General features: G+C 71.3%; 108 protein-coding genes (1 of these 108 cut by a window edge). 46 read left to right on the forward strand and 62 right to left on the reverse strand.

Translation table 11 applies throughout. From position 1 onward, the window contains the following. Nucleotides 1-123 precede the first annotated feature (123 nt). The 4 genes from GQQ93_RS06965 to GQQ93_RS06980 form a co-directional block, all read right to left on the reverse strand. Nucleotides 124-888, reverse strand: a complete 765-nt coding sequence (locus GQQ93_RS06965; protein ID WP_157423527.1) for a hypothetical protein — start codon at nt 886-888, stop codon at nt 124-126. Continuing rightward, a complete protein-coding gene (locus GQQ93_RS06970) occupies nt 885-1,790 on the reverse strand; it encodes an ABC transporter ATP-binding protein (protein WP_157423528.1) in 906 nt (301 codons plus the stop codon). The genes GQQ93_RS06965 and GQQ93_RS06970 overlap by 4 nt, the downstream gene beginning before the upstream one ends. Further along, entirely contained in the window at nt 1,787-2,155 is a 369-nt protein-coding gene (locus GQQ93_RS06975; RefSeq protein WP_157423529.1) for a GntR family transcriptional regulator, read from the reverse strand. The genes GQQ93_RS06970 and GQQ93_RS06975 overlap by 4 nt, the downstream gene beginning before the upstream one ends. An 87-nt stretch (nt 2,156-2,242) precedes the next feature. Next, the gene (locus GQQ93_RS06980; RefSeq protein WP_157423894.1) at nt 2,243-3,163 is read right to left on the reverse strand and encodes a DMT family transporter; all 921 of its coding nucleotides are present in this window, start codon (nt 3,161-3,163) and stop codon (nt 2,243-2,245) included. A 197-nt stretch (nt 3,164-3,360) separates the two neighbouring features. On the opposite strand from GQQ93_RS06980, the gene lpdA reads away from it, so the two are divergent. Then, a complete protein-coding gene (gene lpdA, locus GQQ93_RS06985) occupies nt 3,361-4,758 on the forward strand; it encodes a dihydrolipoyl dehydrogenase (RefSeq protein WP_157423530.1) in 1,398 nt (465 codons plus the stop codon). Between the two features lie 71 nt (nt 4,759-4,829). Then, a complete protein-coding gene (locus GQQ93_RS06990; protein ID WP_157423531.1) occupies nt 4,830-5,033 on the forward strand; it encodes a hypothetical protein in 204 nt (67 codons plus the stop codon). 127 nt (nt 5,034-5,160) lie between these two features. Here the strand turns inward: GQQ93_RS06990 and GQQ93_RS06995 are convergent, their stop codons facing one another. Next, entirely contained in the window at nt 5,161-6,792 is a 1,632-nt protein-coding gene (locus tag GQQ93_RS06995) for a solute symporter family protein (RefSeq protein WP_157423532.1), read from the reverse strand. Further along, nucleotides 6,789-7,160, reverse strand: coding sequence for a DUF485 domain-containing protein (locus GQQ93_RS07000; RefSeq protein ID WP_157423533.1), 372 nt, complete (start codon nt 7,158-7,160; stop codon nt 6,789-6,791). Before GQQ93_RS07000 ends, GQQ93_RS06995 begins: the two co-directional genes overlap by 4 nt. A 207-nt stretch (nt 7,161-7,367) precedes the next feature. On the opposite strand from GQQ93_RS07000, the gene GQQ93_RS07005 reads away from it, so the two are divergent. Genes GQQ93_RS07005 through GQQ93_RS07025 form a run of 5 tightly spaced genes read left to right on the forward strand, consistent with a single transcriptional unit; the run spans nt 7,368 to nt 11,954 of the window. Further along, nucleotides 7,368-8,594: a sensor histidine kinase gene (locus GQQ93_RS07005; protein WP_157423534.1), complete on the forward strand. Its 1,227-nt coding sequence runs from the start codon at nt 7,368-7,370 to the stop codon at nt 8,592-8,594. Beyond that, nucleotides 8,591-9,337: a LytR/AlgR family response regulator transcription factor gene (locus GQQ93_RS07010; protein WP_157423535.1), complete on the forward strand. Its 747-nt coding sequence runs from the start codon at nt 8,591-8,593 to the stop codon at nt 9,335-9,337. Before GQQ93_RS07005 ends, GQQ93_RS07010 begins: the two co-directional genes overlap by 4 nt. Beyond that, nucleotides 9,334-9,738, forward strand: a complete 405-nt coding sequence (locus tag GQQ93_RS07015; RefSeq protein WP_157423536.1) for a DUF485 domain-containing protein — start codon at nt 9,334-9,336, stop codon at nt 9,736-9,738. Before GQQ93_RS07010 ends, GQQ93_RS07015 begins: the two co-directional genes overlap by 4 nt. Next, on the forward strand, nt 9,735-11,204 hold the full coding sequence (locus GQQ93_RS07020) for a sodium/solute symporter (protein ID WP_157423537.1): 1,470 nt from the start codon (nt 9,735-9,737) through the stop codon (nt 11,202-11,204). Before GQQ93_RS07015 ends, GQQ93_RS07020 begins: the two co-directional genes overlap by 4 nt. A 9-nt stretch (nt 11,205-11,213) precedes the next feature. Then, complete coding sequence (locus GQQ93_RS07025) at nt 11,214-11,954, forward strand: sulfite exporter TauE/SafE family protein (RefSeq protein ID WP_157423538.1); 741 nt, start codon at nt 11,214-11,216, stop codon at nt 11,952-11,954. Nucleotides 11,955-11,960: 6 nt separating this feature from the next. Here the strand turns inward: GQQ93_RS07025 and GQQ93_RS07030 are convergent, their stop codons facing one another. Further along, complete coding sequence (locus GQQ93_RS07030) at nt 11,961-12,611, reverse strand: GNAT family N-acetyltransferase (RefSeq protein WP_157423539.1); 651 nt, start codon at nt 12,609-12,611, stop codon at nt 11,961-11,963. A 116-nt stretch (nt 12,612-12,727) separates the two neighbouring features. Between GQQ93_RS07030 and GQQ93_RS07035 the strand changes: the two genes are divergently transcribed. Next, on the forward strand, nt 12,728-12,946 hold the full coding sequence (locus tag GQQ93_RS07035; RefSeq protein WP_157423540.1) for an antitoxin: 219 nt from the start codon (nt 12,728-12,730) through the stop codon (nt 12,944-12,946). 136 nt (nt 12,947-13,082) lie between these two features. Here the strand turns inward: GQQ93_RS07035 and GQQ93_RS07040 are convergent, their stop codons facing one another. From GQQ93_RS07040 to GQQ93_RS07055, 4 genes are all read right to left on the reverse strand, one after another. Further along, entirely contained in the window at nt 13,083-14,954 is a 1,872-nt protein-coding gene (locus GQQ93_RS07040; RefSeq protein ID WP_157423541.1) for an alkyl/aryl-sulfatase, read from the reverse strand. 108 nt (nt 14,955-15,062) lie between these two features. Further along, entirely contained in the window at nt 15,063-24,524 is a 9,462-nt protein-coding gene (locus tag GQQ93_RS07045) for a DUF5979 domain-containing protein (RefSeq protein ID WP_157423542.1), read from the reverse strand. A gap of 206 nt (nt 24,525-24,730) precedes the next feature. Continuing rightward, on the reverse strand, nt 24,731-26,017 hold the full coding sequence (locus GQQ93_RS07050) for an adenylosuccinate synthase (protein WP_157423543.1): 1,287 nt from the start codon (nt 26,015-26,017) through the stop codon (nt 24,731-24,733). A gap of 1 nt (nt 26,018) precedes the next feature. After that, a complete protein-coding gene (locus GQQ93_RS07055; RefSeq protein WP_170296146.1) occupies nt 26,019-26,564 on the reverse strand; it encodes a DUF3151 family protein in 546 nt (181 codons plus the stop codon). Nucleotides 26,565-26,678: 114 nt separating this feature from the next. On the opposite strand from GQQ93_RS07055, the gene argG reads away from it, so the two are divergent. Beyond that, the gene (gene argG / locus GQQ93_RS07060; protein ID WP_157423545.1) at nt 26,679-28,109 is read left to right on the forward strand and encodes an argininosuccinate synthase; all 1,431 of its coding nucleotides are present in this window, start codon (nt 26,679-26,681) and stop codon (nt 28,107-28,109) included. Between the two features lie 60 nt (nt 28,110-28,169). Here argG and GQQ93_RS07065 read toward each other — a convergent pair whose 3' ends face one another. From GQQ93_RS07065 to GQQ93_RS07090, 6 genes are all read right to left on the reverse strand, one after another. After that, nucleotides 28,170-28,514 (reverse strand): hypothetical protein, encoded by a 345-nt coding sequence (locus GQQ93_RS07065; protein ID WP_157423546.1) that lies wholly within the window; start codon nt 28,512-28,514, stop codon nt 28,170-28,172. Between the two features lie 150 nt (nt 28,515-28,664). Continuing rightward, nucleotides 28,665-29,033: a nuclear transport factor 2 family protein gene (locus GQQ93_RS07070; RefSeq protein ID WP_157423547.1), complete on the reverse strand. Its 369-nt coding sequence runs from the start codon at nt 29,031-29,033 to the stop codon at nt 28,665-28,667. Between the two features lie 91 nt (nt 29,034-29,124). Beyond that, nucleotides 29,125-30,150: a magnesium/cobalt transporter CorA gene (corA, locus tag GQQ93_RS07075; protein ID WP_157423548.1), complete on the reverse strand. Its 1,026-nt coding sequence runs from the start codon at nt 30,148-30,150 to the stop codon at nt 29,125-29,127. 4 nt (nt 30,151-30,154) lie between these two features. Beyond that, the gene (locus GQQ93_RS07080) at nt 30,155-30,787 is read right to left on the reverse strand and encodes an MSMEG_1061 family FMN-dependent PPOX-type flavoprotein (RefSeq protein ID WP_157423549.1); all 633 of its coding nucleotides are present in this window, start codon (nt 30,785-30,787) and stop codon (nt 30,155-30,157) included. A gap of 9 nt (nt 30,788-30,796) precedes the next feature. After that, a complete protein-coding gene (locus GQQ93_RS07085) occupies nt 30,797-31,456 on the reverse strand; it encodes a TrmH family RNA methyltransferase (RefSeq protein WP_157423550.1) in 660 nt (219 codons plus the stop codon). A 76-nt stretch (nt 31,457-31,532) separates the two neighbouring features. Continuing rightward, nucleotides 31,533-31,844 carry a hypothetical protein gene (locus GQQ93_RS07090; RefSeq protein ID WP_157423551.1) on the reverse strand — a complete coding sequence of 104 codons (312 nt, stop codon included), beginning with the start codon at nt 31,842-31,844 and terminating at the stop codon, nt 31,533-31,535. 69 nt (nt 31,845-31,913) lie between these two features. Between GQQ93_RS07090 and GQQ93_RS07095 the strand changes: the two genes are divergently transcribed. The 7 genes from GQQ93_RS07095 (at nt 31,914) to GQQ93_RS07125 (ending at nt 39,046) form a co-directional block, all read left to right on the forward strand. Continuing rightward, entirely contained in the window at nt 31,914-33,347 is a 1,434-nt protein-coding gene (locus GQQ93_RS07095; protein ID WP_157423552.1) for an Nramp family divalent metal transporter, read from the forward strand. A gap of 139 nt (nt 33,348-33,486) precedes the next feature. Then, the gene (locus tag GQQ93_RS07100; protein ID WP_157423553.1) at nt 33,487-34,806 is read left to right on the forward strand and encodes an ATP-binding protein; all 1,320 of its coding nucleotides are present in this window, start codon (nt 33,487-33,489) and stop codon (nt 34,804-34,806) included. Nucleotides 34,807-34,918: 112 nt separating this feature from the next. After that, nucleotides 34,919-35,626, forward strand: coding sequence for a metal-dependent transcriptional regulator (locus GQQ93_RS07105; protein WP_157423554.1), 708 nt, complete (start codon nt 34,919-34,921; stop codon nt 35,624-35,626). A 49-nt stretch (nt 35,627-35,675) separates the two neighbouring features. Continuing rightward, complete coding sequence (locus GQQ93_RS07110) at nt 35,676-36,077, forward strand: RidA family protein (RefSeq protein WP_157423555.1); 402 nt, start codon at nt 35,676-35,678, stop codon at nt 36,075-36,077. A 126-nt stretch (nt 36,078-36,203) separates the two neighbouring features. Next, nucleotides 36,204-37,568: a serine hydrolase domain-containing protein gene (locus GQQ93_RS07115; RefSeq protein ID WP_246192165.1), complete on the forward strand. Its 1,365-nt coding sequence runs from the start codon at nt 36,204-36,206 to the stop codon at nt 37,566-37,568. A 96-nt stretch (nt 37,569-37,664) separates the two neighbouring features. Then, nucleotides 37,665-38,459 carry an HAD-IIA family hydrolase gene (locus tag GQQ93_RS07120; protein ID WP_157423556.1) on the forward strand — a complete coding sequence of 265 codons (795 nt, stop codon included), beginning with the start codon at nt 37,665-37,667 and terminating at the stop codon, nt 38,457-38,459. 41 nt (nt 38,460-38,500) lie between these two features. Continuing rightward, a complete protein-coding gene (locus GQQ93_RS07125; protein ID WP_157423557.1) occupies nt 38,501-39,046 on the forward strand; it encodes a hypothetical protein in 546 nt (181 codons plus the stop codon). A 28-nt stretch (nt 39,047-39,074) separates the two neighbouring features. Here the strand turns inward: GQQ93_RS07125 and GQQ93_RS07130 are convergent, their stop codons facing one another. After that, nucleotides 39,075-40,082, reverse strand: coding sequence for an aldo/keto reductase (locus GQQ93_RS07130; RefSeq protein WP_157423558.1), 1,008 nt, complete (start codon nt 40,080-40,082; stop codon nt 39,075-39,077). A gap of 107 nt (nt 40,083-40,189) precedes the next feature. On the opposite strand from GQQ93_RS07130, the gene pdxR reads away from it, so the two are divergent. Beyond that, nucleotides 40,190-41,671, forward strand: coding sequence for a MocR-like pyridoxine biosynthesis transcription factor PdxR (pdxR, locus tag GQQ93_RS07135; protein WP_157423559.1), 1,482 nt, complete (start codon nt 40,190-40,192; stop codon nt 41,669-41,671). A gap of 33 nt (nt 41,672-41,704) precedes the next feature. Here the strand turns inward: pdxR and GQQ93_RS07140 are convergent, their stop codons facing one another. The 10 genes from GQQ93_RS07140 to GQQ93_RS18195 all read right to left on the reverse strand — a co-directional run bounded on the left by GQQ93_RS07140 (nt 41,705) and on the right by GQQ93_RS18195 (nt 52,777). After that, nucleotides 41,705-41,890, reverse strand: a complete 186-nt coding sequence (locus tag GQQ93_RS07140) for a hypothetical protein (RefSeq protein WP_157423560.1) — start codon at nt 41,888-41,890, stop codon at nt 41,705-41,707. A 48-nt stretch (nt 41,891-41,938) separates the two neighbouring features. Next, nucleotides 41,939-42,643: an NUDIX hydrolase gene (locus GQQ93_RS07145; protein ID WP_157423561.1), complete on the reverse strand. Its 705-nt coding sequence runs from the start codon at nt 42,641-42,643 to the stop codon at nt 41,939-41,941. 47 nt (nt 42,644-42,690) lie between these two features. Next, nucleotides 42,691-43,623: a nucleoside hydrolase gene (locus tag GQQ93_RS07150; protein WP_157423562.1), complete on the reverse strand. Its 933-nt coding sequence runs from the start codon at nt 43,621-43,623 to the stop codon at nt 42,691-42,693. Beyond that, nucleotides 43,620-44,579 carry a ribokinase gene (locus GQQ93_RS07155; RefSeq protein WP_157423563.1) on the reverse strand — a complete coding sequence of 320 codons (960 nt, stop codon included), beginning with the start codon at nt 44,577-44,579 and terminating at the stop codon, nt 43,620-43,622. The genes GQQ93_RS07150 and GQQ93_RS07155 overlap by 4 nt, the downstream gene beginning before the upstream one ends. 1 nt (nt 44,580) lies before the next feature. After that, a complete protein-coding gene (locus GQQ93_RS07160; RefSeq protein ID WP_157423564.1) occupies nt 44,581-48,183 on the reverse strand; it encodes a septum formation family protein in 3,603 nt (1,200 codons plus the stop codon). Continuing rightward, the gene (gene pyrE / locus GQQ93_RS07165; protein ID WP_157423565.1) at nt 48,183-48,755 is read right to left on the reverse strand and encodes an orotate phosphoribosyltransferase; all 573 of its coding nucleotides are present in this window, start codon (nt 48,753-48,755) and stop codon (nt 48,183-48,185) included. Before pyrE ends, GQQ93_RS07160 begins: the two co-directional genes overlap by 1 nt. 9 nt (nt 48,756-48,764) lie before the next feature. Further along, a complete protein-coding gene (locus GQQ93_RS07170) occupies nt 48,765-50,192 on the reverse strand; it encodes a threonine/serine exporter family protein (protein WP_157423566.1) in 1,428 nt (475 codons plus the stop codon). A gap of 13 nt (nt 50,193-50,205) precedes the next feature. Next, nucleotides 50,206-51,561, reverse strand: a complete 1,356-nt coding sequence (locus tag GQQ93_RS07175) for an anaerobic C4-dicarboxylate transporter family protein (RefSeq protein ID WP_157423567.1) — start codon at nt 51,559-51,561, stop codon at nt 50,206-50,208. Beyond that, entirely contained in the window at nt 51,558-52,298 is a 741-nt protein-coding gene (locus GQQ93_RS07180; protein ID WP_157423568.1) for a Type 1 glutamine amidotransferase-like domain-containing protein, read from the reverse strand. Before GQQ93_RS07180 ends, GQQ93_RS07175 begins: the two co-directional genes overlap by 4 nt. Nucleotides 52,299-52,654: 356 nt before the next feature. After that, complete coding sequence (locus GQQ93_RS18195) at nt 52,655-52,777, reverse strand: hypothetical protein (protein ID WP_281349888.1); 123 nt, start codon at nt 52,775-52,777, stop codon at nt 52,655-52,657. A gap of 139 nt (nt 52,778-52,916) precedes the next feature. On the opposite strand from GQQ93_RS18195, the gene GQQ93_RS07185 reads away from it, so the two are divergent. Both GQQ93_RS07185 and GQQ93_RS07190 read left to right on the forward strand, forming a co-directional pair. Beyond that, entirely contained in the window at nt 52,917-53,834 is a 918-nt protein-coding gene (locus GQQ93_RS07185) for a LysR family transcriptional regulator (RefSeq protein WP_157423569.1), read from the forward strand. Nucleotides 53,835-53,937: 103 nt separating this feature from the next. Next, nucleotides 53,938-54,711 carry an enoyl-CoA hydratase/isomerase family protein gene (locus GQQ93_RS07190; RefSeq protein ID WP_157423570.1) on the forward strand — a complete coding sequence of 258 codons (774 nt, stop codon included), beginning with the start codon at nt 53,938-53,940 and terminating at the stop codon, nt 54,709-54,711. A gap of 113 nt (nt 54,712-54,824) precedes the next feature. Here the strand turns inward: GQQ93_RS07190 and GQQ93_RS07195 are convergent, their stop codons facing one another. The 9 genes from GQQ93_RS07195 to GQQ93_RS07235 form a co-directional block, all read right to left on the reverse strand. Then, nucleotides 54,825-56,318, reverse strand: a complete 1,494-nt coding sequence (locus tag GQQ93_RS07195; protein WP_170296147.1) for a CoA-acylating methylmalonate-semialdehyde dehydrogenase — start codon at nt 56,316-56,318, stop codon at nt 54,825-54,827. A 25-nt stretch (nt 56,319-56,343) separates the two neighbouring features. Further along, a complete protein-coding gene (locus GQQ93_RS07200; protein WP_157423571.1) occupies nt 56,344-57,666 on the reverse strand; it encodes an aspartate aminotransferase family protein in 1,323 nt (440 codons plus the stop codon). A 72-nt stretch (nt 57,667-57,738) separates the two neighbouring features. Next, nucleotides 57,739-58,893: an ABC transporter substrate-binding protein gene (locus tag GQQ93_RS07205; RefSeq protein ID WP_157423572.1), complete on the reverse strand. Its 1,155-nt coding sequence runs from the start codon at nt 58,891-58,893 to the stop codon at nt 57,739-57,741. An 18-nt stretch (nt 58,894-58,911) separates the two neighbouring features. Continuing rightward, on the reverse strand, nt 58,912-59,766 hold the full coding sequence (locus GQQ93_RS07210; protein WP_246192167.1) for an ABC transporter permease: 855 nt from the start codon (nt 59,764-59,766) through the stop codon (nt 58,912-58,914). After that, entirely contained in the window at nt 59,766-60,668 is a 903-nt protein-coding gene (locus GQQ93_RS07215) for an ABC transporter ATP-binding protein (RefSeq protein ID WP_157423574.1), read from the reverse strand. Before GQQ93_RS07215 ends, GQQ93_RS07210 begins: the two co-directional genes overlap by 1 nt. Then, a complete protein-coding gene (locus GQQ93_RS07220; protein WP_157423575.1) occupies nt 60,665-61,546 on the reverse strand; it encodes an ABC transporter permease in 882 nt (293 codons plus the stop codon). Before GQQ93_RS07220 ends, GQQ93_RS07215 begins: the two co-directional genes overlap by 4 nt. Beyond that, nucleotides 61,543-62,559: a TIGR03842 family LLM class F420-dependent oxidoreductase gene (locus GQQ93_RS07225; protein ID WP_157423576.1), complete on the reverse strand. Its 1,017-nt coding sequence runs from the start codon at nt 62,557-62,559 to the stop codon at nt 61,543-61,545. Before GQQ93_RS07225 ends, GQQ93_RS07220 begins: the two co-directional genes overlap by 4 nt. A gap of 38 nt (nt 62,560-62,597) precedes the next feature. Then, complete coding sequence (hydA, locus tag GQQ93_RS07230; RefSeq protein ID WP_157423577.1) at nt 62,598-64,040, reverse strand: dihydropyrimidinase; 1,443 nt, start codon at nt 64,038-64,040, stop codon at nt 62,598-62,600. Nucleotides 64,041-64,053: 13 nt separating this feature from the next. Next, a complete protein-coding gene (locus GQQ93_RS07235; RefSeq protein WP_157423578.1) occupies nt 64,054-64,902 on the reverse strand; it encodes a nitrilase-related carbon-nitrogen hydrolase in 849 nt (282 codons plus the stop codon). 248 nt (nt 64,903-65,150) lie between these two features. Between GQQ93_RS07235 and GQQ93_RS07240 the strand changes: the two genes are divergently transcribed. The 4 genes from GQQ93_RS07240 (at nt 65,151) to cofD (ending at nt 69,343) form a co-directional block, all read left to right on the forward strand. Beyond that, the gene (locus GQQ93_RS07240) at nt 65,151-66,560 is read left to right on the forward strand and encodes an aminotransferase-like domain-containing protein (RefSeq protein ID WP_246192169.1); all 1,410 of its coding nucleotides are present in this window, start codon (nt 65,151-65,153) and stop codon (nt 66,558-66,560) included. A 95-nt stretch (nt 66,561-66,655) separates the two neighbouring features. Further along, nucleotides 66,656-67,045, forward strand: a complete 390-nt coding sequence (locus GQQ93_RS07245; protein WP_157423579.1) for an MmcQ/YjbR family DNA-binding protein — start codon at nt 66,656-66,658, stop codon at nt 67,043-67,045. A 150-nt stretch (nt 67,046-67,195) separates the two neighbouring features. Continuing rightward, nucleotides 67,196-68,281: a DNA polymerase IV gene (locus GQQ93_RS07250; protein WP_446680541.1), complete on the forward strand. Its 1,086-nt coding sequence runs from the start codon at nt 67,196-67,198 to the stop codon at nt 68,279-68,281. 54 nt (nt 68,282-68,335) lie between these two features. Then, nucleotides 68,336-69,343, forward strand: a complete 1,008-nt coding sequence (gene cofD / locus GQQ93_RS07255) for a 2-phospho-L-lactate transferase (RefSeq protein ID WP_157423899.1) — start codon at nt 68,336-68,338, stop codon at nt 69,341-69,343. Between the two features lie 259 nt (nt 69,344-69,602). Here the strand turns inward: cofD and GQQ93_RS07260 are convergent, their stop codons facing one another. Next, entirely contained in the window at nt 69,603-69,983 is a 381-nt protein-coding gene (locus GQQ93_RS07260; RefSeq protein WP_157423580.1) for a VOC family protein, read from the reverse strand. Between the two features lie 89 nt (nt 69,984-70,072). Here GQQ93_RS07260 and GQQ93_RS07265 point away from each other — a divergent pair, with 89 nt between their 5' ends. Beyond that, nucleotides 70,073-70,819: a TetR/AcrR family transcriptional regulator gene (locus GQQ93_RS07265; RefSeq protein ID WP_157423581.1), complete on the forward strand. Its 747-nt coding sequence runs from the start codon at nt 70,073-70,075 to the stop codon at nt 70,817-70,819. Nucleotides 70,820-70,882: 63 nt separating this feature from the next. On the opposite strand, the gene GQQ93_RS07270 is transcribed toward GQQ93_RS07265, so the two are convergent. The 6 genes from GQQ93_RS07270 to GQQ93_RS07295 form a co-directional block, all read right to left on the reverse strand. Beyond that, the gene (locus GQQ93_RS07270) at nt 70,883-72,301 is read right to left on the reverse strand and encodes a cellulase family glycosylhydrolase (RefSeq protein WP_157423582.1); all 1,419 of its coding nucleotides are present in this window, start codon (nt 72,299-72,301) and stop codon (nt 70,883-70,885) included. 94 nt (nt 72,302-72,395) lie between these two features. Further along, on the reverse strand, nt 72,396-72,743 hold the full coding sequence (locus tag GQQ93_RS07275; RefSeq protein ID WP_157423583.1) for a hypothetical protein: 348 nt from the start codon (nt 72,741-72,743) through the stop codon (nt 72,396-72,398). Continuing rightward, nucleotides 72,740-73,585, reverse strand: coding sequence for a DODA-type extradiol aromatic ring-opening family dioxygenase (locus GQQ93_RS07280; RefSeq protein WP_157423584.1), 846 nt, complete (start codon nt 73,583-73,585; stop codon nt 72,740-72,742). The genes GQQ93_RS07275 and GQQ93_RS07280 overlap by 4 nt, the downstream gene beginning before the upstream one ends. Before the next feature lie 11 nt (nt 73,586-73,596). Continuing rightward, the gene (locus tag GQQ93_RS07285; protein ID WP_157423585.1) at nt 73,597-74,460 is read right to left on the reverse strand and encodes an amidohydrolase family protein; all 864 of its coding nucleotides are present in this window, start codon (nt 74,458-74,460) and stop codon (nt 73,597-73,599) included. Next, nucleotides 74,457-75,623, reverse strand: coding sequence for a CaiB/BaiF CoA transferase family protein (locus tag GQQ93_RS07290; RefSeq protein ID WP_157423586.1), 1,167 nt, complete (start codon nt 75,621-75,623; stop codon nt 74,457-74,459). Before GQQ93_RS07290 ends, GQQ93_RS07285 begins: the two co-directional genes overlap by 4 nt. Continuing rightward, nucleotides 75,613-76,632, reverse strand: coding sequence for an alcohol dehydrogenase catalytic domain-containing protein (locus GQQ93_RS07295; protein ID WP_170296148.1), 1,020 nt, complete (start codon nt 76,630-76,632; stop codon nt 75,613-75,615). Before GQQ93_RS07295 ends, GQQ93_RS07290 begins: the two co-directional genes overlap by 11 nt. Before the next feature lie 262 nt (nt 76,633-76,894). Here GQQ93_RS07295 and GQQ93_RS07300 point away from each other — a divergent pair, with 262 nt between their 5' ends. Continuing rightward, nucleotides 76,895-77,974, forward strand: coding sequence for an ABC transporter substrate-binding protein (locus GQQ93_RS07300; RefSeq protein ID WP_157423588.1), 1,080 nt, complete (start codon nt 76,895-76,897; stop codon nt 77,972-77,974). 87 nt (nt 77,975-78,061) lie between these two features. Here GQQ93_RS07300 and GQQ93_RS18060 read toward each other — a convergent pair whose 3' ends face one another. The 7 genes from GQQ93_RS18060 to GQQ93_RS07335 form a co-directional block, all read right to left on the reverse strand. Beyond that, on the reverse strand, nt 78,062-78,895 hold the full coding sequence (locus GQQ93_RS18060; protein ID WP_246192170.1) for a helix-turn-helix transcriptional regulator: 834 nt from the start codon (nt 78,893-78,895) through the stop codon (nt 78,062-78,064). A gap of 393 nt (nt 78,896-79,288) precedes the next feature. Then, nucleotides 79,289-80,128: an ABC transporter permease gene (locus GQQ93_RS07310; protein ID WP_157423589.1), complete on the reverse strand. Its 840-nt coding sequence runs from the start codon at nt 80,126-80,128 to the stop codon at nt 79,289-79,291. Next, complete coding sequence (locus GQQ93_RS07315; protein ID WP_157423590.1) at nt 80,125-80,958, reverse strand: ABC transporter permease; 834 nt, start codon at nt 80,956-80,958, stop codon at nt 80,125-80,127. Before GQQ93_RS07315 ends, GQQ93_RS07310 begins: the two co-directional genes overlap by 4 nt. Then, entirely contained in the window at nt 80,955-81,794 is an 840-nt protein-coding gene (locus tag GQQ93_RS07320) for an ABC transporter ATP-binding protein (RefSeq protein WP_157423591.1), read from the reverse strand. Before GQQ93_RS07320 ends, GQQ93_RS07315 begins: the two co-directional genes overlap by 4 nt. Before the next feature lie 99 nt (nt 81,795-81,893). Continuing rightward, nucleotides 81,894-82,886, reverse strand: a complete 993-nt coding sequence (locus GQQ93_RS07325) for an LLM class flavin-dependent oxidoreductase (protein ID WP_157423592.1) — start codon at nt 82,884-82,886, stop codon at nt 81,894-81,896. Nucleotide 82,887: 1 nt separating this feature from the next. Continuing rightward, a complete protein-coding gene (locus GQQ93_RS07330) occupies nt 82,888-84,321 on the reverse strand; it encodes a dihydroorotase (protein WP_157423593.1) in 1,434 nt (477 codons plus the stop codon). Next, nucleotides 84,318-85,295, reverse strand: coding sequence for an alpha/beta hydrolase (locus GQQ93_RS07335; RefSeq protein WP_157423594.1), 978 nt, complete (start codon nt 85,293-85,295; stop codon nt 84,318-84,320). The genes GQQ93_RS07330 and GQQ93_RS07335 overlap by 4 nt, the downstream gene beginning before the upstream one ends. 282 nt (nt 85,296-85,577) lie before the next feature. Between GQQ93_RS07335 and GQQ93_RS07340 the strand changes: the two genes are divergently transcribed. From GQQ93_RS07340 to GQQ93_RS07370, 7 genes are all read left to right on the forward strand, one after another. Beyond that, nucleotides 85,578-86,600, forward strand: coding sequence for a putative F420-0 ABC transporter substrate-binding protein (locus GQQ93_RS07340; protein WP_157423595.1), 1,023 nt, complete (start codon nt 85,578-85,580; stop codon nt 86,598-86,600). Between the two features lie 155 nt (nt 86,601-86,755). After that, the gene (locus tag GQQ93_RS07345) at nt 86,756-87,757 is read left to right on the forward strand and encodes a putative F420-0 ABC transporter permease subunit (RefSeq protein ID WP_376862801.1); all 1,002 of its coding nucleotides are present in this window, start codon (nt 86,756-86,758) and stop codon (nt 87,755-87,757) included. After that, nucleotides 87,754-88,587 carry an ABC transporter ATP-binding protein gene (locus tag GQQ93_RS07350; protein ID WP_157423597.1) on the forward strand — a complete coding sequence of 278 codons (834 nt, stop codon included), beginning with the start codon at nt 87,754-87,756 and terminating at the stop codon, nt 88,585-88,587. The genes GQQ93_RS07345 and GQQ93_RS07350 overlap by 4 nt, the downstream gene beginning before the upstream one ends. A gap of 39 nt (nt 88,588-88,626) precedes the next feature. Continuing rightward, nucleotides 88,627-89,106 (forward strand): nucleoside/nucleotide kinase family protein, encoded by a 480-nt coding sequence (locus GQQ93_RS07355; RefSeq protein WP_157423598.1) that lies wholly within the window; start codon nt 88,627-88,629, stop codon nt 89,104-89,106. A gap of 81 nt (nt 89,107-89,187) precedes the next feature. Then, nucleotides 89,188-91,023, forward strand: coding sequence for a gamma-glutamyltransferase (ggt, locus tag GQQ93_RS07360; RefSeq protein WP_157423599.1), 1,836 nt, complete (start codon nt 89,188-89,190; stop codon nt 91,021-91,023). An 84-nt stretch (nt 91,024-91,107) separates the two neighbouring features. After that, nucleotides 91,108-91,287: a hypothetical protein gene (locus GQQ93_RS07365; protein ID WP_157423600.1), complete on the forward strand. Its 180-nt coding sequence runs from the start codon at nt 91,108-91,110 to the stop codon at nt 91,285-91,287. A gap of 41 nt (nt 91,288-91,328) precedes the next feature. Beyond that, nucleotides 91,329-91,517: a hypothetical protein gene (locus tag GQQ93_RS07370; RefSeq protein ID WP_157423601.1), complete on the forward strand. Its 189-nt coding sequence runs from the start codon at nt 91,329-91,331 to the stop codon at nt 91,515-91,517. Here the strand turns inward: GQQ93_RS07370 and fgd are convergent. The 5 genes from fgd to cofE form a co-directional block, all read right to left on the reverse strand. Further along, nucleotides 91,514-92,542, reverse strand: a complete 1,029-nt coding sequence (gene fgd / locus GQQ93_RS07375; RefSeq protein WP_157423602.1) for a glucose-6-phosphate dehydrogenase (coenzyme-F420) — start codon at nt 92,540-92,542, stop codon at nt 91,514-91,516. The genes GQQ93_RS07370 and fgd overlap by 4 nt on opposite strands. Continuing rightward, the gene (gene cofC / locus GQQ93_RS07380) at nt 92,539-93,297 is read right to left on the reverse strand and encodes a 2-phospho-L-lactate guanylyltransferase (protein WP_170296149.1); all 759 of its coding nucleotides are present in this window, start codon (nt 93,295-93,297) and stop codon (nt 92,539-92,541) included. The genes fgd and cofC overlap by 4 nt, the downstream gene beginning before the upstream one ends. Continuing rightward, nucleotides 93,294-94,292, reverse strand: a complete 999-nt coding sequence (locus GQQ93_RS07385) for a TIGR03557 family F420-dependent LLM class oxidoreductase (protein ID WP_246192172.1) — start codon at nt 94,290-94,292, stop codon at nt 93,294-93,296. Before GQQ93_RS07385 ends, cofC begins: the two co-directional genes overlap by 4 nt. 146 nt (nt 94,293-94,438) lie before the next feature. Continuing rightward, nucleotides 94,439-95,233: a GntR family transcriptional regulator gene (locus GQQ93_RS07390; RefSeq protein WP_157423604.1), complete on the reverse strand. Its 795-nt coding sequence runs from the start codon at nt 95,231-95,233 to the stop codon at nt 94,439-94,441. A 66-nt stretch (nt 95,234-95,299) separates the two neighbouring features. Further along, nucleotides 95,300-96,094, reverse strand: a complete 795-nt coding sequence (gene cofE / locus GQQ93_RS07395; RefSeq protein ID WP_157423605.1) for a coenzyme F420-0:L-glutamate ligase — start codon at nt 96,092-96,094, stop codon at nt 95,300-95,302. Between the two features lie 107 nt (nt 96,095-96,201). Between cofE and GQQ93_RS07400 the strand changes: the two genes are divergently transcribed. The 4 genes from GQQ93_RS07400 to GQQ93_RS07415 all read left to right on the forward strand — a co-directional run bounded on the left by GQQ93_RS07400 (nt 96,202) and on the right by GQQ93_RS07415 (nt 99,503). Beyond that, nucleotides 96,202-96,708, forward strand: coding sequence for a DUF6328 family protein (locus tag GQQ93_RS07400; protein WP_157423606.1), 507 nt, complete (start codon nt 96,202-96,204; stop codon nt 96,706-96,708). Between the two features lie 92 nt (nt 96,709-96,800). Next, nucleotides 96,801-97,640, forward strand: coding sequence for an exodeoxyribonuclease III (locus tag GQQ93_RS07405; RefSeq protein WP_157423607.1), 840 nt, complete (start codon nt 96,801-96,803; stop codon nt 97,638-97,640). 58 nt (nt 97,641-97,698) lie between these two features. Next, on the forward strand, nt 97,699-99,045 hold the full coding sequence (locus GQQ93_RS07410) for a serine/threonine-protein kinase (protein ID WP_157423608.1): 1,347 nt from the start codon (nt 97,699-97,701) through the stop codon (nt 99,043-99,045). Beyond that, nucleotides 99,042-99,503 (forward strand): hypothetical protein, encoded by a 462-nt coding sequence (locus GQQ93_RS07415; protein ID WP_157423609.1) that lies wholly within the window; start codon nt 99,042-99,044, stop codon nt 99,501-99,503. The genes GQQ93_RS07410 and GQQ93_RS07415 overlap by 4 nt, the downstream gene beginning before the upstream one ends. A gap of 113 nt (nt 99,504-99,616) precedes the next feature. Here the strand turns inward: GQQ93_RS07415 and GQQ93_RS07420 are convergent, their stop codons facing one another. Together GQQ93_RS07420 and GQQ93_RS07425 are read right to left on the reverse strand one after the other, a co-directional pair. After that, nucleotides 99,617-100,456, reverse strand: coding sequence for an SDR family NAD(P)-dependent oxidoreductase (locus GQQ93_RS07420; RefSeq protein ID WP_157423610.1), 840 nt, complete (start codon nt 100,454-100,456; stop codon nt 99,617-99,619). Beyond that, entirely contained in the window at nt 100,453-100,830 is a 378-nt protein-coding gene (locus GQQ93_RS07425; RefSeq protein WP_343032746.1) for a DNA alkylation repair protein, read from the reverse strand. The genes GQQ93_RS07420 and GQQ93_RS07425 overlap by 4 nt, the downstream gene beginning before the upstream one ends. Between GQQ93_RS07425 and GQQ93_RS07430 the strand changes: the two genes are divergently transcribed. Then, entirely contained in the window at nt 100,766-101,266 is a 501-nt protein-coding gene (locus GQQ93_RS07430; protein ID WP_157423612.1) for a GNAT family N-acetyltransferase, read from the forward strand. The genes GQQ93_RS07425 and GQQ93_RS07430 overlap by 65 nt on opposite strands. A gap of 84 nt (nt 101,267-101,350) precedes the next feature. Here the strand turns inward: GQQ93_RS07430 and GQQ93_RS07435 are convergent, their stop codons facing one another. After that, the gene (locus GQQ93_RS07435) at nt 101,351-101,872 is read right to left on the reverse strand and encodes a hypothetical protein (protein WP_157423613.1); all 522 of its coding nucleotides are present in this window, start codon (nt 101,870-101,872) and stop codon (nt 101,351-101,353) included. 366 nt (nt 101,873-102,238) lie between these two features. On the opposite strand from GQQ93_RS07435, the gene GQQ93_RS07440 reads away from it, so the two are divergent. Together GQQ93_RS07440 and GQQ93_RS07445 are read left to right on the forward strand one after the other, a co-directional pair. Continuing rightward, the gene (locus GQQ93_RS07440) at nt 102,239-103,687 is read left to right on the forward strand and encodes a DUF6421 family protein (RefSeq protein WP_157423614.1); all 1,449 of its coding nucleotides are present in this window, start codon (nt 102,239-102,241) and stop codon (nt 103,685-103,687) included. Between the two features lie 115 nt (nt 103,688-103,802). Continuing rightward, nucleotides 103,803-104,468, forward strand: a complete 666-nt coding sequence (locus GQQ93_RS07445) for an SDR family NAD(P)-dependent oxidoreductase (protein WP_157423615.1) — start codon at nt 103,803-103,805, stop codon at nt 104,466-104,468. Between the two features lie 28 nt (nt 104,469-104,496). On the opposite strand, the gene GQQ93_RS07450 is transcribed toward GQQ93_RS07445, so the two are convergent. The 3 genes from GQQ93_RS07450 to GQQ93_RS07460 form a co-directional block, all read right to left on the reverse strand. After that, nucleotides 104,497-105,300, reverse strand: coding sequence for a hypothetical protein (locus tag GQQ93_RS07450; RefSeq protein WP_157423616.1), 804 nt, complete (start codon nt 105,298-105,300; stop codon nt 104,497-104,499). 127 nt (nt 105,301-105,427) lie between these two features. After that, entirely contained in the window at nt 105,428-106,102 is a 675-nt protein-coding gene (locus GQQ93_RS07455) for a DUF4232 domain-containing protein (RefSeq protein WP_157423617.1), read from the reverse strand. Between the two features lie 146 nt (nt 106,103-106,248). After that, nucleotides 106,249-107,541, reverse strand: a complete 1,293-nt coding sequence (locus GQQ93_RS07460) for an MFS transporter (RefSeq protein ID WP_212277289.1) — start codon at nt 107,539-107,541, stop codon at nt 106,249-106,251. Nucleotides 107,542-107,610: 69 nt separating this feature from the next. Between GQQ93_RS07460 and GQQ93_RS07465 the strand changes: the two genes are divergently transcribed. The 7 genes from GQQ93_RS07465 to GQQ93_RS07495 form a co-directional block, all read left to right on the forward strand. Continuing rightward, nucleotides 107,611-107,994 (forward strand): phage holin family protein, encoded by a 384-nt coding sequence (locus GQQ93_RS07465; RefSeq protein ID WP_157423619.1) that lies wholly within the window; start codon nt 107,611-107,613, stop codon nt 107,992-107,994. 158 nt (nt 107,995-108,152) lie between these two features. Then, a complete protein-coding gene (locus tag GQQ93_RS07470; protein WP_157423620.1) occupies nt 108,153-108,995 on the forward strand; it encodes a PIG-L deacetylase family protein in 843 nt (280 codons plus the stop codon). Nucleotides 108,996-109,075: 80 nt separating this feature from the next. Next, nucleotides 109,076-109,756, forward strand: a complete 681-nt coding sequence (locus GQQ93_RS07475) for a DNA alkylation repair protein (RefSeq protein WP_157423621.1) — start codon at nt 109,076-109,078, stop codon at nt 109,754-109,756. Between the two features lie 60 nt (nt 109,757-109,816). Next, entirely contained in the window at nt 109,817-111,217 is a 1,401-nt protein-coding gene (locus GQQ93_RS07480; RefSeq protein WP_157423622.1) for a sensor histidine kinase, read from the forward strand. After that, complete coding sequence (locus GQQ93_RS07485; protein WP_157423623.1) at nt 111,214-111,924, forward strand: response regulator; 711 nt, start codon at nt 111,214-111,216, stop codon at nt 111,922-111,924. Before GQQ93_RS07480 ends, GQQ93_RS07485 begins: the two co-directional genes overlap by 4 nt. Before the next feature lie 83 nt (nt 111,925-112,007). Then, on the forward strand, nt 112,008-112,346 hold the full coding sequence (locus GQQ93_RS07490) for an ArsR/SmtB family transcription factor (RefSeq protein ID WP_157423624.1): 339 nt from the start codon (nt 112,008-112,010) through the stop codon (nt 112,344-112,346). Continuing rightward, nucleotides 112,343-112,531, forward strand: partial view of an SRPBCC family protein gene (locus GQQ93_RS07495; RefSeq protein WP_246192173.1) — the beginning only. Its footprint extends 324 nt past the window's final position; 189 of the gene's 513 nt are visible here — the first part of the coding sequence; it begins with the start codon at nt 112,343-112,345; its stop codon lies beyond the right edge, outside the window. The genes GQQ93_RS07490 and GQQ93_RS07495 overlap by 4 nt, the downstream gene beginning before the upstream one ends.

Here is a 112,531-nt window from a genome sequence, read left to right on the forward strand (position 1 = left end):
GCCGGCGGCTCCCCGCCCCCCCCCCGGTTGGAGCCGTAACCCCCGCGGCGACGGGAGCGGCGCGGCATCCGTCCCCCCGAACGGATGCCGCGCCGCGGTCTCAAGGCCGGTGGCCGCGCCCGGTCAGCGTGGTGTGGCCCGGCGGATCACGAAGTAGCCGAACACCGCCCAGAAGAGCGCCTTCACGAGCAGGATGGTGAACACGCCCACCTGCCCGATCGACCCGAGCCACTCGAAGACGGCCGGCCACGAGTTTCCGAGGGTCGCGGTCGCGACGAACCCGAGCAGCAGCACGACGAGCGAGGAGAACAGGATGATCAGCCCGCGACTGCGCCAGCGCATGTAGACGGTCGTGATGCTCGCCCCGATGAACAGCACGAGCAGTTGCAGCGCGAAGCTCGTGTAGAAGTCGAAGAGCCAACCGTGCTGCCCGTACCAGAGCGCGTCGAACATGCCCGCGCCGATCCACCAGCCGTTCGTCGCCTGCTCGATCTGCACGAGCGTCGCGATCGCGACGGCCATCTCGAACGAGACGAAGACGAACATCGCGCTCGTGCCGAGCCAGTAGTCGCGGCGGGTCGCGCCGAAGCCGAGTGCGAACGAGAAGGTGAAGGCGATCGCCTGCACGCCGACCGCGACGAGGTACCACTGCGGCGAGAGCACCGCCCAGCTGTACTGGAACCCGTCCTCCGCGGCGCTGATCCCGGCGGCGCGCAGCATGAGCGCGATGAGCATCGTGACGGCCCAGGCGCCGCCGAGGATGAGCCATGGCACGCCGAAGAAGATCGACGGGTTCACCGTGTGCAGCCGGACGATGCGCCAGATCTCGTTGAAGCGCGACCGGCGTGCGGTGCGCGGGACGGTGGTCGTGGTGGCGACGGCGGTCATGCTGCGGCCTCCTGTTCGGCGGTACCGGCGAGATCGGTGCCGGTGAGGTGGACGATGAGTTGCTGGAGCGAGACCGGAGCGAGCTCGAGGCCGAGCTCGGCGGCGCGCACGCGCTCGGGCTGGTCGAGGCGCCCGTCGATCGTGACGGAGGAGAGCCCGCCGAGGGCCTCGCGGCCGATGACCGGCCGGTCGGCGACGAACTGCTCGACGACCGAGCGTGCGCCGGCGATCGTCGTCGCCGAGCCGCGCACCTCTTCGGCGTCGCGGTCGAGGAGGATGCGCCCCTGGTCGATGAGGATGATGTGCTCGAGCAGGTTCGCGACCTCGTCGATCAGGTGCGTCGAGAGCACGATCGTACGGGGGTGCTCGGCGTAGTCCTCGAGCAGGCGGTCGTAGAAGATGTGCCGGACGACCGCGTCGAGGCCGAGGTACGGCTCGTCGAAGAAGGTGAGCTGCGCGCGGGAGGCGAGGCCGACGATGACGCCGACGGCGCTCAGCTGGCCGCGCGAGAGCTTCTTGATGCGGCGCTTGAGGGGCAGTCGGAAGTCGGCGACGAGGCGCTCGGCGAACCCCGCATCCCAGTTCTCGAAGAACCATGGTGCGGCCGTGAAGACGTGCGCCGGCGTGAAGTCCTCGGGGTAGCGCTGCGACTCGGCGATGAAGCAGAGCCGGCGCAGCACGTCGGCGTGTTCGGCCGGCGGGCGGCCGAAGACCTCGAGCTCGCCCCCGTTCGGGAAGAGCTGGCCGGTGAGCAGCTGCATGATGGTCGTCTTGCCGGCGCCGTTGCGGCCGAGGAGCCCGTAGATGCGGTGCTCTTCGAGCGAGAAGTCGACGGCGTCGACGGCGGTGAACGAGCCGTAGCGCTTGGTGAGCCCGGTCGCTCGAGCCACGGTGGTGGTCATGATGCGGTCCTCTCGGATCGGAGTGCGGCGAGCATGGCCGCCAGGTCGTCGACGTCGATGCCGAGCTTCTCGGCCTCGACGAGGAGTGGGGTGAGGTACTGGGTGCTGAATTCGGCCCGCCGTCGCTCGACGAGACGTTCACGGGCGCCGAGCGTCACGAACATGCCGATCCCCCGTCGTTTCTCCACGAATCCGTCGTCGACAAGACGACCCACCCCCTTCAGCGCGGTGGCCGGGTTCACCCTGAGGAACGCCGCGAACTCGTTGATCGACGGGATCTGCGACCCCTCGAGCAGCGAACCGTCGATGATGTCGTTCTCGAGCTGTTCGGCGATCTGGATGAAGATCGGACGTGATTCGTCCATACCGGCCCATCTGGTGCGATGCGACGCGCAGCGCCGCATGTTGGTTAGTTACTACAGTAACTAACCAACCATCCCCCGCCCGATCTGTCAACCCCTCCGGCGCGACAATCGCAGGCGACCCTGCGTCAACAGGATGCCGAGGAGCACGAGCGCGGCGCCGAGGGGCTCGTGCCACGAGAAGCGTTCGCCGAGCAGCATCACGCCGAGCGCGACCCCGACGACCGGCGTGACATAGGTGACCGTCGAGGTGCCGGTCGGGCCCCAGGCGCGCAGCACGTTGATGTTCCAGATGTAGGCGAGGCCGGTTCCGAGCACGCCGAGCGCGACGAGCGACAGCGCGATCGTCCAGTCGAGCGAGACCGGTCCGATCGCGACGACCGGCGTCAGCGCGAGCATCACGACCGCCGACACCCCGATCGAGAGGAAGGCGAACGTCGCCGGCGCGATCGGGCGGCCGCTCAAGAACCTGCGCTGATAGCCGAAGGTGAAGCCGTAGCAGGCGGTCGCGACGAGGCAGGCGAGCTGCCCGGCGACGCTGCCGGTGAGCGCCGTGATCTGCCACGGCCCGATCACGACGAGCACCCCGAGAATGCCGACCCCGACGCCCGCCCAGCGGCTGAGCCCCAGCTTCTCGACGCGGAACACGAGCGTCGCCATGAGCGCCGTCATGATCGGCGTCGTCGCGTTGTAGATCGAGGCGAGGCTCGACGACACGTACTGCTCCGCCCACGCGAAGCACAGGTACGGGATGACGCACGTCGTGAGCGAGACGACGAGGAAGTGCCCCCACACGACCGGCTCGCGCGGCAGCACCGGACCGGGCAGGCCGTCGGGCGCGGTCACACGCGGTCGCGTGACGAGCACGATGAGGCCGAGCGCAAGGGCGCCGAACAGCGTGCGCGACCAGGCGACCTGCCCGAACGACACCCCCTCGAGCGCGACCTTCATGGACAGGAAGCTCGCGCCCCACACGAGCCCCATCGCGAGGAACTGCAGCCACGTCGACAGCCGCTTCGGCTTGGGCGTCTCGGATGCCTCGACGGGGGCTTCGATCGGTTCGGTGCTGCTCACCCACCGAGGCTACGGCGGCGCCCGCCCGCCCGGAACCGCGAGCGGACTCCATGTCCGGAATCCGCCGAAGAACGGCAGGGCGCGGCATCCCGCAGCCCTCGAAACCGGCGGCGCGGAGGCATAGGCTGGCGCCCATGAGCGAATACGACGTCGTCGTCCTCGGCGCTGGCCCCGGCGGGTACGTGGCCGCGATCCGCGCCGCGCAACTCGGGCTGAAGGTCGCGGTCATCGAGGAGCGCTACTGGGGCGGGGTCTGCCTCAACGTGGGCTGCATCCCCTCCAAGGCGCTCCTGCGCAATGCCGAGCTCGCGCATATCTTCCACGACCAGGCCACGACCTTCGGCATCTCGGGCGAGGTGCACTTCGACTTCGGCGTCGCGTTCGACCGCAGCCGCCAGGTCTCCGAGAAGCACGTCAAGGGCGTGCACTTCCTGATGAAGAAGAACGGCATCACCGAGATCGACGGCCGCGGCGTCTTCCGCGACGCGAACACGATCGACGTGACGAGGGCCGACGGCTCGGCCCTGACGGTGAGCTTCCGCCACGCGATCATCGCGACCGGCTCGCAGGTGCGGCTGCTGCCCGGCGTGCAGCTGTCGCAGAACGTGGTCACCTACGAGACCCAGATCCTGACGCGAGAGCTTCCCCGCTCGATCGCGATCGTCGGCGCGGGCGCCATCGGCATGGAGTTCGCGTACGTGCTGCGCAACTACGGCGTGCAGGTCACCGTCATCGAGTTCCTCGACCGCGCCCTGCCGAATGAAGACGTCGAGGTCTCGAAGGAGATCACGCGCCAGTACCGCAACCTCGGCATCCCGATCCTCGCCTCCACGAAGGTCGAGCAGGTCGTCGACGACGGCACGTCGGTCACCGTGTCGTACACCGGCGCCGACGGGCAGCCCGGCTCGCTCGTCGCCGACAAGGCGCTCATCTCGGTCGGCTTCGCGCCGAACGTCGACGGCATCGGGCTCGAAGCGGCGGGAGTGCAGCTCACCGAGCGGGGCGCCATCGCGATCGACGAACGGATGCGCACGAACGTGCCGCACATCTTCGCCATCGGCGACGTGACCGCGAAGCTCATGCTCGCCCACGTGGCCGAGGCGCAGGGCGTCGTCGCGGCCGAGACGATCGGCGATGCAGAGACCATGGAGCTCGGCGACTACCGCATGATGCCGCGCGCGACCTTCTGCTCACCCCAGGTCGCGAGCTTCGGCCTCACCGAGCAGCAGGCCCGCGACGAGGGCTACGACGTGGTCGTCGCGAAGTTCCCGTTCACGGCGAACGGCAAGGCGAACGGCCTCGGCGATCCGGTCGGCTTCGTGAAGCTCGTCGCCGACGCGAAGCACCTCGAACTGCTCGGCGGCCACCTCATCGGCCCCGACGTCTCCGAGCTGCTGCCCGAGCTCACCCTCGCCCAGAAGTGGGACCTCGGTGCGCTCGAACTCGCCCGCAACGTGCACACCCACCCCACCCTGTCGGAGGCGCTGCAGGAGGCGTTCCACGGCCTGGCGGGGCACATGATCAACATGTAGTGCGGTCGGTCGCGCAGGCGCGAAGCGCCGTGTCGAGACCAGCGCACCGCACCAGAGAGAAGGCGGAACCCATGAACTGGCTCATCGTCATCGTCGGCGCGCTGCTGACCGTCATCGGCGGCATCTGGCTCCTCCAGGGGATCGGCCTGCTGCCCGGGTCCGTCATGACCGGGGCGACGATGTGGATCATCATCGGCGCGCTGGTCGCGGCCGTGGGCCTCGGACTCATCGGCTGGGGTCTCGCCCGGCAGCGCCGCCGCGGCACCCGCCCCTGAACCGAAGCGGGCGGATGCCTCGGGGCTGACCCCGGGGCATCCGCCCGATCGGTTCGACACGGTTGGGACAGGCATTGCCACCGTGTCGAGTCTGCCCGGCGGCGGGCCCCCACCCGCCGCCGGAACCCTAGTGCTGCGACGCCTTCTCGGCGCCGACGCCGGTGAGCGAGCGCACCTCCATCTCGGACTGCTTGAGCGGGTCCTCCGTGCCCTTGTCGAGCACCGTGCCCAGCCAGCCGAGGAAGAAGGCCAGCGGGATGGAGACGATGCCCGGGTTCGAGAGCGGGAAGAACGCGAAGTCGATCGCCTCGGTCTTCAGCATCGACGTCTCGGAGCCCGAGACGACCGGCGAGAAGATGATGAGGAGGATCGCCGAGGCGAGCCCGCCGTACATGCTCCAGAGGGCGCCCTTGGTGGTGAAGCGCTTCCAGAAGAGCGAGTACACGATCGTCGGCAGGTTCGCCGAGGCCGCGACCGCGAAGGCGAGCGCCACGAGGAATGCGACGTTCTGGCCGTTCGCCCCGATGCCGCCGATGATCGCGACGATGCCGATGATGACGACCGTGCGACGCGCGACCTTCACCTCGGCGCCCGGCTCGGGCTTGCCCTTCTTCACGACCGACGCGTAGATGTCGTGCGCGAAGGAGGCCGCCGCAGTGATCGTGAGGCCGGCGACGACCGCGAGGATCGTCGCGAACGCGATCGCCGAGATCAGGCCGAGCAGCAGCGGGCCGCCGAGCTCGAACGCGAGCAGCGGGGCCGCCGAGTTCGGGCCGCCGGGGGCCGCGGCGATGACGTCGGCACCCACGAGGGCGGCCGCGCCGTAGCCGAGCACGAGCGTGAACACGTAGAAGATGCCGATGAGCCAGATCGCCCAGACGACCGACTTCCGTGCCTCCTTGGCGGTGGGCACCGTGTAGAACCGCATGAGCACGTGCGGGAGCGCCGCCGTGCCGAGCACGAGGGCGAGGCCGAGCGAGAGGAAATCGACCTTCGCGATGTCGGAGACGCCGTACTTCAGGCCCGGGTTCAGGATCTCGGGGTTGCCCGCGGTCGCGACCGCGTTCTCGAGCAGGGTCGAGAAGTTGAAGCCGTTGAGCGCGAGCACCCACACGGTCATCACGCCGGCACCCGCGATGAGCAGGATCGCCTTGATGATCTGCACCCAGGTGGTGCCCTTCATGCCGCCGATGAGCACGTAGAGGATCATGAGCGCGCCGACCACGGTGATGACGACCGCCTGACCGACTTGGTCGCCGATACCGAGGAGCAGCGAGACCAGTCCGCCCGCGCCCGCCATCTGGGCGAGCAGGTAGAAGAAGCAGACGACGAGCGTCGTCGTCGCGGCCGCGATACGCACCGGCTTCTGCTTCAGCCTGAACGAGAGCACGTCGGCCATCGTGAACTTGCCGGTGTTGCGCAGCAGCTCGGCGACGAGCAGGAGCGCGACGAGCCACGCCACGAGGAAGCCGATCGAGTAGAGGAACCCGTCGTAGCCGGTGATCGCGATCGCACCGACGATACCGAGGAACGACGCCGCCGAGAGGTAGTCGCCCGCGATCGCCGAGCCGTTCTGGCCGCCGGTGAACGAGCGGCCGGCGGCGTAGTAGTCGGCGGCGGTCTTGTTGTTGCGGCTCGCGCGGAACACGATGATCATCGTGATCGCGACGAAGGCGCCGAAGATCGCGATGTTGAGCCAGGGCTCGCCGGGCGCAGCGGGAGCCGCCTCGGCAGCGCGGATGACGGTGGAAACGCTCATCGTGCGGCCTCCTCGGGGGCGAACTGCGCGGTCTCGATCTCGTCGCGGATCTCCTCGGCGAGGGGGTCGAGGCGGCGGTTCGCGTAGCTGACGTACCAGGTGGTGACGGCGAAGGTCGTGACGACCTGCGCCAGGCCGAGCAGCATCGCGATGTTCACGTTGCCCCAGACGGGCGTCGACATGAAGTCGTGCGCGTAGCTCGCGAGCAGCACGTAGGCGAGATACCAGGCCAGGCATGCGGCGAGCACCGGGAAGACGAACCTCCGGTGCCTCGAACGCAGTCGCTGGAACTCTTCGGATTGTTGCACTGCGCGGTAGTCGACGGGTGGGGCCGTCTCGGTCTCCGCGCTCAGGGCCTCGTTGCCCATGGCGTCTCCTTCTTCGGGGGTGATCTTCACGGAGCGCTGGCGGAGCCGCCATCGCTGCGTTGCGTGCGCCAACTCTCGCGCGCACCGCCCGACGCGTGGGGCGGTCGCCGTTCGTCGTCGCCGAACGGCGTCGACCGTGCGACGAACGGCGGGGCGGGGCCGACGAGCGACGGGTGCCCCGGCGGCCGAGCGATTACGCTGGCCTGCATGCCCGAGTCGATGCTGCTCGCCGCCGCCCTCGGGGCGCTCGGCGGGGCGCTCGCGGTCGGCCTCGTGGTGTTCCTGCGCCGGCTGGTGCTCGCCTCGAAGGAGCTCGGCACCGACGCCGAGCAGGCCACGTACCAGACCCTGCATCTCGCCTCCCGCGCGGCGAAGCACCTGCGCGGCGGCATCGACGGCCCCGACGCCCAGCGGGCCGGCAAGCACCTGCGCGCCCTGCTCGGCGCCGACAGCCTCGCGATCGCCGACCGCGCCGGCACCATCGCGATCGACGGCGACGACGCCGTGCGGCAGCTCGCCGAGCGGCTCGTCGCCGAGGTGCTCGCCGGCGGGCGGGCGCAGGTGCAGCGCCGCATCCCCGTCGGGGCGTGGGAGACCGACGCGGTCGCCGCGCCGATCGTCGGCGGGGCGGGCCCCGTCGGCGTGATCGTCGCCTTCGCCTCGCCCGTGCGGGCCGGGCTCGTCCGCGCCACCGGCGAGGTCGCCGACTGGGTGGCCGCGCAGGTCGAGCTGGGCGAGCTGGATGCCTCGCGCGCCGCCCTCGCCGAAGCCGAGGTCCGTGCGCTCCGCGCCCAGATCAGCCCGCACTTCATCTACAACTCGCTCAACGCCATCGCCTCGTTCATCAACACCGACCCGCAGAAGGCCCGCGAGCTCGTGCTCGAGTTCGCCGACTTCACGCGCTACTCCTTCCGACGCCACGGCGACTTCACGACCGTGGCCGAGGAGCTGCGCTCGATCGACAGCTACCTGAAGCTCGAGCGCGCACGCTTCGGCGAGCGCCTGAAGGTCACCCTGCAGATCGCGCCCGAGGTGCTCTCGACCGTGGTGCCGTTCCTCTCGATCCAGCCGCTCGTCGAGAACGCCGTACGGCACGGCCTCGAGTCGAAGGAGGGCGGCGGCCGCATCACGATCACGGCCGCCGACTCCGGCGCCTTCGCCGAGCTCAGCGTCGAGGACGACGGCGTCGGCATCGACCCCGAGGTGCTCGCCGCGGTGCTCGCGGGCGGCCCGGCCGACGCCGAGCACGTCGGGCTCCGCAACGTCGATGCGCGCCTCCGCCAGGTGTACGGCGACGAGCTCGGGCTCGTGGTCGAGACGGGCGTCGGCGCAGGCACCCTCGTACGCATGCGCGTGCCGAAGTCGGGGCCGAGGCGGCCCGCGGCGGCCCCGACCCCGGTGGTCCCGACCCCCGATGGGAGACTTGAGCCATGATCTCCGTGCTCATCGCCGACGACGAGCAGCCCGCGATCGACGAGCTCGCGTTCCTGCTCGGGCAGGACCCGCGCATCGGCGTGATCCATCAGGCCTCGTCGGGCGCCGAGGCGATCCGCCTGCTCACGAGGGAGCCCGTCGACGCCGCGTTCCTCGACATCCACATGCCCGGTCTCACCGGCTTCGACCTCGCCAGGGCGCTCGCCCGGTTCGAGCACCGCCCGGTGCTCGTCTTCGTCACCGCCGACGAGGAGGGGGCGCTCGAGGCGTTCGACCTCGCCGCGGTCGACTACCTGCTGAAGCCCGTGCGCACGGAGCGGCTGCACCGCTCGGTCGGCCGCATCGTCGAGGCGCTGAAGGCCGGCGCGGCGAACCGCGCAACCCGCGAGACCTCCGCCGAACCCGAGATGATCGCCGTCACCCTCGGCGGCACGACCCGCATGATCCGCCGCGACGACGTGCGCTACGTGCAGGCGCAGGGCGACTACGCGCGGCTGCACACCGAGGAGGCGAGCTACCTCGTGCGGGTTCCGCTGAGCGACCTCGAACGGCAGTGGGCCGACGCGGGCTTCGTGCGGGTGCACCGTTCGTACCTCGTGGCGCTCGCGCACCTCAGCCGCATCCGGCTGGGCTCCGACCATCCGAGCGTCACCGTCGGCCAGGCCGAACTGCCCGTCAGCCGGCGGCTGCTGCCCGCGCTCCGCGACCGACTCGACCAGACGGTCATCCGTCCGAGGCCGTGAGCGAGTCGTCGAGCGGTCGAGCGGATGCCCCGGGGCCCCCGCAGCGGGTCCGCGTCACCGCTCCGCGACCGGGTGCTGCCGGGGCATCCGCTCGCCCGACGCCGCCGCACCGCGGCGGGCCGACGAGCGATATCGCCGGGGTCTACGTGCGCTCGCTCATCCGCTCGCAGCTGCGGCTCGCGATCGTCTTCGCCGTCGGCTTCGCCGTCGCGACCACGATCTTCGTGCTCGCCATCGCCCTCGTGCCCGCGCTCGACTCGACCTTCGTCTACGGGGTGCCGGCGTCGTGGCTGCTGCTCGGCGCCGGGATCTACCCGCTCGCCCTGACGGTCGCGGGGCTCTACGTTCGCGCCGCCTCGCGCAACGAGGCGCGCTACCGCTCGCTCACGGAGGCGGAGTGAACCCCGTCATCGGCTACGCCGCGATCGCCGCCGTCGCCCTGGCCTCGGCGCTCATCGGTTTCTACGGGCTGCGGGTCTCGCGCACGACGAGCGACTTCTACGTCGCCTCGCGCACCGTGCGGCCGTGGTGGAACGCCTCGGCGATCGGCGGCGAGTACCTCTCGGCGGCGTCGTTCCTCGGCATCGCCGGGCTCATCCTGCTGCAGGGCTCGGGCGGGCTGTGGTTCCCGATCGGCTACACCGCCGGTTACCTCATGCTCCTGCTCTTCGTCGCGGCCCCGCTCCGCCGCTCCGGCGCGTACACGATCCCCGACTTCACCGAGGCGCGCCTCGAGTCGACGTGGGCCCGGCGCGTGACCTCCACGCTCGTCATCGTCATCGGCTGGTTCTACATCGTGCCGCAGCTGCAGGGCGCGGCCCTCACGGTGCGCATCACGACCGGGCTGCCCGCATGGGTCGGCTCCGTCGCGGTCGCCGTGCTCGTCGCGGTCATCGTCGCTGCGGGCGGCATGCGCTCGATCACCTTCGTGCAGGCGTTCCAGTTCTGGCTGAAGCTCACGGCCCTCGCCGTGCCGGTCGTGGCACTGCTGCTGCTCGTGGGCGACGGCGAGCCGCCGGCGCAGCTCACGCCCGCCGAGGCGTTCCCGCCGGCCGCCGGCCCGGGCGACCTCGACGTCTACCGCACAGTCTCGCTCATGGTGGCGCTGCTGCTCGGCACCCTCGGTCTGCCCCACGTGCTCGTGCGCTTCTACACGAACCCCGACGGAGTGGCCGCCCGGCGCACGACGGTGATCGTGCTCGCCCTGCTCTCGGTGTTCTACCTGTTCCCGACCGCGTTCGGCCTGCTCGGTCGCGCCTTCGCCCCCGACCTCGCGGCGCCGGGCGAGGCCGACGCGCTCATCCTGCTGCTGCCCGGGCGGCTCGTGCCCGGCGTCTGGGGAGAGCTGCTCACCGCCCTCGTCATCGCCGGCGCGTTCGGCGCGTTCCTCTCGACCTCGTCGGGGCTCGTCATCTCGCTCGCGGGCGTGATCAGCCAAGACCTGCTCGGCGGCAGCGTGCGCGGGTTCCGGATCGCCGCGGTCGTCTCCTCGCTCATCCCGCTCGTCGTCGCCCTCGCGACCGAGTCGGCGGGCCTCGCCGGCAGCGTCGGGCTCGTCTTCGCCTTCACGGCCTCGACGCTCTGCCCCATGCTGATCCTCGGCATCTGGTGGCGCGGCCTCACCGCGCGAGGCGCGATCGCGGGCATGCTCACGGGCGCTGTGCTCTCGGGTATCGCCATCCTCGGCGGCGCGGTGCTCTCGGCCGCGCTCCCGGCGCTGCGCCCGTTCCTCGAGCAGCCGGCGGCATGGACGGTTCCGGTCGCCGTGCTCGTGACGGTGCTCGTCTCCCGCGGCGACCGCCGCGGCGTCCCGCGCGGCACCGACGCCTTCCTCACCCGGCTCCACGTTCCCGAGGCCCGCAGGTAGACTCGCCCGGTGCTCCTGCCCGTCGCCGTCTCCGTGCTCGTCGGCGCACTGGCCCAACGGGTCACCGGCATGGGCTTCGCCCTCATCGCCGCGCCGGCGCTCGTGATCCTGCTCGGCCCGTTCGACGGCGTCGTGCTCGTGAACCTCTGCGCCGTGCTCTCCTCGCTGCTCATCCTGCCGAGGGTCTGGCGGCACATCGAGTGGCGGCGATTCGGATGGCTCGTGGTGCCCGCCCTCGTCGGCACGGTCGGCGGGGCGCTCGTCGCGGCGCGCCTGCCGGGCCCGGTGCTCCAGCTCGGCGTCGGCGTGCTCGTCGTCGTGGCGCTCACGGTCTCGCTCATCGTGACGCGCACCGACCACGTCGCGACGGGGCGCACCCCGGCGATCGTGGCGGGCGCGGCGTCCGGATTCATGAACGCCTCGGCCGGCGTCGGCGGCCCGGCGCTCAGCGTCTACGCCGTCGCGACCCGCTGGCCGCAGGCCGGCTTCGCCGCCACGGCCCAGCCCTACTTCGTCGTCATCGGCGTGGCGTCGCTCGTCGGCAAGCTCGGCGCCACCGGCTGGGTGCTGCCCGAGCTCGAACCCGGCGCCTGGCCGCTCGTCATCGGGGCGCTGCTCGTCGGGCTCGGCCTCGGCGAGCTGCTGCACCGCCGCATCCCGCACCACGCGGCGCGCATCGCGGTGATCGTGATCGCCTACGCCGGCGGCGCGGCCGCGATCATCGACGGCGCGCTCGAGCTCTGGGGCTAGCGGGGATCAGGCCTCGCGCCCGACCCCCACCTCGACCGGCCGATCACCGAACGCGGCGAGCCGCGCCTCGAGGCCGGCCCGCACGGCGGGCCACTCGTCGATGATGACCGAGTACACGGCGCTGTCGCGCCAGGTGCCGTCGGCTCGCCGCTTGTGCCGGCGCAGCACTCCCTCGAAGCTCGCGCCGAGCCGCTCGATCGCGGCGCGCGATCGAGCGTTGTTCGCGTCGGCCTGGATCTTCACCCGGCCGAAGCCGTTGCGGAACGCGAGGTCGAGCAGCAGCAGCTTCACCTCGGGGTTGACGGCGGTGCCCCACACGCGCGGATCGTAGCCGGTCGCACCGAGATGCGCCGACTCATTGCCGAGGTCGAGGTCGCCGAACCATGTGGCGCCGACCACCCGGCCGTCGTCGTCGCCGCCGATGAGGCGCACGGTCCACGGCATCGAATCCGGACCGCTCGCGTAGTATCCGTGTGCGAATTCCTCGTAGGCCGCGAGATCGACCGGACGCCCGGCGGGCCCGCCGCCGTACCCGCCCGCGAACACCTCGGGCACCCCGATCGCCGCATGCAGATCAGGGATGTCGCCATCCACGAACGGCGTCAATCTGATGAATCGGCCGACGAGGTCGTCGTCGGCGGGGCGCGTCGCGGTCACCGTTCGAGTGTGCCACGCGCCGGTGAATCCGACGTGACGTGCCGAGGTCTTCCCTACGGCGGGGCGCCGTGCAACGATGACGAGGCACGATACGAACCGAACGAAAGGTGGGAACGATGGGTTCACTCGACGACGTCACGAAGGCGGCGAAAGACTTCATCGAAGACAACAAGGACAAGATCGATGATGCGCTGAAGAGCGAGCAGGCCGAGGGCGTGAGCGACTCGGTGCTCGACAGCGTCGCCGACCTGGCGAAGAAGGTCACGGGCGGCAAGTTCGACGAGCACATCGACGGTGCTCGCGAGGCCGCGGACGGGGCCGTCGGCAACGAGTAGGTCCAGAGACCACGAGAGGGGGATGCCCGGCCCGCACGCCGAGGCTCCGCGCATCGCGAAGCGATGAGTGGAGCGGCGTCGGGAGCGGCATCCCCCTTGATCGTGTCGGCGACCCCGGCGGCGTCGGCCCGTCGTGCTACGGACGCACGATCTCGAACGCGGGGTCGCCCGGAGTGAGCACGCCGAGCAGTTGCTTCAGCACGCCGAGGTCGCCCTCGACGCCGAGCCCGTCGGAGTCGAGGTCGCCGGCCGCGAGCGCGAGCAGACGGGGCTTCGTCAGGGTGAGGTGCAGCGGAGCGTCACCGCTCGCGTCCTTCTCGACGTAGATGAGCACACCATTGCGCAGGGTGACGTGGAAGCTGCGGTCGAGGTCGGTCAGCGTGACGTCGAAGGCGAGCGACAGGTCCCACGCGCGCGGGCCGTCGACCGTGATCGCGACCGCGTCGAAGAGCTGCTCGGGCGTGAGCTGCGCGACGATCGCCGGGGCGTTCGTCACGGTCGGGGTTCCGAAGTTGCCCTCGCGCAGCTCGGTCGCGCCCGAGAGGAAGAAGTTGCGCCAGGTGCCGTTCTCGGCGCCGTAGCCCAGCTGCTCGAGGGTGTCGGCGTACTGGGACTTCGCCTGCTCGTTGCCGGGCTCGGCGAACACGGCATGGTCGAGCAACGTGGCCGCCCAGCGGAAGTCGCCGCTGTCGTACGCCTGCTGCGCGAGTTCGAGCACCCGGTCGATGCCGCCGATCGCCTCGACGTAGCGGGTCGCCTGCGCGGCCGGCGGGTGCGGCCACAGACGTGCCGGGTTGCCGTCGAACCAGCCCATGTACCTCTGGTAGATGGCCTTCACGTTGTGGCTGACCGAGCCGTAGTAGCCGCGGGCGTGCCATGCGTTCTCGAGGGCGGGAGGCAGCTGGATCGCCTCGGCGATCTCGGCGCCCGTGAGGCCCTGGTTCAGCATGCGCAGCGTCTGGTCGTGGAGGTACCCGTAGAGGTCGCGCTGCAGCCCGAGGAAGTCGTGGATCTCGGCGTTGCCCCAGGTCGGCCAGTGGTGCGACGTGAACACGACCTCGGCCTCGCCGCCGAACCGCTCGATCGCCTCGGTCAGGTACTGCGACCACACGTGCGGGTCGCGCACGACCGCGCCGCGCAGCGTGAGCAGGTTGTGCAGCGTATGCGTGGCGTTCTCGGCCATGCACAGGGCCCGGTACTTCGAGAAGTAGAAGTGCATCTCGCTCGGCGCCTCGGTGCCCGGGGCCATCTGGAACTCGACCTCGAGCCCGTCGACGGTGTGCTTCTCGCCGGTCGTCGTGATCTCGAGCGTGGGGGCGATGAGCGTCGCCTCACCGGTCGAGGTCGTCTGGCCGAGTCCGGCGCCCACGGCGCCCTTGGGCCCACGGGCGAGCGCGGCCCCGTACATGTAGCCGGCGCGACGGCCCATTGCGATGCCTGCGTAGACGTTCTCGGCGACGGCGTGCTCGACGAGCCCTTCGGGTGCGATGATCTGCACCTCACCGGCGTCGACCTGACGCTGATCGACGATGCCCTGCACGCCGCCGAAGTGGTCGATGTGCGAGTGCGTGTAGATCACGGCCGTGATCGGCCGGTCGCCGCGGTGCTCGCGGTACAGTGCCATCGCCGCGGCAGCCGTCTCCTTCGAGATGAGCGGGTCGATGACGATCACGCCGGCATCGCCCTCGACGAACGACATCACCGAGAGGTCGAGACCCCGCACCTGGTACAGACCCGGCACGACCTCGAAGAGGCCGTGCTTCGCGACGAGCTTCGACTGCCGCCACAGGCTCGGGTTCACGGTGTCGGGGGCTTCGCCCGTCAGGAAGTCGTACGTCGAGGCATCCCAGACGACCTCGCCGGCCGCATTGCGGATCGCGGGCTCGGCGAGCGTGCCGAGGAACCCGCGCTCAGCCGCATCGTGGTCTCGGGTGTCCCCGAAGGGCAGGCGCTCCTGCAGTGCCCGTTGCTGGGCGATGATCGTGTCGGTGGCGTCGTTCTGGGTCATGCATTCATCCTTACTCGTTTTGCCTCAGGCACAGGTCCTCCACGCCCGGAACGGGCGGCGGCACCGGCGCAGCGGCGCCGCCGCGTCGGGAGTCGGGGTGCTCGCCGCTCAGGCCTGCCGCCTGCGACGCCGGATCACGACGAGTGCGATCGCCGCGAGCCCGCCGCCGACGAGCAGCAGGGCGAGCGTCAGCCGCGCCTCGAGTCCGTCGACGCCCGTCGCGGGCATCGGAGGGTCGAAGCGGTTGTCGACCGAGATGGCGACGGTCTCGTCGGTGCCGATGACCACCGGATTCGCCTCGGTTGCGCTCACGGTCACCTCGACGGCGCCGCCGGCGTCGACCTCTTCGGCCCAGCATTCGGCGCCGACGGGCAGGCCGTCGAAGCTCCTCGTCTCGCCCGCCGTGATCGCGACCGTCTCGTCGAGCGCGACGTACGGCTCAGCGCCGCCCTGGTCGAACACGCACATGACCGCGATCTCGAAGGTCTTGCCGGCAGCCTCGTCGACGGCGCCCGACACCGTCTTCTCGAGCTCGAGCGAGCCCGTTTCGAAGGTGTTGGTCGCGGTGAGCGCAAGCCGCTGCGCCGTGCCCGACTCCACGACGACGGCGGCGTTGTCGTACGAGTCGAAGTCGACGCTCGAGGCGGTCGCGCCGCCCGCGTCGGTCTCGACGCCGAAGCAGTGCGTGCCGATCGGCAACCGCACCGGGGCGCCCTCCGCATCGACGATCTCGACGGTCTCGCCGCCGGTGAGTTCGAGCGGTGCGTCGTAGAGCGTCACGAGCTCGCCGTCGACCTCGAGCTGGCAGGTGACCTGCACGGTGAACACGGTGCCGGTCACCCACTCGGCGTCGGCGGCCTCGCCGTCGACCTCCTTCGTGAGCTCGACGGTGCCGAGCGAGTACTCGTTCACGAATCCCGCCGTGACGACGGTCTCGACACCCTCCACGGCCTGGTCGGCGATCGTGACCGTCACGGGGGGAGCCGGCTCGTCGGCGTTGCCCGCGTCGGTCTCGGTGACGACGCACTCCGCGCCCACCGGGATGCCGGTGATGGTCTCACTGCGGAACGGCCCCTCGCCGCCGTCGCTCACGACGACGAGCTCCTCGTCGACGACCGTCTCGCCCTCGTAGGTGCAGACCGCCTGGAACGTGAACGTCCCCTCGGAGAAGTCGGGCGCTCCCGGGCCGGCGACCTGCTTGAGCACGTCGAGCGCACCCGTGCGGAAGTCGTTCACGATGTCGACCTGGATCGGCCCCTGCTCATCACCGTCGTCGCCGACGATGAAGGTCTCTGGCGTGACCGTCGACTCGGTCGCCCCGCCGTCGTCGACCTCCGTCACCTGGCACGCGGCACCGGTCGGCAGGTTCTCGACGAGCCACACGTCGCCGGGGGCGTCCTTGGTGAGGGTGTGCGTGGCGTCGTAGACGGTGTCGGGCACGGCCTGCGGCAGCGTGCAGAGGAGCCGCACGTCGAAGTCGCCGAAGGTTCCGCCCCAGGCATCCGCCCCGCTGCCGGTGACCGTCTTCACGACCTCGACCGATCCGACGGGGTAGAAGTTGCCGACGGTGACGGCGTTGACGGTCTGGTCGTCCACGTCGGGCTGCAGCACGAACTCGGCCGTCGTGGTCTCGCCGAGGTCGTCGGACTCGCCGTTCTGCGTCACGACCATCGAGGTCACGGCGCCCCGGGCTGCGGTCTCCTCGACCGTGCAGTCCGCACCGGCCGGGAGGCCGGTGAATGATTGCGTTCCGTTGTCGCGCAGCAGGAACTGCTCGTCGAGTACGGTCTCACCCTCGAAGGTGCAGACGGCGTGGAACCGGAAGACGAGGTCGGTCTCGATCGTGTTGCCGTCCTGGTCGACCGCGGCGGTGTCGATCTGCTTCGTGACGGTGAAGCCCGCGTCGGGATAGACGTTCGTCACCGTGATGGTGATGGGCGTCTCGCCCCCGTCGACCGTCACCGGGTCGTCGGCCGTCGCGCTGATCTCGATCTCCCAGGCGCCCTGTCCGTCGGGTTCTTCGGCGTAGCAGTCCGAACCGATCGGGATGTCGCCGAGCGTCACCTGCTCACCCGCGGGCACTTCGACCGGCTCCTGGTCGTAGCTCACGATCGGGTCGTTGCCGGGACCGCGGTCGAGCGTGCAGGTGACGAGGATCTCGAAGGTCTTGTCCTCCGCGTACGAGGCCGCATCGCCGTCGAGCGTCTTCTCGATCACGAGGTCTGCGAGGTCGAAGGTGTTCGTCGCGGTGATGGCGAACTGCTGCGGTTCGTCGCCGTCGGCGGCGGTCACGATGACCGCGTCGTCGAAGGAGTCGAAGTCGACGCTCGACGAGGTCGCGCCGGCGTCGTCGGTCTCCTCGCCCCAGCAGTGCGTGCCGACCGGCACCAGCAGCGGCTCTCCGGTCGCCGGGTCGGTCACGGTCACGGTCTGCCCCCCGGTGACCTCGACGTCGCCTTCGAAGAGCGGCTCGCCGTCGACGGTCGCCGCGCACGTCACGTGCACCGTGTAGCTCGCGTCGGTGATGAGGTCCTGGTAGGCGGGGTCGGTGGATGCCTCGCCGTCGACCGTCTTCGTGACCGCGATCTCGCCGGCGGTGAACCGGTTCTCGAACGCGGCCGTGGCGACCTGGGCCACGCCGTCGGCCTCGTCGGGAATGGTCACGCTCACGGGATCGGGCGTCGCGTCTGCTCCGCCGTCGTCGGTCTCGGTGACCTCGCACTCGGTGCCGACGGGCAGCCCTTCGACGGGGCCAGCGGTGAGCGGGCCCGACGTGCCGTCTCCGATGATCGTGAGATCGCCCTCGCCCACATTCACGCCGTCGTACGTGCAGACGTAGTGGAAGGCGAACTCGACGCCCTCGCTGAACCCGACGCCCGAGCCCGCGATCGTCTTCGCGATCTCGAAGCCGCCGACGCGGTAGTCGTTCTGCACGGCGACCTCGACCGGGTCGCCGGCTTCACCCGCGACCCCGATGGTCACCGGCTGGCTCGGCGTGATGATCACCTCGGTCGCACCGCCGTCGTCGGGCTCGGTCACGGTGCACTCGGCGCCTGTCGGCAGGTTCTCGACCGTCCACGTTTCGCCGTCGGCGATGGTGCGCGTGGCATCGTAGACCGGGTTCGTGGTCGCCTCGTCCCAGGTGCAGACGAGCCGAACCTCGAACGAGTCGGCCGCCCACGCGTCGGCGCCGGCGCCGGTCACGTCCTTCGTGACCGAGATCGAGCCGACCGTGTACGTGTTGGTGACGGCGACGAGCGTCGCGTGCATGTCGTCGCCGTCGGGCTGAACAGTGAATTCGACGACGGCGCCCTCGACGTTCTGCTCCTCGACGCCGTACTCCGTCACGATGATCGTCGTGTCGGTCGCGCCGCCGGCGTCGACCTCGGCCACCTCGCACTCCGACCCGACCGGCAGGGCATCGAACGACTTCGCCTCGCCGTCGTGCAGCGTGAAGCTCTGGTCGGCTTCGGGCAGGACCTCTTCACCGAGGAAGGTGCAGCTCGCGGTGAACTCGTAGGCCGGGTCGTACGCGATGGCGTCGCCGTCCTGATCGACGGCACCGCCGTCGACGACCGCCTTCTCGATCGAGAAGCCGCCGAGCTCGTAGGTGTTCGTGACGGTCACCTGCTCGAGCTCGCCGTCGGCGGGCGCGCCGTGATGCACGTTCTCGAGCCCCGAGAGGTCTCGCTTCGCCTCGATCGGCCCAGACTTCGTCGGGTCGCCCGCATCGGCGGGGTCGTACGTGACCGTCGAACCCTGCGAGGGCACCTCCTGCACGGTGCAATCGGCGTAGAGCGGCAGATTCGTGCCGGTGCCGTAGTCGACGACGGTGCCGTCGGCGGGCACGGTCGCGGGCGGCACCGGGTTGCCGTCGGCGCCCACGAGGGTCACCGTCTCGCCCCCCGAGGTGCACTGCGCCTCGAAGTCGTACGAGTCGGGCAGCGGGTACGTGTCTGGCCAGTCGGCGGGAACGTCGACGGCCTTCTCGAGGGCGATCTCGCCCGTCGGAACTGCGACACCCGAGCGCACGGGCTCGACCGGGCCCTGGTAGACCTCGGCGTCGTTGAAGTCGGCGCGGGAGCCGGCGGCGATCGCGTTCCATGCGATCGGCAGGCCGCCGTCGACGGCGGCCGGGTTCACGAACGGCGTCTGCGTGTCGAAGGTGAGCGAGCCGGTCGCCCCCGGGGGCAGACCGCCGCCGTCGGGCCAGATCACGACCACCTTGAGCGCCTTCGCCTGCGCGAGTTCGGCCGCCGGGGTCGAATCGTCGAACTCGATCCAGTCTCGCGTGCTGACGTCGGCGTAGCACGAATCGGTGGTCGGCATGGCGCCCGCGCGGGCGCTCCACTCGATGTCCTTCGCGTTGCACGTGCGGTTCGGCACGGTCGTCAGGTAATAGCCCGTCACCGTGGCGTCGGTCAGCCCGTTCGGCAGCTGCAGGTTTCCGAGGAAGGTCGGCGCCCACTGCGAGCCGCGCGCGGTGCCGACGGTGACGCCCGTGTCGCCGGGCGCCGGCAGCACGTCGATGCCCGCGATCGACTCGGCTGCGATGTTGCCGAGGTTCTGGAAGTTGAGCAGCCAGGTCTCGGTTCCGCCGGGTCGGGTGATCGGCACGCAGTTGTTGCGGTAGAAGCCGGCCGCCGGCGAGTTGGGCTCGGCGCACCCGTCGGCCGTGCCCGTGTTGTTGAGCACACCGAGGTCGTCGTAGTTCGCATCGCCCGAAGCGGCACCGGGCACGCCCGCCGCAGTGCCCTTGACCGACTTCACGAGCGAGATCGGCGCGGCCGCGGTCGGGCTCACCGTCGTGTTCGACGTGCAGTCGGGTACGACGGTCTCGGTCGGGTTCGTGATCGTGCCGAACGAGGTCGAGTCGCACGTGTCGAACGTGCGATCACTCGTCGCGGTGATCGAGTTGCCCACCGGAGTGCCCGGCGCGAGCCCGGCCCTGAACTGCAGCGCGGCCGAGATGACGAGCACGTCGCCCGGGTTGAATACGAAACCGTCGGGCACGGTGATGGTCACGACCCCGGTCTGCTCGTCGAGCTCTCCCGAGAACCCGCTCGCATCGAGCACGGTGCCGTCGGCCGCGGTCAGGGTGAACGAGAACGTCGGATCGACGTTCGGCTGCGCGATGAGCAACGAGCCGTTCGCGTCGGTCGCGACCTGGTCGGTGAGCTCGAGACCGGTCATCGGCCACTCACCCGTGTTCGTGATCGTCATCCGGTACGGGATGCCCGACGACGGCGGGAACTGCTGCGAAGCCGCCCCATCCTGCCCGTTGCCGGGGGTCTTCACGACCTTGATGCCGTTCTGCAGGTGCAGCAGCTGCGTCGTGTCGGAGGCGTCGGCGTCGGCCTCGAACGGCGTGCCGTCCTGCCCCTCCCATGCACCGTCGCCGTGCACGTCGACCGTGTCGGTGGTCGTTCCGGCGACGGTCTCGCCCGGGGCGATCGGCTGGCCGGGCTGCGTCGAGGGCACGGGCACGGAGTCGACCTCGCCCGCGGGGCCGATGTGGAGGTTCTCGAGCTGGTTCGCCGTGAACTTCACGATCACGACGGGGTTGACCGGGTTCTCCCAGTTGGATGCCTCGTCGTCGGCCCGCACCTCGAAGCGGAGCCCGCGCACGTCGGCTGCGGACACGCCGCTCGGCAGCACCGGCACGAGCGTGCTGTCGGTCGCGGCGTCCTGCCAGTCGCCCGTCGTCCAGCAGTCGTCGAGCTGCGCCGAACCGTTGCACGTGTAGACGAGACCGTCGTCGACGGGGTCGATGGCCCAGCCGACATCCGTCAGCGCCGAGACGCGCACCTGGTGCAGGTTCGCCGGCAGCGTCATCGTCGGGAACGACGCGAACTCGAAGGCGTTCCAGAACGTCGGCTCGGCGTCGGCGAGGGTGAGCACGGTCGTACGCACGTTGCCCGTCGGCTGGCCCTGGAGGGTGATCGTGTAGCCGTCGGGGCTCTCGTTCTCGACTCGCGAGTCGGAGTTCGCGGATCCTTCCGGGCTCTCGATGCTCTTCTGCGCCTGGACGCCGTACTCGGCGTCGACGAAGCCGACACCGTCGGCGTTGGTCGCGTCGGCCACATCGAGCGATTCGTCGCCGCCCGGCCGGGTGACCTCCGAACCGGCGATGTTGGTCGCGAATTCGCCGGTCGTCACGGGATCGCCCGAGGTGCGCTCGTTCTTGCGCAGCTGGTAGGTCAGTACGACCGAGCTCGACTCGGTCGTGAGGATCGAGACGCCGTCGGGGTCGGTGTGCAGCACCTCGATGCCGATGACGTCGTCGAGATCGCCGGGGGCCAGTGCGAGCGCCTCGGCGATCGAGATCGGCGCGTCGGCCGCGCCGCCCTCACGGGTGAGCGTGACCGTCGACTCGGTCGCCTCGGCGGGAACCGAGATCGAGTCGATGCGGTAGAGGTCGAGGTACTCGTAGGCGGTCGTCGCCGAGCCGGGCGCCGGGTCGGTGATCTCGAGCGTCTGCACCGCCGCCTCGGTGCTGTTCGTCGCCGTGATGGTCGCCGTGACGATCGGGTAGCTCGCGTCGGGGGTCGACGCCGGCGGAACGGGCAGCGATTCCTGGTCGAAGGTCTTCGTGACCGTCGTGTTGACCGCCTGGTCCTTGATGGTGATGTCGTCGGCCGCGGTCTGGTCGGCGGGCACGGGGCCTGTGCCGATGAACCCCGCCGTGTTGTTCACGACGCCGTTCTGACCGGTGTTGTAGGTCTCGGTGCGCGAGGGGGCGTCACCGGTCACGGGGCCGCCGTCGCTGCGCGTGAAGTCGCGGAGTTCGAACACGAGGTCGAGGTTGCGGTCGTGCCCGTACGAGGGCGCCACGCCCGATCCCGCCGACGGCCCGGTGCCCCCTCCGCGGTTGGACCCCTCCTCGTACGTGAGTCGAACCGCCCGGGTCGACGCCTGCTCATCAGGCGAGAGCGCATACCCGGGGAACGCGCCGTCGCAGTCGGCGGCGGTCGGGCATGCGGCGGCGGTGATGTCGACCCACGCGCCCGTGCCCGCGGCGTCGTCGAACTCGAAGAGCTCGACCTTCGAGATGCGGTCGTACTGCATCGCCGGGTCGAGGCTCGCGTCGATCGCCGCGATCTCGACGAGGTTCCACGCGTCGAACGCCGAGGAGGCGATCGCCGTGTCATCGAACGACGGGCCGGCCGTCGAGTCGTCGGTGAGCTCGACGCTCGTGAACGGCACTCCCTCGGTCGACCACGAGAGGCGCGAGGTGCGCTGGTCGCCGCTGAAGGAGAAGAGCGGGTCGAGCGGGGGTTCGATCCACTGCTTGTCGACCAGGTCGGGCAGACCGTCGCCGCCGTTGTCGTCGATCGGCAGCACGTCGATGTCGTCGTTCGCCGTGTCGGTGTTGTCGTCGGGGCTCTGGTCGTCGGGGTTCACGACGACGCTGCTCGCCTCGTTCGGCACGTTGAGCGGATCGTCGGCCTCGGCCTGGTCGGCGACCGAGCCGGAGCCGTCGCGGAACTGGTCGCGGGTCTCGACGGTGAACGACGGGACCACCTCGAAGCCGGGCGGCAACTGCTCGCCCTCCTTCGGGGTGTAGACGAACTGGAGGCCCTGGATGTCCTCCCGGGTCACCGGTGCGGTGCCTCCGGGTACGGCGAGCACGAGCGTGCCCTCGCCGTCGAGCTGGCCGCCCGGCAGCGGCTCCCACGAATCGCCGTCCCAGTAGTTCACCTGGAGATCGGCGTCGGCGGGCACCCCGGCGACCAGCTGCGTGAGGTCGAAGGTGTTCCAGAAGGGATCGACGGCGGGAGCGGTGGGCGGGTTCGCCGGATCGCTCACGATGAGTTCGTCGGCGCCGATGGTCGCCGCATTCGGTCCCTCGTCGTTGACCTTCGCGTCGAAGGTGACGTCGGTGGTGGTGCCGGGGATGGCCCAGACCGAGTCGCGGGTGATGTTCTTGCCGATCGTCGTCGAGACCCGTCCCGGCTGGCGGGTGACATCGGCCGAGTCCGCGTCGAAGCCCGGCTTGCCGTTCTGGTCGGTGACGGTCGAGGTCGTCTCGTTCGTGCTCGTGACGTCGTCGCCGTCTTCGACGGGCAGCGCGGTGACGGTGAACGGCAGTTCGGCACGCGCGTTCGAGATGATCGGGCCGGTGAAGGTCACCGTGAAGCCGACGACCTCGCTCAGGTCTTCGGCGGTCGGGTCGGGCAGCGTGTTCGGCGCCGTGGCCGGGATGGTCTCGGTGGTGCCGTCGGCGTAGGTGTACGTGATGCTCGCGCCCGTCGCATTCGGCGGCCAGACGACGCCGTCGGTGAAGCCCGCGAACTCGAGCCCCTGGTCGGCGAGATCGGGGGCACCGGGCGTCGGTTCGTCGATCACCATCTCGGTCACGGGCCGGAAGCCGTTCACCGAGGTGATGGTCGCGGTCGTCTGCTCGCCCGCGAGCAGGGTCGGGTCGGCGAACGCCTTCGACACGTCGACGAAGGGGCCGGTGTTCGAGATCACCACGTCGGCCGGGGCGGTCTTCGGGGTGCTCGGGGTGTCGTGCACGACGATGTTCGACGACGCGGTGTTCGGCACCGTCACCGACTCGTTCTCGGGAATCGAGTTCACCTCGTCGGTGGTCTCGGCGCCGATGCCGATCGCGGCCTGATCCTCCCCCGACGGCGGCAGCTGGTCGCCGGTCGACGAGCTGAACGTGAACCGGATGCCCTTCACCTCGTCGAACGGCACACCCTCGGGAATCGCCGACGGATCGGCCGGGATCGCCCCCGGTCCGTAGGCCGACGTCCACACCCCGTTCTCGTCCATCCATTCGATCTCGACCTGGTCGGCGCCCGCCGGCGGGGTGATCGAGGTGATCCCGGTGTACACGAGGTACGGGTCGAACGGGGTGGCGGTGCCGTCGGCCGGGTCCTGCACGATGATCTCGTCGACCGAGCGGTTCGAGGCGTTGCCACCGCCGATCGTGTAATCGACCGGCTGGCCCGGCAGCGCGGGAATGCCCGGGGCGGCGTCGTCCTGGTGGTCGTCGGCCGACTTCGACACCGTCGAGTCGAGCACCTCGGGCACGTCGAGGGTGATCGTCGCCGAGGCCTGCTGCGGCAGCGCGTTATCGGCCGTCGCCGAGACGGTGTTGACGACGTCCTGGTCGTTGTAGTCGGCGCTGATGTCCTGCGGCACCGTGACGAACACCGTGACGGTGGCCTTCTGCCCCGAGGGCTGGCCCGCGCCGGCCGAGCCCGTGGTCGTGAAGTCGACGGTGAAGTCCGTGCCGTCGACGGCGACCGTGCTGGTGCCGCCGCCGGTCACGGCGACCGGCGGGTTCACGGTCGGGTCGAAGACGAGAGGTGCGGGCAGCGTGTCGTTCAGCTCGGCGTTCACGCAGGTGTCGACGAGGTTGCTGTTGCACGTCAGCTCGATCGTGTAGCTGAACTGGTCGCCGGGCGCGTAGGGCGATTCGTTCGGGTTGATCGATTTCGTGAGGATGAACTCCGCGTCGTCTTCGGCGGCGAACGCGGGACCGACGACCGGCGCGACCACCCCGACCGCGAGGATCCCGGCCACGGCTCCGGCGAAGAGTCGATGAACGAACGACATGCATTCCCCCTACCCCGACGACCTCCCCGGTCGCCCCGGGTGCGCAGCACCCGAAATCGACACTATCGAGGCCGGGCACGCCTTGGAAAGGGGAGTCACGGCCGATCGGACACGATCGGGCCCCGACGCCGAGGCGGCGTCACGGCTCCGATCGGCGCGAGCCGGCGGTATCCCCGGGCGGAAGTCGGGCGTGTCGCGGGCGCCCGTCAGCCGAGCAGGTCGTGCAGGGTGACGATCTCGTCGCGGCCGGGGCCGACGCCGATGGCCGAGATGCGCGAGCCGCTCATCGCCTCGAGTTCGCGCACGTACGACTGGGCGTTCGCAGGCAGGTCTGAGAACTCGCGGGCGCCCGAGATGTCCTCGGTCCAGCCGGGGAACTCCTCGTAGATCGGCTTCGCGTGGTGGAAGTCGGACTGCGAGACCGGGATCTCGTCGAAGCGCTGGCCGTCGACGTCGTAGGCGACGGCGACGGGGATGCGCTCGATACCGGTGAGCACGTCGAGCTTCGTGAGCACGAAATCGGTGACGCCGTTGATGCGCGCCGAGTACCGGGCGATCGGCGCGTCGTACCAGCCGGTGCGGCGCTTGCGCCCCGTCGTGGTGCCGAACTCGTGGCCCTGCTGGGTCAGGAAGTCGCCCCACTCGTCGAAGAGCTCGGTCGGGAAGGGGCCGGCGCCGACCCGGGTCGTGTACGCCTTGATCACCGCGATGACCCGGTCGATCTTGTTCGGTGCGATGCCGGAGCCCGTGATCGCCCCGCCGCTCGTCGCGTTCGACGAGGTGACGAAGGGGTAGGTGCCGTGATCGACGTCGAGCATCGTGGCCTGGCCGCCCTCGAAGAGCACCGTCTCGTCGCGCTCGAGCGCCTCGTGCAGCAGCAGCGCGGTGTCGGTGACCATCGGGCGCAGCCGGTCGACGTACGACAGCAGCTCGTCGACGACCTCGTCGACGCCGATGGCGCGTCGGTTGTAGATCTTCACGAGCAGGTGGTTCTTCTGGTCGAGGGCACCCTCGACCTTCTGCCGAAGGATGTTCTCGTCGAAGAGGTCTTGCATGCGGATGCCGACGCGGTTGATCTTGTCGGCGTACGACGGGCCGATTCCACGCCCGGTCGTGCCGATCTGGCGCTTGCCGAGGAAGCGCTCGGTCACCTTGTCGAGGGTGCGGTGGTACTGCGTGATGAGGTGGGCGTTCGCCGAGACCTTGAGCTTCGAGACGTCGACGCCACGGGCCTCGAGGCCCTCGAGCTCTTCGAAGAGCACCTCGATGTCGACGACGACGCCGTTCGCGATGACCGGCGTGACGCCGGGAGTCAGGATGCCGGACGGCAGCAGGTGCAGCGCGTACTTCTCGTCGCCGATGACGACGGTGTGACCCGCGTTGTTGCCGCCGTTGAACTTGACGACGTAGTCGAGGCGCGAGCCGAGCAGGTCGGTCGCCTTGCCCTTGCCCTCGTCGCCCCACTGTGCACCGATGAGTACGGCCGCGGGCATGTCAGTCCTCTCCTGTCGCGCCCTGCGCGACGGGTTCTTCGATCGGGTCTGCGGTGGGCGCGACGGTCGGGGCCGTCGGCGCGAACAGTGCGGCCGCCGAGACGACGGGCATCAGCTGCGTGGGGGTGAACTCGCTCGCGATGCGGGCGGGCGCCTCGGCGTCGGCGCTCGCGAGCTCGCCGGCGAGGCGGTCGGCGCGGTCGTCGAGCCCGAGTGCCGCGGCGGCACGGCGCTGCGTGTCGAGGGCGCGGAGGTAGGCACGGTTGGGCTCATCGGCCCAGGGCACGGCGCTGCCCTGCTCCCAACCGGAGGCGCTGAGCTGCTCTCGGGCGAGCTCGGCGGCGACGGCGGCGTACGCGTAGGCCTCGATCGCGCGCCCCTCGGAGTCGGCGAGGTCGGCGAGTTCGGTCCAGGCGAGGGGCGACGACGGATGCTCCGTGACGACCGCCGCGACGGAGGCGCGATCGGCCTCGGCCAGCGCCCGGCGAACCTCGGGTTCGTCGGCGAGCGACGCCTCGGGCCCGGGGGCTGATTCTTCTGGAGTCACACTCCACCTTATCGCGGGGCGTGTTTCGGGCCGGTGAAGCGGGGCTTCCGTCCGCCGCCGAAGGGCGAATACCGGCCGACGCACGCCCCGCCGGGCGCCGGTAGGCTGGAGCGCATGTCGAAAGTCCTCTCCAGCCTGCCCGTCGGCGAACGCGTCGGCATCGCCTTCTCCGGCGGCCTCGACACCTCGGTGGCGGTCGCGTGGATGCGCGAGAAGGGCGCCGTTCCCTGCACCTACACGGCCGACCTCGGCCAGCCCGACGAGCCCGACGTCGAGGCGGTGCCCGGGCGCGCACTCGAGTACGGTGCCGAGCTCTCGCGACTCGTCGACTGCCGGGCCGCGCTCGTCGAAGAGGGTCTCGTCGCACTGCAGTGCGGCGCCTTCCACATCCGCTCGGGCGGCAAGGCCTACTTCAACACGACGCCGCTCGGCCGGGCCGTCACGGGCACGCTGCTCGTGCGCGCCATGCTCGAAGACGGGGTCGACATCTGGGGCGACGGCTCGACCTACAAGGGCAACGACATCGAGCGGTTCTACCGCTACGGCCTCATGGCCAACCCGCGCCTGCGCATCTACAAGCCGTGGCTCGACGCCGAGTTCGTCACCGAGCTCGGCGGCCGCGCCGAGATGAGCGAGTGGCTGCAGCAGCGCGACCTCCCGTATCGCGCCTCCGCTGAGAAGGCCTACTCGACCGACGCGAACATCTGGGGCGCGACGCACGAAGCCAAGGTGCTCGAGGAGCTCGACGCCGGCATCACCACCGTCGAACCCATCATGGGCGTCAAGTTCTGGGACGAGTCGGTCGAGATCCCCACCGAAGACGTCACGGTCGCGTTCGAGCAGGGCCGCCCCGTCGCCCTCAACGGCGTGCGCTTCGACGACGCCGTCGCGCTCGTGCTCGAGGCGAACGCCATCGGCGGCCGCCACGGGCTCGGCATGAGCGACCAGATCGAGAACCGCATCATCGAGGCGAAGTCGCGCGGCATCTACGAGGCACCGGGCATGGCGCTGCTGCACATCGCCTACGAGCGTCTCGTCAACGCGATCCACAACGAAGACACCATCGCGAACTACCACAACGAGGGCCGCCGCCTCGGTCGGCTCATGTACGAGGGTCGCTGGCTCGACCCGCAGTCGCTCATGCTGCGCGAGTCGATCGTGCGCTGGGTCGCGTCGGCCGTCACGGGCGAGGTCACGCTGCGCCTCCGCCGCGGCGACGACTACACGATCATGAACACGACGGGCCCGGCCCTCAGCTACCAGCCCGAGAAGCTCTCGATGGAGCGGGTCGGCGACCAGGCGTTCGGCCCCGAAGACCGCATCGGGCAGCTCACGATGCGCAACCTCGACATCGCCGACTCGCGCGCCCGTCTCGAGCAGTACGCCCACCTCAACCTCGTGGGAGGTGCGACGGCGGCGCTCGTCGGCGACCTCGCGGCGGGTGGCGGCGCGGCCGAGATCCTCGCGGGTCCCGCCGAGAGCGACCTCGAGGCGGCGACCGACGCGGCGAACGAGGCCGCGGCGTTCGACCTCGGCACCGACTGAGCGGGCCGCAGACCGCTCGAACCTCACGACGGCCGACCGGGGCGACCCGGCCGGCCGTCGTCACTGCGGCGGACGCTCGTCCTCGACGCAGCCGTTCTCGGCGAAGTCGGGATCGCCGCGGCCCTCGACCCAGGTCGGCGTGCCGTGGTCGTCGTACCAGAACCCCGGGTACACGTCCTCCTCGTCCTGATGCTTGGCATGCGCCTTGACGACGGCGAGCTTGTCGGTCTCGATGTAGACGAACGGGTTCTTCGCGCTGTGCGTGGCGTGGCAGTACGGCACGCGGTGGTCGCCGCCGACCGGCGCGCTCGCGTTCGCCGCGACGCCGGCGCCGAGCACGCTCACGGCGAGGAACGGCAGGGCGGCTGCACCGGCGACGAGCCGGCGCGAGAGTGCTGTTGACATGGTGAGTCTCCCCTCTGACCCGATGACAGCCCCCAGCCAACACCGGGGCGGGCCCAGCGGCAATCCCGAGAACGGGGTACAGCGACCACGTGGCATCCGCAGATCTCTCAGGGCACGGCACACGTCGCCACCCCCGGAACGGGGGACGCCTCAGGCGGGGGTCTGCTGGTGCGCCGCGACGTGCCAGGCGCCGTCGTCGTAGAGGTAGGTGGTCGACATTCGGAGGTTCACCGTGTCGTCGCCGCGGCGCGCGACCGCCCGGTAGACGACGACGCCGGCTCGGTCGCCGAGGCGGATGACGGCGGGCTCGTGCAGCTCGTACCCGTCCCACGGGGGCGCGCTGCGGAACGCCGCGAGGATCTCGTCGCGGCCGAGCACCGCGCCCTCGACGACCATGAGCGCGTCGCGCGTCATCGCACGCTGGTAGTGCTCGCCTCCGCGCCCCTCGACCATCGCACGCCATCCGGCGTGCTCCTCGTGCAGCAGACGGGCGGGCAGATCGTCGGTGATCTCGGTCATGCCCCCACGCTAATCGCCATCGGATGCCTCGGGAAGGGCCACGTGCCACGTTCTCGCCCGACGCGGCGGCCGGCACGGGACATCCGCCCGATCACAACCAGTGCTTCGACTTGAAGATGAGGTACAGAATGAACCCCGAGACGAACATGAGCACGAGCGCGAACGGGTAGCCGGCGCCCCAACCGAGCTCGGGCATGTGCCGGAAGTTCATGCCGTAGATGCCGGCGACGAGCGACGGGGCGAAGAAGATCGCCGCCCAGCTCGAGATCTTCTTCGTCTGCTCGCTCTGCGCGACGCTCGTCTCGGTGAGCGCCTGCATGACGTCGTTCTGCTGCTGCGCGACGAGGGTCGCGTGCACGCTGAGCGCGTTCTGCAGGGTCTGCCGGTACTCCTCGGCGCGCTCGGTGATGCGGATGACGTGGTCGAGCACGTCGCGGAATGCTCGCCGGAGCTCGAGCTCGGGCTCGCCCTGGTCGTCGTGCAGTTCATCGCGGATCGTCTCGATCATCTCGCGCAGCGGCTTCACCGCGCGCTGGAACTCCATCACCTCGCCCGAGAGGTCGTAGATGCGCTTCGCGACCGCAGCATCGCCGCTGAAGAGCTGCTCCTCGATCTCGTCGATGTCGTTCTCGAGGCCCGCGACGACGGGGGCGTACTCGTCGACGATCTGGTCGACGACCGCGTAGAGCACCCCGATCGGCCCACGGGCGAGCAGCGGGGGCTCGGCCTCGAGCCGGGCACGGATGCGGCCGAGATCGGGCTTCTCGGCGTGGCGGATCGCGACCACGAACTCGCCGCCGACGAAGAGGTGCACCTCACCGAACTCGACCCGCTCGTCCTCGTCGAGGTAGCGGGCGGGTCGCAGCACCACGAAGCGGGTGTTTCCGTAGCGCTCGAGCTTCGCCCGCTGGTGGCCGGCGAGCGCATCCTCGACCGCGAGCTCGTGCAGGCCGAATTCCTCGGCGACGACGCCGAGCTCGGCGGCGTCGGGCCGGTAGAGGCCGATCCAGGCGAAGCCGCCTGCGTGCTGTTCGAGCGCCTCGAAGGTCTCGGCGAGCACGGCGGGCGAGGCGGCCCGCCGACCGCCGACGTAGATCGCGTTGTCGATGACCGTCACGGGCTCAACCGTAGATGTTCGCGGCGTAGCTCGGGCCGTAGTGCGCGTCGAGCTCCGCGAGCGAGTCGCCCGGCCGTTCGACGGCCTTCGAGATGAGCGCCCGACGCGGTGCGGCGTCGGGGGTCCACGTCTCGGGCTGCCAGGCCTGCGCGCGCAGGAACGCCTTCGAGCAGTGGAAGAAGACCTCATCGATGTCGACCACGATCGCGAGCAGCGGTCGGTTGCCGCGCACGACCCGGTCGTCGAAGAACGGGGCGTCGCGCACGATCGTCGCGCGGCCGTTGATGCGCAGGGTGTCGCCGCGGCCCGGGATCACGAAGAGCAGCCCGACGTGCGGGTTGCGCAGCAGGTTGTGGAATCCGTCGACCCTGCGGTTGCCCGCGCGCTCTGGGATCGCGATCGTGCGGTCGTCGAGCACGACGGCGAAACCGGCGGGGTCGCCCTTGGGCGAGACGTCGAGATCGCCCTCCGCGTCGCTCGTCGCGACGAAGGCGAGCGGAGCTGCGGCGAGCCAGGCGACGTCGACCTCGTGCAGGCGGTCGCGCGTCTTGTTCGCGGCGGTCGGCAGCGGCGCGCCGACGATCGCCTCGAGCTCGTCGACGGTGGTCACGGGGATGCCGCGGGCGTGATCGCTCATGCCGCCACGCTACTCGGGGGTCGCGTGGCTCAGGATCCACGAGTGCATCGCGATCGCCGCCGCCGCGCTCGCGTTGAGCGAGCGCGTCGAGCCGAACTGGGTGATCTCGACGAGGGCATCGGCGGCGGCGGCCGCCTCGGGCGAGAGCCCGGGCCCCTCCTGGCCGAAGAGCAGCACGCACCGCTCGGGCCAGGCGAACGCCTCGATCGGCACCGCGCCCTCGAGGTTGTCGAGGGCGATCACGGGCAGGGATGCCTCGCGCGCCCAGCGGGCGAACGCCGCGACATCCTCGTGGTACTGCACGTGCTGGTAGCGATCGGTGACCATCGCGCCGCGCTTGTTCCACCGACGTCGCCCGATGATGTGCACGGTGTCGGCCGCGAAGGCGTTCGCGCTGCGCACGATCGAGCCGATGTTCATGTCGTGCTGCCAGTTCTCGATCGCGACGTGGAAGCCGTGCCGGCGCTCGTCGAGGTCGGCGACGATCGCCTCCATGCGCCAGTACCGGTAGCGGTCGATGACGTTGCGGGTGTCACCGTGCTCGAGCAGTTCGGGGTCGTAGCGGGGGTCGTCGGGCCACTCGGCCTCGCCGCCGGGCCACGGCCCGACGCCGTGCTGCGGCAGGGTCGCCTCGGGTTCGGATGCCTCGGGGCCGACCTCGTCACTCACCCCTCAACGCTACCCGTGCACGTCCCGGGCGTGGGGTCGGCCGTCGGTCTCGGCCAGGTGTCGGCGGTCGGCGGCGTCAGCGCCGGCGGAATGGCCAGAACACGCGCCGGGGCGGCGTGATCGCGGCGGCGGCGCCGGTGGCGTTGACGTGCCCCGCACTCGGCGTCGCGCGCGGCGCATCCGTGGCCGGGTCGTCGACCGCCTCGTCGTCCATCGCGAGGTCGTCAGGGTCGCCTGCGAAGCCGAGTCGCCCAACCGGCTCGGCCTCTTCGAGCGGCGGGCGGCCGGCCTCGACCCAGCGAAGGTAGAGCGCGTAAGGATCGTCGTCCGCTCCGGGCGACGCCGCTTCGGACCGCGAGCGGGTTCGCCCGAATATTCGACCTCGCATCTTGCTCCCTTGCTCAACGATACGCGATGACGCCTTTTCGGTGTACCGAAATATTGATAGGTTTTCGGTATGCCGAAAACGCTCGACGACGAGATCGACACCCCCGCTCCCGCCCCGAACACGAGCGATACCGCCGGTCGGCGATCGCGCGACCCCTCCGTGCCGCGCGTCGCCTGGCTGATCGGCCCCGCGCTCGTCGCGGGCGTCGCCTACCTCGACCCCGGCAACGTCGCGAGCAACATGACCGCGGGCGCCCAGTACGGGTACCTGCTCGTCTGGGTCGTCGTGCTCGGCAACGTGATGGCGTGGCTCATCCAGTACCTGTCGGCGAAGCTCGGCATCGTCACGGGCCGCAGCCTCCCCGAGGTCCTCGGCGGGCGCATCCGCAACCGCTGGGGCCGCCGCGCCTACTGGCTGCAGGCCGAGCTCGTCGCCATGGCGACGGACCTCGCCGAGGTCATCGGCGGCGCCGTCGCCCTCAACCTGCTGTTCGGGGTGCCGCTGATCTGGGGCGGCCTCATCACGGGCGCCGTCTCGATCGCGCTGCTCGTGCTGCAGTCGCGGCGCGGCCCGCGCACCTTCGAGTTCGTCATCATCGGCCTGCTGGCGATCATCGCGATCGGGTTCACCGTCGGCGTCTTCGTCGCGCCTCCCGACCCGGCCGGGCTCCTCGGCGGGCTCGTGCCGCGCTTCGCCGACGCGAACTCGGTGCTGCTCGCGGCATCCATTCTCGGTGCGACGATCATGCCGCACGCGATCTACGCGCACTCGGCGCTCTCTCGCGACCGTTTCGCGACGCGACGCGGCGAGCAGGCGGGGCAGGCTGGCCGTACGGGCGCGCCGCTCGGCGGTGCCCCCACGGTGCGGCCGACCGCCTGGCACGGCTTCGGCATCCGCCGCGGCACCGACGCCGCACCCGAACTCGCGCCGGGCACCGCGACCGCCGTGCCGACCGACGTGCTCGTGCGGGCCACCCGCTGGGACGTCTCGATCGCGATGGCGATCGCCGGCACGGTCAACCTCTGCATCCTGCTGCTCGCCGCCGTGAACCTCGCGGGCGTCGAGGGCACCGACAGTCTCGAAGGCGCGTACGCCGCGCTCGGCACCGCGCTCGGCCCGGCCATCGCGACGCTCTTCGCCGTCGGCCTCCTCGCCTCGGGGCTCGCCTCGACCTCGGTCGGCGCGTACGCCGGCGCCGAGATCATGTACGGGCTGCTGCACGTGCGGGTGCCGCTCATCCTGCGCCGCCTCGTCACGCTCGTGCCCGCCCTCGTCATCCTCTGGCTCGGCTTCGACCCGACGCTCTCGCTCGTGCTCAGCCAGGTGGTGCTCTCGTTCGGCATCCCCTTCGCGCTCATTCCGCTCGTCGCGCTGACGGCGAAGGCGGGCGTGCTCGGCCGCTGGCGCAACCACTGGTCGACGACCGCGGCGGGGGTCGCCGCCTCGGTGTTCCTCATCGCACTCAACGGCGTGCTGCTCTGGCTGGTGTTCACCGGGGCGTGACGTCGCACCCTCGCAGAACTGCCGCAGATCTTTCCGTCAGGGCAACACTCGCGAGAGTTTCGTCCGCGGAGGACGTCACACAGACCGTCCGCGCCCGGGTGCTCACCTACGCTGCTGGAACCCACGGATGGAGGACATCATGACCGGCTGGCGGCTGCGCGAGTTCCACAACGACGACCTCGACGGCATCCTGCACCTCTGGGAGGCGCAGCGGCAGTCGTCGCACGAGCCCGTCTACGACCTCAGCGAGGTGATCGCCTCCTGCCAGAAGGACCACGCGGTCGTCGCGGTGCACGGCGACGAGATCATCGGCGCCGCCGTCGGCCGTGCCGCGCACGATCAGGGCTGGGTCGTCTTCTTCGCGATCGCCGACGACTGGCGCCACCGCGGCATCGGCTCGGCGATGCTCGCCGCGCTCGAGAAGCGCATGGCGCCGCACGGACTCACGAAGCTCTCTGCGCTCATTCCCGAGAACGAGAGCCGGGTCGACGCCTTCGCCAACCAGGGCTTCGAGCTCAAGCACCAGCTGCGCTACTTCGAGCGCCGCATCCCCGTGCAGCGGCAGGAGCTGAGCTCGCTCGCCGAGCTCGGCGGGCGCCTGCTGCCGCGCACCCTCTGGGAGTCGGTGGCGGGCATGCGCCGCGAGAAGGAGATCCTCGAGCAGCGCCTCGTGCTGCCGCTCGCCGAGCCCGACCTCGCCGAGCGCTACGGCGTGGTGCCTCCGCGGGCGGTCGTGCTGTTCGGTCCGCCCGGCACGGGCAAGACGACGTTCGCGAAGGCGATCGCCTCGCGGCTCGAGTGGTCGTTCGTCGAGGTGTTCCCCTCTCGGCTCGCCGCCGACCCCGGCGGGCTCGCGGGGGCGCTGCGCGACACGTTCACGAAGATCTCCGAGCTCGAGCACGCGGTGGTGTTCATCGACGAGGTCGAGGAGATCGCGGCGCAGCGCTCGGGCGAGCCGCCGTCGCCGTTGCAGGGCGTCACGAACGAGCTGCTGAAGATCATCCCCGCGTTCCGCGAGCAGCCGGGGCGCCTGCTCGTGTGCGCGACGAACTTCATCCGGGCGCTCGACAGCGCCTTCCTCCGGCACGGCCGGTTCGACTACGTGATCCCGATCGGGCTGCCCGACGAGGCGGCCAGGCACGCGATCTGGCAGCGCTACGTGCCCGAGCAGGTGGCCGACGCCGTCGACCTCGACCTGCTCGTCGAACGCACCGCCGGGTTCTCCCCCGCCGACATCGAGTTCGCCGCGCGCAGCGCCTCGCAGCGGGCGTTCGAGACGGCGGTGCGCGACGGCGCGGCGGGCGCGGATGCCTCGAGCGACGCGTCGGACGTGGCATCCGAACCCGCCGGCCCGAGCACGGCCGACTACCTCGAGGCCATCGCCGGAACCCGCACGACGGTGTCGGCCGAGACCGCCGACGCGTTCCTCGAGGACATCGAGCGGCTCGCCCGCGTCTGAGCGGCGCCGCCCGAGGCATCCATCTCGTCGGCCCGCGCTACCGCGCGAAAGGGCGCGAAGCCGCGCGCGCGGGCACGGAGCTCACGGCACGAGCGTCGCTAGGCTGGATCCGATGCCAGCCAGCAAGAACCCCGCGATCGAGGACTACCTCAAGACGGTGTACTCCCACACCGAGTGGCAGCCCGACCCCATCACGCCCTCGCAGCTCGCGGGCAAGCTCGGCGTCGCGCCGTCGAGCGTCACCGAGATGGTGAAGAAGATGGCCGCGCAGGGCCTCGTCGCGCACGTGCCGTACGGTCCGCTGCGGCTCACCGACGAAGGTCGTGAGCGCGCGATCGCCGTGGTGCGCCGGCACCGGCTCATCGAGACCTGGCTCGTGCGCGAGATGGGCTACGGCTGGGACGAGGTGCACGACGAGGCCGAGGTGCTCGAGCACGCGCTGAGCGATCGGCTGCTCGAGCAGATCGACCTGCGGCTCGGCCGACCGTCGCGCGACCCGCACGGCGATGCCATCCCCGCGGCCGACGGCACGATCCAGGTCGAGCCGTTCCTGCGCCTCGACGGGGCGCCCGCAGGCCACGCCGGCCGGGTGCTGCGCATCAGCGACCGCGACCCCGAGGGGCTCCGCGCCCTCGCCGCGGCCGGCATCGCGCCCGGCGTCGGCATCGAGGTCGAGAACCCCGATGCCTCCGGCGAGCGCGTGCTCATCAGGCTGGCCCCGCACGACGACGACCTCGACGGCGGCGGCGATGCGGCGGCTGAGGCATCCCCGATCGAACTGACCGCCGAGGCGGCGGCCGAGATCTGGGTGACGGGCTGACGACGGCCCGCCCGCCGCGTCGCTCCGCCATCCATGCCGAGGAGAACGAATGACCGAGGTCACCCTCATCCGCTCCGCATCGCTCTGCGCCGCGCCGTACGCGTACGCGGCGACCGCGCCGACCGATGCACGGCTCGTGTTCCTCGCGGGCGCGTGCCCGCTGAATGAGGACGGCTCCACCGCCGGGCTCGGCGACATCGCCACCCAGGCGGCGAAGTGCGTCGAGAACCTGCGCGCAGCCCTCGCCGACGCGGGTGCCGAGCTGAGCGACGTCATCAGCACCCGGGTGCTCGTCGCGTCGACCGATCGAGCCGACCTCGGCACGGCGTGGGACGTCGTCCACGACGCATTCGGAGCGCACGACGTGCCGAGCACGCTGCTCGGGGTGACCGTGCTCGGATACGAGGGCCAGCTCGTCGAGATCGAGTCCGTCGCCGCGGTTCGCGACTGAGCGCACATCGGCCACGACCGACCGTCGCACAGCCGTCGTCGAAGGTGCACATCGATCGAGCGGTTCCGCCGTGGATTTCCCCAGTTGATGAACGAAAACGGGTGCGGCGGCTGTTAGCATCCCGCCGTGCGCATTCTCCGCAGGACACTGGTCGTCCTCCTCGTCGTCGTGCTCGTTCTCGTGGCGGGTGCCGTCGCCGTCTACTGGTGGCAGCGTCCGATGCTGCGCACCGGCACGGGCTACGCGGCGCACAACGCCTGCGCCGTGACCGAGGTGGCCGGTCGCGACGATCCCGCGAGCGATCTGCCGTCGAACCCGCTCGTGCCCTACCTCCAGGTCGACGTCGACCGCGAGCAGGCCGTGACGACCGGGTCGCTGCTCGGCCTGCTCGCCGCCCAGAAGGCCTGGTTCACGCCCGGTTTCGGCTGCACGCTCGCAGACGACGCCCCCGAGTTCGGCGAGGCGTCGACGGTGACGAGCGAGGGCAACCCGTTCGTGGATGCCGCGGCGCCCGCGCCGTCCGACGAACTCGACGCCGCCCTCGCGGCCGCGTTCGGCGACGAGCTCTCCGAAGCCGACGCCGCAGCGCTCGGCACCCGCGGCGTGGTCGTCGCGAAGGGCGGCGAACTCGTCGCAGAGCGCTACGCCCACGGCTTCGACGCCGAGACCCCGCAGCTCGGCTGGTCGATGTCGAAGAGTGCGACGAGCCTCATCGCCGGCATGCTCGCGCAGCAGGGCGAGATCTCCCTCGACGACGCGGGCCTGCGCCCCGAGTGGAGCGACGAGCGCGCCGACATCACCGTCGAGCAGCTGCTGCGCATGACGAGCGGCCTCGAGTGGGACGAGACGTACGACCTCGGCACCCCGATCACGCAGATGCTCTACAACGAGGGCGACATGGCCGGCTACGTCGCGGGCCTGCCCCTCGAGAGCACGCCCGGCACCGTGCAGGAGTACTCGAGCGGCTCGACGACGCTGCTCTGCTCGATCCTCGCCGAACGCACCGGTCTCGGCGCCGACCTGCCGCGGCAGACGCTGCTCGGCGCGCTCGGACTCTCGTCGGCGACATTCGAGCCCGACGCGGCCGGCACGCCCGTGTGTTCCTCGTACCTCTGGGCGACGCCGCGCGACTGGGCCGCGATCGGCCAGTTCGCGCTGCAGAACGGCGAGTGGAACGGCGAGCAGCTGCTGCCGGCCGACTGGATGGCCGAGAGCCTCGAGGTGCTGCCGGTCGACGCGACCGACGACCCCGGGTACGGCATGGGCTGGCGCGTCAACGTGCTCGCCGACGGCAGCCTGCGCTGGCCCGAGCTGCCCGAAGACACCTTCTACGCCTCGGGCCACGACGGTCAGAAGGTCATCGTCGTGCCGTCGGAAGACCTCGTGGTCGTGCGCATGGGCTTCACGCCCGAGGTCGACGACGAGCCGAGCGAGGTGCAGCTCGTCGCCGACGTGATCGCGGCGCTCGCGTCCGACCCGTCGGTGGAGTAGCGCGAAGCGCGTCTCGAGACCACGGGGTCGCAGCGGGGCATCCGCTCGTCACCTCGCCGTCATCGCACGGTGACACGCGCGGCCTAGGCTTGACCCATGGGACGACGTGACGAAGTCGAGTGCTGGCTGACCGACATGGACGGCGTGCTCGTGCACGAGAACCACGCCCTGCCGGGCGCCGCCGAGCTGCTGCAGCAGTGGGAGGACGCGGGCACCCCGTACCTCGTGCTCACGAACAACTCGATCTTCACGGCGCGCGATCTCTCGGCACGCCTGCGTTCGAGCGGGCTCAACGTGCCCGAGGACCGCATCTGGACCTCGGCGCTCGCGACCGCCGACTTCCTCAAGCAGCAGCTGCCCGGCGGCTCGGCATTCGTGATCGGCGAGGCCGGCATCCTCACCGCACTGCACGATGCGGGCTACATCATGACCGAGACGAACCCCGACTTCGTCGTCGTCGGCGAGACCCGCAACTACTCCTTCGAGGCGATCACCAAGGCGATCCGCCTGATCGACCGGGGGGCGCGCTTCATCGTCACGAATCCGGATGCCACGGGCCCGAGCGCCGACGGTCCGCTCCCCGCGACCGGGGCGATCGCGGCGCTCATCACGAAGGCGACCGGCAAGGAGCCGTACGTGGTCGGCAAGCCGAACCCGATGATGTTCCGCTCGGCGCTGAACAAGATCGGCGCGCACTCCGAGAACACCGCGATGATCGGCGACCGCATGGACACCGACATCGTCGCCGGCATCGAGGCCGGCCTGCACACCGTGCTCGTGCTCACGGGCATCAGCGACCAGGCCGAGATCGAGAAGTACCCGTTCCGGCCCGACGAGATCCTGTCGGGCGTCGCCGACCTGGTCGGCGAACAGGCCGAGACCGAACTCTGACCGCAGCCGTCTCCGAACCGCATCTCCCGAAGGGCACCATCATGATCGAACTCACCGACATCGACCTCGACGACGACGGCGAACTCAGTGCCGTCGTCTCCCTGCCCGGCGATCGCCAGGTCGCGGTGCTCTTCGCCCTCGACGACGGCGAGGAGCTCGAGCAGGCGGTGATGCTCGCCACCGCGCAGCGCGCGCTCACCCCGCTCACGGCCGAGTCGCTCGACCGACTCGAGCAGGAGATCGTCCGCGAACTCGTCGACTCGGAGTTCGAGGGCGGCGAGCAGGCCGCGACCGACGACGACTACACCGAGCTCGCCGACGAGCTCGAGCTGCAGGGTGCGATCGTGTCGAGCGACGCCACGCTCGTGCTCGTCTACGAGGCGCCGACGCAGTACGCCGGCCTCGTGATCTATGCGCAGCTCGACGAGGACCTCGAGATCGAGGTGCTGAGCGTCGCCGAGACCGACGAGGACGAGCTCGACGACGACGAGGTGGACGCCGAGGTGATCGAGTTCGAGTCGGTCGACGCGTTCGTCGAGGTCATCAGCGACGCGCCCGACGCCGACGGGGTCGAGCGGCGCGACTGACGCCACCCGCCCGACCCCGGCCTCGCGGCTACGCCGCGAGCGGCGCCTCCTCGGGGTCGGCGTCGAGCCGCGCCCGCACCTCGGGGTCGAGGTCGAGCTCGGCGGCGCCGAGCACCTCCTCGAGCTGGGCGACGCTCGACGGCCCCGCCACGGGGATGACGGGCACCTCGCGGCCGAGGAGCCAGGCGAGTGCGACCTGGTTCGGCGTCGCGCCGAGGTCGCGGGCGACCTCGCGCAGCAGCGCGATGCGCGCGTGCGTCGTCGGGTGGTTGACGCCGCCCCAGAGCTTCTTGTCGTTCCGCGTGAACGCACCCTGGTGCAGCGGCGAGTACGCGGTCACGGCGAGTGGCGGGCGGCCGTCGACCCCCGTGGATGCCGCATACGAGAGCAGCTCGGGCGTCACGAAGTTCTGCCGGCCGAGCTTCGGCGCGGGGTAGACGTAGCTGTACTGCTGCTGCACGAGTCCGTAGGGCGCGATGCCCTGGCGGATCGCCTCCTCGCGCGCCTCGACGATGCGCCAGAGGGCGACGTTCGAGATGCCGGCCACGCCGATGAGCCCCTCCTCCTGCAGGGCGCCGAAGGCGCCGACGGTCTCGGCGAGCGGGGTCTCGAGGTCGTCGACGTGCCCGTAGACGACGTCGAGGTGGTCGACCCCGAGGTGCTTCGCGCTCTCGCGGGCCTCCCAGTCGATCGTCGCCGCGCCGAGCCCCTGGAAGTTCGTCGGCGGCGTGTTCGAGAGCGGCAGCGCCGGGTCGGCCTTGGCGGCGCCGAGCTTCGTGGCGATGCGCAGCCGGTCGCGCACACCGCGCGACTTCAGCCAGCGGCCGAGGAGGTCCTCGCTGTCGCGGCCGTAGCCGCCGTCCCAGAAGCTGTAGTTGTTCGCGGTGTCGACGAAGGTACCGCCGGCCTCGACGAAGCGGTCGAGGATCGCGAACGAGGTCGCCTCGTCGATCTTGGTGCCCATCTGCATGGTGCCGAGGCAGATCGTCGAGACGTCGAAGCTCGTGCGGCCGTTGCCGATCGTGCGGTATCGCATGGGATGTTCCTCCGTTGGTGTGGGTGACGTCGTCCAGCGTAGGAATCGATCGGTTCGGGCATACACTCCAATCACGACGCCGTTGACCAGACCAATCGAGAGACCGGATGCCACGATCCCGCCCCGCACCGGGCCCCGCCCTCGCCTGGGAGACCCTCATCGATCTCGGCACGGGGCCCGCGCCACTGCGCGATCGGCTCGAGGGCGCCATCCGCGACGCCGTCACGAGCGGGCGCGCCCCGGCCGGTGCAGCTCTGCCGCCGAGCCGGGGTCTCGCCGAGACGCTCGGGGTCTCGCGCTGGGTCGTCACCGAGGCCTACGGGCAGCTCGTCGCCGAGGGCTTCCTCGAGGCGACGGTCGGCTCGGGCACGCGCGTGCCCGCCACCGTTGCTTCTGCAGGAGATCTGACGCGAGGCGCGCCCACAGCAGACCATGGCGCCCATTCTCCTGCAGAAGCAGCGAAGGGTTCTGGGCTGCGCCCCGAGTACCGGCGACCGCCCTTCGATCTCGGGCCGGGGGTGGCCGACCTGCGGCACGCGCCGCGCGCGCGATGGGCGGCGGCCGTGCGCCATGCCCTGGAGGTGCTGCCCGACGCCGAGTTCTCGGTCGTCGATCGGCTGGGGCATCCGAGCGCCCGCACCGCGGTCGCCGACTACCTCGCGCGTTCGCGCCGCGCCGTCGCCGCGCCCGACGACGTCGTGATCACGCACGGCGCGACCGATGGCATGACCGCGGTGGTCGCCGGGCTCCGCGCTGCAGGGCACCGATCGATCCTCGTCGAGGACCCGAGCTGGTCGCGCCTGCGCGAGGTCGCCGCCGCGGCCGGGCTCACGCCCGTGCCTGTGCCGGTCGACCGCGACGGGATCGACGTCGACCGGCTCGTCGCCGCCGCGGCGCGGACGGGCGCCCGCGCCGCGCTCATCACGCCGGCGCACCAGTTCCCGCTCGGCGCGGCGCTCTCACCGGCCCGCCGCGACGCGATCGTGCGCTGGGTGGCCGAGCGCGACGGCGTGCTCATCGAGGACGACTACGACGCCGAGTTCCGCTACGACCGGCGCCCGATCGCCGCCCTGCAGAGCCTCGCGCCCGAACGGATCGTGCTCGTGGGCTCGCTCTCGAAGTCGATGGCACAGGCGTACGGGCTCGGCTGGGCGCTCGCGCCCGCAGGACTGCGGGAGCGAGTGCGTCTCGCCGAACGACCACGCCCCTCGACGCTCGAGCAGACGGCGCTCGCGCGGTTCATCGAGTCGGGCGATCTCGAACGGCACCTCCGGGCTGCGCGCGGCCGGTTCAAGCGCCGCCGCGCGGCGCTGCTCGCCGCGCTCGCCCGCGAGCTGCCAGAGCTCGAGGTGACGGGCATCGCCGCGGGCATGCACGCGGTGCTCGCGCTGCCGCCGAACGTTCGGGCGAGCGAGGTCGTCGTGGCGGCGGCCGAGTCGGGCATCGCCGTCTCGGACCTCGCTCGCTACCGGGCGACCGGCGCGCAGGCCTCGCCCGAGGCGCTCGTCGTCGGATACGGCAACCTCTCGGACGCGCTGGTCGACGACGCCGTGGCACGGCTCGCCGGCGTCATCCGTTCGCTCGCCTGAGTGCGCCGCCGACGCACGCGGCCTGCGCGAGGTTCAGTTGCCGAACGTCGACCAGAAGGTGCCGCGCGCCTTGTCGCGCTCGACGTCGAGCATGCCCTCGGCGGCGTCGCGGTTGCGCCCGCGGATCTTCTCCGAGCCGCGCCGGAGCGAGAACGCCCACTGCGTGACGACCCACGCCACGACCACGACGCCGATGAACACCCACCCGGTCCAGTCCACGATGCCCTCCCCGTCGAAGTCCTCCGGGTCTACGTGCAGCTGCCGAGCTCAGGGCGTGAGCTCGAACTCGTGCTCCGGATCCCACGGCTCGGCCCAGCCGAGCCGGTCGAGCATGCGGTCGAGCACGAGCCCCGTGAACCCCCACACGAGGTGCTGCTGGCCGGCGACCGTCGGCAGGAACCCCGGCCCGCGCCACTCCTGCCCGGCTCTGCGGGCCACGGTCGTGTAACGGTTCGCCGGGTTCACGAGGTCGGCGACCGGGGTTCGGAACACCGCCGACGACTCGCCGACGTCGACCACCCCGACCGGTGATTGCGCCCGCCACCACCCGAGCACCGGCGTCACGAGGTGCCCCGAGTACGGCACCGGGATCGACGGCAGGGCGCCGAGCACCTCGACGCCGTCGCTGTCGAGCCCGGTCTCCTCGCGCGCCTCGCGGAGTGCCGCGTCGATCGGCCCACGATCATCGGGATCGACCCGACCACCCGGGAACGCGACCTGCCCCGCGTGCGAGCGCAGCGTCTCCGCCCGGGCGAGCAGCAGCACGTCGAGGTCGCGCGGCACGGCGCGATCGTGCGCTTCGTGATCGCTCGGCAGTTCGTCGAGCACCCCGAAGAGCACCAGCACGGCGGCGTCGCGCAGTTCGACGTCGCCGAACCGCTCGTCGTCGGGCCAGTCGGCGAAGAGCCCCGCGTCGCGTGCGAGCGCGGCCAGCTCGTCGCGGGCGGCTCCGGCCCCGGCAGGTGCGGTCACCCTCCTGAGGCTACCCGCGCCGAGGCCCCTCCGCGCGGTGCGCCGCGTCAGGCGAGGTTCGCCACGGCGGTCTCGACGAGGCCCCAGAACCGCTCGACGTCGAGATCCACGGCGACCTGCGCATTCGGCTCGCGCCGGAGCATCCCGTCGAAGTCGACGCTCGTGGCACCGAGCGTCTCGGTGCCGGCGAGTTCGACGTCGAGGCGGGTGCGGCGAAGCGTCACGACCTCGGGGGCGACGAGCACCGCGACGGCGACCGGATCGTGCAACGGGCCGTCGGGCATGCCGAAGACCTCGTCGTTGGTGCGGCAGAAGAACTCGAGCAGTTCCTCGCCGAACGCGGCGGTGCGGGTGCCGGTCGCCGCGAGGCGGTCGCGCACCGCCTGCGTCACGAGCGCCCGATGGGTGACGTTCAGCCCGACCATCGTGAAGTCGACGCCGCTGCGCACCACGAGGTCGAGCGCGTCGGGGTCGACCCAGGCGTTGAACTCGGCGTACGGAGTGGCGTTGCCGCGCTCGGTCGAGCCGCCCATCCAGACGATCCTGGCGATGCGCGGGGCCAGTTCGGGCCGGTCCCGCAGCAGGATCGCCACGTTCGTGAGCGGGCCCGTCGCGATGATCGCGACCGGCTCCTCAGCCGCCAGCAGCGTGTCGGCGATGAGCTCGGTCGCCCCGCGCGCCTCGAGCGGCACCGTCGCCTCGGGCAGCTCGGGCCCGCCGAGCCCGTTCTCGCCGTGGATCCACTCGGCGGTCTCGAGCTCGCGCACGAGCGGCGCGGCGGCGCCCGCCGCGACCGGCACCCCCGTGACGCCGGCGACGGTCAGCGCGATGCGCGCGTTGCGGCTCGTGTGCTCGAGGGCGACGTTGCCGCCCACGGTGCTCACGGCGCGAAGATCGAGGGCCGGATGCCCCGCGGCGAGCCACAGGGCGAAGACGTCGTCGTGTCCGGGGTCGCAGTCGACGATCACGGGCAGGGTCATGCGAGCGGGGCTCCTTCGTCGTCGAGCGCTGCGGCGGCGAGCACCGTCGCACGGGGGGCGTACGAGTCGACCGTGCCGCGCGCCTGCACGGCGAGGGCACCGGCGGCGACGGCGATGCGCATCGACTCGGCGAGACCGCGACCCTCGGCGAGGAACGCCGCGAGCGTGCCCGTGAAGCAGTCACCGGCTCCGGTCGTGTCGACGGCGACGACCTCGGGCGCAGGCTCGGCCCAATCGCCCTCGGGAGACGCCCCGACCGCACCCGCCGCACCGAGCGTCACGACCACCGAGCGCGCGACCCGGCCGACCGCGGATGCCGCGTGCGGGCGCCACTCGTCGAGCGGGGCGCCGGCCGCGACCTCCGCGCCGATGCCGATCGCCCGGGCCTCGTGCTCGTTGACGACGAGCGGATCGCACACCGCGAGTGCTGCGGCGGAGACCGCGACGGGCGGCGCGAGGTTCACGACGAGGCGCACTCCGAGCGCCGCGCAGTGCTCGACCAACCGCTCGATCGTCGCGATCGGGAGCTCACCCTGGCTGAGCACGAGGGCGGCCGATGCGAGGCGTTCACGCTCGGTGTCGAGCGACTCGGGGTCGAGCGCCAGGTTCGCCCCGCCCGTGACGATGACCGTGTTCTCGCCCGAATCGGCGACCGTGATCTGCGCGACGCCGGTCGGGGCATCCGCGACCTGCCCGATGCCTGCGGTCGCGAGACCGAGGCGCTCGAGTACGCCGAGCGCGAGCGCGGCGTTCGCGTCGTCGCCGAGCCGCGCGACGAGGTCGACCTCGGCGCCGGCCAGGTGGGCGGCGACCGCCTGGTTCGCGCCCTTGCCGCCGAGCGCCGTGCGGAAGGCGCGAGACGTCACCGTCTCGCCGGGTGCCGGGAACCGCTCGACGTAGCTCGTGGCGTCGACGTTCAGGGAGCCGACGACGACGACGCGGGCGCCGCGCGCCAAGTCAGGCCGCCGGCCCGGGGCCCGCGATGCTCGCGGTCAGCGGCTCGCCGCCCGAACGGTTGGCGAAGCAATAGTAGTCGCGCGCACCGGCGTCCCATTGGGCGGCCTCGGCCGGGTAGGAGGCCTGGACCTGCAGGTCCTCCATGCCCGAGACCGCGGCCACGTCGATGACGCCGGGCGCCGTGCACAGGAGGTTCATCTGCGTGGCCAGCTCGGCCTCGCCCGGGTAGGGCGCAGCGGCGTCGCCCGGCAGCGTGCCGCGGTAGACGAGCTGCGCGGCGTGCGGCGTGGCGCAGTCGACGACCGCGTACTCCTCCTGCCAGGCGTCGGTGAAGGGTTCGAGGCACTCGCCGCCGAAGAGGGTGTTCCAGGCGTGAGCGCCCGCGGGCTGCGGCGCGGTCGGCGCGGGGGGCGGCGTCTCGCTCGCACTGGCCGACGGGGAGCCGCTCGGCGCATCGGCGCTGCTGCCCTTCGTGAACATCGTGCCGAGGAAGAACAACCCGGCGAGCACGAGGACGGCGACGAGGCCGCCCGCGATCCAGACGAGCGGCCGGATGCCGCCCTTGCCGGTGCCGCCGGTGCCGCCACCGGTGCCGCCCGAGGGGCCACCCCCGGAGCCTCCGGCACCCGAGCCGCCGGAGCCGGGATTCGAGCCGGATGACCCGCGGGCGCCCTGGCCGCCGCCGGCGAAGCCGCCGGTCGCTCCCGTGCCGAATCCACCGGTCGCGCCGGTGCCCGCGCCTCCGCCGGTTCCGGCGCCAGCGCCAGCGCCAGCGGCGAAGAGCTGCGCGGTCGCATCCGTCTGCAGCAGCGCCGTCGCCGGATACGCCTCGGCCGGTCGCCCCATCGACGGATCGATGAGTCGGAGCGGACCGGTCGCCGTGACGCTGCCGAAGAGCGCCGCGAGCCCGTCGTCGGCACGGTCGGCCGACTCGAGCCGCGCGTCGAAGGGGTCGTCGTCGACGGCGTTCGCCGACCAGGGGTCGGTCGCAGCCGGGAACGGCTCGGCGCCGGACTCGTGCTGCCCCTCGTCGAACGTCTCGAATGCCGCGGTACGCGGTGCGAGGGCGTCGAAGAACTGATCGTCAGGCGCGAACTCCTCGGCGTGCTCGGCGGCGAGGTCGTGAGCCGGCTCGAGTTCGGGCTCGGGCTCGTGCTCGGGCTCGGGCTCGCGGGCGATCCGCACGAGCGAGCCGAGGCCGCTGCTCATGGGCTGCTCGAGGTCGACGGCGGGCGTGCCGCCGGTCGGCGCGCTCCCCGCGAGAATCGCCGACACCGAACCGGGCGACTCGGCACGCGGGTCTTCTGCGTTCGGGTCGGGCTGGAGGTTCCAGACGTAGCCGGGCTCCTCGCGGGCGTCGTCGAACTCGTCGTCGACGTCGTCGTCGTCGAACTCGACGTATGCGGGCTCGGCGTGGTGCACGTCGTCGAGCCGACGGTCGGCCGAGTACGACGGCCCAGGATGCACCGGCTCCGCGTCGACGTCGCCGACGAGACCGTGGCCGGCATCGTCGTCTCCGAAGGCGAGCCCGAGCCGATCGAAGCCGTCAGTGTCGGCGGGCGCGGGCTGGGCCGCGGCGCCGGCCGCGAGGCCCGTGAACGCAGCGGGTGCCGCGTCAGCCGCGGGTGCCACCGCTCCCCCGCCGAGCGCGGCGAGCAGATCGTCGACCGGCGGGACGCCGCCGAACGCCGGCTCGGGGCGGGGCTCCGCTGCGGCGAAGGCGGGGAACGGCGCGCGGGGCGCCGCGAGCATTGCCTCGGTCGGGCGCTCCTGCTCGGGCATCGCGGGCAGCGCCGCGGTCGCAGGACCGGATGCCTCGACGCCCTGGTCGTGGAACGCCGACGGCGCTTCGGGCGCTTCGGGCGCTTCGGCGGCGAGGCGCCGCTCGGCACGCGGGGTCCACGCGAGCTCGTCGGCGAACGCGTCGAACCGGCTGGCACGTCGCGGCGCGGGCTCGACGGGCTCCGCGTGCTCGGTCGGAGCGGGCTCGGCGAACCCGAAGCCCTCCGAGGCGGTCTCGACCGGCGCGGGCGCGGGGTACTCGGGCGTCGGGTACTCGGGCGCGGCGGACTCGGGCGCGGCGGACGCCGCCGCCCGGTACTCGGGCGCGGCGGACTCGGCCGCAGACTCGGGCGCGGGCGTCGACGAGCGGTACTCGAACGGCTCGGCGGGGGCGGGGGCGAACGGTTCGGGCTCCGCGACCGGTCGGTGGTCGAGCGGCGCCTCGGGCTGCGCGGCGGCGAAGTCGGTCCAGGCGCGACCCGGCGTCCACGACGGCGTCTCGGCAGCGGCGACGGTCTCGCTCGGGCCCGACGTATCGGGAACGGCCGGGTCGGCGGCGAGCGTCGGGAACCGACCGGTCGAGGGCTCGGGCACCGACGGCGCCGACGGCGCGAACGCCGCCGTCTGGGCGGACCCGCTCGTGGGCTCGGGCTCGTTGAGCGCCGCCCACAGCTCGTCGTCGTAGCTCGCCGCGCGCGGCGCGGGCGCCTCGCCCCATCCGGCGGGCGCCTCGGGCGGTGCGGTCGGGTGCGGCTGCTGGATCGGGATGCCGCCCACCGGGGTGAACGAGCTGCGCGCCACCGCAGGCGCGGAGAAGCCGGCGAACGGCCCCTCGTCGATCGGCGCGATCGGCTCGGCGGGGGCCGGCTCGGGCATGGCGGGCTCGGCGACCGGCGCCTGCGGAGCAGCCGTGGGGGCGGGTTCGTTCGTCGGCAGAGCGAGCGAGGCCGTGCTCTCGGAGAGCTGCTGGAAGGCGGCGCGGAGCGCAGCCTCGGACTCGAGCTCCTGGTCGCCCCAGGTGAGCGCGAAGGATGCGGGCTGCGTGACGGGGCCGGGCGGCGTCGCCGGCGCCGTCTGCTCGACCCGGGTCGGCGACACGGATGACGTCGGGCTCGACGGGGCGGACTGCCAGGGCGCCGTCGGCGGCTGGACCGGCGGTGCCGGGTTCGCGTCGACGGCCGGGGGAACCGGTGCGGGCGCGAACGCGGCGGGCTGCGTCGGCGCCGGAGCTGCCGCGGGCGCGACCGGAGCGTTCCCGACCGGCGGCTCGACCTCGGTCAGGCGCACGGTCGGCGCCGGCGGTGCGACGGTGAACGGCGGGGTCCAGCTCGGCAGCCCCGACTGGACGGGCGGCAGTGCGGCTGCGCCGCTCACGGCTCCGGCGGCTCCCGCAGCTCCGGCGGCACTCGCCCCGATCCCGCCCCACGGCGCCGGCGGGGCCGGCTCGGACGGAGCGCTCGGGTGGGCGGGCGAGCGGTCGAGCTGCACGGGCTCAGGAGCGCGGCCCGGGTCGCCGATGACGGGCAGGGCCCGGGTGGCGGCGTCGTCGCGCGCAGGCGGCTCGGCGAGCGAGAACCAGTCGAGCACCTCTTCATGCCGCGAGGGACGCGAGGGTGTCGCGGGCGGCGGAGACGCCGGGGCGGCGCGCGGTGCGGCGGGTGCGGCAGGTGCGGCGGGTGCGGCAGGTGCCGCGAACACGGACGGGGCCTGCGGCGGGGTTTGCGGCGGGGACGACTGCGGCGCGGAGCCGGTGGCCCCGCCGCCCGCGAGCTGCGCGAGCAGCCAGTCGGCGCCGTCGTCGAATCCCTGCCGCTCGTTCATCAGGCCAGGCCCAGGTCTTCCAGGCCGATCGCGTACAGGTACGGCACGCCCTCGGCCTCGATGATCTCGCGGGCTCCGGTGGCCCGGTCGACGACGACCGCGACCGCGACGACCTCGGCACCGACCTTGCGCAGCGCCTCGATGGCCTTGATCGGCGAGCCGCCGGTGGTCGAGGTGTCTTCGAGCACGATCACGCGCTTGCCTGCGAGATCGGGGCCCTCGACCTGCTTGCCGCGGCCGTGGTCCTTCGGCTCCTTGCGCACGACGAAGGCGTCGTAGGCGAGGCCGCGTGCTGCACCCTGGTGCAGGATCGCGGAGGCGATCGGGTCGGCGCCCATGGTGAGTCCGCCCACGGCGGCGACGTCGGGGATGTCGGCGATCACGTCGAGCATGACCTGGCCGATCAGCGGTGCGACGCGGTGGTCGAGGCTGACCTTGCGCAGGTCGACGTAGTACGTCGCCTTCTTTCCGCTCGTCAGCGTGAAGTCGCCGTGGAAGACGGCGTCGGCGGCGATGTGGTCGATGAGCCGGCGGCGGGCGTCGGCGGAGTCGAGGGGCTGGCGATCAGTCACCCGAATACTCTACGGCCCGCCTGCCTGAGAGGAAGGGGAGGATCCGTCGACCGGCGACGACTCCGGGGCATCCGTCGCCTTCGACCGCGAGCCCACGCGACGCGCGCGCCGGGCGCCCCAGAACGACTGCGGGGTTCCGGGCACGAGGCGCGCCCAGAAGGGCGGCTCGTCCTCCTCGGCGAGCGCGGCGGGCACGTCGACGTGGAAGTCCGCGAGCTCCTCGGCCCCGTGATGCACGACGCGGTAGAGCGCCGTGCCGATGAGCACGCCGAGCGCGATCGACATGATCGACGTGAGGGCCTCGGCGAAGTCCTCGAGGCCCCGCGTGGTGCCGACCGCCTCGGTGAGCCCGAGGAGCCCTGCCGCGCCGGGGACGAGGAGCCAGAAGGCCGGCAGGAAGGTCAGCTGCGAGGGCGCACCGTGGCGCAGGGTCGCGATCCAGAGCACCACCGGCGTCATCGCGACCGCACCGATGAAGCCGCCCACGGTCGAGCCGATGAGCACGGTTCCGGCGTACTGCCCCGCGTACGCGACGATCAGCACCAGGAGCACCCAGCCGAAGGTGCGCCGCGGCGCCGAGAAGTGCAGGTAGTTGCCGATGGCGAAGAGCAGCACGCCGACGACCGGGATCCACCAGGGCAGCGTGTCGGATGCCTCGAGCGCCTCGTAGCTCGAATCCTCGACGCCGACCACCGTGCCCGCCGCGAGAATGCCGAACGCGAGCAGCGCCAGCTGCACGAGGCCGAACACCAGACGCGAAGCTCCCGCGAGCATCTGCCCGGCCGCGAGCTCGCCGACGCCCGTGGTGAGCACCCCGCCCGGGAGGAAGGTCGCGAGCGGCGCGATCAGCAGGCGGATCGGGTCGCCGATCTCGATGTGGGGCGCGATCAGGAAGACGACGATCGCGCAGGCGAACGCGGCGAAGACGGGGAAGATGAGCTGCAGGGTGGGCGATCGCACGAGCTTCGCGAGCCCGACGAAGGCGCCGAGCCCGAACGCGATGAGCGCGCCCTGCCAGGTTGGGGCGAGCAGCAGCGAGAGCCCGGTGACGAGCACGGCGTGGCCGAAGGTGCGCACGATCCACCCGTGCCCGGGCTTCATCGCCCCGATCTCGTTGAGGCGCTTGAGGCCCTCGATCGGGTCGAGCTCGGCGCGCTCGGCCTCGCCGATGAGGTTGTAGAGCGCAGCGATCTGGTCGAAGCGGAACGAGGCGTTGACTGCCGAACGGATCTCGACCCGCCCTTCCTCGCCCTCGCCGGTCTCGACGATGATCACCGTCGGCAGCACGATGAAGTCGGTGTCGTCGCGGCCGTACGCCCGGGACACCTTCACGAGGGTGTCCCTGATCCGATCGACCGATTCGGCGGCCGCGTTCATCCCCTCCGCGAGCCCCAGGAGGAACTGGCGGAGCAGTGCGCGTTCGGCGATCTCTGCCATCAGGACGACCGGATCAGATCACCACGAACGAGAGCGCCGCGCCGATGATCATGGCCGAGATGACGTACACGAGGTTCGGCAGCTGGAAGGAGTGGTCGAACACGTACTTGCCGAGCTTCGTCGTTCCGGTCTGGTCGAACGCGGCCGTCGCGACCTGCGATCCGTTGGCGGGCAGCGTGTACATGCCCATCGCGGACGGCCAGAGGCCGACGATGAGCGACGCCGGCAGTCCGATCGCGAGGCCGATCGGCACGATGGCGTTCGTCGCGCTCGACTGGCTCGTCGTCAGCATGGCGACGAGGAAGAGCGCGAGCGCGAAGAGCAGCGCACCGATGAATGCGCTCGACCCCGAGACCAGCGACCCGAGCCCGTCGACGATGAGCTGGTTGTTGTTCGCGACGAAGGTGTTGGCGAGCCAGGCGATGCCGAAGAGCGCGAACGCGCCGACCATGCCGGCGGGGAACGTCGGCTGCTTCGGCACGTCGGCCGACTTGACCTTGCAGAACACGAAGATGAGCGCGGCGATGACACCCATCGTGACCTCGATGATGATCGTCACCGAGACGCGCACCGGGTCGCCGTTGTCATCGGTGCCGATGATCGGGCGGAGCCCCTCGAACAGGCCCATGAGCACGATGAACCCGACGCCGGCGAGGAAGATCGACGCGGAGAGCACCGCCGTGCGGGGCAGCTTCTTCGTCGTCGCGTCCTCGGTAGGCGGCTTGACGAGGTGCTCGGCGAGGCGCCGCTGGTACTCGGGGTCGTCCTCGAGGTTCTTGCCGTGCCGCACCATGACGAGGGCGGCGAGGAAGAGGCCGACGATCGAGGCCGGCCACATGATGAGCAGGACCTGCCCGAGGTCGACGCCGCTCGGGGCGAGGAGCACGACGAGCGACGCGGTGGCGGCCGAGACCGGGCTGCAGAGGATGCCCACCTGCGAGGCTACCGCCGAGACCGAGAGGGCGCGCTCGGGCCGGATCTTCTGCTGGTACGAGACGTCGTAGATGACCGGGAGCAGCGGGTAGAAGATATTGCCCGTTCCCGCGCCGACGGTGAAGAGGAACGACATCGCGGGGGCGAGGAAGACGACGCTCTTCGGCCGCGACCTGATCGCCTTGGCCGCCACCGACACCATCCAGTCGATGCCGCCGGCCGCCTGCATGACGGAGGCGGCCGTGATGACCGTGAGCACGATGAAGACCGCGTCGACGGGCGCGTTGCCCGGTGCGGTCTGGAAGCCGAAGACGAGGACCGCGACCCCGACGAGACCCCAGACACCGAGGCCGATCCCGCTCGTGCGGGTGCCCATGAAGATCGCCAGGATGACGACGAGCAGCTGGGCGAAGAGGATCCAGACGTTGTCGTTCACGCGCTCGGTCCCTTCACGATCGGGCCACGGCCCTCGAGCACCTGGACCGGAAGCGGGGTCTCGACGATACGGCCGTCGATCGCCTCGACGCGGAGGGCGAGGGCGGGATCGACCGGGCTGATCGCCGTGACGAACTCCTGGTTCTCGAAGTGCAGCGACTGGAGGTTGCCGACCGCGTACCCCGTTGCGAGCTCACCGCTCTGCAGGGCCGCGTGGAACAGCGGCTGCCGCTGGTCCTCCGCGTCGTAGTGGGGGCAGAAGCTCCCGTGCAGGAATCCGAGCCCCTCGGGCAGCACCTGCAGGGTCGGCCCGTAGCTGTCGGTGGTGCCGCCCTCGAACCAGCAGATGCCGCCGGCCGAGCCGCCCGTGAAGACGACGTTCGACGCGGGGTCCTCCCACATCTCGCGCATGATCTCGTCGAGGCCCTGCCGCTTCCACACGTCGAGCATGTTGGCCGTGTTGCCGCCGCCGACGTGGATGACGTCGAAGCCCTTCACGAAGCCCGCGAGGTCGTCGAGGTCCCGGTGGAAGAGCGTGAGGTGGTGCGGTGCGCAGCGATCGGAGTCGTAGGTCTTGTAGAAGCTCAGCGTGTACGCGGCTTCGTCGCCCGTCGCGGTGCCGACGAAGAGGACCCTCGGCCGCTCCTTGCCGGTCAGTCGCAGGATGTAGTCGTGCGTCGGATCGGCACGCCGCTCCATCATGGCCTTGCCGGCCCCGGTCGCCACCACGTGCGCCATCGCGCCCCCCTCTTCCGATGTACCCCTCGCGGGTCACGCTATCGCCAGGCGAGGAACGGAGTCGAGAGGCTCGTCGGTCGTGTCGCGGGCGTCATCCATCGGGTCGACGAACGGGCCCGACCAGACGACGGCGTGCCGGGCAGCCGCGCCGGCCGCGCGGCATCGCGATCCCCCCAGCTCATCTCGATGCGCGCGACGACCGGCCTCGACGGCACAGAGGAAGGGCCGCCCCGCGGGGTGTCCCTCCCCCGCGCAGCGGCCCTTTCAGAGGGCCGCGCCTCACGGTCGGAGGGTATCCCTCCCCCGCGCGGCGGCCCTGCAATCCCGGAGAACGGACCTCCGGGGATTCGCGGCACTCAGACGGTGCGCGCGAACGTCTCTCGCGGCTGGCGGCGGTAGCCGTCACGAGCGGTGACGACGATCGCGCCGGCGACGGCGGCAACGGAAACGGTGCCGAGAAGCACGATGATGCTGATCACGATGGATCCTTTCGACGAAGACGGTGCAGGCGGGTCGAGCGACTTTGCGCCGTTGCACGTGTTCGACATGCACTATTCTTCCGCGTCGAAACTTTCAGCACAAGCTCACAGTTCTACAACCACGATGTAGAATCGCTACATGGACGTGCGCCGCCTCGATCTCCTCCGCGAACTCGCCGAGCGCGGCTCGGTGACCGCGGTCGCCGAGGCGACGGGGCGCACTCCGTCGGCGGTCTCGCAGCAGCTGAAGGTGCTCGAACGCGAAGCCGGCATGCCGCTCACCGAACGCAGCGGGCGGGGCGTCGTGCTGACGAGCGCCGGGCATGCACTGGCCCGCAGCGCGACCGACGTCGCCATCGCCCTCGAACGCGCGACCGCCCTGTGGGACGAGTTCCGCAACCACCCGAGCGGCGAGGTCACGCTCATGACCTTCCCGACGATCGGCGCGACGGTGCTTCCCGCGGTGCTGGCCGAGCTCTCGCAGATCACGGGCCTCGTCGTGCACGCCACCGACCTCGACCCCGAGCTCGCCGAGTTCGCCGACCTCACGAGCGACTACGACATCGTGCTCGCCCACACCATGCCGGGCGTGCTGCCCTGGGGCGGTCGCGGGCTGCGGGCCGTGCCGCTGCTCACCGAACCGCTCGACATCGGCCTCCCGGCCGACCACCGGCTCGCGGGCCGCTCGCACCTCACGCCGGGCGACCTCGTCGACGAGACCTGGCTCGGAGTGCCGCCGGGCTTCCCCTTCGAGCGCATCCTGCACGCGATCGAGCAGCAGACCGGCCGCCGGGTGCGGGTGAGTCAGCGCTTCAGCGACATGCGCATCATCGAGGCATTCATCGAGACGGGGCTCGGCATCGCCTTCGTCCCCCGGTTCACGAGCGGTGCGGTTCCCGACTCGATCGTGCTGAAGCCGCTCCGCGGCGTGGCATCCTCTCGCCAGATCGTCGCCCTCGTCAGGCCCGACGTCGCCGAGCGCCTCGCCGTGCGCACCGTGCTCGACGTGCTCGTCTCGCAGTCCGCGCGGCTCGAGCGCGAGCACCTCGCCGACTGATTGGCGATCGCCCACAGCGCGGGCGCCCGCGTCGCGGCGCGAGCATGGGGAGGGTCGCCAACGCCCGGGCGCTCCCCCGCCGAGCCGGGTAGGCTCCGGCAGCATGGCCGATGACGCGATCCTGTTCGACGTGACCGACGGGCTCGCCCGCGTCACGCTCAACCGCCCCGCCCGCCTCAACGCGGTCGATCCCGAGGCGATCGGCCTCTGGCAGTCGATCGCGCACGAGATCTCCCGCCGCGAAGACATCGGCGCCGTGCTCTTCGACGCCGAGGGCCGGGCGTTCTGCGCCGGCGGCGACGTCGTCGCCATGTCGGAGCTCGCGGCCGCGGGCGGCGACGCGGCGACCGTCATCACCGGCCTCGCCGATCGCATCCACGACGGCCATCGGATGCTCCGCGAGAGCGCGAAGCCGATCGTCGCCGCAGTGCAGGGCCCGGTCGCGGGCGGCGGCCTCGGCTTCATGCTCGTCGCCGACCTCGTCGTCGCGAGCGAGCAGGCGAGCTTCGCCAGTCGCTACGCGGATGTCGCGCTGACGCCCGACTGCGGCGTGAGCACGCTCCTCCCCGAGGCGGTCGGCACGCGCCGAGCCCTCGAGCTCACGCTCACCTCCCGCAGGCTGAACGCGGCCGAGGCGCTCGAATGGGGCCTCGTGACCGAGGTCGTGCCGCACGACGAGGTCGCCGGGCGAGCCCGCGCCATCGCGCAGTCGTGGCTCGACGGCGCGGCGGGGGCCTTCGGCCAGGCCAAGCGACTCGTGCGATCGGGGCTCGCGCGACCGTTCCAGGACGCCCTCGACGACGAGGCCCGCACGATCGGGGCGGCGTTCGCGACGCCCGACGCGCAGGCCGCGATCGCCGCGTTCGCGCGGCGCTGACGCCGGCCCCGCCAGATCCCGTTTCAGGAGAACGCACGGGAGTCAGGACGATGTGGTGCGAATCGTCCTGAACTGCCGTACTTCTCCTGAATCGATGGAGGGGCCGAGGCGGCTCAGTCGTGCTGCGGGAAGCCCAGGTTCAGCCCGCCGTGACTCGGGTCGAGCCACCGCGAGGTGATCGCCTTCTCCTGCGTGAAGAAGTCGAAACCGCGGGCGCCGTACGCCTTGGCGTTGCCGAACAGCGAGTCCTTCCAGCCGCCGAACGAGTGGTAGGCCACCGGCACCGGGATCGGCACGTTGATGCCGACCATGCCGACCGTCACCTCGCGCTGGAACCGACGCGCGGCCCCGCCGTCGTTCGTGAAGATCGCCGTGCCGTTGCCGTAGGGCGAGCCGTTGATGATCTCGAGCCCGTCCTCGTAGCCGTCGACGCGCACGACCGAGAGCACCGGCCCGAAGATCTCGTCGCGATACACGGCCGATGACGTCGGCACGCGGTCGACGAGGGTCGGCCCGAGCCAGAACCCGGCCGAGTCACCGTCGATGACCGGGTCGCGACCGTCGACCACGAGCGTCGCCCCGTCGGCGGACGCCACGTCGAGGTACCCCGCGACCTTGTCGCGGTGCTCGCGGGTGATCAGGGGGCCCATGTCGCACCCCCGGGTTCCGTCGCCGGTCGTCAGCCGCGACATCCGATCGGCCACCTTCGCAACGAACTCGTCGGCGATCGAGTCGACCGCGAGCACCGCAGAGATCGCCATGCAGCGCTCGCCGGCCGAACCGAAGCCGGCGTTGACGGCGGCGTCGGCCGCGAGGTCGAGGTCGGCGTCGGGCAGCACCAGCATGTGGTTCTTCGCCCCGCCGAGAGCCTGCACGCGCTTGCCGTTCGCGGTCGCGGTCGTATAGATGTACTGCGCGATCGGCGTCGAGCCGACGAAGGAGATCGAGCGCACCGTCGGGTGGTGCAGCAGCGCGTCGACGGCGACCTTGTCGCCGTGCACGACGTTGAGCACGCCGTCGGGCAGCCCTGCCTCCTGCATGAGCTTCGCGAGCCAGACGGCGGCCGAGGGATCCTTCTCGGAGGGCTTCAACACCACCGTGTTGCCCGTCGCGATCGCGAGCGGGAAGAACCACAGCGGCACCATCGCCGGGAAGTTGAACGGCGAGATGATGCCGACGACGCCGACCGGCTGCCGCAGCGTGTACACGTCGACGCCGGTCGACACGTTCTCGCTGTACTCGCCCTTGGTGTAGCCGGGCATCGCGCACGCGAGCTCGACGACCTCGATGCCGCGCGCGATCTCGCCGGCGGCATCGCCGAGCACCTTGCCGTGCTCGCTGGTGAGGATCGCGGCGAGCTCGTCGGTGCGACCCGCGAGCAGCTCGCGGAACCTGAACATCACCTGCTGCCGTTTCGCGATCGAGGTGTCGCGCCACCCGGGGAACGCGCGCGCCGCGGCGTCGACCGCCGCGTCGACGTCGTCGGTCGACGCGAAGTGCACGCGCCGCTGCTCGACGCCGAGTGCGGGGTTGTAGACGGGGCCGCTGCGGGCGGGGTCGCCTGCGACGGATGCCCCGTCGATCCAGTGCTCGATGAAGTCGGTCATGATCTCCTCTTTCCTCGTCGGACGTTCAGTCGCCGAGCGCGACGCTCGACAGCACGTCGTCGTAGACGGCGATCGCCTCGGCGACGTCGTCGGCCGTGACGACGCATGGCGGCACGACATGGATGCGGTTGTCCTGGATGAATGGCAGCAGTCCACCTGCCACGAGCGCGGTCTTGATGCGGGCCATCGCGACCGCGGCCAGCGGTTCGCGGGTCTTCCGGTCGGCGACGAGCTCGAGCGCCCAGAAGACGCCCTCGCCGCGCACCTCGCCGATGACCTGGTGCCGCTCGGCGAGTTCTTCGAGCGCGGGCCCGATCGACTCGACCCCGATCTCGCGAGCGTGCTCGACGATGCCCTCGGCCGACATGGCGTCGAGCGTCGCGACGATCGAGGCCATCGCGAGCGGATGCCCCGAATAGGTCAGCCCGCCCGGGAAGACCCGTTCGTCGAAGGTCGCCGCGATCTCGTCGGAGATGATGACGCCGCCGGCCGGCACGTAGCCCGAGTTGACGCCCTTCGCGAAGGTGATGAGGTCGGGCCGCACCTCGTAGCCGTCGAAGGCGAACCAGCGCCCGGTGCGGCCGAAGCCGGCCATCACCTCGTCGAGGATGAGCATGATGCCGTGGCGGTCGCAGAGCGCGCGCACGCCCGCGAGGTATCCGGGCGGCGGCACCAGGATGCCGGCCGTTCCGGGGATCGTCTCGAGCAGCACCGCGGCGATCGAGGCCGGTCCCTCCGACTCGATCACCCGCGAGAGGTGGCGCAGCGCCCGCTCCGACTCCTCCTCGGGGGTGGCCGCCCAGAACTCGGAGCGGTAGAGGTAGGGGCCGAAGAAGTGCACGTGGCCGCGGGCGAACTCGTTGGGCACGCGTCGCCAGTCGCCCGTCGCAACGATCGCCGCGCCCGTGTTGCCGTGGTACGAGCGGTAGGTCGAGAGCACCTTGTCGCGCCCCGTGTGCAGACGCGCCATGCGCACGGCGTTCTCGTTGGCATCCGCGCCGCCGTTCGTGAAGAACACCTTGCGGAAGCCCGCCGGCGCGCGTGCGACGATGCGCTTCGCGGCCTCGCCGCGAGCGAGGTTCACCGTCGACGGGGCGATCGTCGTGAGCAGTTCGGCCTGCTCGCGGATCGCCGCGACCACCGAGGGGTGCTGGTGCCCGATGTTGACGTTCACGAGCTGGCTCGAGAAGTCGAGGTACTCGCGGCCCGCGTGATCCCAGACGCGGGCGCCGCGTCCGCTCGCGACGACGAGCCCCGAGGACTGCGCCTGCGCCGACCAGGAGTGGAAGACGTGCTCGCGGTCGAGCCGCCGTGCGATGTCGTCGAGGTCTTCGAGGTTCTCGCTCATGGCTTCACTGCCTTTCGCTGGAGGTTCCGGGGATGCTGCGCCGCCGAGGTCGGCGGCGCAGCATCCGCACTGCTAGTTGCCGCCCTCTTCGAGGGTGACGTCGATGGGCGACCAGTCGGCGCCCGTGAGGTCGAGGTCTTCGCCCTCGAGCTCCGAGAGCGCCTGCTCGATCCACTCGTTCGACCAGGCGGTCGCCGGCGGCTCCTCGGTGATGAGGTGGTCGCCCGCCTCGTTCACCGCGGCGAGCGCGCCCGCGACGGTCTTGTCCCACGCGGCTTCGTCGATGATGCCGATGCCGGCGTCGGAGGGCCAGATGAGCTTGTTGGTCTCGTTCACCATCCAGAGCTCGTGGCTCGGGCCCCAGCCCGAACCTGCGGCGATCGTGATGTCGGCGGCGTCCTCTGGGTTCGCCGCGGCGAACGCCCACCCCTTGATGACGGCCTTCAAGAACTTGACCGTCGTCTCCTGGTACTCGGTGTCGCTGTCGAGGCGCTCGGTGTCGGCCCAGATCGCGTCCTGCAGCATGGCCCCTTCGGTGTCTTCATACGAGATCACGTTGAAGTCCTCGGGCTGATAGAGCTCACCGGTGTCGGGGTTCGGGGTCTCGAGCAGCTGGGCGTACTCGTTGTACGTCATGGCCTGGGCCGCATCGATGTCGCCCTGCAGGAACGCGTTCATGTTGAAGTCCTGCGTGATGATCTCGACGGTGGAGGCGTCGAGCCCCTCCGCGGCCATCGCCGCGAAGATCTCCCACTCGTTGCCGAAGCCCCACGAGCCGATCTTCTTGCCCTCGAAGTCGGCGACCTCTTCGATGCCCGAATCGGCCCACGAGACCTGCAGGGTGCCCGAGCGCTGGAAGATCTGCGCGATGTCGGTGAGGTTCGCCCCCTGCTCGATCGAGCCGAGCACCTTCGGCACCCACGCGATCGCGTAGTCGACGTCGCCGTTGGCGAGGGCGTCTTGAGGAACGATGTCGCCGCCCGACGGGATGATCTCGACGTCCAGGCCCTCCTCCTCGAAGAAGCCCTGGTCGGCGGCGGCGAAGTACCCGGCGAACTGCCCCTGCGGCAGCCACTGGAGCTGCAGCTTCACGGGGGTGAGCTCGCCGTCTCCTCCACCCCCGTCTCCGGAGCCGCCGGAGTCTCCGGACGAGCAGGCGGCGAGGAGGAACGCGGCCGTGACGGCGAACGCTCCGGCCGCGAGTCCGCGGCGTGTGCTGTGCTTCATGTCAGTCCTTCCCTGTTCTCAGTGCGAAACGGTGGTGCTGGTCGTGCTGACGGTGCTGGTGCCGGTGGTGCGGGTTCCTGGAGTCCGGGCTCCGGAGGTGCGGTCGCCCGAGCCGCGTCCACGCAGCACGAGCCGTTCGAGCGCGAGGGTCGCGAGGTAGAAGAGCAGGCCCAGCGCGATGGATGCCACGACGTAGGCCCAGGCCCGGGCGTAGGCGCTCGACGCCGCGGACGTCGAGATCAGGCTGCCGAGTCCGCCCCGCGGCCCGCCGAAGTACTCGGCGACGAGGGCGGAGATCACCGCGAGCGAGGAGGCGATGCGGATGCCGGTGAGGATGAACGGCCGCGCCGTCGGCAGGGTGAGCGAGCGCAGCACCTGGCCGGGGGTCGCCGCGTAGGCGCGCATGAGCTCGCGATGCACGGGCGTCGTCTGCCGGAATCCGCGCAGGGTGTTGAGGAACACCGGCACGAACGAGGCGAGCGCGGCGATCGCCTGGCGCCCGAACTGGCTGTCGGCGCCGAACATCGAGTTGAGCACGGGCGCGAGCGCGACGATCGGCACGACGGCGAGCGCGGCGATGACGGGGGCGCTCATGCGGTCGACCGCACGCCACCTCGCGGCGAGCGCGGCGAGCGCGATGCCGAGCAGCGAGCCCACCACGAGACCGATGAGCGCGTTCGTGCCGGTGATGATCGTGGCCTGCACGATCGAGTCCCACGAGGCGATGAGGGCGTCGACGATCGAGGCGGGGCTCGGCAGCAGGTAGTCCGAGACGCCGACGACGCTCACGAGGAACTGCCAGGCGCCGAGCACGATCAGCCCGACGGCCAGCGGCGCGACGATGCGCAGCGTCGTCTCGGTGCGGGGGCTCATCATCGCGTCTCCACGCCGCGAGCGCCCGTGGCGACGGGGGCGCCGTGCAGCGCCTCGCGCACGGCGGTCACCATCTCGAAGAACGAGCGGTCCTCGCGCAGCCCCTCGGTGCGCGCGGCTCGGGTCGCAGCGCCCTCGACCGCACCGACCCCGTCGGCGGGGCCTGCGGCGGCGCCGGCGAGCCGCATCGGGACGATCTCGCGGATGCGCCCCGGTCGCGGCGACATCACGACCACCCGGTCGGAGAGGAACACCGCCTCGGGGATCGAGTGGGTGACGAAGACGACGGCCGCGCCCGTCTCGCCGGCGATGCGCACGAGATCGGCCTGCATCTTCTCGCGCGTCATCTCGTCGAGGGCGCCGAACGGCTCGTCCATGAGCAGCAGCCGGGGCTGCTCGGCGAGCGAGCGGGCGATCGCGACGCGCTGCTGCATGCCGCCCGAGAGCTGGTCGGGGTAGCGCTCGGCGAACTCGGCCAGGCCGACCATGTCGAGCAGCTCGTCGACCTTAGCCCGCCGCGCCGCCTGCCCCACGCCATGCAGCTCGAGCGGCAGCGCGACGTTCGCAGCGACCGTGCGCCAGGGCAGGAGTCCGGCCTGCTGGAACGCGATGCCGTACTCCTGGTCGAGGCGGGCCCGCGTCGGCGTCTTGCCGAAGACGGCGATCGAGCCGGACGTGGGGGCGTCGAGGTCGGCGATGAGCCGCATGAGCGTCGACTTGCCGCACCCGCTGGGGCCGATGAGCGAGACGAACTCGCCGGCCGCGACGGAGAGGTCGATGCCCTCGAGCGCGTGCACCCGGCCGCCCTGCGTCTCGAACACCTTGTCGACGCTGCTCACCCGAACGGCGATGGCAGGTTCGGTAATCGTGCCGGGTGCCGCGGTGGTCTCGGGAGCGCTCATGCGGTTTCCTCCGTTCGTCGGTAGTTCTTCAGAATCACGCCGAGCAGCGCCACCGAGCCGGCGGCGACGAGCCCGAGCACGATGGCCCCGAAGATCGGCCCCCACGCTTTGGCCGGATCGCCGGAGGCCTGCCCCGCGAACTGGATGAGGAGGCGCCCGATGCCGCCCTGCAGACCGGTCGACACCTCGGCGACGACGGCGCCGATGACGGCGTTCGCCGCACCGAGCCGCAGCGCCGGCAGCAGATACGGCACCGCCGCGGGGAAGCGCAGCTTCATGAGCGTCGCCCAGTAGCCCGCGGCGTAGCTCTGCATGAGCTCCTCGTGGATTCGGTCGGGCGATTGGAGCCCCTTCAGCGCACCGATCGCGATCGGGAAGAAGGCGAGGTAGCTCGCGATCAGCGCGACCGACATCCAGTCCTGCCACTCGAACGAGCCGATCTCGACGCGAGAGCCCCAGCTCTTCACGATGGGCGCGAAGGCGATGAGCGGCACCGTCTGGCTGAGCACGATCCAGGGCAGCAGGCCCCACTCGGCGACGCGCCAGCGCTGCATCACGAGCGCGAGGCCGATGCCCACCACGACGCCGACGAGCCAGCCGGCGGCGGCGATGCCGAGCGTCGTGAGCGCGCCGAGCAGGATCACGAGCCACAGCGGCTGGGCCGAGGGCGAGCGCGTCACGGGTTCGGCGAGGCGGCCGAACATATCCCAGACGTGCGGCATGGCGAGGTCGGTGGTGCGCGGCAGCACTCGCGTCTCGCCGATGAGCACTCCGTCGGCGGGAGCGAGCAGCTTGTACCCCTCCCAGAGCACGACGAGCAGCAGCAGGCCGGCGACGCCCCATCCGACGACGGCCGCTCGGCGAGCCGCGGTGGTCATGCCTTCGCCGTGATGTGCTCGGTGAGCGCCGGGATCACGGTCTCGCCGTAGACCCGCAGCGTCTCTTCTTTGTTGTCGTGCTGGAGGTAGCCGGCGAACTGGTCGACGCCGAGCTCGGCGAGCTCCTTCAGCTTCGAGATGTGCTGGTCGGCCGAACCGAGCACGCAGAAGCGCTCGACGATCTCGTCGGGCACGAACGAGGTGTGCGTGTTGCCCGCGCGCCCGTGCTCGTTGTAGTCGTAGCTCTCCCGGCCCCTGATGTAGTCCGTGAGGGCGTCGGGCACCGTGCCGTGCATGCCGTACTTCGCGACGATGTCGGCCACGTGGTTGCCGACCATGCCGCCGAACCAGCGGCACTGGTCGCGCATGTGCGGCCAGTCTTCGCCGATGTACATGGGCGCGGCGACGCAGAACTTGATCGACATGGGGTCGCGCCCGGCGGCCTCGGCCGCGTTGCGCACCGTCGTGATCATCCACTTCGCGATGTCGACGTCGGCCAGCTGCAGGATGAAGCCGTCGCCGACCTCGCCCGTGAGCTTCAACGCCATCGGGCCGTACGCTGCGACCCAGATGTCGAGCTCGGAGCCCTTCGACCACGGGAACTGCAGCTGCGAGCCCTTGTACTCGACGCTGCGCGAGTTCGCGAGCTCGCGGATCACGTGGATCGACTCGCGCAGCTCGGCCATGGTCACCGGCTTGCCGTTCGTGACGCGCACGGCCGAGTCGCCGCGGCCGATGCCGCAGATCGTGCGGTTGCCGTACATCTCGTTCAGGGTCGCGAAGATCGACGCCGTGACCGTCCAGTCGCGGGTGGCCGGGTTGGTGACGAACGGGCCCACCTTGATGCGGTGGGTCTCGGCGAGGATCTTGCTGTGGATGACGTACGGCTCCTGCCAGAGCAGGTGCGAGTCGAACGTCCACGCCGTGCTGAAGCCGTACTGCTCGGCGAGCTTGGCGAGGTGCACGGTGCGGGAGGCGGGCGGGTTGGTCTGGAGGACGACGCCGAAATCCATGAGGGCTCCGTTCGGTGGGGGCGGTCGGGTGGCTCTGCTCAGATGAGGTACTGGCTGAGGCCCCGCTTGAGGTACTTCCCGTCGCCCTTGGCGCCGAGGTACCGGTCGCCGTCGACGATGACCTTGCCGCGCGAGAGCACGGTGTCGACGTGCCCGTCGATCTCGTAGCCCTCCCAGGCCGAGTGGTCCATGTTCATGTGGTGCGTGCGCCCCTCGCCGTACCCGATCGAGGTGTGCCCGTTCGGGTCGTAGACGACGACGTCGGCGTCGGCACCGGGCTGGATCACGCCCTTGCGCCCGTAGAGTCCGAACATGCGCGCGGGCGTGGTGCTCGTGAGCTCGACCCAGCGCTCGAGCGTGATCTCGCCGGTCACGACGCCCTGGTACATGAGGTCCATGCGGTGCTCGATCGACCCGATGCCGTTCGGGATCTTGCGGAAGTCGCCGAGTCCGAGCTCCTTCTGGTCTTTCATGCAGAACGGGCAGTGGTCGGTCGAGACCATCTGCAGGTCGTTCGTGCGCAGCGCCTGCCACATCGAGTGCTGGTGGCCCTCCGCGCGGGAGCGCAGCGGGGTCGAGCACACCCACTTGGCGCCTTCGAAGGCGCCCCATTCATCGCTGGATGCCCCGAGCTGGTCCTCGAGCGAGAGGTAGAGGTACTGCGGACAGGTCTCACCGAACACGTTCTGGCCCTTGTCGCGCGCCCAGGCGAGCTGCTCGACGGCCTGCTTCGCCGACACGTGCACGACGTAGAGGGGGGCGCCGGTGAGCTTCGCGAGCATGATCGCGCGGTGCGTCGCCTCCTCCTCCATCTCCCAGGCGCGGGCGATGCCGTGGTAGTACGGATCGGTGTTGCCGGCGTCGACCAGCTGCTGCGCGAGCACATCGATGGCGGGGCCGTTCTCGGCGTGCATCATCGTGAGCAGCCCGGTCTCGCGCGAGACCTGCATGGCCTTGAGGATCTGCGCGTCGTCGGAGTAGAAGACGCCCGGGTAGGCCATGAAGAGCTTGAAGCTCGAGATGCCCTCGTCGGGCAGCCGCTTCATCGCGGCGAGCGAGTCGGCGTTGACGTCGCCGACGATCTGATGGAAGCCGTAGTCGATCGCGCAGTTGCCCGAGGCCTTCTCGTGCCAGGCGGCGAGCCCGTCCTCGATGCGCTGGCCGTAGCTCTGCACCGCGAAGTCGATGATCGAGGTCGTGCCGCCGTGCGCGGCGGCCCGCGTGCCGGTCTCGAAGGTGTCGGAGGCCTCGGTGCCGCCGAACGGCAGCTGCATGTGGGTGTGGGCGTCGATGCCGCCGGGGATCACGTACTTGCCGGTGGCGTCGATGACGCGGTCGACGCTCGCCGCGACATCCGTGCCGAGCAATGCGGTGCCCGGTTCGATGACCGCGACGATGCGCTCGCCGTCGATGAGCACGTCGGCCGCGGCGCGGCCGGTGGCGCTGACGACGGTGCCGCCGCTGATGAGGGTGGTGGTCATTGCGTCGTCTCCCTCACGGCTTCGCGATCTTCACGTACGAATCGGGCCGGCGGTCGCGGTAGAACTGCCAGTCGTCGCGCATCTGCTGCACCATGTCGAGGTCGAGGTCGCGCACGAGCAGCTCCTCGTGCTCGCTCGAGCCGCGTTCGCCGACGAAGTTGCCGCGCGGGTCGATGACCTGGCTCGTGCCGTAGAAGTCGACGGCGAGGTCGCCGTACTCGTTGTCCTCGCGGCCGACGCGGTTGGGCTGCAGCACGAAGTAGCCGTTCGCGACGGCGGCGCACGGCCCCTCGACCTCCCACAGCCGGTTCGAGAGCCCGGGCTTCGTGGCGTTGGGGTTGAACACCATGTGCGCGTCGTTCAGGCCGAGCTCGCGCCAGCCCTCGGGGAAGTGCCGGTCGTAGCAGATGTACATGCCCACGCGGCCGACGGCGGTCTCGAAGACGGGGTAGCCGAGGTTGCCGGGGCGGAAGTAGAACTTCTCCCAGAAGCGGTCGAGGTGCGGCAGGTGGTGCTTGCGGTACTTGCCGAGGATCGCGCCGTCGGCGTCGACGAGCACCGAGGTGTTGTAGTAGACGCCCGTCTCGGCCTCTTCGTAGATCGGCAGCACCATCACGGTGCCGAGCTCCTTCGCAACCTCGGCGAAGCGCTGCACGATGGGACCCTCGGCCGACTCGGCGAAGCGGTAGTACTTCTGGTCCTGGGTGATGCCGAAGTACGGGCCGTAGAACAGCTCTTGGAAGCAGACGACCTCGGCGCCCTGCGCCTTCGCATCGCGGGCGAACTGCTCGTGCTTGTCGAGCATCGAGGCCTTGTCGCCGGTCCAGGTGGTCTGCGTGATGGCCGCTCTGACGATCGTCATGAATGTCTCCTGAGTCGGGCGGCGCCATTGCCGTTCACTCGAGGATCGCCTGGCGTGGTGCTCGTGTCAGGTGCTCGCCGGGTGCTGCTGCGACGCCGAGATGTACCGATTGAACTGCCGGTGGAACTGCCGAACCAGGGGCTTGTGGCCCGTTCTGTTATTGTTCGGCTTGAACATTTCTCTTCTGTTTCACTCTGTGACGCTGTGGTTACATATCTTGTCCCTTGCGCGGTTCGGAGGCAATGGTGGTGTCAGGTATTCGAATGGATGCCTCGCGATTGATCGAACTCGCCGAGTTCGCCGACGCCTCGCCGCGCACGATCGCCGGCGACGTCGCCCGGCTCGTGAACGGCGGCGAACTCGCCGCAGGCGACCGCCTGCCGACCGTGCGCGAGCTCGCCGCGGCCCTGGGCGTGAGCCCGGCGACGATCAGCCAGGCCTGGCAGGCCCTCGCGCGGGCCGGGGTCATCGAGAGCCGCGGCCGCGCCGGCAGCTTCGTGCGCGGCGCAGAGGCCCTGCGACTCGCCCCGCGCATGCGCGGCATGGCCGCGCCCGACGACCCCGTGCGGCTCGACCTCTCGCGCGGCACCCCCGACCCCCTGCTGCTGCCCGCCCTCGGCCCGGCGCTCTCGCGCGTCTCGGCGAAGGCCGAGACCGGCAGCTACCAGGCCGAGCCCGTGATCCCCGCGCTCGCGCGCGTGCTGCGCGACTCGTGGCCGAGTGACGCCGAGTCGATCATGGTCGTCGACGGCGCGCTCGACGCGATCTCGCGCACGCTCGACGAGCTGGTGCGCTTCGGCGACCGCGTCGTCGTCGAGAGCCCGGGGTTCCCGCCGTTCCTCGACCTGCTCGAGGTGCTCGGCGCGGTCGCGGTGCCGGTGCGCCTCGACGAGCACGGCATGGTGCCAGAGGCGCTCGCCGTCGCCCTGCGAAAGCGGCCCGTGGCCGTGCTGCTGCAGCCGCGCGCACAGAACCCGACCGGGGCATCCATGACGCCCGAGCGCGCCGAAGCGCTCGCCCGCACCATCGCCACCGCCGAACGCGTCGACGACCTCGTGGTCATCGAAGACGACCACTCGGGCCTCATCTCGATCGAGGGCGACGTCACCCTCGGCACCTGGCTGCCGGGCCGCGTGGTGCACGTGCGCAGCTTCTCGAAGTCGCACGGCCCCGACCTGCGCATCGCCGCGCTCGGCGGACCCCGCGAGCTCGTCGAGCACATCGCCGGACGGCGCATGCTCGGCCCCGGCTGGACCTCTCGCATGGTGCAGACGATCCTGCTCGACCTGCTCACCGACGGCGCCTCGATCGACGCCGTCACCGAGGCGCGACGGCAGTACTTCACGCGCCAGCGCATGCTCGGCGAGGCGCTGCGCGAGCGCGGGGTGCCCGTGCAGCACGCCGACGGCATCAACCTCTGGATGCCGGTGCTCGGCGAACGCTCCGCACTCGTGCAACTCGCGGTCGCGGGCATCAGGGTGTCCGCCGGCTCCCCCTTCCTCGCCGCCGCGAACGGCACGGATGCCACGGGCGCGGGCCGCACACGCCGCCCGGGCGAGTTCGTGCGCGTCACCGTCGGCATGGTGCGCGAGGGCGTCGACGAGGTGGCCGATGCGCTCGCCTCGGCGGCGACCCACCTCGTGGCCGGGGGCTACTGAGGCCTGCGGCAGGTTCGGCGCACTGAGGCCGGCTCGGAGCTTCCTCAGCGCGCCGAACCCACCTCCGCGACGGTGGCGCGACCTAGGCTCGAGCCATGGCCGACCTCGACGACGTTCGACGCATCGCCGCCGGGCTGCCCGGCAGTGAGGAGCGGGCGATGACGGGTGGCGCCGCATGGTTCGTGCGCAACAAGCTCTTCGCGTGGGAGTGCCACCCCTGGCCGAGCATCCCTGAAGACATGCGCGCGGTGATCGCGGCCGAGCTCGTCGTCGGGGTGAAGGTCGCCGACCCGGTCGACGCGCTCGCGCTCCGCGAGATGCAGCCCGAGGTCTTCCTGCGCGCGACGACCCGGTGGGGCGAGCCGAAGGTCGCGTTCCGCATGGCCGGCATCGCCGACGACCACCTCGACGAGCTCGTCACCGAGGCCTGGCGGGTGCAGGCGCCGAAGTACCTGCGTCGCGAGTTCTTCGGCGACGACGCGTAGCGCGTGCGCTGCGCCGACCTCAGGAAGCGGAGGCAGGTGCCGCAAATCAATCAGACGTGCAAAGAATCCGGCCGAAATTTTACACGTTCGGTGAATTCGCCAACCGCCTTGACATGTTCATCCGCCACCGCCACAGGGCAGACTGGCCCCGTGAGCCAACGCAGCCACGGGTGGGTGCTGCACGTCGATCTCGACCAGTTCATCGCGGCGGTCGAGGTGCTGCGGCGCCCCGAGCTCGCGGGCAAGCCGGTGATCGTCGGCGGCCGGGGCGATCCGAACGAGCGGGCCGTGGTGTCGACGGCCTCGTACGAGGCGCGGGCGTTCGGAGTCGGCTCGGGCATGCCGTTGCGGATCGCGGCCCGCAAGGCACCCGAGGCGATCATCCTGCCGGTCGATCACGAGGCGTACACCGCGGCATCCGATGCGGTGATGGCGACGCTGCGCGCGCAGCCGGGCGCGACGGTGCAGGTGCTCGGTTGGGACGAGGCGTTCGTCGGCGTCGAGACCGACGACGCTGAGGCGTACGCGCGGGCGGTGCAGCGTGCGGTGCTCGAGCGCACCCGGCTGCACTGCAGCGTGGGCATCGGCGACACGCTCGTACGCGCGAAGGTCGCGACGGGCTTCGGCAAGCCGCAGGGCGTGTTCCGGCTGACGGCGGCGAACTGGCTCGAGGTCATGGGCGACCGCCCGACGATCGAGATGTGGGGCATCGGCTCGAAGATCTCGCGGCGCCTGGCCGCGCTCGGCATCACGACGATCGGCGAGCTCGCCGCCGCGAACCCCGAGACCGATGGGCTCGTCGCCGAGTTCGGGCCGCGCATGGGCCCCTGGTACGCGCAGCTCGGCCACGGCGAGGGCGCGCGCGTCGTCGACGACACCCCGTGGGTGGCGCGCGGCCACAGCCGCGAGACCACCTACCAGCACGACCTCACCGAGCCGCCGCAGATCGAGGCCGCGATCCGCGAGTTGGCCGCCCAGGTGCTCGCGGATGTCGCGGCCGAGGGCCGCCCGGTCGTCGGCCTCGCACTCAAGGTGCGGTACGCGCCGTTCATCACGAAGACGTTCACCAAGAAGATCGCCGAGACGGCCGACCATGACGTGGTGCTCGCTCGGATGCTCGAGCTCGCCGGCCGCATCGAGCCCGATCGTCCGGTGCGCCTGCTCGGCCTGCGCGCCGAGATGCGCATGCCCGACGAGGCGCGCGACGGGCACACGCCCACCCGCAGCGGGTGGTGAGCGCCAGGGCGTCGCTCACCCGCTGAGCGCACGGCTAGCGTGGGAGCCGTGAAGATGACGGTGCTCGCCGGCGGAGTCGGCGGTTCGAAGTTCGTGCGGGGCGTCCGCGAGGAGTGCGCGCGGCGGTGGCCGGGTGCCGACGGCAGCGCCGAGGCATCCAGCGCGGAGATCACCGTGGTCGTGAACACCGGCGACGACATCTGGCTGTCGGGCGTGCGCCTCATGCCCGACTTCGACTCGCTGCTCTACGCGCTCGCGGGCGTGAACGACACCGAGCGCGGCTGGGGCCGAGCGGGCGAGACCGAGCGGGTCGCCGCCGAACTGCGCGAGTGGGGCGTCGGCTGGCCGTGGTTCACCCTCGGCGACCTCGACCTCGGTACCCACCTCGCCCGCACGTCGTGGCTGCGCGACGGCCTCACGCCGTCGCAGATCGGCGAACGCCTGCAGCGGCGCTGGCCGCTCGGGGCCCGGCTCATCCCGGCGACCGACACCGAGGTCGACACGTGGGTGCGGGTCGCCGACCCCGAGGCCCCCGGCGGCGAGCGCGAGATGCACTTCCAGGAGTGGTGGACCCGCCACCGCGCCGCCCTGCCCGCGCTCGCGTTCACGCAGCGCAACCTCGACTCGGCGCGGCCGGCGCCCGGCGTCGTCGAGGCGATCGCCGACGCCGACGTCGTGCTCGTGGCGCCCTCGAACCCGGTCGTCTCGATCGGCACGATCCTCGCCATCCCGGGCATCCGCGAGGCGCTCGCGGCCACATCTGCCCCCGTCGTCGGCGTCTCGCCGATCATCGGCGGCAAGGTCGTGCGCGGCATGGCCGACGCCTGCCTGCCGGTCATCGGCGTCGAGACGAGCGCCGAGGGAGTCGGTCGCCACTACGGTGCGCGCGCGGCCGGCGGCCTGCTCGACGCCTGGCTCGTCGACGAGACGGATGCCTCGGCCCTCGCCCCGCTCGCCGACGCCGGCCTCGTCGCGGCCGCCGCCCCGCTGTGGATGCGCGACCTCGACACCTCGGCCGCCCTCGCGGGCGCCGCGCTCGACCTGGCCGCCTCGGTCGCGTAGCCGCTCGGCGTCGGAAACCGTCCCGGCGACCCGCCGGGTCGATCGATCGGCCGACGAGGTTGCGTGTGCCCGGCCCCGGGGGCGGAGGTTCCCCTCCGCGAGAGGTGCGGTCATGTGGTCATGTGGTCGCACCCCAGAAGGGAACCTCGCCGGGCGGGTCGCAGGAGCATCCGACGCGGGTGGCGCGTCGCCTCGGCGCGCCGACCGATTCGTCCTGCGATTCGTCACGACGCCGCGGGCGGCGGCTGAACCGAGCGCGTCAGGCGACCCACTCCACGAGCTGCCAGATGAGTCCGTTCGGGTCGGCGAACTGGCAGTAGCGCTCGCCCCACGGCTCGGTCTCCGGCGCCGTCACGACTCGAGCACCGGCGGCCTCGATGCGCGCGAACTCGTCGTCGAGATGCTCGACGACGAAGACGAGCAAGAGCCCCTGGCCCGCACTCCCGGCGATCTCGGCCGGCTTGAAGGTCGCCAGCCCGGTCGCGAGGAAGATGAGGTTCGAGTTCGACGCGGGGTGCGTGAGCGAGACGAATCCGTCGGCCGCCATCGCCTCCTCGTAGCCGAAGTGGGTCTTGGCGAAGCTCGCCGAGGCTTCGACGTCGGGCACGTTCAGCGAGACGGCGGTCTGGGTGATGTTCATGGAGTCTCCCGTCGATAAATCTCTGTACGTTGTACAGTTCAATGTACAACGTACAGTTATAGCGCCGCTATTCCCGGAGGAGGACCGCATTGCCAGAACCGCTGCTCGACCTCCTCTGGCGCGACCGGGCGGCCGCACCCGTCAGCCGCCGCCGTGGCCCGAAGGCCCGCCACTCGACCACCGATGTCGTGACCCTCGCCATCGACCTCGCCGTCGAGGGCGGGATCGGCGCGGTCACGATCCGAGCACTGGCGCAGAAGCTCGAACTGACGCCGATGTCGGTCTACACGCACGTGAACAGCCGCGACGACCTCCTCGTGCTGATGGCCGATCAGGCGCACGGCAGCATGACGCCGACGCCGTTCGGGCGTTCGACATGGCGAACCCGAGTGCGCCGCGTGGCCGACGACAACCTCGCGCTCCTGAGGGAGCATCCGTGGCTGCTCGACCTCGACGACCCGCGAACCGCCCTCGGGCCCGGCACCATCGCGAAATACGACCGCGAACTGCACGCCTTCGACGGCACCTCGCTCGACGACGTCTCGCGCGACGCGGCACTGACCTTCGTGCTCGACTTCACCCGCGCGACCGCTGCGCGCATCGTGGTGCGGCCCGAGACGGGCGAGTTCAGCGAGCTGTGGGAGCAGTCGGTGGCGGGGCTGGCCGCGTATCTCGGCGACGACCTCCCCCTCGCCCAGCGGGTCGGCCGCGCCGCCGGCGAGGCGATGGGCGGCCCGTACGACGCCGAACGGGCGTGGGAGTTCGGCCTGGCCCGGGTGCTCGCCGGGCTGGCCGATCTCGCGGGCCTCCGCGACGCACCCCCGGCCGCGGAGTAGAACGGCGTCGGGCTCGGGCGATCACCCGAGCCCGGCACCGCGGTTCCTCAGCGCCGCAGTCGCTCAACGCCCGAGCGTCACCGACACCGCCGCCCCCGGCTTCGCCGTGATGCGCAGCGTCTGCTTCTTCTTGTCGTAGTGCGCCTTGCCGCCCGTGATCGTCACCTTGGGCGACGTCGCGTACACCGACGACGGCACCCAGACGTCCGTCGGTCCGCCCGCCGCGGTGTAGCTCAGCGTGTAGGCACCGCTCGCCGCGTCGAAGTGCTCGGCACCGGGCATTCCCGCGATCGCGCGGGCGTAGGGGCCGAACGCGGGTTCGTTGCCGGGTGCGGCGTTGCCCGAGGCATCCATCGCGCAGTAGCCGCCGCCGTCGGCGCGGCACCAGTACCACATGGCCCAGCCGCTCGCGAAGCGCTCCATCGACGCGACCTGCGCGGCGACGAGCGCCGCGTTGCCGGGCGTGCGCGAGTTCGGCACACCCCACTCGCCGACGATCAACGGCATGCGGTTGGCCGTCGGGTACGCCGAGATCGCGGCCTCGTAGTTCACCACGAAGTCGTCGCCCGGCCAGTCGCCGCCCTCTTCGACGCCCGTGTTGTAGAAGTGCGGGGCGTAGCCGAGCTTCGGGTCGTCGAAGGTGCGCAACTGGGTGGGCACGCCGTAGCCGACGAGCACGGTCGGCTCGAGGAAGATCCACGACTCGTCGTCGACCGAGCGGATCGCGCCGATGAGCCGCTCGTACATGTCGCTGATCTTCGTCGACTCCATGCGGGCCGAGGCGGTCACCCAGTCTTCACCCTCTGCGAACTCGCCGAACGGCTCGTTGAAGAGGTCGTAGCCGATGAGGCTGTCATGGCCGCCGAATCGGTCGGCGATCTCGACCCAGAGCTGCTGCTGCGCCGCACGCAGGTCGGCGTCGTCGTAGAGGTGCGTGAAGGCCCGCATGACCGCGGGCTGGAAGTAGTTGTTGAACCAGTTGTCGGGGTCGTCGACGAACGGCAGCCCGTCGGTGCGGGTCGCCCACTCGGGGGCGCCCGAGGCGCCGAACACCGGCCCGTACACGTCCTGGTGCATGTCGAGCATGACGTGCACGCCCTCGCGGTCGGCCGCGTCGAGCACCGACTCGACGTAGTCGAAGTACGCCTCGTCGTACTCGCCCTGCTCGGGCTCGAAGTACTGCCACTGCACGACCAGCCGAAGGAACGTGGCGCCCTGATCGGCCATCGCGGCGACCTCGGCCGGCGTCAGACGGTCGTGCACGTACTTGGCCGCGTTGAACCCGCGCAGCTGCAGCGCCCGACCCTGCTGATCGGTGATGAAGGTTCGGCCGTCGGGCGTGGTGATGCGGTCGGACTTCACCGCTGCGGCCGCCGGCGGCGGTGGCGTCGGCGGGGCCGCCGCGGCGGCCGTCGGGATGGCGAGCGCCGCCGCCGCAGCAAGGGCGAGGCAGGCGGCGGCACGGGGCAGGAAGGAAGGCATCGGCGCTCCTTTGCGCGTCATGGCGACCAGGGTTGCGAGCGAGCCTAGGGGAAGTGGGTCATTTGTCCAAGTAGTTTCTCGAGGCCCTCCCGCCCTACGGGATGTAGTCGACCAGCCCCTGCGGCGCGACCGCCGCACGGTAGCGCTCGACGAGTTCGCGCCAGCCCACCTCGGGCGTGAACTCGTGCGCGTGCACGGCCTCAGTGAAGTGCCACAGGAGATACGGATGCGCGCCGAGCGCGTACAGCGCCGCGTAGTCGCGTGCGGCGAACGCCGCCTGCTCCTCGGCGGTGAGCTCGCGGTCGTCGCTCGCGGCCTCCGCCCCGGCGCCGGCCCCGAGCCATCCCTCGACGTAGCCGGCGGGGTCGTCGACGTAGGCGGCGACCCGCTCGTCGCTCAGCTCGACCCATCGCATGAACTTGTCGACCATGTACTTCGTCATCGCTTGCCCTCCCACAGGAAGAACGGGCTCGACGCGAACCGCGACTCCGCCACGTCGACGAAGTCGGCGGGCCGGCCTCCCATCGCGGCGAGCGCGGCGACCGCGTTGAGGTACTGGTAGGTCATGCAGCCGGCGTCGAGGAGGCGCTCGAAGTCGCTGCACACGCTGACGGCGCCGTCGAGGTCGCCGTCGCGCATCCACGCTGCGGCGGCGCGGTCGAACTCGGGGTCGGGCGAGCCGGCGAAGGTGCGCGGCCCGCCGACGTCGTTCGCCATGTGCCCCGAGGTCAGCAGGGCGACGCGCGCGTCCGAGTCCCACGACGAGATCGCCGAGCGGAGGTGCTCGCCGAGGGCGACGAACCGGCGCACGCTCGGCACGGGCGGCATCGACGCGTTGGTGTGGATCGGCACGACCGGGAGGTCGAGCTCGGGCCTGACGTACTGCAGCGGGATGACGAAGCTGTGGTCGAGTCGCCATTCGAGGCTCACCGAGAGGTCGATCGTCTCGGGCAGGACGGTGCGGCCCGTGAGCTCGTCGGCGAGCTCACGGTGCCCGGTGACCTCGACGTGCTCCATGCCGAAGGTGCGCACCTCGTTCTCCCAGGTGCCGTGGTACGACTCGGCCTTGCCGACGACGAAGGCCGGCGAGTTGTCGTAGAAGAACTGCCGCAGGTGGTCGGTGCCGATCACGACGACCGCGTCGAGCTCGTGTTCGGCGAAGGCCCGCCGGATCCGGGCGAAGCCCGCAGCGACGCCCTGGAGGTCGTCGGGCATCGGGTCGCGCATCGCGCGCCAGAGCAGCGGGTTGTGCGGCGTCGCGGCCGCGAGCACGAGTTCGGCCATGTCGCTCCCTCTCAGATTCCGAACAGCTTGCGGGCGTTGTCGAGCAGGATCTTCTGCCGCGACTCGGGCTTGAACGGCAGCTCGGCGAACTCGTCCATCCACCGGTCGACGGTCATCACGGGCCAGTCCGAGCCGAAGAGCACCCGGTCGGTGATGAGCGAGTCGGCGTAGCGCACGACCTCGGGCGGCAGGTACTTCGGCGCCCAGCCCGAGAGGTCGAGGTAGACGTTCGACTTGTGCCACACCATCGCGAGGTTCTCGAGGTGCCACGGCCAGGCGGGATGCGCACTGATGATCCTGAGCTCGGGGAACTCGGCCGCGACGTCGTCGAGGTACGGGATGGGCCGGGCGTTCTCGAGCCGATACCCGCCGCCGCCGGGGGTGCCGGCCCCTGCGCCCGGGAAGCCCGAGTGGAACATCACGACGAGCCCGAGTTCGGCGCACGCCTCCCAGATCGGGAAGAAGCGGCGGTCGTTCGGCAGGAACTTCTGCCGCGAGGCGTTGAGCTCGCCGACGCCCTTGATGCCGTACTCGCCGTGCATGCGGCGGATCTCGGCGATCGCGGCCTCGCCCTTCCACGGGTCGATGCCCGCGAACGAGAGGAACACGTCGGGGTGGTCGAGCTGCGCGCGCCCGAGCAGGTCGTTCGGCGCGCCCTTGATGCCCGAGGTCGTCTCGGAGTCGGAGTTCACGATGACCGCCATCATCCTGTGCTCGCGGTACTGGTCGGCCTGCTCGGCGAACGAGACCGCGGGGCGCTCGCGCCCGAAGTGCTTCGCCATCTGCTGGTGGCGCTTGCCCATCGCGGCGAGGAACTCCTCGGTCTGCGGGTGGGTGTGCACGTCGATCGCGACGAGCTCGTCGGGGCGGGTCATGCGCGGCTCCCTTCATGTGCCATGGATGCTTCGCCGAGCAGCTCGGCGTCGTGCTCGCCGAGCCCGGGGGCGGCGTGGATCCTCGGGCGCCCGCTGCGGCTGAACCTGGTGCTCGGCACGGGCACCCGCAGGGGCGTGCCCTCGTGCCCGTCGATCTCCTCGACGAGGCCCATCGAGGCGATCTGCGGGTCGTCGAACAGCTCGGCGACCGTGTTGAGGGGTCCGTGGGGGATGTCGTGCGCGGCGAGCCGATCGAGCCAGTGCTGCCGTGGCATCCGCGCCGTGATCGCCTTCAGCAGGGCGTCGAGTGCGTCGTAGTTCGCGACCCGCGCCTCGCGGCTCGCGAAGCGCGGATCCTCAGCGAGCTCGGGGTGCTCGAGCACGTCGAGCAGCCCGGTCCAGAACTTCTCGGGCACCGACATGTGCACGACGAAGGCGCGCCCGTCGGAGCCGCGGCAGGCGTAGGCCTGCGCGCGGCGCGGGCGCGAGTGGGGACCGGCGACCTGGCCGGTCTCGAGGTAGGTCGACGCCGCCTCGGTGAGGAAGTCGATGAGCGAGCCCACCATCGACACCTCGATGTGCTCGCCGTGGCCCGTCGCGTTGCGGGCGTGCAGCGCCGCGAGCACGGCCTGCGCGGCCTGCATGCCCGAGAGCAGGTCGGAGAACGCCGGTCCCAGCGGGCGCAGGATGTGCTCGGGCACCACCTGGCTGTACATGCCGCCGACCGCCGAGATGACGGTGTCGTACGCAGGGCGGGCGGCGTACGGGCCGTCGGCGCCGAAGCCGGTGATCGCGCAGCTCACGAGGCGAGGGTTGCGCTCGCGCAGCACCTCGGGGCCGAAGCCGAGCCGGCGTGCGACGCCCGGCCGGAAGTTCTCGATGAGCACGTCGGCGTCGCCCGCGAGCCGCAGCAGCTCGGCGAGCCCGCGCTCGCTCTTGAGGTCGAGCACGACGGCGCGCTTGCCGCGGTTGTACGCCGCGAACTGCGGGCTCATCGTGCCGCGCCCCTCCCAACGGCGCATGGGGTCGCCGCCCGGCGACTCGACCTTGACGACGTCGGCGCCGAGGTCGGCGAGCAGCTTCGCGGCGTACGGCCCCGAGATGTACTGGCCGAGTTCGATCACGCGGATGCCGGCGAGCGGGCCGGCCTGTTCAGCGGACATCGATGATCACCTTTCCTGGGGGCGAGTCGGCGAAGCCGCGGTAGGCGCGGCCGATCTCGGCGAGGGGGTACCGGGTGCCGATGAGCGGGGTGACGGCGCCCGCCGCCACGAGCTCGAGGGCGCGCCGCACCTGGGCGTAGTCGGCGCTCGCGACCCCGATGAGTCGCTTGCGGCGCAGGTAGAAGTCGAGGGTGTCGAGCTCGAGCGAGCGGTCGGAGACGGCGGCGCAGAACACGGCCCGCCCGCCCCAGGCGAGCGCGGCGACCCCGGCGCCGAGCGTCGGCCCGTTGCCGCTGACGTCGATCACGACGTCGAAGCCGCCCGGATGGCGCTCCGAGAGCTGCGCGCGGAGCGCGGTGGCATCCGTCGCGGCGACGCTCACGACCCCTTCGGGCAGTTCGGATGCCTCGATCACCGAGCGCGACGCGGCGACGACCTCGGCGCCGCGGTGCGCCGCGATGGCGGTGGCGGCCCGGCCGAGCGTGCCGCCCGCACCGGTGACGAGCACGCGCTCGCCCGCGACGACCCCCGCGGTCTCGAGCGCGTTGAGCACGATGGGCACGCTGTGCACCGCGGCGGCCGCGACGGCGGCGGGGATGTCTCCGCGAGCGACGGCGTTCTTCGCGGGCACGGCGACGAACTCGGCCGCACCGCCGTCGCGGTGCACGCCGACGACCGTCTGCGCGGGGCAGTCGGCTTCACGCCCCCGCGCGCAGGCCGCGCAGCCGCCGCACGCGATGTTGGGCTTCACGACGACGGCCTCGCCGAGGCGGGCGGCGTCGACACCGGCGCCGACCGCGACGACGACACCGGCGGGGTCCAGGCCGAGCACGCGCGGCAACTTGGCGGCGGTGCCGGGGCCGCGCCCGGCGATGACGTTGAGGTCGAGCTGATTGACCCCGACGATCTCGACGCGCACGAGCACCTCGCCAGGAGCAGGCGTCGGGTCGGGACGCACGGCGACGGCGAGCCCGTCGACTCCGTGGCTCGAGAGCACCGCTGCACGCACCGTCTGCCTCCATCTCGTCGTCGAGTCGCGGCCGTTTCCGCGAGATCTCCGGAAACGGTATCCATGCCTCGCGTGAACGAGCCAGCGGTTTGCCATGCCCAATCAGCTCTGGGTCATGCCTCTTCGCGGCCCGGCCTCACGTGGCTCTGGACAAAACCATAGACAGTCTCGCTCATTTTGGATACCGTATCCAGCAATTCGCGATGAGGCGAAACGCTCTCCGCGGGAGCCTCAGCGCACCACCCGTCAGGAACGGAGCATCATGCGCAGATCCATCCCCCGATCAGGCCGGGCGGCGATCGCCGCCCTGGCAGCCCTCGCGCTGCTCGCCGGCTGCGCCGCGTCGAGCGGCGCCGGCCCCGCCGAACCCGTCGAGCTCGCCGACGGCGAACCCGGCGCGGCCGAGGACACCGACATCACGGTGGCCATCCCCTTCCCCGACATCACGATGTACTCGATGTACGTGCTCGCGACCGACCTCGGCTACTACGAGGAGGAGGGCCTCACCGTCGAGGTCATCACCGCCGACAACGTCACCGCGGCCGTCGCCTCGGGCAGCGCCGACATCGGCGTCGAGTCGACCGGCACCGTCATCGAGGCGATCCGCGGAGGCGTCGAGGTCGACCTCGTCAGCGGCCACTACTGCCGGCAGAACTTCGACTTCGCCGTGCAGCAGGGCATCGAGGATGCCGCCGACCTCGACGGCACCTCGGTCGTGCTCGCCGGCACTCCCGGCGATCCCGCCGAGTTCCAGCGCAAGCGCGTGCTGATGGAGGAGGGCTGGGACCTCGACACGGTGAACGTCGAGGTCGTCTACCCCGGGCCCGGCTCGGAGTCGTGGACCGAGTTCTTCGTCAACGACAAGATCAGCCTGCAGCCGTTCTACGGCGACGACCGGCCCGCGCTCGAAGAGCACGGCGCCGAGTTCCCCGTCGAGGCGCTGCGCAACTGGGCCAACGACGTGATGGTGTCCGGCAGCGCGTACGCCGCCGAGAACCCCAACACGATGGTGCGGTTCCTGCGCGCGACGCTCAAGGCCACCGACTACATGACGGCGCCCGCGCCCGGCGAGTTCCCCGAGAACGTCGACTCGGTGCTCGACATCTACGAGTCCAACGACTTCGACGTCTCGGCGCTCCGCGGCTCGGACAGCGTCTGGGTGCTCGACGGGCACCTCGCCTGCCAGAACCTGTACTTCGGTGCCGAGGCGTGGGACACGACGATCGAGACCCAGGAGCTCGAGCCCATCGAGTTCGACGAGTCGCAGCTCGTGTACCTCGAGAAGGCGCAGGAGTTGCTCGGCCTCGACAACGAGGGGCCGGCGACGCTGCCCTACCCCTGAGTCGTCGCGAGCTCGTGCTCGCACTCGCCTCGAACCGAGAGCCCCCGCCGCAGCGCATGACGGTGGGGGCTCTCGTGCGCCACCGGGTCAGCGCTCGGCGCCGGCGTCGGCGTGCGCCATCGCGATGAGCTCACTGCGTGACCTCGCATTCAGCTTGCGCAGGATGCTGCTCACGTGAGTCTTCACGGTGGTCTCGGCGACGAACGCACGCTTCGCGATCTCGGCGTTCGACATACCGCTCGCGACGAGGCCGAAAATCTCCCGCTCGCGAGGCGACAACGACTCCGACCCGCCCGCAGGACTGCCGACGAGCAGGGCCTGATTCGTCTCCGCACGGTCGGCTGAGTTCGATGGCGCGCCGGCTCCTTGGTGCGCCGAGCGCGAACCGAGCGCCCACATTCCGAGCGCGACGCAGAGGCAGATCACCGACCAGACGGCGACATCCGGCCACAAGCCGGGCGCGTCCCAGGGCTTGCCGTTGATCGTGCCCCACTCGCCCGACATCGAGAAGCTCGGAAGAGTGAGCAGCGCCGCGACCGCCAACGCCCCGGGGACGACCGCCGCCGCGAGCAGTCGCCGGTTGCGAACCGATGCCGAAGCGGCGAGCAGGTACGGCACGGCGAGCAGGATCAAATAGGCGGTCCAGCCCGTCTGGCTGAGCCGCGCCGGCCAGAACAGCAATTGGCAGACGAGGATGACTCCCAGCAGCCCTAACGCGAGTTGCGGCCTCGACCGGGCGAGCGCGAACACCAGCCCGAAGCCGATCACCGTGAGCGCGGCATACGGAGAACCGACGAAGCTCTCGGTGCGGACCGGCACCGAGGACGCGATGCTCGAGCCCTCGACGATGAACCACCACGCCACGAGCACGACCGCCACCGCGATCTCGCCGACCACCCTGAATCGCCCCATCGTTCGCATGCGGCAAAGCTACGCTCCCCGCCGGGCATCGGGTCCTTGGAGGCCGTCGTTCATACCGAAGGAGGAGGATGAATCTCGGGGTCTTCTCCGCCCGTCGACCAACGGCAGCCCCGGTCGGGGTTCCCGCCGTGACGGGGCGTGGTCATGTGGCGGTGTGGTCGCGATTCGTGTGGTCATGTGGTCATGTGGTCGCCTTCGCTGGAGGGAGTGGCCCAGCCGGAGGTCGGCGGCCACGGCACTCGACAGCGCTGACGCACCGCACCGCACCGCCCTGAGAACACACGCAGAGCCGGCCCCCGTCATCGCGCATGAGACGGAGGCCGGCGGCCTGTGAGAGCTCGGGGTTCGGTGGTCTCGATGCGCTCCTTCGTCGCTACCCGACCGACCTGGCGGTCACGACGCCCCCGCGATCTTGCGGTCGTCGTACCAGGGCGCGAGCCGCCGGCGCAGCGTCGAGATGAGCAGCAGCGTGAGGTTCGCGATGATGACCATCACGATGACCATGGCGATCGCCTCGGCCATCTCGAACTGGTACGCCGCGTACTCGAGCAGGTGCCCGAGGCCGCCGGTGCCGCCGAGGAACTCGCCGAGCACCTCGCCCGTGAAGGCGAGCGCCGCGCCGCGCTGGATGCCCGAGAGGCTGTACGGCAGCGTCGCCGGGAAGATGACCTTCCAGCCCAGCGCGAGGCCGTTCACCCCGTAGACCCGCCCTGCGTTCACGAGCGAGGGGCTCACGGTGACGGCGCCCTCCATCGTGTTGAGGATGATCGGGAACACGGCGAGCAGGAACACCAGCGCGATCTTCGACTCGCTGCCGAGCCCGAGGCCGAGGATGAACAGCGGCGCGAGCGCCACCTTCGGCGTCGAATAGAGCAGCCAGAGGAAGGGCGCGACGGTGAAGCGCAGCACGGGCGACCAGCCGACGGCGAGGCCGACGACGACGCCCACCACGACGGCGAGCACGAGGCCGATCGCGACGTTGCCGAGGCTGTACGCGAACGCCGACCAGAACTCGGGGTCGACCATCAACTGCGCGAAGGATGCCGCGACCGCGGTGGGCGGCGGAAGGAACGCCTCGGGCACGAGGTGCAGCCAGCTGACGGCGGCCTCCCAGACGAGCAGGATGGCGGCGATGACGCCGATGAGGAGCCAGGTCCACTTCGCCTCGTCGCGGCGCACGACCCGGCGGGGCCGCACGATGCGCATGGTCCCCGTCGCACTGGTGACGCTCATCGCCGTCCCTTCCTCGTCCACGGGGCGACCCATCGTTCGACGAGGGTCACGAACTGGGCCATGCCGACGCTCCACGCGACGATGATCGCGATCGCGGCGAAGGCCTGGTCGGTCTGGTACGTGTTGACCGACTTGATGATGAGGGCGCCCATGCCGATGGCCGAGCCCGAGAGCTCGGCGACGACCATGCCGATCGTCGCGAGCACGACCGCCTGCCGGAGGCCCGCGAACAGGAACGGCACCGTCGACGGCAGGTACACCCAACGGTAGAGCTGGGTGCGGCTCGCGCCGTACACGCGCCCCGCGCGGATGATCGACGGGTTCGTGGTGCGCATGCCCGCCGCCACGTTGAGCAGGATGGGGAACAGCGCGCTGATCGCGACGAGGAAGATGACCGGCCCGATGCCGAAGCCGAACCACGCCTTCGCGAGCGGCTGGTAGGCGATCGACGGCGTTGCGTAGATCGTCCACGCGATGGGGCCGACGACGCGGTCGACCGGCAGCGAGGTGCCCATGAGCAGCCCCACCGGGATCGCGATGACCGCGGCCACGACGAAGCCGATGAGCCACGCCTGCAGCGAGATGAGCAGGTTCGGCCAGAGCACCCCGCTCGAGACGAGCTCGACGAAGCCCTGCCAGATCGCCGTGGGCGGCGGCAGGAACACCGGGTTGATCCACCCGAACACCCCGACCACGAGCTGCCAGACGACGAGCATGACGACGACCTCGACGGCGAGCACGCCGGCCTTGCCCGCGGGGCTGAGCCCGGCGAGCCAGGCGCCGACGCCGCCGCGGCCGAGGTTCGGCCCGCTCGCGAGGAAGGTGCTCATTTCGAGACCGCCGCAGCCGTCGCCTCACCCTGCAGCGCCTCCCACAGGTGGTCGCGCAGCTCGAGGAACCGGGGGTCGTGCTGCACGCTGCGCTCCGAGCGCGGGCGCTCGAGGCCGGTCTCGATGACCTCCTTGATCGCGCCGGGGTGGCTCTTGAACACGACGATGCGGTCGCCGAGCAGAATGGCCTCCTCGATCGAGTGCGTGATGAAGAGCACGGTCTTGCCCGTCTTCTGGATGAGCTTGTCGATCTCGTCGCGCATGACCTCGCGCGTGAGCGCGTCGACGGCGCCGAGCGGCTCGTCCATGAGCAGAATGCGCGGTTCGGCGACGAACGCGCGGGCGAGGCCGACGCGCTGCTGCATGCCGCCCGAGAGCTCGCGCGGGTACGACGACTCGAAGCCCGCGAGGCCGACCATCTCGATCGCCTCCTGCACCCGGTCGCGCCAGCCCTCGCCCTTCAGCCCCTTCTGCATCTCGAGGCCGAACTTCACGTTGTCGAAGACGGTGCGCCACGGCAGCAGCGCGTAGTCCTGGAACACGACGGCGCGATCGGGGCCGGGCCCGGTGACGGGCGAGCCGTCGACGAGCACCGTGCCCGTCGACGGCTTCACGAGGCCCGCGACGACGTTCATGAACGTCGTCTTGCCGCAGCCCGACGGCCCGAGCACTGTCACGAACTCGCCCTCGTGCACGTCGAGGTCCACGCCCTCGATCGCGATGAGGCGTTTGCCGGTGCGGGCCACGTCGTACGTCACCGAGAGGTCGCGCACCGAGATCAACGGCGCTGGTGGGGATGCCTCGGGCTCGCCCCGCTGGCCGGTCGTCGTCGTCATTCGTCCTCTCCTCTTCATCGAGTTTCGGGGTGGTGCGGTCGAGCAGTGCTGCCGGTCGAGGAGCGGGACTTCGCTCGCTCCTCGACCGGCAAGCCAGGGTCAGGCCGCGGCCTGGCCCTGGCGGAACTTCGGCAGCACCTCGGTGCCGAGCAGCTCGATCTGCTCGAAGAACCGGTCGAACTTGAACCGGAAGTCGAACACGAGGTGCTCGACGCCCGTCGCCTCGAACTTGCGGATCTCCTCGACGGCCTGCTCGGGGTCGCCGACGATGAGCTGGCCCTCGAGGTCCTCGACGGTCTCGAAGCTGCCCGACTCGGGCTTGACGGTGAACCGCGCCTTGTTCGCCCAGGCGAGCAGGCCCGGGATGTTCACGTGCTTCAGGGCCTCTTCGCGGGTGTCCTCGATGGAGGTGGGCGGAATCACGGCGACCGTCGGCATGGGGCGGCCCGAGGCATCCGTCATGTCGCGCATCGTGGCGATGCGCTTCTCCATGGTGCGCAGCGAGATGCGTCCCGGCATCCAGCCGTCGGCGTACTCGGCCGCGAGGCGGGCCGAGGCCGGCGTCGCACCGCAGTACCAGAAGGGGATGCGCCCACCGACGGGCTTCGGCTCGATCGTGACGTTCTCGAACGAGAAGATGCCGTCGTCGTAGGTGACGTCGTTCTCGGTGAAGACCCGCTTCAGGATCTCGGCGTTCGACCGCACCATCTCGACGCGGTTGAGGTCGCCCCAGCCGACGGCCTCGAACTCGTGGTCGAAGGTGCCGGCGCCGAAGCCGAGGATGAGGCGGGGCCCGACGAGCTGCGTGATCGTGCCGGCCATGAGCGCCGTCACGAGCGGGTGGCGGAACGGGATGAGCGAGCCCGTGCCGAGCTCGAGCTTCTCGGTGACGGCGCCGATCGCGGTGAGCGTCGTGAGCGCGTCGTAGAAGGTGCGGTTCGGCTTCTCCATCTCGCCGTGCGGCTCGAACACCAGGTGGTCGCGCACCCAGACCGAGTCGAAGCCCTTCTCCTCGGCGAGCTTCGAGCCCTCGAGCAGCTTCTCGCGACTCGCCTCTTCGCCGAAGTGGGGCAGCAGCAATCCGAACTTCATTTCAGTTCCCTTCCGCGGCCGAAGCGACCGCCACAGCGGCCTGCGCCGCCGATCCGTCGGCCCGAGCGGCCGCGAGCTTCCCGTCACCGGGCTTGCCGACGACGACGCCGTCGGCGTAGACCTCCCGGCCGCGCACGAGGGTGCGCTCGATCCGGGCGGAGATGGTGCGGCCGTCGTACGGGGTCCAGCCGATCTTCGATAGCACGTCGTCGTTCGTGATGGTCCACTCGTGGGCCGGGTCGGCGATCACGATGTCGGCGTCGGCGCCGACCTCGAGCGCGCCCTTGACGCCGGCGAGCCCGAACTTCTCGGCGGGGATGCGGGCGACCATGTCGACCGCGCGCTCGAGGGTCAGCTCGCCGCGGTTCACGGCGTCGAGCATGAGCTCGTAGTAGTACTGGATACCCGGCGTGCCGGTGTGGGCGCTCCACATCTCGGTCCAGCCGATCTCCTTCTCCTCGCGCGTGTGCGGCGCGTGGTCGGAGCTCGCGATGTCGATGGTGCCGTCGCGCATGCCCTCCCAGACGGCGGCGCGGTTGTCGTCGGGCACCCAGTAGCTCAGCGCGTACGGCCCGAGCGTCTCGACGTCGTTCCAGGTGGAGAGGAACGGCGCCCAGTGGTTCACCTCGCAGGTCACGTCGACGCCGGCGGCCTTCGCGCGGCGCACCGCGTCGATCGAGCGGCGCGTCTGGATGTGCGCGATGTGCACGGGGCATCCTGATGCCTCGGCGAGCCGAAGCACGACGTCGATCGCCGTGTCCCAGATGACGCCCTCGCGGGCCGCGTACGCCGAGGCGTAGCCCTGCGGCGTGTTCTCGCCGCGGGCGAGCACCTCGCCCTCGATGTAGTCCATGAGCGCCTGGTCGTGCGGGTGCACGATGAAGCGCTTGCCGGTGGTGGCGATGCGGTCCATGATCTGCAGCAGGTGGCCGTGGTCGTGGGTGCCGGTGCCGGCCGGGTGCGGGTAGGTGCGCCCCGTGTCGACGACCATGTAGATCTTGTAGGCGCAGATGCCCATCTCGGCCATCGGCACGATGTCGTCGAACTTCGTCGGCGCCGGGTTGTGGTTCCAGTCGACGATCGAGCTCGCGGCGTAACGGTCGAACACGTCGCGCAGGGTCGTCACGTCGACGGTCGGCGGGTTGAGGTTCGGCATGCCGAACATCGTCGTCACGCCGCCGGCGGCCGCCTGCCGCGAGGTGGTGAGGATGTCGTCCTTGTGCTCGTAGCCGGGCTCGCGGGTGTGCACGTGCACGTCGACCATGCCGGGCAGCACGAGACGGCCGGATGCGTCGAGCTCGCGTGCCGCCGCGACCTCGACGCCGGGCGCGACGAGGCCGGCGATGCGCCCGTCGTCGCCGACGAGCAGGTCGGCCGCGACCGGGCCGCTCGGGGTGACGACGATGCCGCCCGAGATTCTGAGGTCGATGCTCATCGCACGGCCTCCAGACGCGTTGCTTCCATGGGTGCCTCCAGGCGTTCTGCGGTCTCGCCCTGACCGGGCGAGCGGGTGGTGCGGACCTCGACGTCGCTCGGCCGCACGTAGCGGTCGAGCCAGTCGACGATCAGCGGGGTGGTCTCGGTCCAATAGCGGTCGTAGGCCGCGTAGTGGGTGGTGTGCCGCTGCATGACGAGCTGCTTCGGCCCGCGCGCGGCGGCGTAGAGCTGCTCGGCGTGGTCGGTGGGCGTGGTCGCGTCGCCCTCGACGCCGATCACGAGCAGCGGGGTCTCGAGGCGGGCGGCGGCGTCGATCGGCCGGTACGCGAGGATCTCCTCGGCGCACGAGAGCGGGATGGCGCTCGGGATCTTGTCGTCGACGTCGGCCTTGATGTTCGTGGCCCGGCGCTCGGGGGTCGGCACCATGATCTCCTCGCGGGGGTGCACGAGCCGGCCTGCGCCGGTGGTGACGCGCAGGCGCCGGTCCTCCTCGAGGCCCGCGAGGAAGGCGAGCCACTCGTGCTCCTGGCGCATGCGGTGCAGCCAGTCGGTGCCGTCGGCGACGGGCACCTGGCTCACGGCGGCCTTGACGCGCGGGTCTGCGTCGGCGAGCAGCACGGCGTTGCCGCCGCCCGTGCCGCCGGTGCCGAAGACGCCGATGGCGTCGGCGACGACGTCGTCGCGGGTCGTCAGGTAGGTGACGGCGTTCACGAGGTCCTGCAGCTGCCGGTTCGGCGAGAGGATGCCCCGGTCACCGCCCGAGTCGCCGAAGCCGCGGTAGTCGAAGACGAGCACGGCGAATCCGGCGGCCGTGAGCGCCTCGTGGTAGCGCACGTAGAGCTTGGCGTCCTTCAGTCCCAGCCAGCCCGGGCCCTGCACGATCGCGCGGTACGGGCCGGGGGCGTCGGGTGTGCGCCAGATCGCGGCGATGCGATCGCCCTCGCTGTGGAACTCGACCTCGGTGTGCTTCATTCTGCGGGTCCTCCCGGATCTCGACGCTGCGTTGCGTGCGGGCCCGGTACGGCGGGCGAACCGTCGCCCCGACCCGATTCGAATCACTCGATTCGGGCCCGCGAGGCCATCATCACTTATTCTGGATCCAGAATCCAGTATTGATTCGAAACTCGCTCCGGGGCTATGCTGGCGACGACCACCGGGCTCGATTTGCCCGGTCGTGGTGGCCCGGGATTGGGCCGCGAGTCGCCGACTTCGTCGGAGTTGCACCCTGCACCCTTTCCCGGAGGAACTCTGCCCATGCGCACCCACGTCACCCGCCCCCTGCTCGCCGTCGCCGCCCTCGGCGCCACCGCCGCCGTCGCCCTGCTCGCCGGATGCGCGGGACCAGCGGGCGCCGACCCCGCCGCCGATTCCGCCGCGAACGGCGCCGGCACCGAGGCATCCGCGTACCCGCTCACGATCGACAACTGCGGCACCGAGGTGACCTTCGACGCCGCCCCCGAGCGCGTCGTCACCGTGAAGTCGTCGACCCTCGAGCTCATGCTCGCGCTCGGCCTCGAAGACCGGATCGTCGGCACCGCGTTCAGCGACGGCCCCGTGCCGTCGGAATACGCCGACGCCGCGGCCGACCTCGAGGTGCTGAGCGACAAGGTGCCCTCGCAGGAGGCGACGCTCGCCGTCGAGCCCGAGCTGATCTACGCCGGCTGGGAGTCGAACCTCTCGGCCGAGGGCGCCGGCGAGCGCGACTCGCTCGCCTCGCTCGGCGTCGCGAGCTACGTCGCCCCCGCCGCCTGCAAGGGCGAGGGCTACATGCCCGACCCGCTGACCTTCGACGAGGTGTTCCGCGAGTTCGACGAGGCCGGTGCGATCTTCGGCGTGCCCGAGCGCGCCGCCGAACTCGTCGCCGCGCAGCGCGAGGCACTCGACGCGATCTCGCCCTCGGAGGCCGGGTTCACCGCGCTCTGGTACTCGTCGGGCGACGACCAGCCCTTCGTGGGCGCCGGCATCGGCGCACCGCAGATGATCATGGATGCCGCGGGGCTCGACAACGTCGCCGCCGACGTGCACGACACCTGGACGGCGATGTCGTGGGAGGCCGTCGTCGAGGCGAACCCCGACGTCATCGTGCTCGTCGACGCCCCGTGGAACACCGCCGACGCGAAGATCGCCGCCCTCTCCTCGAACCCCGCGACCGCCGACCTGCCCGCCGTGCAGGGCGAGCGCTACGTGGTCGTCGACTTCCCGTCGACCGAGGCGGGCGTGCGCAACGTCGACGCCGTGGCCTCGATCGTCGACCAGCTGGACGCACTGGAGGGCTGATGACCGCGCCTGCCGCCCGCGGCGCCGCGCCTGCTGCCCCGGGCACCGATCGCCGAGTCGCCGAAAACTGCCCTTCCCCCGCCGGGGAAGGACGGAATTCGGCGACTCGATCGGGTGGCGCGGCCCGCACGCTCCTGTGGGGCGTCGGGCTCGGGGTGGCGCTCGCCGTCTCGATCGTCGTCGCCGTCACGATCGGACCCGCGGCGCTCTCGCCGGCCGACGTGCTCGCCAGCGTCGCCGCGCACCTCGGGTTCGGCGAGGCGACGCTCTCGCCGCTCCGCGACGGCATCGTCTGGCAGCTGCGCATGCCGCGGGTGCTCACCGCCGCCGCGGTCGGTGCGGGCCTCGCGCTGTGCGGCGCGGTGCTGCAGGCCGTCACCCGCAACCCGCTCGCCGACCCGTACCTGCTCGGTCTCTCGTCGGGCGCCTCGGTCGGGGCGGTCGTCGTGCTGGTGCTCGGGTGGTCGCTCGTGCTGCCGCTCGCCGCCTTCACCGGCGCGATCGTCGCCCTGCTCGCCACCATCGGGCTGGCGCTCGGCGCCGGACGGGCGGGCGGTGCCGCCGGCGCGACCGGCGCCCGCCTCTCACCGACGGCGACCGTGCTCGCCGGCATCGCCGTGTCGAGCGTGTTCGGCGCGATCACGAGCCTCGTCATCTTCTGGAGCGCGACGAACGACAGCTACCGCGAGATCCTCAACTGGCTGCTCGGCTCGCTCTCGGGCACCGACTGGGTGTCGGTCGCGATCGCGGGCGGCGCGTTCCTGCTCGTCGGGATGCCGCTGCTCGCGAGCGCCCGCACCCTCGACGCCTTCGCGGTCGGCGAGTCGGGGGCCGCGGCGCTCGGTGTGAACGTCGCCCGCAGCCGCGTGCTGCTGCTCGGCGGCACCGCCCTGCTCACCGGCGCGCTCGTCTCGGTGAGCGGCTCGATCGGGTTCGTCGGGCTCGTGCTGCCGCACGCCGTGCGGCTCGTGACCGGTCCGGGCCACCGGGCGCTGCTGCCCCTGTCGGCCCTCGCGGGCGCGATCTTCCTCGTCTGGGCCGACACGGGGGCCCGCACGCTGTTCGACCCGCGCGAGCTGCCCGTCGGCATCCTCACCGCCCTCATCGGCGGCCCGGTGTTCGCCTGGCTGCTGCTGCGCCGAAGGAGCCTCGCATGAGCCTCGACCTCTCCCGGGTGCGGTTCGACCGCGCCGGACGCACGATCATCGACGGGGTCGACGCGACCCTGCCGAGCGGCGCGCTCACCGCGCTCGTCGGACCGAACGGCGCGGGCAAGTCGACGCTCCTGCACCTCATCGCCGCGATCGAGCGCGCCGACGCGGGCGAGCTGCACTTCGACGGGCGCTCGGTGCCCGGGATGCGTCGGCGCGATCGCGCCCGTCTCGTCGCCCTCGCCGAGCAGCAGGCCGAGGTGGACCCGCAGCTCGGCGTGCTGGCGGCGGTGCTCATCGGGCGCACCCCGCACCTCGGGGCCTTCGCCGCGGCCGGCGAGCACGACCGGGCCGTCGCCGAGCGCTCGCTCGAGGCGGTCGGCGCCCGCGAGTTCGCGGCGCGCCCGATCGGGTCGCTCTCGGGCGGCGAGCGCCAGCGCGTGACCCTCGCCCGTGCCCTCGCCCAGGAGCCCGAACTGCTGCTCGTCGACGAGCCAACGAACCACCTCGACCTCGCGGCCCAGCTGACCGCGCTCGAGTTGCTCGCGGGCCTCGCGCGCGACGGGCTCACGGTCGTCGCCGCGCTGCACGATCTCTCGCACGCGGCGGCGTACGCCGACCACGTGATCGTGCTCAGCGCCGGGCGGGTGGTCGTCGCGGGCGACCCGCGCGAGGTGTTCACGGCCGAACTCGTCGAACGGGTCTACGGCGTGCGGGCCCAGGTCGTCGAGCACCCGCTGACGGGCCGACCGCTCATCGCGGTCGCCGCGCCCGCGGCCTCGTCGCTCGCACCGGCGGCCGTCGCTGAGGCCGCACTGACCGAGACCAGGGCCTGAGCTCGGGCGCGTGCCTCCGCGCGGGCGTAGCATCGGGGCATGTCACCGACCCAGTCCGGCCCGCTGCCGACGATCGAATGGGTGGCCGAGGAGTTCCTGCACAACGCCCGCCGCGGGCGGCGTCTTGTCGCCGTCGAGGGGGCCGACCCCGTGGCATCCGCCCGCTTCGCCGATGAGCTCGCTGCCGCGATCACCGCGCGCGGCCCGAGCGTCGTTCGTCGTAGCCTCGGCGCGGTCGACGAGTCGCAACTGCGCACCGGGCTGATCGACCCCTTCCGCGCAGATACGCTCCCGGGCGCCGAGGGCGGCGACGTCGTGCTCGTCGCCGACGGCCGGCACCTGCTCGACGACGCGGTGCGCGGCGTGTGGCACTTCTCGGTGTGGACACTGGCCGGCGACGAACTGCCCCATTCCGGGGCATCCGTCATCGTCGACGTCAGCGACCCCGAGGCGCCGACCCGCTTCTACTACGACTTCTGCGCGATCCCATCGAGCGTGAACCGACCCGGCCTGCACTGAGCGCGAGGGGGTTGCCGCGCACGCGACCCGGGTCTACGGTGAGCACCGAACGGGCAGGTGTCACCACTTCGGGGGGTCTCCATGGTCAACGTCGACCGCGGCCGCGCCAGTGCGCGCCGCAGCATCATCGCCATCGCCACCGCCGTCTCGCTCGCGGCGTTCGCGGCACCGACGGCCGCCTCGGCCGACAATGCCGCGGCGGCGAGCACCGCCGTCACCGGACGACCCGCACCACCCGCACCGGCCACTTCGACCGGGTTCGGCGGGGCGGTCTCCTCGGTGGATGCCTCGGCCAGCGCGGTCGGGCTCGAAGTGCTGCGCGACGGGGGCAACGCGGTCGACGCCGCCGTCGCCACCGCAGCCGCGCTCGGCGTGACCGAACCGTACAGCGCCGGCATCGGCGGCGGCGGATACTTCGTGCACTTCGATGCCGAGACGGGCGAGGTGACGACGATCGACGGCCGAGAGACCGCGCCCGCCGCGATGCCGAGCGATGCGTTCATCGACCCGGCGACCGGTGCCCCCTACGCCTTCGCCTCCGCGGTGTCGTCGGGGCTCTCGGTCGGCGTGCCCGGCACCCTCGCGACGTGGGAGGCTGCGCTCGACGAGCTCGGCACGACGTCGTTGCGCGAGGCCCTGCAGCCGGCGATCCTGCTCGCGACGAAGGGGTTCGTCGTCGATCAGACGTTCCGCGACCAGACGCTCGCGAACCAGGCGCGGTTCGCCGCCTTCCCCGACACGGCCGAGCTCTTCCTTCCCGACGGCGATGCCCCGAAGGTGGGCAGCGTCTTCAAGAACCTCGACCTCGCACGCACCATGCGTCAGATCGCGCTCGGCGGCACCGGCGTGTTCTACCAGGGGGCACTCGCCGACGAGATCGCCGCGGTCGCGCAGGCGCCGATCGTCGATCCCGATGCGACACTGCCCGCATACCCGGGATACCTCACCGCCGACGACCTCGCCGACTACGAGGTGCTCGAACAGGATCCGACGCACGTGCAGTACCGCGGGCTCGACGTCTACGGCATGGCGCCGTCGTCGTCGGGCGGAACGACCGTCGGCGAGTCGCTCAACATCCTCGAGAACTTCGACCTCGGCACCGACCCGGTGCAGGCGCTGCACCTCTACTTCGAGGCCACCGCGCATGCCTTCGCCGATCGCAACGCCTATGTCGGCGACCCGGCGTTCGTCGACGTGCCGACGTCGACCCTGCTCAGCCAAGGGTTCGCCGACGCGCGCGCCTGCGTGATCGATCCGGATGCCGCGTCGGTGAAGCCCGTTGCGCCCGCACCGCTCTCCGCGGCCGGTTGCGAGACCGCCGCGCTCGAGGAGCCCGCCGACACCGAGAACGTCTCGACGACGCATCTCTCGGTCGTCGACCGGTGGGGCGACGCCGTGGCGTACACGCTCACGATCGAGCAGACCGGCGGCTCGGGCATGACGGTGCCCGGGCGCGGATTCCTGCTCAACAACGAGCTCACCGACTTCAGCTTCGTGCCGAACCCGGCCGACCCGAACACCGTCGAGCCGGGCAAGCGCCCGCGCTCCTCGATGTCGCCCACCATCGTGCTCGACGACGGCGAGGTGCGCTTCGTCGTCGGCTCGCCCGGCGGCTCGATGATCATCACGACGGTGACCCAGGTGCTCGTGAACCGCATCGACCTCGGCATGACACTGCCCGAGGCCGTCGCCGCCCCGCGCGCCTCGCAGCGCAACACCGCCGCGGTCGCGGCCGAGCCGGCGTTCAGAGCGGCGTACGAGGTTGCGCTCACGGCATACGGTCATACATTCTCGACCTCGTCCGAGATCGGCGCCGTCGCAGCGATCGAGGTCGACGCCGACGGTCTCATGACCGCAGTCGCCGAGCCGGTTCGACGCGGCGGCGGTACGGGGCTGGTGGCCGAGCCGGCCGAGTGAGTCTCGGCGCGGCTTCGTGCGGCGAAACTCTCGCGGAAGCTCGGACTGCTGTTCGCCGTGGTCGCGGCGTCCATGTTGTTCGGCATGGCGCTCCGATTCGCGGGTGTGGCCGAGCCGACGCCGAGCCCGATCGCCGACGTCATCTACTTGATCGAGGCCGGGGCGCTCGCCTTCCTCTACCTCAACTCGGCCATCCGGTTGCGACGGGCGGGCGACGCGCCGCCCGAGCCGACGTTCAAGCCCAAGCGGCTCACCGTCGGCTGAGCTCGATCGCGCGCTGCAGCGCGACGCAGCGAGTAGCCGAGATGGCTGCGCGAGCCTCGATCTCGACATCGGATGCCACGACGAATGCCGAGTCGCAGGACGTCGGCCACGACGCGTCGACGACACCCGGCGCGTCGCCCGAATCGTCCTGCGACTCGACGAATCGGCCGAACAAGCCGCTGGGCAAGCAGCCGACCGAGCGGCCCGGCGCCCGCCCGGCTCCCGCCTAGCCGCGCGCCCGCAGCCGCGGCGCCAGGTCGCGCTCGAACAGCTCGAGGAACCGCCGCTGGTCGTGCCCCGGCGCGTGGAACACGAGGTGGTTGAAGCCCCAGTCCATGTACTGCCCGATCTGCTCGACGACCGCATCGGGGTCGGTGCCGACGATCCAGCGCTTCGCGATCTGCTCGATCGGCAGGGCGTCGGCGGCGCGCTCCATCTCGACGGGGTCGGTGATGTCGTGCTTCTGCTCCTTCGAGAGCGAGAGCGGCGACCAGAACCGGGTGTTGTCGAGGGCGGTGTCGAGGTCCTCCTCGTACGACAGCTTGATCTCGATCATGCGGTCGTACTCGTCGAAGGTGCGGCCGTCGTCGCGGGCCGCGAGCCCCTCGCGGACGGCGGGCATGAGCTGGTCGACGTACAGCTCGGCGCCCTTGCCCGAGGTGCAGATGAAGCCATCGCCGGCGCGGCCGGCGTACTTCGCCACCTGCGGGCCGCCGGCCGCGATGTAGATCGGCACCGCGACATCCGGCCGGTCGTAGATGGAGGCGTCGTGCGTCGAGTAGTACTCGCCCTCGAAGCTGACCTGGCCTTCGTCGTTCCAGAGCGAGCGCATGAGCCGCACCGATTCGCGCAGTCGCGCGTACCGCTCGCGGAACTCGGGCCATTCCTGTTCGCCAGCGCCCTGGAAGCCGGTCGCGATCTCGTTGAGCGCCTCGCCCGAGCCGAAGCCCGCGATGATGCGCTCGGGGTAGAGCACACCGAGCGACGCGAAGGCCTGCGCGAGCACCGCCGGGTTGTAGCGGAACGTCGGCGTCATCACGCTCGTACCGATCTTCACGGTCGAGGTTCGCTCGCCGACCGCGGCCATCCATGCGAGCGAGAACGGGGCGTGCCCTCCGGTGTGCCGCCACGGCTGGAAGTGGTCGCTCGTGAACACCGACTGCATGCCGTGGCCTTCGGCGGCGACGGCGATCTCGACGAGCTCGCGCGGATCGAACTGCTCGGCGCTGGCCTTGTATCCGAGGGTGAGGGTCATGCGGGGCTCCTTCTTCGAGGGTCGGTGGGATGAGTCGGGGAGGCGGTCGGGCCGAGCGCGGTGTGCGGCAGCGCGCCGTCGGCCAGGGCGGCGACGGCTTCGGCGGTGTGCGCGCCGACGCCGAGCCGCAGCGCCTGTTCGAGCGCTTCGACGGTGTCGACGTCGCGGCGCAGCGTCGCGAACGGCGCACTGCCGGCCAAGTCGGCGAAGCCGGCCTCGCGGTGCCGCGACGCCGACTGCTCGCCGAACGCGGGGCGCATGGTCACCCCGGCGGAGGCGGTCGCGAGGGTCGTGCCGGTTCCGTCGGCATCGGCGATGAAGGCGAGCGGATGCCGCGACGCGGCCTCGAGCGCGAACTCGAGCTCGCTCGTGCGGAGCGACGGCAGGTCGCCGAGCAGCACCGCGACGGACACGAGCGAGTCGGCGCGGGCGGCGGCGATGCCCTCGTCGATCGCCGCGGTGAGCCCGCCCGGCCTGGAGCCCTCGTCAGCGGCACCGCCGGCACCGCCGACCTCGCGCACGAGTTCGACGCCCGCCGGCAGCGGCGACCCGAGATCGACCTCGCCGGTGATGACGATCACCCGCTCGACGCCGCGCGCGGCGCGGGCCGCGGTGATCGTGTCGAGGGCGAACGCCCGGGCGAGTGCGGCCCGCGCCTCGGCGGGCACCGCCGGACCGAGCCGGGTCTTCGCCGCCGAGAAGGCTTTCACCGGCACGACGAGGGTCCAGCCGCCGGGCGCGGCACCGCCGGTCATGCGCGCAGCCCGGGCAGCACCTCGCGGCCGAAGACCTCGATCCATTCGGCCTGGTTGCGGCCGACGTTGTGCAGGTAGATGCGGTCGAAGCCGAGGTCGAGATGGCGCTGGATCTCGGCACGGTGCCGGTCGGGGTCGGCCGAGACGACCATGCGGCCCTCGAAGTCCTCTGGGCGCACCGTTCGGGCGAGCTGCTCGAACTCGAACGGCGAACGGATGTCGCTGCGCCCGAACCGCATGCCGGCGATCGGCCACTCGGCGAGGGCGTTGCGCATGGCCTCTTCATCGGTCGCGGCCCACGAGAGGTGCAGCTGCAGGATCTTCGGCATGCGCCGCACGTCGCGGCCGCCGTCGCGCGCCCCGTCGGCGAAGCGGGCGAGCAGGGCGTCGAGGCGTTCGGCGGGGCCGCTCGTCGTGATGAGCCCGTCGGCGACGCGACCCGCGCGACGCGCGGTGACGGGGCCGGCGGTGGCGACGTAGACCTCGGGGGCGACGGGCGGCATCGTCCACAGGCGGGTGGTCTCGAGCTTGAAGCTCGGGCCCGAGTGACGCACGTCGCGCCCGGCGATCGAGGCGGCGAAGAGCTTCTTGATGAGCTCGACGGCCTCGAACATGCGGTTGATGCGATCGGGCGCCTCGGGCCAGTACTGGCCGACGATGTGCTCGTTGACCGCCTCGCCCGAGCCGATGCCGAGCCAGTGCCGCCCGGGGTGCATCGAGGCGAGCGTCGCGCTCGCCTGCGCGACGACGGCGGGGTGGGTGCGGAAGGTCGGCGTCGTCACCCCGGGGCCGAAGTCGCCGCGGGTGCGTTCGGCGAGCGCGCCGAGCACGCTCCACACGTGCGCGGCCTGCCCGAGGCTCGGGGTCCACGGCTGGAAGTGGTCGGTCGCCATGGTGCCGGTGAAGCCGTGCTGTTCGGCGAGCGCGGCGAGCGCCACCGCCTCGGCGGGCGGGAACTGCTCGAGCATGGCGGCGTAACCGATGTGCACTGACACTCCTCCATCCTCCCTGCTCGGCGGGGCGCCGTCACCTCGACGTCGTCGAGCCGCGCGGTCGTCTCACGTCATTCTTTCGGATACTGGATCCAAAACGCAAGCGACGCGCAGATGCAGCGGGTCGACGCAAGCGGATGCCTCGCGCCTCAGCCGCGCGCGGCCGACCCGGCCGACCCCGCCGTCGCGCCGGGCGCGCTCGCCCCGCCCGCCTCGCCCGCCTCGCCCGCGACGAGCAGCTCGAGCACCGCGTCGCGAACGCGTTCGAGGTGCGAGCGCAAGACGTCGGCGGCGTACGAGGCGTCGCCGCCCTCCACCGCGGCGACGAGCGCCTCGTGCGAGTGGCCGTGCTCGGCCCCGCCGACGAGGCGCCAGCCCAGCACGTAGCGGCCGACCTTGAGGCGGAGCTGCTCGATCATCTCCCACAGCACGGGGCGATGGGCCGCGTCGTAGAGCTCGGCGTAGAACTCGGTGCGGGCGTCGACGAAGTCGGCGCCCTCCTCTTCGACGTCGGCGGTTCGACCGAGCTCGCGCAGGCGGGCGATGCGCTCGGGCGTCATCTCGGCCATCGAGAGACGCAACGCCTCGACCTCGAGCAGCGTGCGGATGTCGTAGACCTCACGCGCCTGATCGGCCGAGAGCGACTTCACGACGGCGCCGCGTCGTTCGTGGAACTCGACGAGCCCGTCGGCTTCGAGCTGGATGAGCGCCGAGCGCACCGGCAGCCGCGAGACGCCGATCGACTCGGCGAGGGTCTCCTGACGCAGTTTCTGCCCGGGCGGCAGCGTGCCGGTGAGGATGGCGTCCTTCAGGATGTCGTAGACCATCACGCCGACCGACCGATACCCGGTCTGGTGCTTGCCCGCCAGTTCCTGCAGTGCGTCGGAGTTCAATCCGGATCCGACGGATGCGCGGCGCGCGCCCTCGGCGATCTGTTCGCTCATGGCACCCGAATGTACCGGCAAACCCGGCCCGGGGCACTCATTCTGGATCCAAAAATCGGAACGGGCCTACTCGAAGTCGGGGCGCTCCCGCAGCGATCCCTCAGCCTGCGCCTCGTCGAACCCGGCGCGGTAGCCGTCGTCGTACGCCTCGTCGGCGCCCTGGCGGAACAGGTCGCGCTCGCTCGGCCGCTGGATCGACCGCGCGCCCGGCAGGTCGAGGTCGCCGACATAGCGGCCGAGCCCGCGCACGATGGCGAGCGGCACCCCGGACGACTTGCCCTTCACGAGTTCACCGGCGCCGGCGATCTCGTCGGCCACGCACGGCATCGTCACCGAGAGGGGTTTGCCCGAGGCATCCACCCCGCCGCGCAGGTCGTCGAAGACGTGCACGCCGGCGGCGCCGATCGCGATGTCGGTCTGCCCCTCGCGCCAGGGGCGCCCGAGCGTGTCCGAGAGGATGACGCCGACCCGCGCACCGGTCAGGGCCCGCAGCCCGGTCGCGAGGTCGCGCGCCGAGGCGTCGGGGTCGACGGGCAGCAGCAGCACGGTGCCGTCGGGCGCGTTCGACGCGTCCACCCCGGCGGCGGCTCCGACGATGCCCTGCCGGTTCTCGACGATGCGGGTGATGTGGCCCTCGAACTCGCGCGTCGCGATGACACGCACCGTCTCTGCGGTGATCGCGTCTTCGCGATCGGATGCCTCGACCACGCGCCCCTCCGCCTTCGAGACGATCTTCGAGGTCACGACGAGGATGTCGCCGTCGGCGAACTCCGCGGCGCCCGCGATGATCGCGGCGAGATCGTCGCCCGCCGAGATCTCGGGCAGGCCCTCGACGCCTTCGACACTGAATGCTGCGGCCATGATGCTCCCCTGCTGAACACGACGGGCTCCATTCTGACAGCAACGGCGGGTGCGCGGCGGGTGCGCAACCCCCGGGTCCGGCGCGGCGCCCGGCGGTACGATCGCGTATGGGCACCGACTCAGCCTCGCAGTCCGCGACGGCCGGCGACGACCGCCGCGACGGCCGCGACGAGACCCGCACCGAACGCCTCGACCGCAACTGGGGCGACATCCTGCAGGAGTTGCGCGCCGTGCAGACCGGCACGCAGATCATCACGGGCTTCCTGCTCGCCGCGGCGTTCCAGCCCCGCTTCACCGAGCTCGACGACTACGAACTGACGCTCTACCTCGTGCTCGTCGCCCTCGCGGGCCTCGCGACCGTGCTCGGCTTCGCCCCGGTCATCCTGCACCGGCAGCTGTTCGGTCGGCAGCAGAAGGACCGCCTGGTGCATGTCGCGAACCGCATGCTGTTCGGGCTGCTCGTCGTCGTCTCGCTGCTCGCCGCGGGGGTGACGAGCCTCATCTTCGATGTCGCGATCGGCCGCACGGCCGGCTACCTCGCGCTCGGTGCGGCGCTCGCCGTCGTCGCCGCCGTCTGGGTCGTCGTGCCGATCATCGCGCGCCGCAGCCGCTGATCGGCTGGCCGGATGCCTCGTGCGACACCTGCGGCGGGGCATCCGCGTTCGCCGTGCTCGGGGTGTCGTCGGCCTGACCTACGCTGGAACCCATGCGCATCGCCACCTGGAACGTCAACTCGATCCGCACCCGCGTCGGCCGTGTCGTCGACTGGATGGTGCGCGAAGACGTCGACGTGCTGGCCATGCAGGAGATCAAGTGCAAGCCCGAGCAGTTCCCGCACGAGGCCTTCGAGGAGGCCGGCTACGAGCTCGCGATCCACGGGCTGAACCAGTGGAACGGCGTGGCGATCGCGAGCCGGGCGCCGATCACCGAGGTCGAGACCGAGTTCCCGAACATGCCGGGGTTCCTGAAGGGGCATGACGGACCCGACCTTCCGAAGGAGGCCCGCGCGATCGGCGCGACCGTCGACGGCGTGCGCGTGTGGAGCCTGTATGTGCCGAACGGCCGGTCGCTCGGCGACCCGCACCTCCACTACAAGCTCGACTGGTACGCCGCGCTCACCGACTACGCCCGCGCCGAGACGACCGCCCACCCCGAGCGTCCGTTCGCGCTCATGGGCGACTTCAACGTCGCGCCGCTCGACATCGACAACGGCGACCCGACCGTCGTGGTCGGGCAGACGACCCACGTCTCCCCCGAAGAGCGCGCCGCGTTCTTCGCCCTCGAGAACGCGGGCGTCACCGACGTGGTGCGTGCACGGGTGCCCGAAGGGCTCTACACCTACTGGGACTACAAGCAGTTGCGCTTCCCCCGCAACGAGGGGCTGCGCATCGACTTCATCCTCGGGTCGGCGGCGTTCGCCGAAGCCGTGACCTCGGCCTCGATCCACCGGGACGAGCGCAAGGGCGACGCCCCGAGCGACCACGTGCCGGTGCTCGTCGACCTCGCCCTCGGCGACGACGACGACGACCGCCCGATGATCTTCTGAGCCGAGCGGCGAGGCGACCCACGGGTCCGTCCCAGCACGGCGGACTACCCTCGAAGGGGTGACGAGCATCTCCGATCGCGACCGCACCGAGCCCACCACAGGCCGGATGCTCGGCGGCCGCTACCGACTCGACGCGCTCATCGGGCGCGGCGGCATGGCGAGCGTGTACCGCGGCTTCGACGTGTCACTCGGCCGTCCGGTCGCGGTGAAGGTGTTCAGCGAGGCCGCCGAGGGCATCGACGACGCCGGACGGCGCGCCTCCGAGATCGCCCTGCTCGCGAGCGTCGAGCATCGGGCCCTCGTGCGCCTCTACGACGCGGCCCGCGATACGGGCAGCTCGCGCGAGTATCTCGTGATGGAGCTCGTCGAGGGGCGCGACCTGCGCGCCGTGCTGCAGCAGGGTCCGCTCGACGCCGCCGACGCGGCCGGCCTCCTCGCCGATCTGGGCGAGGCGCTCCACGTCATCCACTCGCGGGGCATCGTGCACCGCGACGTGAAGCCCGCGAACGTGCTGCTCGAGCCGGCCCACCTGCCGAGCCGGCGCTGGAATGCGAAGCTCGCCGACTTCGGCATCGCCCGACTCATCGACGATGCCCGGATCACCCGGACCGGCCTCCTCGTCGGCACGCCGGGGTACCTGAGCCCCGAGCAGGTGAGCGGCGTCGCGCCCGGCAGCGAGGCCGACGTCTACTCGCTCGGCCTGCTCGTGCTCGAAGCGCGGACCGGTCGACGCGCTTTCCCCGGCCCCGCGGTCGAGGCCGCGAGCGCCAGGCTGGTGCGCGACCCCGAGATCCCGCGCGAGCTCGGCCCCGACTGGGTCGATCTGCTCACCCGCATGACGGCGCGCGAGCCCGACGCGCGGCCGGCCGCGCTCGAGGTCGCGGTCGCCGCATCGGCGCTCGCGACGACGGCTCCTGCCCACCACGCCGCCCCTTCTGCGGATGCGAACCCCGTACCGGTGCCGGAGGCCGCCACGCTCGCGTCGACGGCCGCGCTCGGCGCGGCCGCCACGCTCGACATCGAACCCGAGCCCGAGCCCGAGCCCACCGGCACGACTCGCGTGCTCGAACGCGAGCCGACCGCCGCGACTCGCGTGCTCCCGGCCGACCGAGGAGCATCGTCCGATCTGAGCGACCTCCACGCCGCTGCGGTCGGATCCGCGGCGGCCGTCCGGCCGGCGGACCCCGGACGTCGGGCACGCGTGAAGACCCCCGCCCGGCGCCCGGTGCTCATCGGCGTCGTCCTCGCGGTCGCGGCGGTCGCGATCGTGCTGGCCGCCCACGCCGCGATCACGGCGGCGACGGTCGGCGACCGATCCGAACCCGCGCCCCTGCCTCCGATCCCGGCCGAGCTCGATCCGCTCGGCGAGCACCTGCAGCACCTCGACGAGGCGGTGCGAGGATGACCCGGCGCTTCGCGACTCGCCACCTGCGCGCCGCGGCGCTCACCGCCGTCGTCGTGTTCGGACTCGGACTGGGACTCGCGGGATGCGCGAGCGAGCCCGACACCGGCGACGCCCTGCACGCGTCGGTCGTGCGCGTCGCCGAGCGTTCGGCCGACGAGGACTTCACCGGAGCCCTTGCGGAACTCCTGCTGCTCGAGCGCGATGTCGACGAGGCGGTCGCGGCAGGCGACGTGGGCGCCGCGCATGAGGCCGAGATCCGCGCCGCGATCGAGCTCGTGCGCGCAGATCTCGAGACCGCGGAGGAGGGCGCGCGTCAAGCGGCGACCCCGACTCCGACACCCACGCCGAGCGACGCCGGGGATGACGACGATGACGACGACAGCGACCCCGGAAACAGCGGCGACAACCGAAACGACGACGAGAATCGGGACAAGGAGAAGGGCAAGGGCGAGGACTGACGGGAGCGCCCGCGGCGCGCCGTCGGGCGGCGCATCCGCCGAACGCCGCACGACCCGAGGAGTTCTCGCGGCTGCTGCTCGCGTGGCTCGACGAGCACGGGCTCTGAGGCGGGTCAGCGCCGACCGGTGAACCGCTCCATCGAACGATAGACGCCGAAGCCGTCGCCGACGAGGCGGTCGAACACGCGCGTGGGCAGCAGTGCACGCAGCACGCGTGAGAGCCGAACGCTTCCCGGCAACTCGACGAGCGGTCGCCCGGCGAGCATCGCCGCCCAGACCCGGTCGACGACGTGCTCGGGGGCGAGCACGGGTGCCAGCGCCGGCCCGCGGGCACCCGCGAACATGCCGGTGGCGATGTAGCTCGGCGTGACGGTGGTCACCGTGACGTTGCGATGATCGGCCTGCTCGAGTTCGAGGCGCAGCGAGTCGCTCCAGGCGATGAGCGCCGCCTTGGATGCCGCGTACACGGCCATGCGCGGATTGCCGATCGTGCCCGCGGCAGAGGCGAGGTTCACGATGCGGGCCGGCCGGAACGCGTTCGCGATCATGCCGGGGAGGAACTCGCGCGCGACGTACATCGGCGCGAGCGCGTTGACCTGTATCGTCGGCCGGGTGTCGTCGCCGTTGTCGGTCTGCCAGAAGTAGCCGTTGCCGCGCACGATGCCCGCGTTGTTGATGAGGACGTCGGGGTTGCCCAGTTCGCGGCGCACGCGCTGGGCCGTCTTCGCGATGGCGCCGAGGTCGCCCAGGTCGACGACGAACGACTGCACCCTGGTGCGGCCGCGCGAGATCGCGCCGAGCTCGCCGACCGCACGGGAGAGCGCGGCGGGGTCGACGTCCCAGAGCACCACCGAGGCGGCCCCCTCGGCGACGGCTCGCTCGGCGAACATGCGCCCCAGGCCGCCGGCGGCTCCCGTGATGAGCACCTTCGCGCCGCGCACCGTTCTCGTCATCGTCCAATCCTCGCCCACCGGAGGAGCTCCGAGCGCCCAACGACATCGGGCCCCCCGGCTCGGCGCATCGCGCGGGAGCGCGCCCGCTCGTCCGGGTCGAGGTGCTCGGTCGCGGAGCCCAGCATGGTGCGCGGCATCGGTGCCGCGTACGCGTCGAGGAATCCCGTGAGCTCCGAATGGTCGACGCGTTCGCCGACCTCCCGCAGCATCCAGCCGACGGCCTGGTGCAGCAGGGGCTCGGGGTCGCAGAGCCGCCGGGCATCGGAATCCGCCCGTGCGTCGGCGCGGGACATCCGCCAACATGGAGGGATGACCGACGAGAGCACGACCGCAGAGACCGCGCGCACCCATGAGCTCGCCTTCGTCCCGATCACGGGCGACGACCTCGTGATGTGGCTGCCCGAGTCGATGGCGTACTACCGGGCGTCGAGGCTGCGTGCCGGCGACACCCCCGAGCAGGCCGAGGCCGCGGTCGAGGCCTCGCGCAACCGCTTCTTCACCGACGGCGAACTGCATCCCGAGCACGTGCTGCTCGCGATCGTCGTCGACGGCGAGGACGCGGGATGGCTGTGGCTCGGCCCCTGGGACGAGGGCGGCGACGCGTGGTGGGTGTGGGACGTGCACGTGCGCGAACCGTTCCGCCGCCGCGGTCTCGGCCGAGCGGCGATGCAGCACGCCGAGCAGGTCGCCCGCGAGCACGGCTCGCCGACGCTCGGCCTCAACGTGTTCGCCTTCAACGTGCCGGCGATCGAACTCTACGAGAGCCTCGGCTTCGAGGCCGCGTCGCTGCACATGGCGAAGTCGATCTGAGCCACGGGGCCCGAGGGCTTCACCCGGCGCGCGCAGATCGAGAGCGGGGCCGCCGGTCGGCGTGACCCCGCTCTCGCATGGTGCTCATCGATTGCGCGGTGAGATCGGTCGGGGCTCGGGCGTCGGCGTGGAACCGTCGTCCTGCGACTGGCCGAACTGCTCGGCGTACTCGGCGAGACGCTGACCCTGCACCTCGGCGGCCGACGGCTCGACGGCCTCCGCCTGCTTGGTCGCTCGCACGGCCTCGTTGACCTGTGCCGAGTTCGAGCGAGCGGAGCGCTGTGCCGCCTGCTCGGCCTGCTTGACGGCTCGCATCTGCTCCTGCACCTTCGCAGAGCGTGCGGCCGACTCGACGCGCTCGGTCTGCTCGGCCTCGCGCAGGATCTCCTGCAGGGTGGTGCCCTGGGGCGAGAACTCGGGCGCATGGGCCCGGCTGCGTTCCAGCGCGGCCTCTCGACGGGCCGAGTCCTGCTGCGTCTGCAGCGAGGTCACGCTCGCCGATCCGGCTCCGCCCTCGAGCTGTGACTGCACGCCGGCGCAGCCGCTGATCGTGACGATGAGTACGACGGCACCGATGACTGCGGCGCCGGCCTTGTTGCTGTTCATGGCCTTCTCCTGTTCATGTGGGGGTTCGCGGGGTGTGAACAATCCTCAAGTTAGGGTCGGGGGCGGGCTGCGGCATCGGGACCGCCCCCGGTGTTCTCCTCGGTGCGTGCGTCGCGTCGAGGTGGTGCAGGCGTGGAGACCCATCCGGGCGAGCGCTGAGGTACTCGCGATTTCCGCCCGGTTCGCGGGCGTGCGCGGCATGCGCGATCTCCGGCGCGGTTTGGAAGGCGAACGCAAGATTCCCGCGCGGCAGTGCAATCAATCGCGAGCGGATGCCTCGTAGCCTTGGGTTGTACGGCGATTCCCGCCGCGCGCGGCCCTGCCGCAACACCGCATCTGACCCCTCACTGAGGAACGGAGGTTCACATGTCGAACATCACGATCGACCCCATCGTCGGCGAACCCGAGGTCCTCGAGGACGTCACGCCCGCGCAGATCGCCCTCGCCGACGGCGTCGAGACCGACCCCGCCTGGCTCCGCCTCAAGGAGTCGGCGACGAAGCTGCAGGCCCTCCAGGTGAAGGACGGCTCGGTTCCGGTCGAGACCGACAAGGGCGAGGCATCCGCCCTCGTCGACACCATCGTCGAATCGGTGGCCGCTCTTGCGCCCCGCTTCCCGCACGAGGCGGCCTACCTCACCGCACTGCAGGCCGACTTCCGCAAGTGGCAGGCCGCAGGCCTCGAGGTCCCCGACTTCCTCGACTCGCTCGTCGAGTTCCAGCCGCAGCGTCACCGCATCGACGGCATCCGCCACCTCGTCGTGTTCCCCATGTACACGCAGAACGGCTCGCTCGACCGCCACGTCGAGGCGCTCGTCGTCGAGACCATCTGGCCCGAGTTCATCGCCGCCCTCGAGGCCGGCGACTACGGCAACAAGCTCTTCGTCAGCCTCCGCCTCGTCGACTTCACACCCGGCTATGACACCAACTCGGCCGTACTCTTCCCCGAGACGGTCGCGATGCGCGAGATCCCGACCTTCACCTGGGGCGCGATCTTCCAGGACCGCGAAGCGGCCCGCTACCGCAAGGTGGTGCGCGCGGCGAGCGACATCACGAAGCTCGTGCTGCCCGACGACGCAGCCGAGATGCTCACCGACCAGCAGCTCACCGAGCGCACCTTCGTCATGTGGGACATCATCCACGACCGCACGCACATGCGCGGCGACCTGCCGTTCGACCCGTTCATGATCAAGCAGCGCATGCCGTTCTTCCTCTACTCGCTGGAGGAGCTGCGGTGCGACCTCACCGCGTTCCGCGAGTCGGTCAAGATCCAGCGCGCGCTCGACGCCCGCCTCGCGGCCGGCGAGGAGCTCACCGACGTCGAGGAGCAGATGCGCTCGACCGGCAAGCTCGTGCAGTACGCGGTCATCTTCGACCGCATCTTCCGCTTCGCGATCACCGGCTCGCGCGTGCGCAACTACGACGGCCTCGGCGGCCAGCTGCTCTTCGCATGGCTGCACAAGAAGCACGTGCTCGAATGGCGCGACGTCGAGCTCAGCTTCGACTGGGACAAGCTTGCCGACGCGGTCGTCGAGCTCGGCGACGCGATCGACCTGCTCTACTGGGAGTCGATCGACCGCCCGAAGACGGTGCACTGGCTGAAGGCCTACGAGCTCGTCTCCGCGGTCGTCACCCCGAACCCCGCCTCGGTGTGGGCGTCGGGCCTCGATCGAGAGGTGCTCGCCGGCCCGCCCAAGGGCTACACCGACCTCGTGATGGACGACGAGTTCCCGCTGTCGATGTTCTTCGAGGCGCTCGACAAGAAGATGAAGCCCGTCATCGAGTCGACGGTCGGCATCACCGGGAAGAGCGCCTGACCCCACCGATTCAGGAAGACGTACGCTGCTCAGGACGGAATCGGTGATTTCGTCCTGAGCAGCTCTCATTCACCTGAATGACCGCCTGCTTCCACGAAGCTCGAAGAGGAGCCACATGACCGACCACCCCACCGGTGCCGCAGGGCGCACCGTGCTCATCGCAGGCGCGACGAGCGCCTCGGGCCGCGCCGTGGCCCGAGCGCTGCTCGAGGCAGGCGCCCGTGTCATCGCGGTGGGCAGCGACCGCGGGCGGCTCGGCGAGTTCGCGGCCGAACTGCCGGGCGTCATCACCGAGCTCGCCGATCTCACCGACCAGATGCAGGTCTGGCCGCTCGCGATGCGCGTGCACGGTCGCGTCGGCGATGTCGACGGCATCATCCACCTCGTCGGCGGCTGGCGCGGCGGCGGCGGCATCCCCGCCCAGACCGAAGAGGACTACCGGGTGCTCGAACGCTCGTTCTCGTCGCTGCGCCACATCAGCCGCGCCCTCTGGGACGACCTCGTCGCCTCCCCCGCCGGCCGCATCGCGATCGTCTCCTCGACGGCGGTCGAGCGCCCGCTCGCCGGCGGCGCGAACTACGCCGCAGTGAAGGCCGCGAGCGAGGCGTGGATGCAGTCGCTCGCCCACGGACTCGGCAAGGAGGGCACGACCGGCGCCGCCGTCACCTTCCGCGTGAAGTCGCTCGCCGGCCTCGAGGAACGGCTCGCGAACGAGGTCGTCGCACTCTGGTCGGCGGATGCCTCGGAGCTGAACGGGCGCGTCGAGACGCTGTCGGCCTGAGCCGCACGCGGCTCGGAACGAGGGCCGCTCAGTCGCTCGCGCCCGCTGCGCCGTCGGCGTCGGGGGCGGTCGCGTCGGGTGCGACCACCTCGGGTGCGACCACCTCGGGCGCGACCTCCTCGGTGGCGTCGGACTCGAGCGCTTCGGGTGCGACCTCCTCGGTCGCATCCTCGGGTCGCTGCTGGCCCTCCTCGGGCGCAGGCGGCACCGAGGGCTCGGGCGACGCCGGGGGCGGCGGAGCCGACTCCTCGCGGTCCTGCTCGGCTGCCTCGCCGAGGCATCCCGTGCCGTCGAGGCCCGGGCCCTCGAGGGCCGCGTGCCACGCGGCCTGCTCGGCGGCACTGAGCCCGACGGGCATCGCGGGCGCCGTCGAGGTGGGGTTGCGCGGCTCGGTCGTCCACCACTCCCAGTGACGGTACTCGTAGCCGGCGTCGACCATGCACTCGCGCACCGCCTGCTGGAACGCGAGCCATGCCGCCTGCTCCTCGGTCGTGGGGAGCGGGTCGGCCGGCGGGGTCGACGGCGACGGCGCGGGCGACGGTGTCGGCGCCTCGGGCGACGGGTCGGCGCTCGGCGACGGAGGGACCGGCACCGGCGATTGCGTGAGCGGCGGCGCCGCACCGTCGCCGTCATCGGCTCCGTCGGAGGTTCCGGGCGATGTCGTCGCAGCGCCCGCCTCGGCGCCGAGTCGATCGTCGGCGGTGCCGACGGGATGCGGCGAGCGCGCGTCGTAGAACACGGGGGCGCCGGTCAGCGCGGCGGCGACGCCCAATGAGAGCGAGCCGAGGAAGAGGACCAGCGCGGCGGCGCCCAGGAGGAGGATCTTGCGCACGCGGCTCCTCCTCGTCTCCCGAGGGACTCGCTCGGGCGTTCGTCGTGCGGGCGTCCGGCAATGCTACGTGACCCCCGAAGAGGGGGCAACCCCGTGAGGCGGTTCCACCTCGGCGGCTTGCGGCAGATCAGCCGGCGACGAGCGGCGAGATCGCCATGGTCGGGATCGCGCCGCCGCACACCGTGATCGCGTAGGGGGCGTCGATGCCGCCGCCGGTTCCGTCGGAGGCGATGCGCGCCCGAAGCCCCGCCGCCTCGATCGGCTCGCAGCCCTGGGCGCCCGCCTGCGTCGCTCGGACGTGAGCCGTTGCGACGCCGCCGTTCGCGTCGAGCACGACCGGCGTGGTCGTCGAGTACTCGGCCCGCGCGGGCCATCCCACCTCGACGCCGGCGGCGTCGATCGCGATGAGGCCCGGCCACCCCTCGAAGACGCAGTCCCGGTCCGCCGTGTTCGTGAAGACGAGTTCGAAGCCGAACGATCCGGCACCCGACTCGTCGGGCAGCGGAACGACCGCGAGGGCGAACTGCGAGTCGTCGCAGCCGAGGCCCGGGCCGTCGACGGCGTCATCGGAGAACGTCTCCTGGTCGCGCACCGCGACCGTTCCGTCGCCGGCAGGTCCGGTCGGGTCGACCGGGGTCGGCCCCGCGCTCGGCGGTGCGAGCGTCGGATCGGGTTCGCGTGATGGGGAGGGCGACGCCTCCACGGTCGCCCGCGACTCGGCCGCGGGCGCGGTGGCCGCGCAGCCGCCGAGCGCCAACACGGCGACGAACAGTGCCGCTGCGGTGGCCGCTGCACGCGTCATCGCCGTCTCCTCGTCGTCACCGAACCCGTCGACCCCTCAGGCTATGCCCGCCGTCGCCGCCGCGGAAGAGGGACGGCACTGAGGCGCCAGACGCTCGGAGCTCCCCTCACCCGCCACGCCGGACGCCGGACGCCGGACGCCGGAGCTCAGTCGATCGGCGGCACCCCGGTGGCGTCGTCCGACTCCCGGCCCTCGTCGGCGACGCCCGTCGCCACGTCGGCCGGCGAGCGCTGACGCCGGCTCAGCCAGAGGAACGGCACGGCGAGCACCTGGAACCCGCTGCTCACGATGAGCGACCCCGGGTACCCCCACAGGTCGGCCGATCGCCCGAGCACCGGTTGGATCACGGCCCCGCCCGTACTGCCGAGCAAGGAGTCGAAGGAGAGCACCGTCGCTCGCTGCGCCGACGGGATCATGTCGTTGAGGTACGCCTGCTGCACGGGGCCCGCGGCCGCATCGACGAGGCCCCAGAGCACGAGCAGCACGAGTGCGAGCCAGAAGCTGCGGGTGAATCCCAGCGCGAGGAGCACCGCGCTGCTCACCACGAGACTCAGGAGGATCGTCGTCGTGCGGCGGTGGAAGCGGCGACGCACCCACGGCGCGCACAGCCCGCCGACGATCTGCGCTCCCGAGAGGATCGCGGCGGCGAGCCCGGCGATCGAGTAGGCCTCGGCGTCGCCCCAGAGTTCGACGAGGTACGGCTGCAGCGCGTAGAAGACGTAGAACCCGACGCCCGAGGTGAAGAACGACGCGAACATCACGTAGCGCACCGAGGGTCGCCCCAGCCCGTAGCGCAGCGACGACTGGAACACCTGCTTCGTCGCCCGCAGCGGGTGCGCGCGCCCGGCGGGCGTGAAGCCGAGGTCGCGCATGAGCACGGCGGCGACCACGAACATGACGATGAGGATCGCAGCGCGCACGAGGAACGGCACCCCGAGGTTGCTCGCCTGGGCGATCACGCCGCCCGCGATCGAACCGATGAACATCGCGGCCCCCGAGAGCGCGAGACCGCGCCCGAACACCCGCTCGAGGCTGCCGGTGTACCCGGTCGCGGTCAGCGCGTCGACGAGCCACGCCTCGGTCGCGCCCGAGAAGAAGGTGAAGCCGAGCCCGAGCAGCACCGAGACGACCGCCCACCCCCAGAACGGCGCCTCGACCACCCAGAGCCAGTAGTAGAGCAGCGTCGTGACGGCCAGCGTGACCGTGCCGAGCAGGTACGACACGCGGCGGCCGAGCGTATCGGCGACGACGCCCGTCGGCACCTCGAAGAGCACCATGCCGATCGAGAAGAAGGCGTTGGCGGCGAACGCCTCGAGGTTCGAGAGTCCGGCGTCGAGCAGGAACAGCGTGTTCACGCCCCAGATGAACGAGGCCGCGAGGGTGTTGCCGATGAGCAGCGTGAAGTACACCGACTGCACCCGTCGCGCAGCGTGATTCACCGTCTTCGGCTCGCTCACCCGCCCATCATCCTCCCGACCGGCCGTCGGCGGAAGCGCTACGCTCACGCCATGGTGCGCTTCCTCATCCGTCTCGGCGTGTCCCTCGTGCTCGCCGCCCTCGCCCTCGGCCTCGCCGCGCTGCTCGTTCCGGGCATGCATCTGCACTGGTCGGGGTTCCTCGTCGCGATCATCGTGTTCGCCGCCGTGCAGGCACTCATCGAATGGCTCGTCGAGACCCTGTTCCATCGCGGCGCCCCAGCCGTCGCGGGTGTCGCGGGGCTCATCTCGACGGCGGTCGCGCTGCTCGTCGCCTCGCTCGGCGACGGCATCACCTTCGACGGCCTCGCGGCCTGGGTGCTCGCGGCCGTCATCGTCTGGATCATCACCGCGCTGGCCGCCTGGCTCTCGGGCAAGTACCTGCTGCCCCGCATCGCGCCCGCGAAGAGAGCCTGAACCGCGGCGGCAACCGAAACCGAGTCGGATTCGGTGTCGGCGGGCGGCCGGGTTAGCATGCTCGCACCCCGAAACGGCGCGCGAGTCTCCCCGGCTGGCCGCCCTCCGCGCCCGAGCCCACCCGAGCCCGAGGCATCCCGAACCCGAAGGCCCCACCCATGCGCAAGCGCACCGTCGCGCTCATCGTCGTCGCCGCCGTCCTCCTCGCCGTCGTCGGCGGCCTCTACTGGGCCGGCCGTCACCTCTTCTTCGAGCCCACCGCGAAGGGCGTCGACTCGGTCGTCGACGAGCTCGGCGGCGAGCGCGTGCTCGGCGTGTTCGCCCACCCCGACGACGAGCAGACCGTCAACGGCCTGTTCTGGCACGCGCACGAGGGCGGCGCCTACACGGCGATGATCACCGCCACGCAGGGCGAGGCGGGCCACCAGACGCCGGTCGTCGCCCGGCAGGAGGATCTCGGCGAGGTCCGCAAGGCCGAAGCCCTGAAGAACAGCTTCAACCTCGGCGTCGACCGCCACGTCGTGTGGGACTACCCCGACGGCGGCGTGCCCGACGTCGACGAGGACGAGCTGGTCGACCGCGTCGCCGACGAGATGCGGCGGGTGAAGCCCGACGTCGTCGTCGCGTTCTGGCCCGAGTCGGGTGCGACCGGCCACGAGGACCACATGCGGATGGGCGAGGTCGCCGAGCTCGCGATCGCGCAGCTCGAGGAGGAGGGCGGCGCCTACGCCGGGCCGAAGCACCTCGTCTACACGATCAGCCCGTCGGGCGCGCTGGCGGCCTTCGGCGGCGAGACCGGCGCCTTCGTCGTCGCGAACCAGCCGAAGCCCGAGTACGCGATGGATGCCGCGGTGCAGAAGAAGCACGAGGGGTGGACGATCCACGCCTCGCAGGCGAACTACCTGCCCGAGTCGTACCTCCTGCCGACGTGGCTCGTCTACCTCCTCTGGGACCAGGAGTTCTACCACGTGCGCGATCTCGAGGCCGAGCCGCTGGGCTGAGGGAGAGCGCCCGGGCCGGCGCCCGGCGCCCCGCGCTCGCCTAAGCTGGCTGGCGAGACCGAGCAGGCCGGGGAGGACGCATGACCGAGCCGACATTCGCCGAGGTGCAGGCCGAACTCGCCGCCCTCGACGATCCGAAGACGCGCGAGGCGAACGAGCGGCGGGGCGACACGCACGGCGTGAACCTCGCGCAGCTGCGCGCCCTCGCGAAGCGCGTGAAGTCGAACCACGAACTCGCCCTCGAGTTGTGGGCCACGGGCGACACCGCCGCCCGGCTCCTCGCGATCCTGATCTGCAGGCCGAAGTCGTTCACCGCCGAGCAGCTCGATGCGATGATCCGCGAGGAGGCGACACCCAAGGGCCACGACTGGCTCGTCAACTACGTGGTGAAGAAGAGCCCCCATGCCGACGAGCTGCGGCTCGCCTGGCTCGACGACGCCGACCCGCTCGCCGCGAGCGCCGCCTGGGCGCTCAACGCCGAACGGGTGTCGAAGCAGGCCGAGCGGCTCGAGCCCGACGAACTGCCCGCCATGCTCGACACCATCGAGGCCGAGATGAAGGATGCCCCGAAGCAGGTGCAGTGGGAGATGAACACCTCGCTCGCGATGATCGGCATCAACCATCCGCCGTTCCGAGCGCGTGCGATCGACATCGGCGAGCGGCTCGAGGTGCTGAAGGACTACCCGACTCCCCCGAACTGCACCTCGCCGTTCGCCCCCACCTGGATCGGCGAGATGGTGCGGCGGCAGGCGGCGAAGTAGCCGAACGATCTCAGTCACGCGACGGATCCCCGAGCCGCGCCCGATCGCTAGCGTGGAGGGATGTCCGAGAACGTGACCACCGCCCCGCCCGTGCTGCCGGGCGTCGAGTGGGTCAGGCCGCGCCCGGGCCGCCGCGGGTACCGCAACGACCTCGTGCTCGCCCTCGTGCTCGCGGTCGGCACCGCCGCGAGCGTGGTCCTCTACCGCGCGACCGGGTGGGGCGAGGGCACCCCCTGGTGGGGTGCCGTGCTCTGGACGGCCGGGATGACCCTGCCACTCGCCGCGCGGCGTCGCTGGCCCGAGATCGTCGCACTCGTGGCATCCGCCGTCTTCATCGTCGGTGCCGTCGTCGGCGTCGGCGAGGCGCTCTTCTCGAACATCGCCCTCTTCGTCGCGATCTACACGGTCGGCGCCTGGGGGCGCAGCCGTCGCGTCGCGACCGTCGTGCGCGGCGCCATCGTGATCGTGATGTTCGCGTGGCTGTTCTGGGGGCTCATCTTCTTCTCGACGGTGCAGGACCACCTGCCCGAGCTCTCCCGCGAGGGCCTGCTCTCGCCGTACCTCGCGTACGGCTTCATCAACGTGCTCACCAACCTGCTCTACTTCGGCGGCGCCTGGTACTTCGGCGACACCGCCTACCGGTCCGCTCGCGCACGAGCCGAGCTCGAGCAGCGCACGGCCGAGCTCGCCGCCGAGCGCGAGCGCACGCGCGTGCAGGCGGTCGCGCTCGAACGCCTGCGCATCGCACGGGAGCTCCACGACGTCGTCGCCCACCACGTCTCGGTGATCGGCGTGCAGGCGGGAGCGGCCAGGCGGGTGCTCGCCAAGGATCCGGCGGCGGCGACCGCGTCGCTCTCGGCGATCGAGTCGAACGCGCGCGAGGCGGTCGACGAACTGCACGGACTGCTCGGCACCCTCCGCGGCGATGCCGACACCGGGCCGCTCGCGCTCGTCGACGATGCCGCGTCCACGACCGGCGAGGCGACCACGAGCACCTCGACCCGCGGCATCGCCCGGATCGACGAACTCGTGCGCGAGTCGGCCGACGGCGGGCTGCCGGTGACCCTCGCGATCGTCGGCGAACCGCGGCCGGTCTCGCCGGTCGTCGACCTCAGCGCGTACCGCATCACCCAAGAGGCCCTCACGAACGTGCGCAAGCATGCCGGCGCCGCCGCGACCGCCGAAGTGCGCGTGCGCTGGACCGACGCGGCCCTCGAGATCGAGATCACCAACTCGGGCACCACGACGTCGGTCGCCGGCGCGGCACGCGCATCGGAGGCGACGGGAGGGGGCCTCGGCCAGCTCGGCATGCGCGAGCGCGTCGCCGCGACCGGGGGCACGATCGAGCTCCGTCCCCGCGCGCGGGGCGGTTACCTCGTGCGGGCGAGCTTCCCGCTGCGCCGCGACGAGACGCCGGTCGCCGCGCTCGCGGGCGCGCTCGCCACGGAGGAGGACGCGTGAGCATCCGCGTTCTCGTCGTCGACGACCAGAGCCTCGTGCGCGCCGGCTTCCGCACCATCCTCGACTCGGAGGACGGGATCGAGGTCGTCGGAGAGGCGGCCGACGGCCAGGCGGCGATCGAACAGGTCGCGGCACTCGCCCCCGACGTGGTCTGCATGGACGTGCAGATGCCCGGCATGGACGGCCTCGAGGCCACGCGCCGCATCACGGGCGACGAGGCGACGCAGGCCGCCGTGCTCGTGCTCACGACCTTCAACCGCGAGGACTACCTGTTCGCCGCGCTCGATGCGGGGGCGAGCGGGTTCCTGCTGAAGAACTCGAGCCCCGAGCAGCTCATCGAGGCGGTGCAGGTCGTCGCGCGCGGCGACGCCCTGCTCTCCCCGGATGTCACGCGCCGCGTCATCGAGGCGGTGGCGGCCCGTTCGGCGCCGGGCATCGCGGGTCGGCACGGGGCATCCGTCGCCGAGACCGCCACTGCGGCTCGCGCGCAGCCGGCCGAACTCGCGACGCTGACCGAGCGCGAACGCGAGGTGCTCGAGCTGCTCGCGCTGGGCATCTCGAACGCCGAGATCGCCGAACGGCTCTGGGTGGGCGAGGCGACTGTGAAGACGCACGTCTCGAAGGTGCTCATGAAGCTCGGCCTGCGCGACCGGGTGCACGCGGTGGTCTACGCCTACGAGCACGGCGTGGTGCGGCCGCGCGACTGAGGTCGTGCGGCGCGACCGGGGGTTGACGCCTCCCCTCGCGGAGCCTATGGTTAAGCAATTCATTAATTAAGGAGTTGCTTACATTGGGTGGATCGCAGGACGAGCTCAGCGCGGTGTTCCAGGCGCTCGCCGATCCGACCCGTCGCGCGATGCTCTCGCGCCTCCGGGTCGGGCCGGCGACCGTCGGTGAACTCGCCGAGCCGTTCGCCATGAGCCGCCCCGCGATCTCGCAGCACCTCGGGGTGCTCGAGCGGGCCGGGCTCATCGAACGCACCGCGACGGCGCAGTGGCGCACGTGCACGCTGCGCACCGAACCCCTCGACGAGGCATCCGCCTGGGTCGAGCACCACCGCGGCGAGTGGAACGAACGCTTCGACCTGCTCGCCGAGCACCTCCGCACCATGAAGGAGGATTCACCGTGACCGAATACGAGACCGCGCCGACGCCCCGCCTGACGGGCGGCCCCGCCGAACCGCAGTTCACCATCACCCGCATCTTCGACGCCCCGCGCGAACTCGTCTGGCAGGCGTGGACCGAGCAGGCCGACGCCGCAGCGTGGTGGCATCCGCGCGGCGTCGAGATCAAGCCCGGCAGCGTCGACCTCGAC

The sequence above is a fragment of the Agromyces lapidis genome, assembly GCF_009749405.1.
GTDB lineage: Bacteria > Actinomycetota > Actinomycetes > Actinomycetales > Microbacteriaceae > Agromyces > Agromyces lapidis.

What these genes read in the sequence shown, in the direction of transcription:
- GQQ93_RS06965 (WP_157423527.1), bottom strand. Translation starts at nt 888, where the DNA reads ATGACCGCCGTCGCCACCACGACCACCGTCCCGCGCACCGCACGCCGG.
- GQQ93_RS06970 (WP_157423528.1), bottom strand. Translation starts at nt 1,790, where the DNA reads ATGACCACCACCGTGGCTCGAGCGACCGGGCTCACCAAGCGCTACGGC.
- GQQ93_RS06975 (WP_157423529.1), bottom strand. Translation starts at nt 2,155, where the DNA reads ATGGACGAATCACGTCCGATCTTCATCCAGATCGCCGAACAGCTCGAG.
- lpdA (WP_157423530.1), top strand. Translation starts at nt 3,361, where the DNA reads ATGAGCGAATACGACGTCGTCGTCCTCGGCGCTGGCCCCGGCGGGTAC.
- GQQ93_RS06990 (WP_157423531.1), top strand. Translation starts at nt 4,830, where the DNA reads ATGAACTGGCTCATCGTCATCGTCGGCGCGCTGCTGACCGTCATCGGC.
- GQQ93_RS06995 (WP_157423532.1), bottom strand. Translation starts at nt 6,792, where the DNA reads ATGAGCGTTTCCACCGTCATCCGCGCTGCCGAGGCGGCTCCCGCTGCG.
- GQQ93_RS07000 (WP_157423533.1), bottom strand. Translation starts at nt 7,160, where the DNA reads ATGGGCAACGAGGCCCTGAGCGCGGAGACCGAGACGGCCCCACCCGTC.
- GQQ93_RS07005 (WP_157423534.1), top strand. Translation starts at nt 7,368, where the DNA reads ATGCCCGAGTCGATGCTGCTCGCCGCCGCCCTCGGGGCGCTCGGCGGG.
- GQQ93_RS07010 (WP_157423535.1), top strand. Translation starts at nt 8,591, where the DNA reads ATGATCTCCGTGCTCATCGCCGACGACGAGCAGCCCGCGATCGACGAG.
- GQQ93_RS07035 (WP_157423540.1), top strand. Translation starts at nt 12,728, where the DNA reads ATGGGTTCACTCGACGACGTCACGAAGGCGGCGAAAGACTTCATCGAA.
- GQQ93_RS07040 (WP_157423541.1), bottom strand. Translation starts at nt 14,954, where the DNA reads ATGACCCAGAACGACGCCACCGACACGATCATCGCCCAGCAACGGGCA.
- GQQ93_RS07045 (WP_157423542.1), bottom strand. Translation starts at nt 24,524, where the DNA reads ATGTCGTTCGTTCATCGACTCTTCGCCGGAGCCGTGGCCGGGATCCTC.
- GQQ93_RS07050 (WP_157423543.1), bottom strand. Translation starts at nt 26,017, where the DNA reads ATGCCCGCGGCCGTACTCATCGGTGCACAGTGGGGCGACGAGGGCAAG.
- argG (WP_157423545.1), top strand. Translation starts at nt 26,679, where the DNA reads ATGTCGAAAGTCCTCTCCAGCCTGCCCGTCGGCGAACGCGTCGGCATC.
- GQQ93_RS07065 (WP_157423546.1), bottom strand. Translation starts at nt 28,514, where the DNA reads ATGTCAACAGCACTCTCGCGCCGGCTCGTCGCCGGTGCAGCCGCCCTG.
- GQQ93_RS07070 (WP_157423547.1), bottom strand. Translation starts at nt 29,033, where the DNA reads ATGACCGAGATCACCGACGATCTGCCCGCCCGTCTGCTGCACGAGGAG.
- GQQ93_RS07080 (WP_157423549.1), bottom strand. Translation starts at nt 30,787, where the DNA reads ATGAGCGATCACGCCCGCGGCATCCCCGTGACCACCGTCGACGAGCTC.
- GQQ93_RS07090 (WP_157423551.1), bottom strand. Translation starts at nt 31,844, where the DNA reads ATGCGAGGTCGAATATTCGGGCGAACCCGCTCGCGGTCCGAAGCGGCG.
- GQQ93_RS07095 (WP_157423552.1), top strand. Translation starts at nt 31,914, where the DNA reads ATGCCGAAAACGCTCGACGACGAGATCGACACCCCCGCTCCCGCCCCG.
- GQQ93_RS07100 (WP_157423553.1), top strand. Translation starts at nt 33,487, where the DNA reads ATGACCGGCTGGCGGCTGCGCGAGTTCCACAACGACGACCTCGACGGC.
- GQQ93_RS07105 (WP_157423554.1), top strand. Translation starts at nt 34,919, where the DNA reads ATGCCAGCCAGCAAGAACCCCGCGATCGAGGACTACCTCAAGACGGTG.
- GQQ93_RS07110 (WP_157423555.1), top strand. Translation starts at nt 35,676, where the DNA reads ATGACCGAGGTCACCCTCATCCGCTCCGCATCGCTCTGCGCCGCGCCG.
- GQQ93_RS07120 (WP_157423556.1), top strand. Translation starts at nt 37,665, where the DNA reads ATGGGACGACGTGACGAAGTCGAGTGCTGGCTGACCGACATGGACGGC.
- GQQ93_RS07125 (WP_157423557.1), top strand. Translation starts at nt 38,501, where the DNA reads ATGATCGAACTCACCGACATCGACCTCGACGACGACGGCGAACTCAGT.
- GQQ93_RS07130 (WP_157423558.1), bottom strand. Translation starts at nt 40,082, where the DNA reads ATGCGATACCGCACGATCGGCAACGGCCGCACGAGCTTCGACGTCTCG.
- pdxR (WP_157423559.1), top strand. Translation starts at nt 40,190, where the DNA reads ATGCCACGATCCCGCCCCGCACCGGGCCCCGCCCTCGCCTGGGAGACC.
- GQQ93_RS07150 (WP_157423562.1), bottom strand. Translation starts at nt 43,623, where the DNA reads ATGACCCTGCCCGTGATCGTCGACTGCGACCCCGGACACGACGACGTC.
- GQQ93_RS07160 (WP_157423564.1), bottom strand. Translation starts at nt 48,183, where the DNA reads ATGAACGAGCGGCAGGGATTCGACGACGGCGCCGACTGGCTGCTCGCG.
- GQQ93_RS07170 (WP_157423566.1), bottom strand. Translation starts at nt 50,192, where the DNA reads ATGGCAGAGATCGCCGAACGCGCACTGCTCCGCCAGTTCCTCCTGGGG.
- GQQ93_RS07180 (WP_157423568.1), bottom strand. Translation starts at nt 52,298, where the DNA reads ATGGCGCACGTGGTGGCGACCGGGGCCGGCAAGGCCATGATGGAGCGG.
- GQQ93_RS07185 (WP_157423569.1), top strand. Translation starts at nt 52,917, where the DNA reads ATGGACGTGCGCCGCCTCGATCTCCTCCGCGAACTCGCCGAGCGCGGC.
- GQQ93_RS07190 (WP_157423570.1), top strand. Translation starts at nt 53,938, where the DNA reads ATGGCCGATGACGCGATCCTGTTCGACGTGACCGACGGGCTCGCCCGC.
- GQQ93_RS07195 (WP_170296147.1), bottom strand. Translation starts at nt 56,318, where the DNA reads ATGACCGACTTCATCGAGCACTGGATCGACGGGGCATCCGTCGCAGGC.
- GQQ93_RS07200 (WP_157423571.1), bottom strand. Translation starts at nt 57,666, where the DNA reads ATGAGCGAGAACCTCGAAGACCTCGACGACATCGCACGGCGGCTCGAC.
- GQQ93_RS07205 (WP_157423572.1), bottom strand. Translation starts at nt 58,893, where the DNA reads ATGAAGCACAGCACACGCCGCGGACTCGCGGCCGGAGCGTTCGCCGTC.
- GQQ93_RS07210 (WP_246192167.1), bottom strand. Translation starts at nt 59,766, where the DNA reads ATGAGCCCCCGCACCGAGACGACGCTGCGCATCGTCGCGCCGCTGGCC.
- GQQ93_RS07215 (WP_157423574.1), bottom strand. Translation starts at nt 60,668, where the DNA reads ATGAGCGCTCCCGAGACCACCGCGGCACCCGGCACGATTACCGAACCT.
- GQQ93_RS07220 (WP_157423575.1), bottom strand. Translation starts at nt 61,546, where the DNA reads ATGACCACCGCGGCTCGCCGAGCGGCCGTCGTCGGATGGGGCGTCGCC.
- GQQ93_RS07225 (WP_157423576.1), bottom strand. Translation starts at nt 62,559, where the DNA reads ATGGATTTCGGCGTCGTCCTCCAGACCAACCCGCCCGCCTCCCGCACC.
- hydA (WP_157423577.1), bottom strand. Translation starts at nt 64,040, where the DNA reads ATGACCACCACCCTCATCAGCGGCGGCACCGTCGTCAGCGCCACCGGC.
- GQQ93_RS07235 (WP_157423578.1), bottom strand. Translation starts at nt 64,902, where the DNA reads ATGACGATCGTCAGAGCGGCCATCACGCAGACCACCTGGACCGGCGAC.
- GQQ93_RS07245 (WP_157423579.1), top strand. Translation starts at nt 66,656, where the DNA reads ATGGCCGACCTCGACGACGTTCGACGCATCGCCGCCGGGCTGCCCGGC.
- cofD (WP_157423899.1), top strand. Translation starts at nt 68,336, where the DNA reads ATGACGGTGCTCGCCGGCGGAGTCGGCGGTTCGAAGTTCGTGCGGGGC.
- GQQ93_RS07260 (WP_157423580.1), bottom strand. Translation starts at nt 69,983, where the DNA reads ATGAACATCACCCAGACCGCCGTCTCGCTGAACGTGCCCGACGTCGAA.
- GQQ93_RS07270 (WP_157423582.1), bottom strand. Translation starts at nt 72,301, where the DNA reads ATGCCTTCCTTCCTGCCCCGTGCCGCCGCCTGCCTCGCCCTTGCTGCG.
- GQQ93_RS07275 (WP_157423583.1), bottom strand. Translation starts at nt 72,743, where the DNA reads ATGACGAAGTACATGGTCGACAAGTTCATGCGATGGGTCGAGCTGAGC.
- GQQ93_RS07280 (WP_157423584.1), bottom strand. Translation starts at nt 73,585, where the DNA reads ATGGCCGAACTCGTGCTCGCGGCCGCGACGCCGCACAACCCGCTGCTC.
- GQQ93_RS07285 (WP_157423585.1), bottom strand. Translation starts at nt 74,460, where the DNA reads ATGACCCGCCCCGACGAGCTCGTCGCGATCGACGTGCACACCCACCCG.
- GQQ93_RS07290 (WP_157423586.1), bottom strand. Translation starts at nt 75,623, where the DNA reads ATGTCCGCTGAACAGGCCGGCCCGCTCGCCGGCATCCGCGTGATCGAA.
- GQQ93_RS07300 (WP_157423588.1), top strand. Translation starts at nt 76,895, where the DNA reads ATGCGCAGATCCATCCCCCGATCAGGCCGGGCGGCGATCGCCGCCCTG.
- GQQ93_RS18060 (WP_246192170.1), bottom strand. Translation starts at nt 78,895, where the DNA reads ATGCGAACGATGGGGCGATTCAGGGTGGTCGGCGAGATCGCGGTGGCG.
- GQQ93_RS07310 (WP_157423589.1), bottom strand. Translation starts at nt 80,128, where the DNA reads ATGAGCGTCACCAGTGCGACGGGGACCATGCGCATCGTGCGGCCCCGC.
- GQQ93_RS07315 (WP_157423590.1), bottom strand. Translation starts at nt 80,958, where the DNA reads ATGAGCACCTTCCTCGCGAGCGGGCCGAACCTCGGCCGCGGCGGCGTC.
- GQQ93_RS07320 (WP_157423591.1), bottom strand. Translation starts at nt 81,794, where the DNA reads ATGACGACGACGACCGGCCAGCGGGGCGAGCCCGAGGCATCCCCACCA.
- GQQ93_RS07325 (WP_157423592.1), bottom strand. Translation starts at nt 82,886, where the DNA reads ATGAAGTTCGGATTGCTGCTGCCCCACTTCGGCGAAGAGGCGAGTCGC.
- GQQ93_RS07330 (WP_157423593.1), bottom strand. Translation starts at nt 84,321, where the DNA reads ATGAGCATCGACCTCAGAATCTCGGGCGGCATCGTCGTCACCCCGAGC.
- GQQ93_RS07335 (WP_157423594.1), bottom strand. Translation starts at nt 85,295, where the DNA reads ATGAAGCACACCGAGGTCGAGTTCCACAGCGAGGGCGATCGCATCGCC.
- GQQ93_RS07340 (WP_157423595.1), top strand. Translation starts at nt 85,578, where the DNA reads ATGCGCACCCACGTCACCCGCCCCCTGCTCGCCGTCGCCGCCCTCGGC.
- GQQ93_RS07350 (WP_157423597.1), top strand. Translation starts at nt 87,754, where the DNA reads ATGAGCCTCGACCTCTCCCGGGTGCGGTTCGACCGCGCCGGACGCACG.
- GQQ93_RS07355 (WP_157423598.1), top strand. Translation starts at nt 88,627, where the DNA reads ATGTCACCGACCCAGTCCGGCCCGCTGCCGACGATCGAATGGGTGGCC.
- ggt (WP_157423599.1), top strand. Translation starts at nt 89,188, where the DNA reads ATGGTCAACGTCGACCGCGGCCGCGCCAGTGCGCGCCGCAGCATCATC.
- GQQ93_RS07365 (WP_157423600.1), top strand. Translation starts at nt 91,108, where the DNA reads ATGGCGCTCCGATTCGCGGGTGTGGCCGAGCCGACGCCGAGCCCGATC.
- GQQ93_RS07370 (WP_157423601.1), top strand. Translation starts at nt 91,329, where the DNA reads ATGGCTGCGCGAGCCTCGATCTCGACATCGGATGCCACGACGAATGCC.
- fgd (WP_157423602.1), bottom strand. Translation starts at nt 92,542, where the DNA reads ATGACCCTCACCCTCGGATACAAGGCCAGCGCCGAGCAGTTCGATCCG.
- cofC (WP_170296149.1), bottom strand. Translation starts at nt 93,297, where the DNA reads ATGACCGGCGGTGCCGCGCCCGGCGGCTGGACCCTCGTCGTGCCGGTG.
- GQQ93_RS07390 (WP_157423604.1), bottom strand. Translation starts at nt 95,233, where the DNA reads ATGAGCGAACAGATCGCCGAGGGCGCGCGCCGCGCATCCGTCGGATCC.
- cofE (WP_157423605.1), bottom strand. Translation starts at nt 96,094, where the DNA reads ATGGCCGCAGCATTCAGTGTCGAAGGCGTCGAGGGCCTGCCCGAGATC.
- GQQ93_RS07400 (WP_157423606.1), top strand. Translation starts at nt 96,202, where the DNA reads ATGGGCACCGACTCAGCCTCGCAGTCCGCGACGGCCGGCGACGACCGC.
- GQQ93_RS07405 (WP_157423607.1), top strand. Translation starts at nt 96,801, where the DNA reads ATGCGCATCGCCACCTGGAACGTCAACTCGATCCGCACCCGCGTCGGC.
- GQQ93_RS07415 (WP_157423609.1), top strand. Translation starts at nt 99,042, where the DNA reads ATGACCCGGCGCTTCGCGACTCGCCACCTGCGCGCCGCGGCGCTCACC.
- GQQ93_RS07420 (WP_157423610.1), bottom strand. Translation starts at nt 100,456, where the DNA reads ATGACGAGAACGGTGCGCGGCGCGAAGGTGCTCATCACGGGAGCCGCC.
- GQQ93_RS07430 (WP_157423612.1), top strand. Translation starts at nt 100,766, where the DNA reads ATGACCGACGAGAGCACGACCGCAGAGACCGCGCGCACCCATGAGCTC.
- GQQ93_RS07435 (WP_157423613.1), bottom strand. Translation starts at nt 101,872, where the DNA reads ATGAACAGCAACAAGGCCGGCGCCGCAGTCATCGGTGCCGTCGTACTC.
- GQQ93_RS07440 (WP_157423614.1), top strand. Translation starts at nt 102,239, where the DNA reads ATGTCGAACATCACGATCGACCCCATCGTCGGCGAACCCGAGGTCCTC.
- GQQ93_RS07445 (WP_157423615.1), top strand. Translation starts at nt 103,803, where the DNA reads ATGACCGACCACCCCACCGGTGCCGCAGGGCGCACCGTGCTCATCGCA.
- GQQ93_RS07455 (WP_157423617.1), bottom strand. Translation starts at nt 106,102, where the DNA reads ATGACGCGTGCAGCGGCCACCGCAGCGGCACTGTTCGTCGCCGTGTTG.
- GQQ93_RS07465 (WP_157423619.1), top strand. Translation starts at nt 107,611, where the DNA reads ATGGTGCGCTTCCTCATCCGTCTCGGCGTGTCCCTCGTGCTCGCCGCC.
- GQQ93_RS07470 (WP_157423620.1), top strand. Translation starts at nt 108,153, where the DNA reads ATGCGCAAGCGCACCGTCGCGCTCATCGTCGTCGCCGCCGTCCTCCTC.
- GQQ93_RS07475 (WP_157423621.1), top strand. Translation starts at nt 109,076, where the DNA reads ATGACCGAGCCGACATTCGCCGAGGTGCAGGCCGAACTCGCCGCCCTC.
- GQQ93_RS07480 (WP_157423622.1), top strand. Translation starts at nt 109,817, where the DNA reads ATGTCCGAGAACGTGACCACCGCCCCGCCCGTGCTGCCGGGCGTCGAG.